Genomic DNA, 115,343 nt, shown 5'->3' on the forward strand with positions numbered 1-115,343 from the left:
TGCCTGTGCTGTTCGGATGCCCATGCCCCCGCGGCACCCGGCCCCAGGGCGGTCCCGTCCACGGCGGACCCGTACGCTCGCCCCATGTCCCCGCACGTCCTGATCCTCGGCGGCACCGCCGAGGCCCGCCGTCTCGCCACCGAGTTGTCGGGGCGTCCCGGCGTCCGTGTCACGACCTCGCTCGCTGGCCGGGTCGCGCGGCCGGGCTCGTTGGCCGGCGAGGTGCGGATCGGGGGGTTCGGCGGGGTGGCCGGGCTCAGCGACTGGCTTCGCGAACAGGGCGTGGACGCGCTGGTGGACGCCACCCACCCCTTCGCCGAGACGATCACCGCGAACGCGGCCCGCGCCGCCCTGGCCACCGGTGTCCCCTCCGTCGTCCTGCGCCGTCCGGGCTGGCAGCCGGGCCCCGGCGACGACTGGCACCCGGTCCCGTCCCTGCCCGCGGCGGCCGCCGCCCTGCCCCGCTTCGGTCCCCGTGTCCTCCTCACCACCGGCCGGCTGGGCCTGGCCGCCTTCGCCCACCTGACGGACCGGCACTTCGTCGTACGGTCCGTGGAGCCCCCCGAGCCCCCCATGCCCCGGCACACCGAGGTTCTGCTGGCGCGCGGGCCGTTCACCGTCGCCGACGAGACCGCTCTGCTGCGCGGGAACCTGATCGACGTCCTGGTGACCAAGGACAGCGGGGGAGCGGCCACGGCCGCCAAACTCACGGCCGCGCGGGAGCTGGCGCTGCCCGTGGTCGTCGTACGGCGGCCGCCCCTGCCGGACGGCGTGACCGCGGTGCCGGATGTCGCCGGCGTACTGGAGCGGCTGGGGCTCGGGCCCGCGTGATCCGCCTGGGGCGTCAGCTCGTCCTGGCGGCCGGCGTCAGGTCCGCCGTGTGCTCGGACAGCCCGTCGGTGAGGTCCTCGACCAGCAGCCGCTTGCCGATGGTGTCGACGGCGGCGCGCAGGTCGGCACCCGAGGGACGGCCGAGGTCCTGCTGGACGCGGTCCCTCAGCCAGCTGCCCCAGGCCTCGCCGAGGACCTGGGCCTCGTGGTCGCCGGCCGCGGTGAGGGACAGGAAGGAGCCGGTGCGGGTGAGGCAGCCCTCGTCGACCATCCGGTCGAAGACGGGCAGCAGCACCTCCGGGGGCACCCGGCGGCGGGCGGCGATCAGGCCGAGGTTGCCGTGGCCGACCAGCCGGGTGTGCAGTTCGACCTGCATCACGGCCCAGGCACCGGCCACGTCCAGCCGGGTGCCGGACTCGCGGATGATGCGGCGCGCGGTCTCCAGGTCCGCCCGGCCGATGATCTTCGCCACGGCCGCCTCCAGCACCCGCTGCGAGTCCGGCCCGTGCGGCGAGGCGAACCCCTCGCCCATGTCGGTGGAGCCGAGCCGCGCGCTGTCCCGCAGCTGGACCTGCTTGAGGAACAGGGCCACCACGAACCCGACGGCCGCGACCGGCACGGTCCACAGGAACACGGTGTGGATGGTGTCGGCGTACGCCTGGATGATCGGCTCGGCGGCGGGTGCGGGCAGCCGATGGAGGCCTTCGGGGCTGGTGGACGCTTTGGCGATGACCGCCGGGCCCAGGTCGCTCGCCCTGGTGGCGGCTGCGACCCCGTCCGCCAGGTTCGGCTTCAGCGCGTTGGTGTAGATCGTCCCGAAGACGGCCGTACCGAACGAACTGCCCAGCGTACGGAAGAAGGTGACGCCGGAGGTCGCGGTGCCCAGGTCGGTGTACTCGACGGTGTTCTGCACGGCGATCGTCAGCACCTGCATGCACAGGCCGATGCCGGTGCCCAGCACGAACATGTACAGCGACTCCAGCCAGGCCCCGGTGCCCGGCCCCATCCGCGACATCAGATAGAGGCCGGCGCCCATGACCGCGGAGCCGATGATCGGGAAGAGCCGGTACTTGCCGGTCTTGCTCACCACGTTGCCGCTGAAGACCGACGCGATGAGCAGGCCGATCACCATCGGCAGGGTCCGTACCCCCGAGATCGTCGCCGAGTCGCCGTCGACGTACTGGAGGTAGCTCGGCAGATAGGTCATCGCGCCGAGCATCGCGAAGCCGACGATGAAGCTGAGGATCGAGCAGACCGTGAAGACCGGGTTGCCGAACAGCCGCATCGGCAGCATCGGTTGCTCTGCCCGGGTCTCCACCCAGCAGAACAGCGCGAGCGCCACCACGCCGCCCGCGAACAGGCCGACGATGGTGCCCGAACCCCACGCGTACTGGTTCCCGCCCCAGCTCGTCGCCAGGATCAGCGAGCTCGCGCCGACCGCGACCAGCGCGATGCCCAGGTAGTCGATGACCGGCTTCGCCGCCGACTTCACCACCGGGATGGTGCGGGCGGCGGCGGCCACCACGACGATCGCGATGGGCACGTTGACGTAGAACGCCCAGCGCCACGACAGGTGGTCGGTGAACAGCCCGCCGAGCAGCGGTCCGATGACGGTGGCCACGCCGAACACCGCGCCGATCGCACCCTGGTACTTGCCGCGCTCCCGCAGCGGGATCACGTCGGCGATCAGGGCCATCGCGGTCACCATCAGCCCGCCCGCGCCGATGCCCTGCATCGCCCGCCAGGAGATCAGCAGCGACATATTGGTGGCGAGGCCGCACAGGAACGAGCCGGTGATGAAGACGATCGCCGAGACCTGGAAGACCACCTTGCGGCCGAACAGGTCGCCGAACTTGCCGACCAGGACGGTCGCCACGGTCTCCGCGAGGAGGTACGAGGTGACCACCCACGACATGTGCGCGGCACCGCCCAGGTCCGACACGATCGTCGGCAGCGCGGTGCCCACGATCGTCTGGTCCAGAGCCGCGAGCAGCATCCCCAGCATGATCGTCACGAAGACGACATTGCGCCGGCGCGCGTCCAGCACGGGCGGCTGGGACGCGTCGGGCGGCGCTGATTCCTCGGTCACCGTCACGAGGTCACTGTCACACCGGTGGGCTACCCCTGCATACCCGGCGGCGCCGTCTGAGTGAGGGTCAGCTCTCCTTCGGGTCCCCGGGGTGGCGGCGCAGCAGATACGTGTCCATGATCCAGCCCTTGCGCTCCCGCGCCTCGGCTCGCAGCCGCTCGATGCGCGGACCGGCCTCGGCGATCGGACCGGAGACCAGGATCTCGTCCGGAGTGCCTATGTAGGCGCCCCAGTAGATGTCGATGTCCTGGTCCGCGTACCGCCGGAAGGCCTGGTGGGCGTCGAGCATCACCACCACGTCGTCCACACCTTCCGGCAGCCCCTCGGCGAGCCGCCGCCCGGTGGTGATCTGCACCGGGCGGGCCACCCGGTTCAGCCCCGTGCGGTGCCGGGCCACCAGCGCCGACACACTGCTGATCCCCGGCACCACGTCGTAGTCGAAGGCCACCGCACCCCGGGCCAGCACCTCCTCCAGGATCGCCAGCGTGCTGTCGTACAGCGCCGGATCGCCCCACACCAGGAAGGCGCCGGTCTGCTCCGCGCCCAGCTCCTCGCGGATCAGACGCTCGTAGATGTCCGCGCGGGCGCTGCGCCAGTCGCCGACGGCCGGCGAGTACGCACCGCCGCCCGCGGCCCGGTCCCGCTCCGGGTCCCGCGCCTCGACCAGCCGGTAACCGCCGTCCGGTATGTGTGTGTCGAGCATGTCCCGGCGCAGCTGGGTCAGGTCGCTCTTGACCTCGCCCTTGTCGAGGAGGAAGAACACGTCCGTACTCTTCAGCGCCCGGACCGCCTGAAGGGTGAGCTGGTCGGGGTCGCCCGCGCCGATACCGATGACATGAATCTTTCGCACGCCCCCGAGTCTGCCCCATGCCACTGACAGCGGGTCACCCACGGGTCACCCCGGTGCTACCGGGAGCCGCGCAGCCGAGGCGCCTCGCCCTTCGCCTCGACGCTCCCGGCACCGCCCTCCACCCGCCCGGCCAGCTCCCGCGCCCACCGCGCGAGCCCGTCGACATCGATCCCGTACGGCCGCGGCTCCCCGCCCCCGGCCGCCCACTCCTCGACCGCACCCGCGCCGCGCCGCAGCAGCCGCGCCCCGCCGGCCACGTTCCCGCGGGCCGCGTGCGTGAGCCCCACCGCCAGCTGGGCCAGCCCCCGCCACAGCGTCCGCTCCGCCGCGGGCCCCGACTTCCAGGCGTCCTCGAACACCTCGTGCGCGTGGAACGGCTTCCCGGCGTCCAGCAGCGCCTGGGCCTCGGCGACCGTCTCCTCCGGGGTCCGCACGACCCCCTCGGGCTGCCGCTCGACGCCCGGTGCGCCGTACGGCAGCGGCCGCCCCAGCCCGTCGCGCGGCCGCGCGTTGCGCGCCCGCCCCTCGGTGTCCCGGTCCCGTGCCCCTGTCCCCGCGTCTGTCCCGGCGTCTTCCATACGGCCGATTGTCCCCCTCCTCACCGCCCCGCCCGCTTTCCGGCCGCCCGTGCACGTGGGGTAAGGTGCTGTTCGCGCGATCACGCGGGCCACCGCGAGTGAGCGCACCGGGACGTGGCGCAGCTTGGTAGCGCACTTGACTGGGGGTCAAGGGGTCGCAGGTTCAAATCCTGTCGTCCCGACTGGAGACAGTCGCAGGTCAGGGCCGGTTTCGGAGGTATCCGAAACCGGCCCTTGATCATTCTTGGGGACCAGTTGGGGACCGGCGTCCTTGACCGGGGTCAGCGGGTCACAACGATCGGGCTCGGCAGCGAGCGCGGTGCGCGCAGCACGCTGAGGTGCGCGGAGAGCGCCGCTCCGGCGGCCGTGATCTTGTGTACGTCGGGGTGCAGGTAGCGCTGGGTGGTGGGCAGGGAGCCGTGGCCGGCGATCCGGCGGAGGACGTGTACCTGGACTCCGGCGTCGGCGAACCAGGTCAGTCCGGTGTGCCGGAGGTCGTGGCGGCGTAGGTGCTCGTAGCCGAGCTTGGTGACCACGTCGTCCCAGTGTGTGGCGTCGCGCAGGACGGCGGTGGAGATGCGTCCGCCGCGCGGGCCGGTGAACAGGCGGGCATCCGGATTCGGGCCGGCGGACAGGACGCGCTGGGCGACGAGGGGACGGATCTCCTTCGACGATGGGGACTTTGCGGGCCCGCTTGCCCTTGGTGCCCTTGTCGGTCAGCCTGCCGGGCGCGGGTGTGGTCTGGCGCCGCACGGTCCAGGTCCACTGGTTGGTGTCGATGTCCCCGACGCGGCAGCCTGAGACCTCGCCGATCCGTGCGGCAGTGCACGCGGCGAAGACGACCACGTCTCCCCAGCCGTGGTACTGGTCGTGGGAGGCGGCAACGAGCGCGTCGGCCAGTGCGAGGAGGGTCTCCCAGTCGGGCAGGGCCAGCGCGCGTGGGTCGTGGAGTTCGTCCTCGGCCTGCTTGTAGAGCTTCTGCCAGCCGGTCACCCGGGCGGGGTTGACCTTGATGATGCCGTCGCGGACTGCCTGCTCCATGACGCGGACCAGGACGGCGATGGTGTTCTTCACCGTGGAGCGGCTGTGCTCGTCGGCGATCCAGTTCTGCACGGTGCGGTCGATGACACCGTTGGTGATCATCCGCACCGCGAGGTGGCCCAGGGCGGGGACCACGAGCATCCGCCACCCCGCCAGGTAGGGGTCCAGTGTTTTCAACTCCAGGCCGCGCAGGGCGAGTGCCATGTTCGCTTCGCCGTATTCGGCGAGCTTCATGGTGGCCAGCGACGGGCTCAGGCCGGCCTCTGCGGCCTCGATGATGGCCTGGAGCCATTCCTGGGCCTCTTCTTCGCTGTCCTTTCCCTCGGACAGTGACTGGCGGCGCTTACTGGTCGGATCGGTCCACCGGACACGCGCCCGATACGGAGTGGGGCGGTCAGGACGGTATTCGATATCGGTCGAGAGCCGGACACCGACAGGAATGTTGGTCTTATCGGCCATTGAGTCCCTTGGTCGGGACGGTACGTCGGTGGCGCAGCCATTCCTCGACGTCAAGGGCGCTGTACATGACGACGCGTTCCGAGACCGTGACGAATGGCGGCCCCTGGGGTGGCTGGGCAGTGCGCCAGCGGCGCAGGGTTGAGGCGTCGACTCTCAGGCAGGCAGCGAGGTCACTGGTTGAATACCAGGCGCTGGTGAGGAGAGGCACTCGGCCATCAGGTGATACGGCATGATGGTGAGCAACTGCAGGGTCCGCTGTGGACTCCTTCTCGCGATGCGGTTCGGCGTTGGCAATGGTTGCTATCGGTTCATTGAGCAATCGCGGCTATTCTCCGGGGAGTACGGAACACTAGACGGATCTGCGGAAGAGTCCAGAGACGGACAGCACAGTTCGCGAACGGAGAACACGCGGCGGATTTCCAGCAGGCAGCGGCGACGTGCCTTCGCCATCGCTTCGATCTGTGGTTGTGCTCGGGTGCGGATGTTGGTGCATTAATCGTCTCCGGAAACGCCGGTTTGGCTAACCGGCGTTTCCGGGCTATGTTGCCGCCGAGTCGGACGGCGGTAGGCGGTCATTCGGATGTTTCACTGCCATGTCCATTGACGCAGCCGGAAGTCCCAGGAGGGTCCCGCAGGACTCCTGCCGTCGACGGCCGGTCTTTCGCTGCTACGCAGGGTGAGTGGGGGCTGGGAAGCGACAGGACCGGGAACCTGAGTGCCAGGATAATGACGCTGGGCCTATGAGCCCATTCCCTGCTGGACCGAGGCCCGTTGACCGTCATCTGGAGCAGTGGGACGCCGGCACGGGATGACGTCCCGCCGAGTGGTGTATCAGCGATCACGTCTATCGCCTTGTCCGTACCATGGTGCTGGTCGATGGACTGCTTGAGAGCGGCAAGATCGGCCCGTTACGACTTGGGTGCCCGGGCGCGAGCGGTTTCCGGAGATACCGAAGGGTGCCGAGGGTGGGCGCCCCTCTGCGCGGGGCTGTTCGTTCCTGATGGTCAGTTGTCCCGGAAGAGACCAGTGAACGCGGTGACCTGCCGCGATGAGTGACCTGAGGTCGCTGACCTGCGCGAATGACCTTTCGGCTATTTCACGTTCGTGCCGCTTGATGGGGCCGGAAGTCCCAGGAAAGTCCCAGGGGACTCCCACTGCTGACGGGTGCCTTTCGGCTCTGTACGGCAGTACGTGCCGTCGAACGCCTCGTTTCCAGCGAGGGCGGTGGAGCCTGGATGTCGCGTGACTGGCGTTCGGCCGATGCCTTGCGGGATGGTGGGGCCCTGATGATCGACGACGACCCTGCGGTCGCTGGTGGCAGTGAGCCGGCATTGCCAGCCAGCCCTCGGACGCCCTACAGCGAGAGGCCCGTCGCGCTGGCCCGGCGGGCGAAGTCCACACATCTCCGGGGTCGATGCCCAGTACGGCTGGTCCGCCTGGCAGCCGAGTCGCGGCGTTCGCTGAGCGAGTACGTGGAGAGCGACGAATAGGTGAAGTTAGGCCCACTTCAGCATGGTGCGTTCCGGTGGTTCTTCGCAGGCCGCTGTGTCTCCCTTCTGGGCACCTCCATGGCTCCTGTGGCACTCGCCTTCGCGGTGCTCAACTCCTCGGACAGCGCGAGCGATCTGGGCGTGATCCTGGCTGCCCGGAGCGTACCTATGGTGCTCTTCCTGCTCGTGGGCGGTGCAGTCGCGGACCGATTCTCCCGCAGCGTGGTGCTGGTGGTCTCGAACCTCGGGACTGCCCTCACACAAGGCATGGTCGCCTGCTTGCTCATATCTGGAACCTACGACCTGGCCGCGATCGCCGCCTTGGAGTTCCTGAACGGCACGCTCACGGCGTTCACTTCCCCGGCCATGCGTGGCGGCGTTCCCCAGCTGGTGGGCGACACAGAGAGACAACGGGCGAATTCGCTCCTCGGATCCGCCAGGAACGCTATCTCGGTGACGGGTCCGGTGGTGTCCGGTGTCGTGGTCACGGCCTTCGGCGGAGGATGGGCCATCGCCTTCGACGCCGCGACCTATCTCGTGGCGGCGTTTTGCATGGCCCGCCTCCAGCTGCCCCAGCAGGCAGCGAGCAAGCCGTCGACGCTCCTGCAGGACCTCCGTGAGGGGTGGGGCGGATTCCTCGCACTGACCTGGGTACCCGTGATGGTGGCCGCATTCGCGGTCATCAACTGCGTCTACGTCGGCGTCTGCAATGTCCTCGGGCCGACAATCGTCAAGGCGTCAATCGGCAGCACCTCATGGGGTGTGGTGCTCGGGCGATCGGGGTGCTGCTCGCGAGCGCGGCCATGTACCGGATCGCCGTACGGCGGTTCCTCAGGACGGGGCAGGTGTGGCTCTCCCTGGGTGCTATTCCCCTGGTCGTCCTGGGCTTGCACGGCGGCTTCCTCTGGCTTCTGCTGGCTGCATTCGCGGCTGGCCTGGGCGAGGGAGTCATGGGTATCGGCTGGGAGACCTCCCTCCAGGAGAACGTGCCCACGGCCATGCTGTCGCGGATCGCGGCCTACGACGACCTAGTGTCCTTTGTCGCTGTTCCCGTCGGGCAAATCGCCGTTGGCCCGCTCGCCATGGCATTCGGTGACACTCGCGTGGCAGTGGTGGGCGGAATCGTCTTTGGTGTGACATCGCTCCTACCTCTCCTGTCCGCCTCGGTGCGGCAGCTGGAGCAGCCGCAGAAACCCCAAACCGCGGACGTTTAAACCCCTGCGGCCCACGGCGCCCCGGTAGAGAACGGTCGGACGCCTGGACACTGCCTTCGATGCCTGGAACCGGACCAGCCCGGCCACGCCGAACTGACGGGCCACCGGCAGCTGCGCGTTGAATCCGCCACGGCTGTCCGCGTCCGAGTGGTGTACCAGACCGGTGAACTGGTCGTTGGGCAGGTAGCCGCGTTGCACTGGGCTTGTTCGACCACGTCCAGGACGAGGCTCGTGTGCCTGCTTGTTGATGCTTTCCAGCCCGGTATCTGCCGGGAGAAGGCATCGCCGCAGAACGCGACTTGGACGGTGCTGGCCCAGCAGGGCAGGTAGATGAAGTCCGCCGCCCACAGCCGGTGCGGGCCAGCCGCACGGAAGTCGCGATTGACCGGGTCGCCCGCGCGCCGGCCGTCCTTGCCCGGCAGCGTGATGCGGACCTTGCGGCCCCGCACCGCTCCGGCCAGGCCCTCGGCCCGCATCAGACGCTCGACCGTGCAGCGGGCCACCGGTATGCCCTAGCGTCGCAGCTGGTGCCAGACCTTGCGCACCCCGTAAACCCCGTAGTTCGCCTGGTGAACCCGCCGGATCTCGGCGGTCAGTTCAGCATCGCGCGGTGACCGGACCGCAGGCGGACGGCGCCTGGCCGCGTAGTACGTCGAGGAGGCGACGGTCGGGGTGCGGCAGATCGGTTCGACGCCGAACCGGCCACGGTGAGCGTCGATGAAACGGATCAGCGCGGCGGCCGGGGGTCGAGCTCCGCTAGACGATCAAGTCTGATGTCCTCAGTGATCGAATGCGACCAGCGACCGCATGATCGGCGCGCCGATCATGCGGTCGCGTCAGATCGCGGCGGCCATTGCGAGGATGCGCTGGGCGACGCGGACGGCGACGCCCTCGAAGGTGCGGCCGCCGTGCTGCTCCAGGTCCAACTGGCCCTTCAATGTGTCGTTCACCGACTCGATCAGCTGCCGCACCGACTTGAGCAGTCCCTCGCCCTTGCGCTTCCTCTCCCGCTTGAACGACGGGCGCAACAGGGTGATGCCGCGCAGGGCGAGGTCGTTCTCGAACTCCTTGGACGCGAAGCCCTTGTCGGAGATGAGCAACAGCTGCGGTCGGTCAGCCACGAGGCCGGCATCGATGTCGAGCATGGCCTGGAGCACCTTGCGCTCGTCGAGTTTCGGGTTGGCCAGGGCCCACAGGATTGGCATCCCGGCTCGTGGAACGGCATGCCCCGCAGCTGTTTGACGTGGTGAGGATCGGCCCGGACACGGCGGTCACGTTGCTGATCACGGTGGGGGACAACCCGGAACGGCTCGACAGCGAGGCGTCGTTCGCCGCGCTGTGCGGGGTCAGCCCTGTCGAGCGTTCCTCGGGACGCCGGCAGTTCCGTCGCCTAAACCGCGGCGGCGACCGGCAGGCCAACGCCGCGCTCCACCGCATCGTGTTCACCCGCTTGAGGGTCGACCCGCGCATTCAGGACTACTACGAGCGCCGAATCAAAGAGGGTAAGACCCGTCGCGAAATCGTCCGTTGCCTCAAGCGCTATGCGGCCCGGGAGGTCTTCCACCTGGTCAGACAGCCACAGTCAGGACCCCGCTCATAGGGGCTGTGTGACACCTGACAGTACGACGAAGCCCTGCCTGTCTGCTCCGGCAGGGCTTCGTCGTGCGGCTGGTCAGGATGGATTGGTGCTCGTGCTGGCGGCTCCGTTGTACTCGGGCTCACCGCTTTCGTGTACGCGGAGGAGCGAGGCGGTGACGACGCGGGCTGCGTGGCCGATCAGCAGCGCGTGGCAAGGGAACTCCCGCGACGCACAAGGTCGTAGTCCTTCGATCTCGACATGCCGTACGCCTGGGCTGCGTCCTTGACGCTCGCGGTACCACTCCAGGTGGCACGTATACGCTCGGGGCTGAACGGCTCGTGCTGCAATTCGCTGTTCTGGTTGGGCTTTCCTGTCAGCAGTGCCTTTCGGGTTCGGTTGCTTCCGAGGTAGTGGGGAAGCGAGGAGACGCGGTGGACTGCCAATAATCCGAGGGATCACCGGTTTCGGTAAGCGGCCATGGACGCCTGCCCTGCACCGCTCCGCGTTGTCTCCAGGGGGTCCCGATGACGCATCATGTGGAGTGCGTCGCCATCCTTGAACCGGTCGGGAAGGATGTCTGACCTGTGCGGTGTGCCCTTACGGGCGATATCCTGACGCTCATTTTGCGCTCCCCTTCAGGGTGGCCGACTGGGTGTCAGAACGGGCCGTGGAGATTTCCCAGTCTGTCGGTCAGGCGCAGGTTCTCGGAGTAGTCGACGGGACAGGCGATCACGGAGACCGCGTCGTCGTCGAGAGCACGGCGCAGCACGGGCAGCAGTTGGTCGGCGGCCTCGACAGCGTAGCCGCGTGCGCCGAAGCTTTCGGCGTAGGCGACCAGGTCGGGGTTGGTGAACCGGGTGTGGCTGTGCCGGCCGAGTTCGAGTTCCATCTTCCAGGTGATCAGGCCGTATTCCTCGTCCACCAGGACGAGGACGACCAACGGGATGCGTTCGCGGACGGCAGTCTCCAGTTCCTGGGAGTTCATCAGGAAGGAGCCGTCGCCCATCACGGCCAGGACTCCGCGGTCCGGCTGGGCGAGCTTGGCGGCGATGGCGCCCGGCAGCGCGAAACCCATGGTGGACAGGCCGTTGGAGACCAGACAGGTGTCCGGCTCGTACGTCGGGTAGAGACGGGACATCCACATCTTTCCGGCGCCGGTGTCGGCGAGGACGATGTCGTGGCGGTCCAGGGCGGTGCGGACATCGTGCACCACGCGCTGCGGCACCACGGGGAATGTGTCGTTGTCGCGTCCGTACTGGAGCTCTTCGTCTAGCAGCGTCCGGATCTTCGCGCTGCTTCCCGAGTCGTAGGTGAGTCCTTCCGGCAGCGCTGCCGCGAGTGCGTCCAGCGCCTGCGAGGGGTCTCCTTCAACGCCCACGGCGACCGGGAAGTGAGCGTCGACCTCGGCGGGAAATCGGTGCACGTGAATGATCCGTTTGTCGCCGTTCGGGTTGATCTTGGCAGGGTCGAACTCCTGGATCTCGTAGCCCACGCAGAGCAGCACGTCAGCGATGTCGAAGCCGAAGTTGCCGTAGTCGTGGCGCATGAAGCCGACCGCGCCAAGGGCGTTCGGGTGGTCGTCGGGGAAGACGCCCTTGCCGTGGAATGTGGTCGCGACCGGGATGTTCAGCCGCTCGGCGAACCGCACCAGGGCGGCAGAGGCCCGGGCTCTGGCAGCCCCATGACCGGCCAGTATGACGGGGTGTTGAGCTGTGGCAAGCACCTCGGCCGCCCGCGTGATCTGCGTGGGCGAGGGCGCGTCGGCGCGCACCGTGTCGATCTGCAGGGGTGTGAGTGGCCCTGCGGGACGTTCGGCCTCGATGTCCTCCGGCACCGCCAGGAACACGGCGCCGGGGCGTTCGCTCTGCGCGGTCTTGAACGCCTTGCGGGTCATCTCGGGCACCGCGTCCGGACACTCGACGCGGGCCGCCCACTGGGTAACCGGAGCGAACATCGACACCAGGTCGATGACCTGGTGGGACTCCTTGTGGATGCGCCGCAGCGACCCCTGTGCGGCCAGGGCCACCATCGGCGCGCTGTTGGTCATGGCGTCCGCGGTGCCGAGCAGCAGGTTGATCGCACCAGGTCCCAGCGTGGCCGAGCACACTCCGGCCCGGCCGGTCAGCCGCCCGTAGATCTCCGCCATGAACGAGGCGGCCTGCTCATGGCGTACCAATACGTACCGGATCCCGGAGCCGTTCAGCGCGTCGACGAAGCGGATGTTCTCCTCGCCGGGAATCCCGAAGACGTACTCCACGCCCTCGGCCCGCAGGCAACGCACCAACAGGTGCGCCACGTCCTCCACAGCAGCCGTGTCCTGCGAGTCGTTCGCGCCTTCGGTATCCATGAGACGAACGTAGGCACGCCCCGCCTGCCCCGGCCACTCGTCCGCCGCCGACCGAGGCGGCCTCGCCGCGGATTCGTCTCTCATGACTCCCCGTTCTCGTTTTCCGACCTCTCCTGTCCGATCGATTGCGAGCGTTCGGGGACCACTGGGCCATATGTCCCGCCAGGAATGCTGAGTGGCACGTCCGTCACGCCGCCCGATCCTGGCCCGGAGCGGATGCAGAACAGGCCAGGGCAGCGGGCGTCCCGGAGCGGGGTGGGCGGCCGTGGACCAGGACGGCAGCACTCATCCGCCGGAGCCCGCCGACAGACCGGTGATCGGCACCATGCACGGCCCGGTGATCAGCGGGAGCGGCCGCGGGGAACTCCGCAGGGGCCAGCCCTGCTGCGGCACTGTGGTGACGCCTATTGTGGTGCGGCGAACGCAGGGAGTCGGCACAGTGATCGGTATGGAACTCCCGCCTGATGCCGTGCTCGTCTTTGACCAGGACGACGATCTGATTGCCTTCGAGTCGTTCGTGCACGCGACGAACTACCTTGAGGCGATGGACGTGTCGGATGGCGAGTACACGGCTACTCGCCGGACGGTGGAGTACTGGCACTGACCGCTCCCGAAGGCCCAGAGGGTTCAGTCGCCCTGACCAGGACCTGTAGGGGCGACCTGGTAGATCTGGAACGGAGAGTGGCCCGCTACTGGCAACTCCACCAGGCGGGCCACACCCCGCTTGACCCGCAACAGACAGCGCGTTTCCTGATCGATGCGGGCAGTCGTCCCCGGAGGGGACGGCTGAGCCGGATCAGCGGCCCGATGAGACGCAAACAGCCCCGGCGGTGAGCCGGCATCGCCGCTCCGGAATCACTTGACCGAGCAGGACGACGGCAGCCGGTGAGGGCGAGGAAGTGTTGGGCCCCGCGGCCGCGGCGGCGGGGCAGGTGGCGGCCGGGTTCGTCGGCAGGCGTGCTTCACCGACCGTGTCGGGAAGAGAGGCCGTGGCGGCCCGGGGATCAGCAGGACGCCATGCCGTTGGTCCGATCCGCACCGACCTGCGGGGGAGCGCGGTCGGTGTTCAGCCGCGGTCAGTTCTCTCCCCCGGGCTGTCGAAGGAGTGTTAGCTCGTACGGTGAGTCGGTCGCCGACGACGTGGGAGACAGGTGCGCGGTCCTGCCCGCGCAGGTGTAGTGGTCGGGGGTGAAGGTCGCGGTGAGTTTCTCGTGGACGAGGTAAGTTCCGGCCACTTGGAGTGTGAGCCGGCCGGGACGGCGTACGGCCGAACCGTAGTAGCCGATCGAGCCGTTCGCGGTCCGGTAGTGGGTGGTGACACTGCCGCTCGCGCGCAGGACCACGGGGCGGCCGTGGAGAGTCGCCGTCTCCCGGGCCCCGTTGCCGTAGTCGATGACCAAGGTGCCGTCGGACCGGAACGTCCACGTGCCGCCCTCGCCCGTCAGCCGCACCTGGCTTTCCTCGATGCGCACGCGCTGTCTGGCCGGGGACACATGCCAGCTTCCGAGGAGGCATGGGTCGTTCTTCCCGTCGGATGAGCCGGATGCGTGGGACGAGCCGGGTGAGGTGGGGACGTCCTGACCGCTCTGGCTGGCGCGTGGGGCCGCGATGGGGGCCGCAGGTCGCCAGATGCGGTAGTCCTGTGGGATCCCCGCGGCCGCGCCCGCGAGGGGAAGCGCTGCCAGGAGCGCGAGGGACGGCGGCAGGAGCCTGGGGCAGCGGCGGAGTATGTCCCCGTGCGCGGTGTCCGGTCGTCGCCGACGGCGTGCGGCAAGTGCCCCGACCGCGGTGCCGAGCAGTGCGCCGGGTACCGCGGCGACCACTCCCCAGGCGACGATCTCGTGCAGATGCATCGCCGCATAGGCATCAGGCAGGAATGCCCTTGTACCGCAGGTGTGCGGAGCGATGCCGGTGGTGGCGACGCACAGGCGGGTCCCGTGGCTGATGTAGAAGCCCACCGTGCCGAGAACCGCGGTGACGGTCACCGCCAGCGGAACCAGTACGGGCCGCAGCCGGTGGCAGACGAGCGCGGTCCCGGCCGCCGCGGCCGCCTGGAGCAGGGCGGTGACCGCCAGGTACGTGTCCGCGTGCACGACGGAGAAGGACAAGAAAAGGGTTCCGAGGACGGCCGACGGGTCGGAGGCCCGACGGACCTCCGGCGGCAACACGTCTCGGGCGGCGTAGGGCAGGGCGACTCCGGCCGCGATGGCCGCGAGTCCCATGATCGCGCCGACAACCAGAGCTCTTCGGGTGTACGGCGGAGCGGGGGACTCCCGCCGTCGGCCGGCCAGTAGCAGCGGGACCGCCCAGACGAGGACGAGCCCGACCGGTAGGAGGGGGGTGGCGCGGACGAGCACCAGGGGGTAGTAGAAGTAGGCGTCGGCGAGTCGACCGGTGAGGGCGGTGTACCAGCCGATCGTCCTGCCGGCGGCGGGCACGGCATCGACGGTCGTCATCGTGAGGCCGGCCGGGTACCACGCGTGGGCTTGCCACGCTGCGAGAAGGGGCCCCCAGACGACCCCGGCGGTGGTGATGATCACGCGTCTCCGGGCCCGGGGCGTTCCGTCGGATCCCCGCGAAGGGAGGCGGCGGTACACCGACCGCGTCCACAGGGCGAGCGGGAGCAGGATCGCCAGGTGGACGAGACCGATCAAGGCGTACTGGCCCAGTACCGGGGTGAGCGCCGTCATGTCGGCCGCGACCAACGAGAACGGCTGGCTGCCCACCACCCCGGCCGTGAGTGCGGCCGGCAGGAGGAGGACGTCACGTCCTGAACGGACCACGGTCGTCTCGGGCCTCCCGTGACCGCGATCGCTCGCCGCGACCAGGGCCGAGGCCAGTGCCAGGGCCAGCACGACGCCGAAGGGCAGCGCCAGCAGCACCAGCCCGACGGTGACGTAGCGTCCCGCGGCGTTCCCGGTGAGCAACGCGAGATCGTGGAGGGCGAGTCCGGCCAGGAGACCGAGACCGGTCATCTCCCAGGCCCCGGTGCGCAGCAGTCCCGCGGAGTCGTTCATCGCCGCGACCCGCCGCTCGGGACTGGGATGGGTTCCGACGCGGGCCGACCAGCGCAGCCACCTGGCCGGGATCCGTGGCCACGCCGTACGCGCGGGCGGCCAGGGGAGGGCGGCCACCACACGGGGCAGCGAAGCCCGGGTGGCGTCCCACGTGTGCGCGATCGTGTCGGCGTGCAGTTCGCGTGCGCGCAGGATCATGTTCCTGGCGAGGTAGGCGGTGGCGCTCAGTACCGCCAGGGCGACCAGCCGCTGCGCCGGCTTGTCATCGGCGCTCGGCAGCGCGACGCCCTGCAGCCCGCTTCGGGCGATCGACAGCGCCCGGGGATACAGGGGCAGCAGCACGCAGGGCGCGAGTGCCGTGGCGACGAACGCCCACCAGAGCGCGACGGTCAGATAGGTGCGTCCGACGTCGCGATGGTGATGGTGGGCCAGTTCGTGCCTGACGACGGCGCGGAAGCCGCCCCGGTCCAGGTCGTAACGGATCAGCAGCCCCATGTCGATACAGACCCGGGGGCGTCCCGGCAGGCCGTACGCGCGGCCGCCGGCCGTGGTGGCGTACGGGTCGATCAGCCAGAGGGGGGAGCGGGACAGGCCGGCGTCGCGGGCGAGCCTGTCCAGTTCTTCGAGTACGTCGGCGTTCTCGTCCCCGGTCAGCTGGACCTTCCTGGACCATCGCGGTAGCGGGACGCTCCCGACCGGTCTCCACCACGGGGCCGACCCGTTGCCCAAGGCAGGCCGCCGGCTGATCCGCGGCCACCAGGGGTGGAGCGTGTAGAGGAGAAGGGCGACAGCCACCTCGACCGTGAGCCCGGCCGCGATCCAGCCGGTCTCGTGCAGGAGGTACGGCCGCTCGCAGGCGTTCGCCATCGCGGTCTGCGTGTTCAGACGAGCGCTCGGCTCCGTGATCCAGGCGGTCGCCGGAGCGATCCGGGCCATGCAGGGGCGGACCGAGTGCCGGAAGAGCCGCTCGGTGGATGGCAGCGCCGGGCACACCACACTGAACGCCACGACACTCGACGCCAGAACCGCGGCGACCAGGATCGCGAACCGCAGGTCCGTTCTGGCCCGCAGGGACGGTCCCGGCACTGCCGCAGGACGGGACGGGACCGTGCGGGGAGCGTCGTCGCCGACGGCCCTGGTGCCTGCGGTCACCGTGGTGTCTCCCCGGCCAGCCCGTCGCCCACCACCGCCGCGGCCATGAGTTCCGCCCTGTCCTGCGACATGCCCCCGTGGCGCATCAACGTGTGCGTCACGATCCGCCGTACCTCGCGCCACTGCTCGGGAGCGAGGCACAGCGCCTCGCCGGCCTCCCCTGCCGCACACGCCGAACCGGAGCCCGGCGCCCCCTCTTCGGCGGAGGTTCCGGCGGGCGAAGGGGCGAACATCTTGCGGATGAGTCCGCGCGACGCACCGACCGCCTTGTCAGCCAGGTACGTCCCCACAGCTGACGCCGCGGCCAGGAACACGGGGGTCAGCAACTCCTGAGTCCCCGGCATGCCGAATCCCAGAGGTCCGCCTCCGCGCGCCCCGGTGCCGGGTGCCAGCGCCCGTTCCGGATCACTGAAGTAGGCCGCGCACAGCATGTCGAACGCCCGGCGTTCGGCCGCGACCTGCTCCGGTACCACGGCGGCGGCCCGGTCGAGCATTCCCCGCGCCGCATCCGCCACCTCCGCAGATGCGGAGTCGTACATCTGACGTGATGCCTTCACGTCGCCCCCTGAAGAGAGTTGCTGCGAGACCTCGCAGCCGTTCCCCCAGGCGGGCCGCCTGCTCGGCTCCTAGAGAACTTGACGCTACGAGGCGGCACGATAGAACGTCACGAACAAGTGCAAAACGGCCATGTTGTGCGCCGCGATGATGTACAGGACTCCCGGAATCCATGCCGGGCCGCCGCTGCAGGGAGCGGGTCCCAAAGCCGACAGGGTCACTTTGGCGAACACCGGACTCTCATGTGGACCAAGGGGTTGCTCTCCGTCTCGTCGAGCCTGCCGCCGGCTGACCAGGGCGAGATTCGCACCACTGCGTCGAGGAGGAAGCCCGTCGGCGAGGGCGCCACCCCGTGGGCATCGGCTGTCCTGGGACTCGGGCCGCCTGTCCCGACCGCGGAGCCACGGACTCGGCCGGGTGGGCCAACTAGCCTTTCAAATAGGAGAGTTGACGCCACGATGGTTGTCATGGCCTGGGACTGGACAGCGTCTGCGGCGACCGGGGTGGCCGCTGTGGCCGGTGTTTTCTTCACTTGGCTCGCCGGTGCGCAGGGGCGAGACCAGGTGGAGCGGCTGGCCCGCCATACGGAGGAGACGGCCAGGAAGCAGCAGCTTGTGCACGAACGCCGGGACGCCTATTTCGCCCTGCTCCGTGTCGGGGAACTGAACCTGCGGCGTCGGCGGTACGCGCGCCGTGGGATGCAGGCGGAGCTGGAGCAGACCTATGCCACAGGTGTGCGGGTGCAGATGGAGATGGACGCGGTCATCGCTGTGGAGACCTACGGCAGCCCGGAGGCGCGCAGGCTGCTGAGGGAATGGGGTGACGCTGTGACCCGTGATGACGAGCAGGGGATGCGTGCCGCCTATCAGGCCATGAACGACCTCGCGCGGCAGGAGTTGGCGCAGTGAGGCTCCCCGAGCCTGCGCGGGCGCACTTCTTCCGGCCGACCTGGGCATGTCGGACGGCTTGACGGTCCGGTAACGATCCGTCCAAAGGAACGCTTGCATAGTGCAAATAAGCATTATGATCCGCCGATATGAAGAGAGCTGTGAAGATCGGGATGGTCGGCGCGTGTACGGCCCTGGCCGTCGTCGGGGGGATCGGCGCCTACAACGTCGTGCAGTCGCTGTCCTCCGGGTCGGCGCGGAACGGCGAGACCAAAGTGGCGCGTGGTTTCGACCCGGCGGCTGTGTCGAGCGAGCCGCCATCGGATGCAAAGGCCGTCACGCTGGCCCGGGCGTTCCTCGACAGCTGGGCCAAGCAGCAATTCGGCCAGGCGGCGCGCCGCACCGACGCATCGACCACGGCCGCTTCGGCCCTGCGTGGATACACGGACGGCCTGCACCTGACGTCGCTGGCCTTCAAACAGGTCACCTCGGCGGGTCCGTCGACGGTGACGGCGGGTGCCACCAAGGTCACCTTCGACGTCACGGCCCGGGTGGCGGGCGGCACCTGGACCTACGCGAGCGCGGTGGCCGTACGGCAGAGCACCAACGGCCAGTTGGCGGTGCACTGGAACAACTCGGTGCTTTATCCCGGCCTGGACGACGACCAGTCGCTGACCGCGGGCAAGCTGCCCGCGGGCACGACCCCGGCCGAGGTCGTGGCGAGCGATGGCAGGACGGACCTCGCCCGGTTCTCGTCCCTGCGCGACATCGTGGCGACGACCCGCAAGAACGCCACGCCCACCGGCGGCAGTCCCGGCACAGGGGTTGCCGTGGTGGACGTGGGCGGCAAGGGCGTCAGGACACTGCGGGTCTTCACCAAGGGCAAGGCCCCTGTCATCAGAACGACCATCGATGCGTCCCTCCAGGCGGTGGCCGAGGACGCGGTGACCGATGCGCATCTCCAGGGCAAGCCTGCCGGGACGGTGGCGCTCGACTGGCGAACCGGTCACATCCTTGCGCTCGCCCACACCGGCGCGGATGGCGACATCGCCATCGACGGCATCAAGTCACCGGGGTCCACCATGAAGATCATCACGTCGGCGGCCCTGTTCGACCAGGCGGGCATGACGCCGAACAGTCCGGCCCCGTGCACGGACTCGCTGACGGCCAACAGCCAGGTGTTCCACAACGATCCGGGCGTGACGGCCAACCCGGCCTCCACGGTCGCCCAGGCGTTCACGGTGTCGTGCAACACCGCCTTCATCAAGGACGGTTTCCACTACCTCGTGCACGACGGGGACGCCTCCGCTCTGCATGACGAGGCCGTCAATGTCTTCGGCATGGGCAGCTGGTCCATCGGCGGCGGGGTCGCCACCACCGACCCGAGCATCCCGCCGGACGTTCAGGGCGGCGACCAGGCGGCCCAGTTCATCGGGCAGGGCAAGGTCACGGCCACACCGCTGTTCCTGGCGTCTGTGGCGGCCACCGTCCGGGGAGTCGGCTTCCAGCAGCCGGTCATCCTGCCCGGCCAGCACCAGGACACCGCGCCCCGGTCCATCTCCGCGCGCACGGCCGGCTACCTGCAGTCGATGATGCGCACCGTGGCCACCAGCGGCACCGCCGCGCCGAGGCTTAGCGGTCTGGCGGGTGTCGGAGCCAAGACCGGCACTGCGGAGGAGGGCGACCACACCAACGGCTGGCTGACCGCGTACAACTCCAGCATCGCCGTCGCCGCCCTGGTCGAAGGCGGCAGCTCCGGTGTCGACTCCGCCGGATACGTCGTCCGGCACCTGCTCACCAGGAGCTGATGTACCGACGACCATGCCGAGGTGCTTGGGGACACCGTCGTCGTTGCGCACCGTCATGCTCAGCGAGCCGTCACCCCAACGATTGAGGTGTGCGACGGCATCTGTGATCGTCATGTCGACGTCGGCGACCTCTATGGATATGGCCCGGGCCGCCGGTGGACACACGTGCGGAGACGTCGGCATGAGGGGAGGAGGGGCTGTTCGTGCACCCTGCTGCCAGGACGGCGAGTGTGACGGAGAGGGATGCTGCGAGAGGAATACGGCCACGCGACGATGTGCCCGTCATCTTTGCAGTACGCCAACACCGGTTCGGGAGACGGCCGCCGCCTCGGCTGTCCGAGCCGGATGCCAGAATGCGGCTCTCGGGCCAAAGGGCGCATCAGCCGCCGGGCGGCACGGACACCGACGGAGTGGGGGGTGCCATGGGACTGGCCATGTGCCCGTTGTGCAGTGACGACGAGGACATCGAACTGGTCCGTACCCTGGACGACGGACGCCGGGTCGTGAAGCACCGGTGCGGCTACGCGTGGGAGCACGGCGAGCCCGCTCTTCCGAAAGGGGAACAGGCCCACTCCTTCGGAACGCTCAAGGCCCGCTTCCCGAAACCCGACGATGTCGACCCCCAGTGGTGGGAACGGGCGGCCCGGCTCAAGGCGCAGTACCTGGCCACCAAGCCCGACTTCGACCCGCAGGTCGCCGCCTACTGGGCGAAGTACCAAAAGATCTTCTCCCCTGACGGGCTGCAGACCAGTGACCTCAGAGCCCTCAAGGACTTCGCCAACTCCGATGTCGGAGCCCACCCCGGCAACCAGGCCACCTTCAACTCCGCCTGGAACCTCATGGGCGACGTGGCGGCAGGGGAGTCGACCCGCAAGACGATCGAGTACCTCCTGTACGGGCCCGACGACATCCCCCTGGAAGACCGGCTCCAGCATCTGCTGGCCGGCGTGAAGCCGTTCGCCATGACCGGCTTCAAGGAGGCGCTTCTCACCAGGGTTCTGTGCGTGGTGCAGCCCGAGCGGTTCCTGTCGATCCTCAAGTACACGACGGAGGCGGGCGGGAAGCGCGAGATAGCCAGGGCGGTCTACGGACTCGAACTGCCGGCACCCGAGTCGGTGAACTGGACCCTCGGTCGGCTCATCCTCTGGAGCAACGACCTCCTGCACACGCTCGTCGGCGGGGGTTTCGCCAACCAGCAGCACTCCGCCGCGTTCCTGTGGTGGGCCAAGGACCAGCCAGGAGGATTCGGATAGGCCGGCCGTCGCGCGGACGCCTACGTTGACCGTCTTGGTCCTTGTCTAGGGTATTGGCAGTCGTTGCCGATTGCTGGCCGAGCCTGCCACCGCGGTCACTGCAGCCTGCTGGGGGAAGGAGCGGCAGCCGACTGGGCCGCCGTGCACGTGCACGCCCTGCACGCCGGTACGGCCCTCGCCGCGAGTGCCTTCGCCCTCTACAGCACCGGCATGGCCATCGGCCGGCTGACCGGCGACCGGCTCACGACCCACTTCGGCGCCCCCATCGTGGTCCGCGCCGGCGCACTGCTCGCCGCCACCGGACTGGCCGCCGGCGTCCTCGCCGACACCGTGCCGGCAGCACTGGCCGGCTGGACGGTCTTCGGGCTCGGCCTGTCCGGCACCGTCCCCTCCCTGATCACCGCCGCCGGAACCCACGGTCCAAGGGCCGTCGCCACGGTCTCCGTCACCGGCTACCTCGGCCTGCTCACCGGCCCCGCCCTCATCGGTGCCCTCGCCAGCATCACCACCCTGCCCACCGCCCTGCTGCTGCCCGCCCTCCTCGCAGCAGCCCTCGCCGCCCTGGCCCACCGCGCCCTGGAGAACACCACCCCTTGACCCACCCCACGAGCCCCGACGCCGTCATCCTCGACTACAACGGTTAGGTCCAGTGTCCGTACTTGTCTCAGCTCGTTGACGGGGTGAACGGCGAGGTGGCGATGGGCTGTTAGGTTCCGCGGTTGTTACGACCAGCCGCGGGAGTGCGATGCCTTACTTCTTCACCTCGTCCAGTCATCTGGCCCGGCACCAGGAGGCGCTGGGCAAGCTCGGCTTCGATGTGTCTCAGATGCTGTCCGGGCCGACGTCATTGCCGGAGGGCACGCCGTTCTTCGTGGACGAGGACATGCGTCCGGTCGAGCCGCTGTGCTCATACTTCTTTGATCTCGCCCGGCACGTGGGCTCGGAGAGCCTTCGGGACTACGCGTACGACCTGATGGGGCTGGAGGATTTCCTGGCCCAGGTGCTGGATCCGCCGTCGGATCTGTTGTCGGCGACCGAGGCGGACTTGGTGGCCTTCAGGCGGTGGCGTACGCAGTTGGCTCCGGTTCCGGTCGGGCCGGCGACTTGGCGTCGCAACCGTACAGCGATCAATGGGTTCTATGACTGGGCGGTCGGTACGGGTCTGTTGGTGCGGCGACCGTACGCTCGGCGTCGCAGTGGGCGGGATGTCTTGTCGTGGGGAGCGGCTGCTGATCTGGATGTGCGGCATCTGTCGCGGGCGCAGTACGTGATGTTGCACCGGGTCGGTCTCGGGGGTGATCTCCCGGACGGCAGTGCGGATCCGGGTTTCCGGCGTGCGGGGCGGCTGCGGAACATGGTGGCGGCGGACCTTGCGGTGACGACGGGGATGCGGTTGCGGGAGTTCAGCTGCCTGTTGGACATGGAGGTGCCGCGCCCGTGCCCGGGGGCCGGGGCGGTTCCGGTGGCGTTGGGGGCGATCGCGAAGTACGGCTTTGCCCGGGTGGTGATGGTGCAGCAGGCGGTGTTGCGGTCGTTGGAGCTGTACCGCCGTACCGAGCGTGCCGCTCAGGTGGCGCGCAGCCATGGGGCGCTGCGGCGGCGGCGCGCGGAGTTGTTCGTGGTGGACGACGTCGATGAGCGGCGGATGCGGGTGTCCGGGCTGCTCCATGGTCGTCGGCGGTCGTTCGAGGTGGTGGCGATGCCGGCGCCGCTGCGGCGGATCGCCGTGCTGGAGGGGGAGCGGGGGCTGGAGCCGCTGGGGTTGTTCGTGGGCCGGGGCGGTGGGGTGCTGTCGGCGTCGCGCTGGCAGCAGGTGTTCGATGCGGCGGCCGAGCGTGCTCGTCGGCTGTCGGAGGCGTGGGGCGGGGTGGAGATGCCGCGCAGGGTGCGGCTGCACGATCTGCGCCATACGTTCGCGGTGTTCATGCTGCGGTTGTTGACGGAGCAGGTCGTTGAGGACGAGCGGCGCCGCCGGGAAGCGGGCGGGTCGGGGGTGTGGCTGCTGCAGCACGTTGCCCGGTCGCCGTTGATGATCCTGCAGCGGCTGCTGGGGCATCGTGATCCGCGGTCCACGATGAAGTATCTGCGCTACCTGGAGGACGTGAGCGCGATCGTGGCGCGGGCGGTTGAGGAGTGGACGCGGGAGGACCGCACGTTCGCCGACTACGCCTTGTTGTGTGCTGGCCGGGACGGCGGTGGTGTGTGATGCCGCGGCGTGGGGAGCGGAGGCAGGTGCCGGGGCAGCGGGTCGAGCCCGTTGCGGTGGTGGCGGAGCCCGCGCGGGTGGGGGTGCGGGAGGTGGAGCGTGCGTCCCGCCGGGACGGCGCGGTGTGCCGGGTGGATCCCGGCCGGTTCGCCTGTCGCGCTCTGGTGGCGGAGTTGGCCGATGAGTGGGTGTTGTACTGCCGGGCGCGTGCCCTGCGGGGGCCTGACCGGGCCGCGCGGGCGGTGCGGTTCTTCGCCGCGTTCGCCGACGCATGGCTGGCCGAGCGCGGGCTCGATCCGCAGCTCGTGCGGCTGGCGGGGGGACCGGCGGACCTGACGGAGATCATCTATGAGTGGGAGCATGAACTGCGCCGCGTTCACCCTTATCCGTCCAAACGCGGCTACGAGTTGGCGTCGAATCTGCTGGCGCTGATCGAGCAGCGGTCCGTACGGGAAGGGGACCTGCCGCGCAAGCTCGCCGCCCGGGCGCAGGCGGCGCCGCTGTTCGGGAAACCGGCTGAGCCACCGCCGCTGGAGGAGTTCAACCAGGCCGAGCGACTCGCGCTGCGGGATGCCGCCCGCCACGACATCCGGGCCCTCGAACGCCGTCTGGCCGCCGGTCGAGACTTGCTGGAGACGGGAGGCGATCCCCGGTGCGGCGGCTGGGAGACCGTGGCGAACCTGGTCTGGGCGGTGCATCAGGGAATGCTGGACACGACGGTGCTGCGTGCCCATCTGCCGACGTCACCCGGACACTGGCCCACCGAGATCCGGCAGGTTGCCGGGGACGCAGGCGCAACGTGGGCCCCGCAGGCGCTGCTCGCGGGCCTTGCGGCGATGGTGTTCCCGCGTGAGCTGGATCTGCAGCCGTTTCGCGTGTTGCTGCTGCTGGCCATGGACGAGTGCACACCGGAAGAACTCCTCGATCTCGCCGTGGGCGACGTCGAATTCACCGACGGCGGGGTGCGCCTTGCACAGACCAAGCGCCGCGCCGGGCGGATCCGGCGCCGCCTGCACACCGGTAGCGCGGCGGCCGACGACGGTGACGGGTCCACATTCGACGGGGAAGGCCGCTGGGACGTACCGGGGCTGCTGCGCCGCCTGTTCGCGGTCACAGACCCGGTCCGGCACGCCTACCCGGATGTCGCCAACTGGCTGTGGGTGGCGGTGGAGCCCTCCGGCGCCGGCCGGGCGCGGGTAGGCGGGCGGCGGGCCGAGTTCGTCCTTTCGGGGCGCCGACTGACCGACTGGATCACCCGTCAGCGCCGGACGGACGGACGTCCATTGGAGATCACGGCGCCGCACGATGCGCGCAGACTGCGCAAGACAGCCAAGATCGGAAGGGTGGTCGCGCTGGGCGGCGCAATCGCCGACCTGGCGGGCGACGACCACCACGTGGAGGTCTTCCGCCGCCACTACGCGCACGGCACCACCGCGCACGTCTTGGCGGGGCGGGCCGTAACCACGGCCCAGCAGAAGGTGTTCGCGTCGCTGACCCGACCGGTCTTCACCGACGAGGAAGCCGTGGCCGACCTGACAGAGCCCGAGGTGAGTGCCGCGCTGGGCCTGGATGAGGACACCGCCGAGGCGATGCGGGACGGGCAGCTGGACATGGGCCTGGTCAACTGCCGCGACCCCTATGCCTCCCCGCACACGCCCGCGGGCTCGGTGTGCCATGTCGCGCCGGCGATGTGCATGCTGTGCCGCAACGCGGTCGTCTTCCCCTCCCACCTGCCCCGTCTGGTGCTGCTGGCCGAGCACATCGAGCGGATGCGCAACCGGCTCACCCCGCCCCAGTGGCAGGCACTCTGGGGCCGCCAGGCCACCGCACTGGCGCAGCTGTTCGACGAATGCGCCGCGTCGATGCCCGACGCCCGCCGCGCGGCCCAGAAGGGCCGAGCCCGGCTCGACCTCCCCCTCGGCATGCGCACGGAGTACGAGCGGTGAGCGCCCCCGCCTGCGAAGAGGCAGCTCTGCCGACTCCCCGGGCGGCGTTCGGCGATGACCATCCAGTCTTCACCGCAGCCAACGGACTGCTCGAACAGCACCAGGACCCGGTGCCCCGCTTCGGCGAGCGGGAACGCTGGAGCGGCTCCTGCCTGCGCCGGCCGAGCAACGTCATCCCGGGCAACTGGCGGATCGTCTTCCCCACCTTCGACGCGGCATGGAACCTGCGGGCCAGGGAGGTCGCCTTCGCCTTGCTCAACCCGACCCATCCCGTCCTGCGGACCGCCGGCGTCTTCCGTCCCGCCCAGCCGGCCCACCTTTCCACGGTGCGACAGATGATCGAGCGCCTCGGCGTACTGGGCCGCTGGGCCATCGCCCACAACCAGCCCAGCCACCTCCCGCACTGGACCGATGACATGCTCACCGCGTTCCTGGCCTCCCTCCTGCAGGCCGGCGTGACCCGGGAGCGGTCCCTGATCCCCTACCGGTCCATGCTCACCGCCCTGCACGACCTGCATCCCGTGCTGACCGGCGGCGGACTCGTCACCGACCCGACACGATCCGCCGCCGTGGGCGCGGCCTGCACCACACCGACCCCCACCGTCGAACCGGCCGTATGGTGGCCGCTGCTGCGGGCCGCATGGACCTACATCGACTCCTTCGCCGACAACATCCTCACCGCCCGGGACGAGGCTCTCGCCCGGCCCGCACGCCCCGCTCCGGCAGGTCCGTCACGGGCGCGGCCGAGCATCGACGAACGGCTGGACGCCTGGCTCGCCGACCCTGCGACCCGGATTCCCGTGCACGCCGACGCATTCCGGACCAGCCCGGCGGGCACCCCGATGTGGTCGGTGATCAGCCTGCTGATCACCGACGGCACCAACGAGCACGCCCTGGGCCCCTCGCGCCCATCCGCCGCCTCGCGCCGCCGCCGCGTCCTGGACGAAACCGCCCGCGGACGCACCATCGCCCTCACCCCCGGCCAGGCCGAGGAGATGCTCGGCCTCACCCGCCAACCCAACGCCCCGTCCACCCAGACGCCTCAGCGCTCACCGGCCGAACGCGACGCCGCTCTGAAGACATGGCTCGCCGAACCCGGCCACCTCGTCCCCGTCCACGAGACGACCCGCACCACCGCCCAAGGAGACCAGGTCGTCCGCACCCCCCGCTGGTCACTGCTGGCCACCCTCGTCTACGGCCCCGGCGGCCCGCGCACCATCTCTCCGAGCTCGGCGGCCTCCCGCAGACGCCGCGCGATCGCCCAGGCCGCCGTTGACGCAGGCCAGTACCAGGTCCTGGCGGGGCAGGCCCGCGCCGCCGACCTGCCCCGCCCCATACCGCACTTCACAGTCGTACGACGCGCCGACGGCACCGAAGGCCCGTGGCGCACCCAGCTGACCGACCGCGACCTCGGCGACGAACTGCGGGTGCTACAAGGCGCCGTGTACTGCTTCGTGGCAGCGCTGTCGATGATGCGCGACTCCGAAATCCAGGAGATCCGCCGCGGAGCCCTCACCAACCACTACGGAACACCCGCCCTGCGCTCGCACAAGCTGAAGAACGAGCTCGGGCCCGTCGAAGAGAAGTGGTGGATCATCCAGCCCGTCGCCACCGCCCTGACCGTCCTCGAACGCCTCTCACAACACCCCACCCACCTGTTCACCACCCTGGCCACGCCCGGCACCTCGGGCCACGGCCGGGGAACAGGCCGACGCGGCATCAGCGCCCCGTGTGCCATTGACACTTTCATCGCCCACGTCAACGCCCGCCGCCACACCACCGGACTCGACGCCATTCCCGACGCGCGGGTGCGACCGCACCAGTTCCGCAAGACCATGTCCGTCATCTGCGCTCAGGAACCCGACGGCGAGATCGCGCTCGGCATCCAGCTCAAGCACGCCGCCCGCCGCATCCTGGCCAACCCCACCACCCACTCCTACGCCGCCCCCGACGGCGCCTGGATGCGCGAGTTCGACGACCGGCTCGCCACCGCCGCAGCCGCCAAACTCACCGGGCTGCTCACCGCCCGCACCACCGGCGCCACCGTCGCCGTCGGACCCGCAGCCAACCGCCTGCACGCCGGCCTCGACCGTGCCGCCGCCCAACTTCCCACCCCCGCAGACCCGCACGGGACGCAGCCCGGCCTCCAGGCGCTCGCCGCCGATCCGCGCGCCGCTGCCGATCTCATCCGCACCGAACTACCCGAGCTGCACTTCGGCACCCTCAACCACTGCCTGTGGCAACCGGAATGGGCCGAATGCACCCAACACCTCTCAGAGAACGAGGGCGGTGCGCCACTCATCGGGGCCTGCCAGCCAGCCTGCTGCCGCAACTCCGCCGTCACCACTGACCACGCCCCCATCTGGCTCGCCGAACAACACGACCTCACCCAGCAGCTCCGCGACCGCCGCCTTCCACCCGCCCGCCGAGCCGCCCTCCAAGCCCGCCTCGACGACGTCGAGACCATCACCACCGCCCTCTCCCAGGACCCGTAAATGGCCGTCTCCCCAGCCTCCGAAGCCAAACTCCGCGCTGCCATGACCCGCCTCCTGGCCGGACAGCCCCAGCACACCGACGGCGCCCTCACCAAGGAAAACCTCGCCCGTGAAGCCGGCGTCAGCCACGCTACCGCCCACCGCGCCACCGACGTCCTTGCCGAATGGAGTGCCCATGTACCCCATCCCGTTCGCCGCACGCCCAGCGAGAGGGCCAGCGACGACACCATCACCACCCTGCGAGCCCAACTTGCCCAGGCCCGCGAGCAAGCACGCGAACTCCAGGGCCAGCTCGACGCCCTGGCCACGGTCACCGCGAACCTGTACGCCGAGAACCTTGCCCTGCGCAGACGCCTGCCCGGCCCTACTCCCTCCCAAGCCGGCGGTGACGCAAACGCCACGGCATGGCCAGTCGCGCCTCTTTGACCTTGTTAACTCATCAACTCACCTTGAACAGCAGCCGGATGGAACACTTGGCCACGGAGGTGCACGCGCGTGACGGTAGTGGAATTCGCGGCGGGTCAGGACGGACGCGTTTACGTCGATGTCCCTGACAGGGCCGATGACAACGACGGCAGCGGACTGGTCCGAGCCGGCGCCGGGGACCGGATCGCCCGGGCTGCGGCGGATACCTGGCAGGGTGCCCTGGCAGGCGTACGGTCCGCAGCCGAGGGGGCGCTAGCCCAACTGCGCGCGATCGACCCGCCGCCGGAGGAGGTGGAGGTGACCTTCGGGGTGGCGGTCGACGGCAAGTTCGGCGCGACACTGGTATCGGCCGGAACGAATGCGCATCTGAACGTGAAGGTGGTGTGGCGGAGCACGACTCCGACGACGGGCTCGGACCCGGCCCCATGACGGGCCTGGCAAGCCGGCTCGCGGAGCGTCCGCCGTGGCTGGTCCGGTTTCCGCACCTCCACGGTGAGAGCGTAGCGGGAGCTGGCGTACTCATCGGGGCCCGGCATGTAGTGACCTGCGCCCATGTGCTGGAAAAGCAACTCGGGCGACCGCTTCCCGTACCCGGACTCGGCCTGGCCGAGCGCGATGAGGCGGTCGAGTTCGCAGTCGAGTTCCCGTTCTCCGGTGAGCCCGGAACCACGGGTACGCGGATGCGTGCCAGGCTCATGGACTGGGTGCCGATCGCGGCGGACGAGTCCGGCGACGTTGCACTGCTGGAACTGGACTCGTCTGTCGACTGCATTCCGGCTCCGCTGGCATGTCCCCCCGCGCTGAGTGGTCACCGATTTTCTGTCCACGGCTTCCCTCATGGTGATCTTGCGGCACGCCAGGCGACCGGTGTGCTGCGGGGGGCCAGTGGTCGGGAGGGACCGTGGGTGCAGCTGGACGCGAAAAGCTCGGCCGGCTGGGCGATCGAGGTGGGCTTCTCCGGCTCACCCGTGTTCGACCACAGCAGGGAGGCCGTGGTCGGCATCGTCGTGATGCGCGACAAGCACCGCACCGGGCACATGCTGCCAATGTCGTACCTGCGGACACTCTGGCCCGAGGTCCGGACCAACTGCCGCTGGAGGCTGGACCTCGACGAGAGCTACCGCTCGCACTGGCGCCCCCGGGCACGCGGCCTGGAGACCGATTCCGGCACTGCCGAATGGTTCTTCACTGGCCGCACCGAGGCCCGCCGAGTTATCTGCGACTGGCTGAAGGACATGGACCCAGCCCTCGCAGAGCACCCGATCCTGCTCGTGACGGGAGGACCGGGCACTGGCAAATCTGCGCTCCTGGCGCACTCGCTCGTCTCATCCGACCCGCTTCTGGCCGAGACAGTACCTCGCCCCGACCCCCGACGGGCCTGGGCCGCCGGCATCTCCGACCCACGTCCGCCGATCGGATCCTTCAATGCGGCGCTCCATCTGAAGGGGCGCACCTGCGACGAAGCGGCGGCGCAGCTAGCCCGCGGGCTCGGTATCGACGCGAGTGACTCCGACGAACTGCTGGCCGCGATAGGCGAGCTCCCCCTCGGCGAGAAGATCACGGTGCTGGCGGACGCCGTGGAGGAGGCCGCCGACCTCAAAGAGGCACTGCGGATCGCGACCCTGCTACGGCAGCTTGCCACCACCGGCCGGGTCCGGGTCCTGGCCTCCGTGCGCACCGCGCCCGCCGGAACCAGCCGGGCACGCATCCTGAACAACTTCGGCCGCAGCGCCCCTCGCATCGATCTGGAAGACAGCCGGTACCTGCACCGCCCCGACATCGCCGACTACGTCGTACAGCGCCTGAGCAGCGAACGGTCGGGCTCGGCCCGGTACCACGCATACGAGTCGAATCAACGGCAAGCCGTCGGCGAGGCCGTGGCCCGCAAGGCCCGCTACAACTTCCTGATCGCCCAGCTCACCACCGGTTGGCTGATCCGCCGCAGTACGCGGCACCCCGAACTGGACGACCCCTCCTGGGAGGACGAACTACCCGAGACTGTCGGCCAGGCATTGGACGCATACCTCGATGCGTGCGGCACGGATACCGAGACCATCCGCCGCTTGCTCACAGCCCTTGCGTACGCCCGCGGCGACGGCCTCCCCCGCAGCGACACCTGGCTGTACCTGGCTGACGCGCTCGGTTTCGGCGTCTGCCACAGCGCCGAAGACCGGGAGAAGATCTTCCAGAGCGCGGCGCACTACCTTGTCGAAAGGGTCAACGACGGCGCGGGGACACCCACATACCGGCTGTACCACGACGCCCTCGACCAGCACCTGCGAGAAGAGTACGAGCTTGTCCATCACGCACCTGAGGCGGCCATTACCGCAGCTCTGGTAGACGCCGTTCCTGAACGAGATGGGCATCGGGACTGGGTTCATGCCGATGCATACACACGTGACCATCTGGCCAGTCACGCAGCAGCCGCAGGACAACTGGACACCTTGATCACCGACGCCGAGTACCTGGTCCACGCGGCCCCCCGCAACCTGGTTCCACACCTGTATCACCGTGCAACATCATCGGGTCAGCTTTCCGCAGCGGTCTACCGCACCTCCCTCGGAATCCATGCCAGCACGGCTCCGGGGGTACGTCGCCACGTACTCGCTCTCGACGCTGCCCGGGCAGGCGCCACGGCCCTCCATCAGCAACTCATCCACCACATACCCGAGGGCGACTGGGCCCCGCTCTGGGCTACGGGCGGCACTTTCTCCCCGGCACTGCGCGGCACCATGACCGGCCACACGTTCGAGGTACTGGCGGTGGCCTGCACGGTGTTGGACGGTAGTCCCGTCGCTGTCACCGGCGGCGCCGACGGGACGGTGCGGGTGTGGGATCTGCGGACCAGCACCCTTATCGGCCAGCCCCTGACCAACTGTAAGGACAAGAAGGTGAAGGTCGCGTGCACGGTGCTGGACGGTAGTCCCGTCGCTGTCACCGGCGACGCCGACGGGACGGTGCGGGTGTGGGATCTGCGGACCAGCACCCTTATCGGCCAGCCCCTGGCCGCTGACAGGGGCTATGTCTTTGCAGTGGCGTGCACGGTGCTAGACGGTATTCCGGTTGCCGTCACCGGCGGCGGGACGGTGGCCGTGTGGGATCTGCGGACCGGCACCCTCATCAGAAGATTCTCCACTGGGCACACAGGCGCGGTAACGGCGTTGGCGTGCACGGTGCTGGACGGTAGTCCCGTCGCCGTCACCGGCAGCAGCAGCGGACGCGACGGGACGGCGCGGGTGTGGGATCTGCGGACCGGCAACCCCATCGGCCGACCCTTGGCTGGCCACTCGGGCGCGGTGTTGGCGGTGGCGTGCACGGTGCTGGACGGTGCTCCCGTCGCCGTCACCGGTGGTGGCCTCACCGACGGGACGGTGCGGGTGTGGGATCTGCGGACCGGCAACCCCATCGGCCAGCCCCTGGCTGGCCACACCCGCGTGGTGTCGGCGGTGGCGTGCACAGTGCTGGACGGCACCCCCATCGCCGTCACCGGTGGTAGCCCCGTCGGGACGGTGCGGGTGTGGGATGTACGGACCGGCAAACCCATAGGCCAGCCCTTGGCCACTCCCACCGGAGTGACGGGGGCAGCTTGTACCGTATTGGACGGCGCTCCGGTTGCCGTCACCGGCGGATATGACGGGACGGTGCGGGTGTGGGATCTGCGGACCGGCCCTCCCATAGCCCAGCCCCTGGCTGGCCACACAGGCAAGGTGTTGGCAGTGGCGTGCACGGTGCTGGACGGCACCCCCATCGCAGTCACCGGCAGCAACGAGCACGACGGGACGGTGCAGGTGTGGGATCTGCGGACCGGCAACCCCATCGGCCGACCCTTGGCTGGCCACACAGGGGCGGTGTTGGCGGTGGCGTGCACGGTGCTGGACGGCACGCCCATCGCCGTCACTCAAAGCAGCCGCACCATCGATGCGACGGTGCGGGCGTGGGATCTGCGGACCGGCATCCCCATCGGCCCACCCTTCGACCACACCGGCGACGGAAGATCAGTGGCGTGCACGGTGCTGGACGGTGCTCCGGTCGCCGTCACCGGCGGCTATGACGGGACGGTGCAGGTGTGGGATCTGCGGACCGGCAACCCCATCGGCCCACCCTTGGGCCACAACCGCGGGGGAGGACCAGTGGCGTGCACGGTGCTGGACGGTAGTCCCGTCGCCGTCACCGGCGGCGGGACGGTGTGGGATCTGCGAACCGGCACGCTCATCAGCGAGTTCGCGATTGGGCACAAGGGCGCGGTGTACGCGGTGGCGTGCACGGTGTTGGACGGTAGTCCCGTCGCCGTCACCGGCGGCGACGATGGGCTGCTGCGGGTGTGGAATCTGCGGACCGGTACCCTCATCGGCCGACCCTTGATCGGCCACACGGGCCAGGTCTGGTCGGTGGCTTGCACGATCGTGGACGGCGTCCCCATCGCTGTCGCCGACATATTCGTGTCGGGGCGACCGGAGCGGGAGCTGCAGGTCGGGGTGTGGGATTTGCGGACTGGTAAGCCCGCGGGCTTCTTGGCGGTTACCAACCTAGGTTCTGTTGCTGGGAGCCCCGATGGCGATCTCGTACTGGGGCTCGACCACGACATAGCGGTCTTCCGTCGCGGCACGACTCGTCCTCGCTAACCGAGATTCGGCAGTCAGTCATAGCACTTGCGGGTGACGTAGCGCCTGCGAGACCTGCCGTACTGAGACAGCGAACTCTGCCTAACAACGGCGTCATCGGACTCCAGCCCACCCGCACCCACTGGCTCCGACTGGCCCGCACCGCATCCTGGCCCGAAGACGATCTCACCGGCTTCCAGCAAGCCTTCTGGCACGCCCGCGACCTCTACGACGCCGGCCAGCTCAGCGACCTGGCGTACTGGGCACGCGTCCTCGACGCACACCCCGGCCCCCGCCTGCTGCGCGAACTGCGCGCCGCGGACAGTGCCATGTGGACCGAGACCGACACGAGCGTCCTGGCCGTCCTCCGCCGCGCCTACGCCACCCGGCTGCGCATGGTGCTGCTCTCCAACGCACCCGCCCACCTCGCCACCGTCCTCGACACCCACGACTGGCGGCACTTGATGACCCAGGCCCTGTACTCGGCCCGGCTTCAGGTATGCAAGCCCGACCCGGCCGCCTACCAACACGCTTTGCAGGTCACGGGAGTTAGCGATCCGCGACGCGTGCTGTTCGTGGACGACCGCACCGACAACTGCCGGGCCGCTACCCGCCTGGGCCTGCGGACGCTGCACTACACCGGCGCCGCTGACGCCCTCCGAGAAGCCCTCGCGCTCGCTGCCTGACCTGTCCGCCTTCACCCTTCAGGGACCTGTGACCTCTCACGACGACCTGCGCACGATGGACGGAGACGTCTTCGTCTCCCCACGCCATCTCGCCTCCACCACGGGGACCGGCGACCCGGCCCTCGCCCCCCTCACCGGCCTCGGCTGGGACCTCCACCACGACGACCTCGGCAACGTCTACGTCAACGCTCCCGACAGCAAGGTCCGCCTGGGCTACCTCCCCGAAGGCGAGGACGACGGGCTCTGGCGCATCACCGCCTACCGCGATCCGTTCGGGCCGCCGACCTGGGGCGTCTGCTTCAACGACCGCGTCCCCACTGAGTTCGTCACCGCGTTCACCACGGCCCTCGCCACGGCATACGAGCAGGGGCCGGACGCCTACCTCGCCTGGCCAGTCTCGGGGAGCCACGACCACGATCCCTTCCTTGCCGTCGTGCCCCTGCTGAAACAGGGCTGGGAGATCGACCGCCCGCGCTGGGGTGCGTTCGCCGTCCAGGCCCCGGACGGACTGGCCGGCCTGGAACTCATCACCGGCGACCTCGATGCGGAAGCCGAACTGACGACACGCGAGGCCCGCTGGCAGCTGTGGGCGGGCAACTCCGTTGACCGGCCTGTCTGGTACGCCACGGCCAGCACCGACACCCCTGTCGCTCTGCTCACCGCCGTCACCCAGTGCGTCGCCGATCCGGCTCCACTGCCCCGGTGGCGCGAGAACACCTTCAGCTACATCAAGGGCATGGCCCAGCTCACCCCGATCATTCCGCCCGGACCGCCGGCCCCCACCCCGCTCGATGTGCAGCGGGCCGCCGCGTCCCGCCGCCCGGCCGCGCTCCCCGCGTCCAGCGTCCCGCGCTGGAGCACCACCAGCAGACCAGCCCTGCCCGGTCCACGCCGCTAGCACAGGCCCTTCCTCCTACCGGAGACCCCTCTTGTTCCTGCAGGCCCCGGACTTCTTCGCCGAGCTGTGCCTCCCCTTCCCCGACCACACAGTTGTGGGCAACACCTACTTCGCCGTCCCCGCCCCCGGCGGACAGCTGCGGCTGCGGATCGATTTCACCGACACCATCCGGGCGGACACCTACGGCGGGTTGCGCGTGGCAGTCGTCCACCCGGACCGCGGCGAGATCGACGCGGTGGCACTCAGCTTCCTCGACCACGGAACCTTCCACCGCCGCGACGAAGCAACCAACACCCGGCCGAACACGCACGGTTACGGCGTGATCCACAAGTACCACCGTCCGGATCAGCCACCGTGGGCTGGGGCCGTCACCACAGGGCTGCGTGACGCCATCGAGCAGTACACCGCCGTCTGGTTCCCCGGCGCCTGGAACACGTCCACCCCGGGCCGCGCCGCAGGTCGGACTGCGCAACCGGCGCCCGCGCCGGTCACCCGTAACGGCACCCGTGCCCGCTGAGCCGGGCCCCCACCGCCTAGCCAGCCGTTCCGCACCCTTCAGCAGGAGCCCTGCCCGTGATGACCCACCCCTTCGAAAACCTCGACCCGGCCCAGCCGGTCCAGGTCCTTCCCCGCCACCTGGCCGGGCCCGGAACCGTCGACCCTCGCACCACGTGGGACTTCCCCTACGACGAGGGCTGGCCGTTCGCCCAGACCGAGTTCGGCACGGCTGCCGCGTTCAGCCCGTGCCTGCGACTGCAGACCACCTACGACCTCCAGCCCGAAAAGCCCGGCAAGGGCACGTGGATGATCACCGCACACCGGGCCCTGTTCACCCCTGCGGACTGGTGGATCACCTTCGACGCCACCCCCCCCATCGAGCTGGTCCACGACGTCCACACCGAACTGCTCGACCTCTACCTCGAAGACCTGCACAGCGACCAGGACCGGCTGTTCCAGGACGAGACGACCGCGCAGGAGGCGTATGTGCCGCTACTCACCCGCGGCTGGAGCCACGACGTCAAGACCGACGGCACACAGACCTTCCTCAGCCCGGAAGGACTCGGCGGCGTCCGCCACCGCTACAACATCAGCGGCTCCAGCGGGCCGGCCTGGCGAGCCTGGGGCGGCCATCCAGACGAACCGCACTGGAAGGCGGACTTCTCCTTCCGGACACCCACCACGTTCGTCGCCGCCTTCACCGCCTCGCTCATCTCCACCGAGCCACTGCACCGCACCGTCCAGGACGTCCCCGTCCAGACCCGACGCGCCTCTACATCGCCACCACGACCACGAAGCCCGCGCACGGCAACACGCCCGTCTCCCCGCCACCCCCCGTCCCGGCCCCCGGCCGGACCCGCTGACCTGTCCTGCTTCCAGACCCAAGGAGTTCGCTTCCCCGTGAACGTGTGCTTTGTCCGATCCGCCGCCGTCACCGCCGCGGTGGCCGGCACCCTCATCTGGGCGCCGGCCGCGAGCGCCCAGCCCTCCGAACCGGCCCCCTCGGTCTCAGCCGACCCTGCCGAGACACCGGCCCCGGACACGGGCAGCGTCGAGATCACCGCGAAGGACACGGCCGGAGATGTCCTCCCCGGCGCCATGTTCCTACTGCTCGACTCCGCCGGCCAGGAAACCGGACGCGGACAGTGCGACGCCCTGGGGAAGCTGACCTTCCCCGACCTCGCGCCGGGCGTCTACCGGCTCAAGCAGACGGCCACCGGCAGCCCGCTCCGCGAGGTCATCGCCGACCAGGACGTCATCGTCACCCCGGGCAACGCCACCCGGCTGACGATCACCGACCCGTTCAAGGCCGCCAAGGTCCTCCTGCAGGCCAAGGACGACAAGACAGGAAAGCTCCTGCCCGGCGCGACCGTGAACATCGGCACCGGCACCTCCACGCTGCTCACCCTGACCACCGGTGCCAAGGGCACGGCCTCCGGAGAACTGCCCGTGTCGAACCGCAGGACGCAGTTCTGGATCAAGGAGATCAAGGCCCCCGCCGGCTACGGCCTCTACAAGCCGACGAAGACGTTCACCGCAGGCCCCGGAGCCCCGGTGACCGTGACCGTCACCAACGCCAAGACGACCACCGGCCCGAAGCCTGATTCCTCAGACAAGCCGCCGCACCAGCCCACCGACTCCCCGTCGAGCCCGGAAAGGCCAAGCAGCGGTACCGGAGGCACCACGCCGTCCGCCTCGGGCAGCGCCACACCGGAGCCCGACTCCTCATCCTTCGCCGCGACCTCGGCCGGCGACTCCACGCCGAAGGCGCCGACAGGCTCCCTCGCCCACACCGGAGCCGACGCCACACCGTGGCTGATCGGCGGCGCAGCCGTACTGACAGCAACAGGCGGAGGCGCTCTCCTCCTGGCACGCCGCACCCGCACGGACAGCCCCACCGACGACTCCACCGAGAGGTGACCCGCACTCCACCCCGCTCCATGACTGAGAGCCCCCGGATTCCACAGCCTGGAATCCGGGAGCTCTGTCGTCCACGAACGCGGTGGCCCTCGTTACGCTGCCGCAGTGATCGACCCCTCTTCGCTCCCCGGCGATCCCTCCGAGCTGCACCTGCGCATCTCCTACGACGACGAACTCTGGGACACCCCGCAGGCCGACACGCTGGAACGTGGCCGTCCCGCATCGCCGACGTACCCGCGCCGCAGGGCGCGAGCCGGTCGCCCCCAGCGGGTACGCGGCCTCCGGCGCCCCGCTCCGCACGGTCGAGGACGCCCTCGTCGGATCCATGACGTTCTACCGGGTTCACCTCGACCGAGGGCGCAACGCCTACTTTATCCCGCCATCTCTTACGCATCGAGTGCTTGTCTTTGCGGCTTAAATGCCCAGTTCAATTGGGCAGCCAGTCCGGGAGCGTTGCAACAGTGGTGTTGCTTCTCTCTGCCTTCGCCGTGCCTCAGTTGCGCCAAGGGCATCGCCTGCGTGGGCCGGCGCGGACCGCGCCGCAGGCGCCCGCCAAGCTCCGGGCCGACAAGGCGTACCACTCCGCCGACACCTTGTCCTGGCTGTGCAAACGCGTCATCATCCGGATCGCCCGCCCAGGCGTCGAGTCTACCGAACGACTCGGACGCCACCGCTGGAAGATCGAGAGGTCCATCTCCTGGCTGTTCGGCTACCGCCGCCTCACCGTCCGGTACGACCGCAAAGGCCGCCACTTCCTCGCCTTCCTCGGCCTCGCCGCCGTGCTGACCTGCTGCAAGGAACTCGCCAAGCTCGCCACGTGAACTTTCTTATGCTTCGGTTTCGCCACCACGGCTTTTGACCCATAGCCCCGCTGCTACCGAGACGAATGGATGCGGACTGGCTCGCTGGCAGGCGGAGGGGAAAGGCACGTGGCGTGGGCATGTCGCCGCGGTGAGCATGCCATAGCCGCGCCCTGCCCGGGCGGTAGCGGCAGCGGGCGGGTCCGGTACTCTGGCGGCCTGCGGCGCCTGTGGGGTGCCGCGCGGTGGTGGGGCCCGCCGTACGCGAACCGCGGCGAGGATGCCGCCAACGGTCCCTACTTGCGATGGTGTGCGCCCGGATGCCGGGTGCCCGGCGAGTAGGAGACGCGGGTATGGAGATGGAGTCGCGGCAGTCACCGGTGGTGGACTCGTCCATTGATCCCGATCTTGATGAGCAGTCCCTGCGGCAAGGTGCGCCGTGGCGGGGGCAGTGGCCGGTCATCCGCGTGGTGGCGCTCGGCGGTGCCATCGGAGCGTCAGCCCGGTACGGGGTGGGGCTGCTGTGGCCGCTCGCGCCGGTGGCGCTCCCGTGGACGACGCTGGCGGTGAACGCTGTGGGGTGCGCGGTGATCGGGGTGTTCATGGTGGTGATCACCCAGGTGTGGGACGCGCCCCGGCTGGTGCGGTCGTTCTTCGGTACCGGAGTGCTGGGCGGGTTCACTACTTTCTCGACGTACGCCGTGGACATTCAGCGGCTGGTCAACGGCGGGCGTGCCGGGGTGGGTCTGGCGTACCTGGGGCTGACGCTGTTGGCGGCGTTGGCGGGGGTGTGGGCCGGGGCGTCGGTGACGCGCCGCGTGGTCTGTGGGAGGGCTGGGCGATGACACGGCTGGCAGGCGGGGCGGAGAACGACGGCGTCGAAGTATGCCGGTACATAGGCGGGGAGGGGGAGGCGCGGTGAACTGGCTGCTAGTGATTGCCGGTGCGGTGGTTGGTGCGCCGTTGCGTTATCTGACCGACCGGGCGGTGCAGGCCCGGCATGACACCGTCTTTCCGTGGGGCACGTTCGCGGTGAACGTGGCGGGCTGTCTGGTGCTGGGCCTGGTGACGGGGGCGGTGACGGCGGGTGCGGCGTCGCCGCAGGTGCAACTGGTGCTGGGCACAGGGCTCTGTGGGGCGCTGACGACGTATTCGACGTTCTCGTATGAGATGCTGCGGCTGGCCGAGGACGGTGCGCGGTTCTTCGCCGCCGCCAACGTGGTCGCCAGTGTGGTGGCCGGCCTGGGAGCGGTGTTCGTCGGTGCGGCCGTGGCGCAGGCGGTGTGGGGATGATTCGTACACGCCGTCCGGGCGGCCGGCGTCGGGGTGGGGATGGCGGATCTTGGTGTGGTTCGGCACGGGAGCCGGGCGGACTTCGTGTACGAGGGCGCCCGTTCGGTGACGGGTCCGCTGCTGGCGTCGCTGGGTGCGTCGGCGGTTGTGGTCGGGTGGTGACCGGCGCGGGTGATGCCGCTGCGCTGGGGCTGCGGCTGGTATAGGGGCCGTTGGTGGACCGTACCCGGCGCTCTTGGGGCCTGACTCGCCGGTACGCCTTGACCGTGGTCACCGAGCAGGTGCTCAGGCTGGACGGCGTCTTGCGGGCAGCATGCGCGCTGGTGATCGCCGAGCGGTTCGGCAAGGCGGTGCGGTCCCCCGACCAAGGACACCCGGCCTGCGGGTTTTGGCCGCGCCCTGGGCCGCGGTGCTGGGGCCCGGCTGCGGGGCGGGGCTGCACGGGATGTGCTGATCGGCCGCCGGGCGTCTGCGGGAGTAGCCTTAATCGTAAGCGGCGCCTCTGTCCTGTCAGCGGCGGTCGCGCGGCGGTGGGGCTCGCCGTACCCGAACCGCGGCACCTTCGGTGCCGCCAACAGTCCCTACTCGTGAAACTTGGTCTGCCCGTCTGTGGGCCCACACGAGTAGGAGGGTTACGGCATGAAAGGCAGTAAGCCGCAGGTCACGGGGCGCACCGATCTCCAGGCTGATCGGCTCACGCATGCGCGGCGCCGTGGACATGCGGCGCGCAGGTTCTCTCTCCATGGACAACGTCGGGTACCCGGCCTCGGGCGGTCTGACGTTCACGGCTGGTCTCAGCGCGAGCGGTGCGGGGTGCGGCGCGGCACGCACCGCGTGGCAGCCAGGAGGACACCATGAGGCTAATTGACAGGGCCCTGCAGCTGACGGTGTTCATCGAGGAATGCGACACCTGGAGGCACAAGCCGCTGGTTGCGGAGATCGTGCACCGGGCCCACCAGGCCGGACTGGCCGGCGCGTCCGTCTTCCGCGGAGTGGAGGGCTACGGGGCATCCACAGTCATCCACGGCTACCGGCTGTGGTCGGTCAAGCAGGATCTGCCCCTCGCGATCGTCATCGTGGACGAAGAGGAACGCATCCGGCGCTTCCTGCCCACGGTGAAGGAACTGGTCACCGAGGGCCTGGTGATCGTCGAAGAGGTCGAGGTAGTCCGCATCGGCCAGACGCACGCAGACGCCGTCTGACGGGAGCGGCGCTGACGGAGCGAACGGTGTCCCCAGCGGTGTCCGGATGGCGCGGGCGGGGCCTATCCGAACACGGCCTTGGCCACGGCCAAGCCGATGAACACCGCCCCGAGCCCCGCGATGACCGAGGCCGCCACGTTGACGAACGCCAGGAACCTCGCGCCGGCCGCGGCCAGGCTCAGCGTTTCGTAGGAGAACGTCGAGTACGTGGTCAGCGCCCCGCACAGCCCCGTCCCCAGGAACAGCTGCACCTCCTTCGACGCGGAGCCGGACAGCGCCGCCCCCGTCAGCACCCCGAGAATCACCGAGCCGGTGATGTTGACGGCGAAGGTGCCCCAGGGAAAGAGGGTGTCATGGTGCGCCTGGACCGTGCGGTCTGTCAGATACCGCAACGGGGCACCGATGGCGCCACCGAGCAGCACCAGCAAGAGCCTCATCGGCTCACGGCCTCCCGCCCCACGTAGTGCACGACCTGGACCTCTTCCAGGGTGACCAGGCCCTCGATGGCCAGTTCGTCCAGCTGCGGCAGGAAGCCACGGATCCGGTCCTCCTCGTCCACGATGACGACCGCAGTCGGCAGGTCGTCCGCCATCGACAGCAGCCGGGTGGTGTGCACGATCGAGGACGCCCCGAACCCCTCCACCCCGCGGAAGACCGACGCCCCGGCCAGTCCTGCCGCGTGAGCACGATGCACGATCTCCGTGTACAGCGGCCTGTGATGCCAGGTGTCGGTGTCGTCTACGTAGACCGTCATCCGCAGTGTGCGACCCATGAGCTTCATTACTGCATCCTTCCGGTCATGGCACGGCGCGCGGCTGCCACGCCGATCGTCACCGCGGCCATGGCGGCCATGACGGTTACCGCCAGGTAGGCCAGCGCAATACCGGCCCGCTCCTGTGAGACCAGGCGCTCGATGTCGGCGCAGTACGTGGAGAAGGTGGTGAATCCGCCCAGCACCCCGGTGCCGAAGAACGGCCGCAGCAGATAGTGCGCCGACCACACCTCGGTGACCGCCACCAGAAAAACGCCGATGATCAGGCAGCCAACGGCGTTGACACCCAGCGTCGTCCACGGAAACGCGCTGCTAGCGGTGGGCCACAGCTGCCCCGCCTCGTAGCGGGCGCCCGCCCCTACCGCCCCACCTACGGCGATCACAGAGAACACCGCGAACTCCCGGCGGCGCGCTTCACGCCGAAGTTGCGCCTCCTCGGCTGCCGTAGCCCGCTCGGCCGGCCCGGCAACCGTCCTCGGCCCTCCGGCCACACTCCGCAAACCGCTACGCCCCGCGCGCCTCTGCACACCGATCACCGTGCACCCGCCCCTGCTCCGGGTGAGCAAGGACCGTCGTCGCGTTACTGCCGCCCTTCGGGCACCATCTCCTGCGACCTCACCGATGCCGTACGACCAGCCTAAACCTCGCTCCTGGGGATGCGCGGCATCATGCCCGTCGCTATGCATTGACCAACCGCCGTGCTGGCCGCCAGACCCGCACTCCCGTCTCGCAAACAACGAAGAGCAGGACGATCACGCCGCAAAGCTCACTCAGCGGCAACACGACCTGGGACAGGACAAGCCGGTGGTCTCACCGGGAATTACCTATCTGCTCGTCCTGCCGCCCGGGAGGGACATTCGAACAAGACGGGGCACCCCCGTGGAGGGCGCGGACCGCTCCAGCCGACGTATGCGGCGTCCTCGACTCGGGCGTCCAGCTTTTCGATCCGACTACGCCGGGCCGGAGTCCCGTGCCCGTAGATCTTGCTCCAGGTGGGACGTCCTGCTTGTCGGAACGGGCGGTGACCGGCACCCCGTCGATGTGAGGGGTTACGCGCTCGTCGGCGGGACCATTCCGGCCCGGCTGGCTGCCACACAAATACACCGTCGTGGCGGGCCTGAACAGCCTTGTCGGTGAGATACCGCAGCGGGGCGCCGATCATGCCGCCCAGAAAGACCATGAGGACGGGCATCAGCGCCTCTCCTCTCCGGCGGCAGGTCGAGGCAAGCCGGTGACGTGGCAGACCGCCTGCAGCGGCTCCAGGGTGACCAGCGACTGGGGGGCGACGTCGCGGACCTGTGGGAGGAAGGCACGCACGCGGTCCTCCTCGTCGATAACCACGACGGTCAGGGGGAGGTCTTCGGCGAGGTCGAGCAGGCTGGTGGTGTGCACGAGCGAGGAGGCACCGAAGCCCTCGAAGCCGCGGAAGACGCTAGCGCCGGCGAGCCCGGCACGGTGCGCGCGGTGGACGATCTCGGTATAGGCCGGCTTGTGGTGGTACTGGTCCCACTCGCCGAGGAAAACGGTCATGCGCAGGACCGGGCCTTTGAGGGGCGCGCGGGGCGCGCGCGGAGGGAGGTCGTCGTCCCTGTGGTGGTGTCGGGGAAGGTGTGGGGTCATCGCGCGCTTCCTTTGCGGGCAGGATCGCCGAGGTGGGGCGGATGGCCGTATCGGCGGGGGTGTTCACCACTCGTGCGCATCGTGGCTGGCCACGGCGGAGATATCGACGACCTCAACCGGTTGGAGGGTCGCCAGCAGAACCGCCTGCATACGGTCCAGGCGTGTCAAGAAGTTCTGCAGGATGACCATGTCGTCGACGAGGACGATCTCGGCCGGGAGATGCTGAACAAGCGCGAGCACACTCTCCCTGCGTACGGTGCCAGCATCGCCGAATCCTGCAATACCACGGCGCACGCTCGCCCCCCGAAGCTTGCCTTCCCAAGCACGGCGCACGACCTCCTCGACCAGTGACCGACCCCGCCACTGCCGTGCTTCATCGAGGTAGATCGTCAGCCGGCCCCAGCCGGCCGATGAGGACATCACGCCTCCTCCCCTCGGCAGAGCGGCACACGCCTGTGGCTCCAGGCGCGGGAGATGCCCACTCCCAGGGTGCACCGGGTACGTACACGGTGCCAGTGCGGCGGGCGGCGACGCGCTGACTTCCTCCTTGTGTAACTGCCCCGCCCGGCTGGACCTGACCCGCAAGCCCGGCACCGGCCCGGACACCGCGATCCTCGGCGACCTCACCGGCGCTCTGACGGTGGAGCTGGGCCATACGCGCACCTTTTCGCACCCGCCTCAAGCCTGAGGGCGCGAACTCGACCGGTGATGCCACGTTGAAGTGGCATCCCGTGCAGGTTCGGAAGCCAGTCCGTCCAGGAATCCTGGAACGCGCGCGTTTACTCATGGATGCCGCAGGGCTTCAGCGGGCCAGATTGTCCGGCCTCGTGCTCCGCGCCGAGGACCTGGTCGACGGTGATCGCGCCGAGCAGCTCAGCCTCGACACCGCCCGGCAGGCACGGCTCGCTACCGAGGGGGCCCTCGACCGGATCCGGGAGCGATTCGGGCCCGACGCGATCGGTCCGGCCGCCACCTACCGACCCGTACAGGAGGTCGCCTCGGTCACCGGCTCCGTGGGCGCCACTTGGCCAGCGGATCGAACCCGAGCAACTCGATCTTCTGCCGCCTGGTCGATTCCTTCGGTACGTACGCCAGGGACGGCGGGTACGGCAGCGCCAGATACGCGGCCGGCGGGTTGCTCATGTACTCGGCCTTGGGGCAGCCGTCGACGTGCGGGCAGTCCTCGATGGTCCGATTGCACAGCTTGCACAGCAAGCCTCGCACCATGCCCGTGGAGTAGTCGTGATCGACCATCGCCCCGGGCAGAGCGCCGCACAGGTGACAGTCCGGCCCGAGGGCCTCGATCAGGACCGCGCGCATCCTCCGGACCGGGGCGGTCCTCGCCGGGGGCGGAGGCCACATGTGCATGACGCCGTAGCTGCCTTGTCCCTGGCACCGCTGTTCCGGCTGCACCGACGACAAGGGAACACCCTCGGTCCCGGCGTCCACGAACCACGTCAGCGCGGCCGAGTCGTACGTGCCGCCCCCGTGGTAGCCGTAGGTCAGCGCACCGTCTGTGTCCGTCCAGGAGCAGATCTGCAGGTGCTTCCAGCCCTGCTTGGCCTGTTCCTCGGCGCATACCATCCGGCCGGCGCTCATCAGGTGGTACCGGCCGTCGCCGCCGAGCACGGCCACCCGAGGTGACGACGGCCTGGGCACACCGGACAGGGAGCACGGCCTCCCGGCCCGCTCCCGAACCATCTGCTCGAGTCCGTACAGGCCGAAGTGGGCGAACTCCCACAGCAACTTCGCCCGGCGGTACGGGGGAAGATCATCCAAGGTCGGCATGAGCCGCATCGTGCCGGACAGCACTGACAACGGCACCGCCTGAGACCGTCATCCGGTCCAGCCCATCTCGAACACCTCGATGCCGTCCCGGTACGCCGTGTACGCCACCCACGCGCGCCGCTCCCGCTGCACCGCGCCATCCCAGGGCCTATTTGGTAACGAGCTCTACGGGTTTGCGCGCAACCTGTACGGGGTTCGCTGGATGGGTCTGATGCAGGTTCGGGTGACAGGTTCGGTCACGCGGCCTGGAGGGACGGCGTGGTCATGACTGTCTCGAATTCGATGGGGGTCAGCCGGCCGAGTGAGGCTTGTCTGCGGCGTCGGTGATAGGTCCGCTCGATCCAGGTCACGATCGCGATCCGGAGTTCTTCGCGGGTGGCCCGGCTCCGGCGGTCGAGGACGTTCTTCTGCAGCAGGCTGAAGAAGGACTCCATGGCCGCGTTGTCGCCGGCAGCTCCGACCCTCCCTATCGATCCGGCCATCCGGTGGCGGTCGAGCGCCCGGACGAACTTCCGGGAGCGGAACTGCGATCCGCGATCGCTGTGCAGAATGCACCCGTCGACGTCTTCACGCCGGGCCACGGCGTTGTCCAGGGCGGTCACGGCCAGGCGGGACTTCATCCGCGCATCGATGGAGTAGCCCACGATCCTGTTGCTGAAGGCGTCCTTGATCGCGCAGAGATAGAGCTTGCCTTCGCCGGTGGCGTGCTCGGTGATGTCGGCAAGCCACAGCCGGTTCGCACAGGTCGCAGTGAAGTCACGGCGGACCAGGTCGTCGTGCACCGGCGGGCCGGCCTTCTTGCCCTTGCCACGCTTCTTGCCGACCACGCTCCACCAGCGGTTGTCCCGGCAGATCCGCCATGCAGTCCGGTCCGCCATCACGGCCCCGACGCCGCGCGCTTCGTCGGCGAGGAAGCGATAGCCGAACTCCGGGTCGTCACGATGCGCGTCGAACAGAGCGTTCGCGCGATGCGCCTCCTTCAGCACGGCATCGGTCACCGGCTGGTCCAGCCAGCGGTAGTAGGGCTGTCTGGCGAGCTTCAGCACCCGGCACGCAACCGTGACGGGCATCCCGTCCCCGGCCAGCTCCTTCACGAGCGGGTAGATCCTTTTCCCGGCAGATGCGCCTGCGACAGATAGGCCGCAGCCCGGCGCAGGACCTCGTTCTCCTGCTCCAGCAGCTTGATCCGCCGACGCGCTTCCCGCAGCTCGGCGCTTTCCTGGCTGGTCGTTCCGGGCTTGCTCCCGTCGTCGATGTCCGCGCGACGCATCCACTTCCACAACGTCATCGGATGGACTCCGAAGTCGGTGGCCACCTGCTCGACCGTCACACCAGGGCCGCGGTTCCGCGCGACCCGCACGACGTCCTGGCGGAACTCTTCGGGATAAGGCTTGGGCACAGTGACATCCTTTCCACCCGCCCAACAGGGCAAGCCAGTTCAGATGTCACCCGATCGTGCGGCAGACCCCTCGTCCATCCGCTGTGCTCGGTTTCGGCCGGGCCGAGGACCGCGACGAGCAATGCTCGTTACCTGTGGATTGGCTCGGGAGGGCACACGCGGAGGGCGTACCTTCCCGAGTGATCGATTGACCGGTATCAAGTAGGCCCGCGTTGCCGCGCGGGTCGGGAAGGCGCGCCCGTGCTCAGCATAGTGAACGCCGATGGCACCACCGCCGACGGCTCCTGTCCGATCGACGAGATCGTCCGCGAGGGCGCACGAAGGATGCTGGCCGCCGCGCTGGAGGCCGAGGTCAACGCATAACTAGCCGAGTTGGCTGATCAGCGCGATGGGAAGGGCCACCGCCTGGTCGTACGCAACGGCTACCACCAGCCCCGCACGGTGACCACGGCGGCTGGGGTGGTCGAGGTGAAGGCGCCGCGGGTGAACGACAAGGGCGTCGATGCGGCCAGGGGCGAGCGCGAGCGGTTCTCCTCGGCGGTCCTGCCGCCGTGGTGCCGCAAGTCGCCGAAGATCAGCGAGGTGCTACCGCTGCTCTAGCTGCACGGCCTGTCCTCCGGCGACTTCGTGGCCGCCCTGGAGCAGTTCCTGGGCAGTCCGGCCGGGCTCTCCCCGGCCACCGTCACGCGGTTGACCCAGCAGTGGCAGGCCGACCACGCCGCGTTCATGGACCTCGACCTCGCGGAGGTCGACTACGTGTACGTGTGGGCCGACGGCATCCACTCAACGCCTGCCTGGAGGAGGCCAAAGCCTGCGTCCTGGTCCTCATCGGGGTCCGCGCTGACGGCTCCAAGGAACTGGTCGCGCTCAAGGGCGGCTACCGGGAGTCGGGGCAGTGCTGCCCGCACATCGCCCTGCCGACGTGAGCCCGACATCACCAGCACCCGGTTGGCGGCCGCCAGCCGGGCCACCAACGGCACAGAGGGAGTGTCGTCCTCCAGAACAGATCGACCAGGATCAGGTCGAAGACTCCGAGATCGCCCAGCTCCGCGGGATCCGGCGTCGACGCGGTGACGGCGAATCCGCCCGCCTCGGTGAGGATCGATGCGACGCCTCGACGTGTCATGGGATGGTCATCGACCACCGCGACGCAGACCAGCCCATCATCCCCGGCAGCTCGGTATCGTGCCAAACCCTGTCCTTGCCGCCAAGAGTCTTTCAGTACAAGGGCGTTCACTGCGAGGAGGTTGCAGGCAGTCCCCGAGCGGTTCCCTGAAGCGTGGCGGCCACGGAGTGCGACCCTGAACCGCTGATGATCCTGCTCGGCGCATCGCCTTGACCACGGTCGGTGCCTTGGCTCAGCCTGCGGGTCGCCACGGGAGCATCTCGGCTCTGCGGAATCCCCGTCGGGGAGCTTGCCGCAGCGTGAGGAAGCTCGCCCGGTTGAGGACTCGATCCCTTTGCCGGCGATGCGGTGGCGGATGCCGCCCTCGGGTCAGCGATACCTATGCGGGAGTGCCCAGGGGCTGTCCAGCCGGGGGCCGGCCATGGCGTCGACACGTCGCACGTAGCGTGCGAGCCATGACCGCGGGTGGGGACCAGTTGGGGACCACACGGTGTGCGCGATGGTGCACGAGGGAGTCTGCAGCGCACAACATGCACCCTGATTAAGTCTGCTATATCCAGAAAATGGCCCCGACCCTCACTCCTGGGGGTCAAGGGGTCGCAGGTTCAAATCCTGTCGTCCCGACGGTTGTGACCAGCGGGTTTGCCGATCATGGCAGACCCGCTGGACGCATTCGTGTGACACGTGATGGCAGCCCTGGCAGTCCGGGCGGCCGGTTCTCAAGCCGCCCGATCTTGTGTCACTGCGGCGGTCTGGTGGTGGTGGTGTTTGCGGTCGGCGCAGCTCGTCGACGTTGCGGCTGTGCGTGGCTCGGCCGTGCTGTGGGCAGTTCCGTCGGCCGGGGGGAAGAGGTCGTCGAACCGGGCCGCGTAGTCCTCCGACGGACCCGGCGCAGGCGGACACGGACGGGGCGCGGTCGTCTTCACGCTCCAGCAAGGCAAGTTGACTCCTGCCACCGGCCTGCGACCGACCCGACCTGCCGTCAACCCGCGCCCCCACCGGATTTAACGAACCGCCGGGAGCCGCTGCAAGACCGGTAGTCGATGATATCCGAATTCGGGGCCTTGATCCCGTAGATGTAGATCCGGCATTTTACCGAACCGTGGAATTGTTCATTCTCCTTGAGGGGAACCTTGCGCTTGACTTGACTTCGTCGGCATGGCAAGGTCGCGAGCAGCTCTCGATTCTTGGGGTGATGGCGGTCTGACCATTCGTCATCGGGGCTTGCCGGAGTGCCCCGCCCAACGGGACTGCGGCACAACTACTGGGGAAGAGTTGAATAAAAAGCTTGCCCGTCGGGGCGCTATTTTTTCCGTGCTGGGGATCACGGTGACACTCGTCGGCGCATCCGCCGGCACGGCGGTTGCGGCAGCGCCTCGGCTGTTCGGGCGCTGACATCGGACACGCCTTCCCCTCCGCCGTCGGCCAGCGAATTCGCGTCGGCTCCGGCTCTCTCGCAGATTCCAATCGCGAATCTCCAAGGCTCGCATTCTTATCTGGTCGGGGTAAACAGCGGTTTCCAGAGCGTAATACTCACGATGACGGTGAGTGGCGTGGTGGTGGTTTCGGACATCTGAGCCCCCGCTGCAGTCAGGCGGTTCGTATCGGGGCGGCATTTTTGTCCCACTCCGTATGGCGCCGTTCGGCACGGGCAAGCCCTTGAATCCGCACGCCGATACAAATGCGACGACATGGCCCGGTGAGCAGTGGCACAGACCCCCTCAGCGCTGCCGCGGGGCCCTGCCATGACGCCCTCGAAGCAGGCGCTTGGTCCGCCGGTCGACGCGAACGGCTCGTGGGCTGCCCCACCACCACCCACCCCGGCCGTGCAAGCCTTTCGAGCGACTCGGCTCGAACCTTGCCGACCAAGACTTCGACGAGGTGTTCCGTGAACGTGAGCCAACATCATGACGCCACCGGGATGCCGGTGCAGCAGCCCGGCGGCCGAGGTCGCCCCTCGCCAGGTCGGGGAGGGCGGCGCGACGAGTCCCGCCTCATGGTCGAGCAGGTGTTCACCGACGTCGCGGCGGGCCGTGCGGGTGTCCTGCTGGTCGACGGCGAGGCAGGCATCGGCCGGACCACCTTCCTCCACGAGGCCGCCGAGCTCGCGAGATCGATGGGCTTCCAGGTGGCCTGGGGCCGCTGCCATCCCCAGGAAAAGGACCTCCCGCTGGGACTGGTCCGCCAGGCCTTCGACTCGCTGCACATCGGCGACATCGCGTCCGAGCTGCCCTGGCTGGCTGAGGGCCTGGAGGGGGCTCACGTGTCGTCGCCGGCACTGCTCGGCGCCCTGATCGAGCTGTACAGGACGTTGCAGCAGATGACTTCGCGCTCCCCCCTGCTCGTTGTCGTGGACGACCTGCAGTGGTGCGACGAGGCCTCCCTGCGGGCGCTGGGCAGGTTCACACACGAAGGCGCGCCCCCGTTTCCGCTGGCCGTGGTCGCAGCGGTGCGTACCGACGAGGTGGCGGCTCACCCCGCCGCATTCGAGGATGCGACAGCACACCTGCCGCGGACCCGGCTGACCGGGCTTTCCTCGGGAGAAGTCGAGGCCATGGTCCGGGACGTGTTCCCGGAGGAGCCGCACCCGGATTTCGTCGACACGTGCCGGAGGGTGACCGCAGGCAATCCCACGCTGTTACGGGCCCTGCTCCAGGAGCTGGTCCACCAAGGCGTCTCTCCGTCCGACGCGACGACCAGCGTGCTGGCTCACGCACCGGAATCGACCGCACGCGACGTTCTGGCGCGGATCGACCGGCTCGGTCCGGACGCGGCGACGCTGGCCAAGGCCGTGGCACTGCTCGGTGACGGAGCGGAACTCGACCGCGCCGCCAGGGTGGCCGGTCTCCCGTACGACCAGGCGTCGGTCGCCGTCGACGCGCTGTGCGGCGCCGGAGTGCTCTCCAACGACTACCGGCTCACCTTCCGACACGCTGTGGTCGGCTCGGCGCTCGCCCGCTTCCTGCCCGTCGGCACGGTGACCATGCTGCGCAGACGGGACGCGCAGGGGGAGCAACCGACGACGGCTGCTCCCCCTGCGCGTCCCGCGCACCGAAGACCCGCTGCGGGGTCGCCGGCGCGTACGGGCCCGTCGCTGGAGATCCGTTGCCTGGGCGGGTTCAGTGTCAGGCGTGCCGGCATCGAGTTGGATCTGGCGCAACTGAGGCCGAAGGCACGGAAGTTGCTTCGGCTGCTGGCCTTGCATGTGGGTACAGCCGTCCACCGCGACCAGCTGCTGGACGAACTGTGGCCAGGTCTGCCGCCCGAACAGGGAGTGCGTAACCTCCAGGTGACGGTCTCCCGGCTGCGGGCGTTTCTGGAGCCGGGGGCCGACCGCGGGGCGTCCCGACTGGTGCTGCGCCGGGCGGAGGCGTACCAACTCGTCCTGGACGACGGGGCCGTCTGGGACATCGGGGAGTTCGAGCGAGCCCGGGGGGTGTGGCGCCGGGCACGGTTGAGTACCGACGCGGACGAACAGGCGAAGCTGCTGCGTACGTGCCTGCGCTGGTACCAGGGCGATCTGCTGCCTGAGGACGGCGCCGCCGAGTGGGTGGTCGTCGAGCGCGCCAGGCTGCGCAACCAGGCGGCGGAGCTGTCGCAGGTGCTCGGCGAGCTGGAACTGGAGCTGAAACACTTCGACTCGGCTGTCCGGGCCGCTCGGCGGAGCCTGGCCCTTGATCCGTTCCGGGACGTCAGCTGGCGGGTGCTGATCTCCGCGTACCGTCTGGCCGGCGATGCCGCGGCGGCCAGCCGGGTGAAGCGGGAGTACGCGCAGATGCTGCACTCGCTGGGCAGTGGTTCGGACGAGCCCGGTAGGCGACGGCCGGGAGCCGATCGGGGCTTGCGGTCCCCCCAATGATGTCCGGGACTCATGGCTGCTCGAAGAACTCCACCTCGCCGATGGCGACCTGCCGGTCGCGGGCCGTGCCGTAGGCCGACCGGAGCGTGAGGCGTATCTTCGTCACACCGACGACCGGTATCCGGACGGTCTGAGGCTCTGGTTCGTCGTCCAGATGGACCGTCCGGTGCACCGGGACGCCCGCGGTGACCCAGGCGGTGATCTCCAGAGCGGCGGGGCGGGCCTGGCCGAGGAACTCTTTCTGGTTCGCCGAGGCGCCCGGGCTGATCAGGATACGGGCCAGCCGGAAGGGCTGGTCGAAATCGGCCTCGAACCAGGTCCCGTCCGGCTTGCGCGTCCGGGAGGTGACAGGCGCCCAGTAGGTGTTCCGGACGCCGTCGACGGCGTCCTTGGGCGGGTGACCGGGGACGGAACCCGATGCACGGACCGAGACGGCGTGTACCGGTACGGGCGTGCTGAAGCGGTTGCGCAGGGCGGTCACGGCGGAAGGGCCGAACGTGATCCCGGCCCACACCGCGGCTGCCGGCACGGCCGAGGTGAGGAGCACCGAGACCAGGCGGCGGAGTCCGCTGCGTCGCCGCCGGCGCGATACCCGTCGCCGGCGCCACTTCTGCCACCAGCGGCGCCACCAGGACACGGTCGTGCCGGGCGAATCCTGGGTGAGCGGGGCGCCGCAGCGGCGGCAGAACGCGCGCTCGGCCGGGTTGGCCGTCCCGCAGGCCGCGCAGTCGACGTCGTCGGGCCGCGTGACGTGATCGTCCTCGAAGGGCACCGCGACGGCGGGCCGTGGCGGTGTGGCCCGTCCGGGCTGCACCGCCACCGTGCCGGGGCCGACGGACGGCGGTGACGCCTGCGCCGCGGGCTCGGGCGGCGCCGGGCGGCCCGGTGGTGCCAGGTCCGGTGGTGCCAGGTCCGGTGGTGCCAGGTCCGGTGGTGCCACGTCCGGCGAGGTGCCGGAGGGCGCGGTCGGCGTATCCGCGGTCTCGTGCGGCGCGTCCCACTCCATGAACGCGCCGCATACGCCGCAGAAGTCGTCGCCGCTCTGCGCCGCAGCGCCGCACTGATCACATGTCCGTGCCATGTGCTGTCCGTTTCCGGGCCGTTGGGGCCGCTGGTCGTGATGCCGTCCTGGCGAAAGGTGTCGTCGAGCGTCAGGGCGGGCCCGGAGGTATCACCTCAAGGGTGTAGGGGACGTGTGCGGGCCGGTTTGCTTCGATCAGCGCCGCCAGCCTGCGCAGGGGCACCGCGGTCGGGTCGGCGGCGCGGATCCGTACCCGGACGCAGGGCTCTGGAGAGCCCGGCGGACTGCCCCCGGGGGTGGCACTCCACGTGGCCCCGCCGGTGTCGCTCACCTCGGCCGTCAGCCCGAGGACGGCCTGGATCTCGTCGGCCAGCCCACGGGCCGTGCCACGCCGCGCGTGCCGGCGCGTGGTGCCCGCCACCGCTTCCCGGCGTGCGTCGAGTGGCTGCCTCTCGGTGAGGGCGGGGTCCGCCGCCACCCAACTCGCCAGCCAGGGCAGGAAGTCCGTCGGGGCCAGCCGGGGGTTCCAGTACGCGTCCAGACAGTCGAGTACGCAGAACACCGGTGCGAGGATGTCGTCGAAGGCGGCGACGAGCCTTACGGTGAGGTCGTCGTCCAGGTAGGGGCCGGGGAGCCGTTCGCCGAGCGGATGCGGGGAGAGCAGTCCTTCGACGGCTGCCCGGCCGGCGGGCGGAGCAGGGGTCACCGCTCCTCCACCCGCACCTGGTGCTGGTAGGAGAACACCAGCGCATGCGCGTCCAACTCGACCCGGTCAACCGGGGAACCGCGCTCCGCGGTCAGCGGATTGGCCGCGAACAGCCGGATGTCCTGGACGAGTTCCACCCCGGGAAGGTGTTGCAGCACCGCGTGCACCTCTGCGGTCCGCACGGGCCGGCCGAACGGCCAGCCGGTGCCGTCGGGCCCGCCGACCGGCGGGTTGAAGTACCGGTGAAGGGCGTCCAGGGCCTGCTCGCGCAGCCGTCCCGGTTCCGCCGAGGACTCGGCGGCCAGCCGCGCGACCACGGTGACCCCCTGGTAGTACGGCGGTTGGACCAGCAACCGGGCTCCGACGGGCCGGCGTTCGTCGAGACGGGCGGTGATCGTGGCGAGCATCTCCTGCGGGGGGACGAGCTGTTCGAAGCGCAGCCGGTCGCCGGGCTCCGGTGCGGCCTGCGGAACGACCAGGACCCGCACCCCGCCCGCGTCCGGTTCCCCGCCGGCCGGGATGCAGCGGATCCGGGCGGCGGACGGGGCGGCCTGACGGGCGATCAGCTCGTAGTCGGCCACCGTCACGGCCCGGTCGTGCGACCGCAGCTGGAGCGGACCGCGCACCATGGCCTCGGCCAGTGTCTCGCCGTCCGCTCCGCCCGCGGCGGCCCGCCGGTTCTCCACCCTCGAGATGTACGGGATCGAGCTGCGCAGCACGGTGAGGGACCGGCGGGCGACATTGCCGTGGCGTCCTCCGCCGGTGCGGTAGCGGCGGACCCGGATGCGGGCGCCCTTGGGCGGGACGGCGCCGTAGTGCCGCAGTGTGCCGTCGGGTTCCCGTACCGCAGGGCCGAAGACGACCTCTCCGGCGGTCGGGTTCAGCCGAAGGTGGCCGTCGCCGGGCCGGGAGTCGCCGAAGGCCTCGACGGTGGTCCACTCCTGCCAGCCGTCGCCGTCCGAGACCTCCACCACGAACGGCTCGGTCCCCAGGAGCACCGGGGGCCGGCCGACGGTGAAGCGCTGGCCGGGCACGCCCGCCGATTCCCCGAGGATCTCGCCGGTGACGGTCTCGGCGTGGACGGCACCGGCGGTACCGCCGACGGTGCAGGCCGAGGCGCTGCGGATGACGGGTGAGGCGGAGTAGCCCGGCAGCTCGGGCAGGCCGGCGGTCACCCGGCAGCGCAGCCAGCCGGCCCGGTGGCCGACCAACGTGGCGTCGGCGTGGCCGGCGGGCACGTGCAGCACGATGTCACCGGCCCGGTTCAGCCCGCCCGTGGTGTCCTGGTCCACCTCGCACGGCAGCCACTTCGCGCCGTCGTACGCCTCCCAGCTCAGTGGCGGATGCCGGGGGTCGATGCCGGTCCCGGACACGCTGCTGTCCAGCCTGAGCAGCACTGTGCACCGCGGCACGGCCTGGGACAGCCCGAGGAGCAGGGCGTCGCCGACGGCCGGCGGGTCGGTGAAACAGGGAAGGGCCTCGCCGCGCAGGAGCTCCTCGGTGCGCTCGACCGGGCGGGCGTCCACGGCCTGCGTGGACACCACGGCCAGGGTGCACGGGAGGATGCTGAGGTCGTCGGTCGTGGCGAAGACCTTCGCGTCCTCCGTCTCGGTGCGCACGGTGCCGATCTCGGTGCCTTCGCGCAGGACCACGGGGTACGGCTGCGGGGCGGACAGCCAGAAGGTGATGTCCGTCCTGGCGGCGGCGGGCGGCAGCAGACCGGTCCCGAGCAGGTCCAGGAAGGCGAGGTAGGACTTCTCCGGCACCCGGTTCAGCCGGTACAGCAGCTGGTCGGTCATGTGCGCGAACGCCTCGATGAGGGTGACGCCCGGGTCCGAGACGTTGTGGTCGGTCCACTCGGGGCAGCGCTGCTGGATGAACCGCTTGGCCTCGTCCACGAGTTGCTGGAAGCGGCGGTCGTCGAGGTCTGGCGCGGGCAGGGCCATCAGCGGACGTTCTCCTGGTCGTACGGGGTGCTCCGGCCGCCGAGGACGCCGGTCACGGGATCCTCGCTCGAAGGGATCACGTAGAAGGGGAAGACCAGACTGCGCGGGTTGTTGGTGCCGCGCACGGTGTAACGGAGGTCGATGTAGAGGGTGCCGGGCTCCTGGGAGTCGAAAGCCACCTCGACGTCGGTCACCCGGATGCGGGGCTCCCAGCGGTCCAGGGCCCGGCGGACCTCGTACGAGACGAGCCCCGCCGTGTCCTCGTTCGCCGGGGCGAAGACGTGGTCGTGGATGCCGCAGCCGAATTCCGGCCGCATCGGGCGCTCTCCGGGTGCGGTGGCCAGGATCAGCCGGATGGACTCCGCGAGCTCCTGCTCGCCGGTGGCCATGGAGATGCCCCCGGTGGCGCTGATCCGCAGCGGGAAGGCCCAGCCGGAGCCGATGAACCGCTCAGACACCCGGACCACCTCCCATCGGCCCGGTACGGGTGGTGTGCCTGCTCAATTGAGCTTCACCACCCCGCCCTTGATCGTGCATTCGGACCCTCCGTCCAGGTTGAGGCCGGCCTTCCCGGACACCGACACCGACTGGCCGGTCAGCGTCAGCGCACCGGAGCCGGCGTCCAGGGTGATGCCGGCGCCGGTCACGGTGACCTCCTTGGCGGCGGTGATGGCCACCTTTCCGTCGCTGTGCACGGTGATCACGGTGTTCTGCTGGTCGAGGTGGAGGCTGAGCCGGTCCTCGTGGGTGCGCAGCCGCACCCCGGCCGGCCCGCCGGCGGCATCGAGGAGTTCGACGCGGTGGCCGCCGCGGGAAGCGATGGACCGCCGGTTGACCTTCCCCGTCCCGGTGTCGACGAGCTGCAGGCTGTCGGGCGTCGGCTGATCGACCCCGTTGTAGAGGCCGCCGATCACATACGGCCGGTCGAGCAGGCCGTGCTCGAAGGCGACCAGGACCTCGTCGTGCACCTCGGGGCAGATCACGCCGCCACCGCCGGCCCCGCCCCACTGGACGGTGCGCACCCAGTCGCTGACGTAGGCCGGCTCACCCGGCTCCGCGTCCGACAGCCAGGGAAAGCTGAGCCGGACCCAGCCCTGCCCGCCCAGCTCGGCCGGTGCGCAGACATCCGTCACCACGCCGATCGCCACCCCCGGCACCCGGGCGGACCGGGCCGGGGCACCTGCTCCGGTGACCAGGCCGTGCAGGGTACGGTCCTGCCGTGCGCTGACCGTGATCGTGGTCTGGCAACCGGCACCGGGACGGCTGGTGTGGCGGGTCGCGGTGACGGTGTACCTGCCGTCGAAGGGCGCTCCGGCACCTGCCAGGCGGACCGGCCTGCCCACGCGCAGCCGCGGGTTGCCGAGGACGGTGATCTCCAGTTCGGCGATCGCCGAGGCCACCTGCGCGGCCAGTGCCGCGGCAAGGGTCTGCACTTCGGAGTCCTTCCGGCAGGCCGCGTCGGTGACCAGCAGCTCCGCTTTCGGGAAGGGCCGTACCGCCTGTCCCGGCTCGATGCCGATCAGCGGCGAGGTGCCGGCTCGCACCTCGTGCTCGGACCGCAGCGCCTGCTTGCGGCCGACGTCCCAGCCGCGGACCGAGACCTTGTCGACCTGGCCGACAGCTCCGACCGAGGACCGGAGCGCCAGGACGTTCTCGCCCAGTCCGATCACATACGGGTCCCGCGCCGCCGACTCGCCCGGTCCCGGCGCGGTGGTGGCCGGGACGGGGGCACGGAAGTGGAACCTGCCGTCCTCGACGACGGCCTCCCGGTCGTTCTCCTCGGCCAGCGCGGCCAGGAACTCCCAGTCGGTGGTGTTCGACTGGGTACGCAGCTGATAAGCCACTTGGGTCTTGTGGATGTCGCCGAGCGGAATCCCGGCCCGGGCCGCCATCTCGGTGGCGATGTCCGAGGCGGTCCGTCCGGCGAAGGCGCTGATCCGGCGGCCGCGCCGCAGCCGGTGCGACAGGTCGAACGCCCGGATCGTGGTGAAGCTGCCGTAGCCGTCGAACTCCGCTTCCAGCGTGACCACTTCACCGCTGAACAGGGTGGTCGCGGGTTTGTCGGTCCGGATGGTGAGTTCGGTCCCGATGCCGATACCGGTCGCGGCGATCAGCTTCCGGTCCGGGTCCTGGTAGCGCAGCTGGGCGACGGCGGGCAGGCCGGCGCTCTCCTCCACGCAGATCTCGACCGCCGCGTGGTTCCACGGTGAGGAAAGGACCTTGGGCGCCTCGACGACGAACATCGGCTATCGCACCGCCGCTTCGTCGCGGGCCGGCACCAGAATCTCGGTACCGACAGACAGCAGCAGGGGGTCCTCGATACCGTTCGCCTCCGCGATCAGCCGCCAGACCGTCGGATCGCCGTACTCCTGATGGGCGAGCAGCTCCAGGCTGTCGCCGGCTGCCAACCGGTGCACCCGACGGCCGGTGAGCGACCCCGAGGTCGGGTTCTGACGCGGCGTCGGATTTCCCGCCTCGGTCAGCCGGACGCCGCATGTGGCGCGCAGCGGGCTGCCGTTGGCGTCGAAGAGCGTGTAGGTCACACTGACGTCCTCCAGATATCCGAAGAACGCCACGTCGGTGAAGCTTCCCCAGCTGAATTTCACCCAGGGCGCGCACGGAGCCTTCGCCTCGATACTGCGCGCAGTCGGCGCGCACCAGCTCAGCAGGCGCTCGGTGCCCGAGGCGACGGACGGGTCATGGGCCGCGCTCGAGTCGAGGAAGAGTTCGACGGCGAGCCTGCGCGGCAGCACCCCCGTGAACTCCGGAGCGGCGACCTCCTCCGCGCTGCGGCTCTGGTGACTGACCCAGCCCGCGCTCCGGGTCAGTTCGAGCTGGTTCGGATTGAACTGGAAGGTGATCGCCCCCAGCTCCGAGCCATGCGGCTTACCGGGCTGTATGGGCGGCTCGTAGGCGGTCAGGACGGCTTGGGCGGGCATGGGAACGCCTTCGACAGGTAGAAGCGACAGGACAGGGACGACGACAGGTGAGTCGGGGCCGTCAGTGGAAGAAGCCGTGATGGGCCAACTCGATGCTCTCGACGGCGCCCTGGGAGGACGCCGGGTCGAACGACGGGCCGCTCCAGCCGACCACGACCACGTCGCGCAGGGACCACTCGACGATCGACTCGGTCAGGTTCGGGCGCAGCGCCGAGATCTGTGCCGTACCGCGGGTGACCCGCTGCGACATGCCGGCGAGGAAGCGCGTCACCTTCGTCGACTCCGCGGTCAGCGGCCTGGTCATCGTGACGTTGGGGAAACTGACGCGGGTCGGCAGCTGCCATACGAAGCCGTTGTTGCCGCCCTCGACCCGCTGCTCCACCTCGACCTGAGCGCTCAGGCCCTGGCAGGTGGTGAAGTGGCCCAGATCGATGCCGTCGATCCGCAGTTTGAAATGGACGCTGGTGCCGGGGTACTCCATGTGCTGCTCCTGTCCTCGCTCTCGTCGCGTTCGTCACATCCCCGTCGGCCGACCGGAAACCGTCCGGGCGACGCGGATCACCACCACTCACCGTCGAGCGGGCGTCCGGCCCGTTCGCGGCCGAGCCGCAGCTCCGCGCGCAACAGCCGGCTCAGCGGTTCGACCAGGTGGTGGGCGAGCTGGTCCAGTTGGGAACGGCCCAGTCGAGGCAGTTGCTCGGCCTCGCCCGCCACAGGCGTCGTTCCCGTGGGTGTGGTGTCCGCCTGGCTGCGCGCGGTGGACGGCGGCGGCCGCCGCGCCGTCCCGAGACCACCGGACGCAGGAGGCACGGGCGCCGCCGTGGTCTTGGGCGGCCGCTCGTACTGCGGGTGACTGCCCGCGGTCAGGCCGCCGGGCGAGGGCACTTCGCGACGTACGAGGACGGGCGGACCCGGGGCGGGCTCGGGCTCGCCGGGCCGGTCGACCGGCAGGACCGGGGGGCCGCCCGGGAACTGGCCGGGCAGCGTAACGGCACTGAGGATGCCGCCGTTGACCTGCGGTGCCGGGGCCTGGACGGCTCCGGCACCGATGCGCGCGAGGGCGGCTTCCGGAGGCAGAACAGGCAGCGGCGATGCCGGGGCTGGGGCCGGAACGGTGACCGTCGCCGACGAGCCTCTCTCCCCGGTACGGGTTTGCGTGTGCCTTCCGGGTGCGGTTTGGGCGCGTTGTACGGGTGTGTCCGGGTTGGGTGACCGGTGTACGGGTGTGTCCGGGGTGGGTGACCGGTGTGCGGGTGTGTTCACGGCGGTGTGCCGTCCGCTCTCGGATGCCGGGCCGACCGTGAGCGGCCCGGCGGTCGGCCCGGCGCCGGGGGCACGTTCGGAAGCCGCCGTCCGCCGGAGGACGGACGTGGTCTTCCGTACGCGCTGGACCAGTCGCGCTGCGCGGCCCGGCCCTCGGCGACCGGCCACCACGGAGCGGGGCGCGGAGACCGGCTGGGATGCCGGGTCCGCCGCTGCGCGACGAAGAGCGGGCGGCGCCGGGAACCCGTCGCCGTCGGGTGTCCGCCGCTGGACGGACGGCGGGGTGACCGGCGAAGCGGGCGGCGCCCACCGCACCGGCACCACCGCCGCGGCGGCCCCGGTGGAGACGGGCCGGGAAGCCGTCGGCGCCGTGTCGCCGGGCAGGACCGCTCGCAGCGGGCGCTCGGCCAGCAACTGGACGTGGTGTTGTCGAACAGGGATCGACACGGGCACTGCCCCGGCCACCCGATCGCCGGGTACGGCATCGCGGTGCTGTCCGGAACGCGGCCCTTCCGGGACAGGCAGGCCGATCACCGTCTCAGCCGCTCCCGGCGGACCCGCTGCCCGACGAAGGGACAGCTCGGCTGCCGGCTGCGGGCCCACGCCCGCCGAACGCTCTACCGGCACAGCACCGTCGGCTTCCGGGGCGGCCGTCGCGGTCTTCCGGGAGCGCGCGGGTCCCTCGGGGCGACGCGGGGAGGAGCGCTCGCGGCTCTCGGTGACTGCCTGACGGCGGGCCTGTGGTCCCTGCCCCGGCTTCGTCTGTTGCCCCATGGTCGTGGCCTGGCCTGGTGAGGTGGCTGTGTCCGTTGCGGGCGTGGCCGTCCGGTGGGGCGGCTGCTGTTCGGCAGGGCGGGCGTGTGGGCCTTGCCGGGCCGGTGGGCCGGCGGGCGGGAGTGACGGGTTCACCGGACCGGTCCGGCCGACGTCTGCCTGCGGCGCCGTCAGTCCGGTGTCTCCCGCCGCCCTCCGCTGGACCAGCGGAGGCGGAGTGCCAGGCGTCACCCCGGACTCGCCGGTGGAGGTTTCCGGCCTGACGGTGGGAACTGCCGGCTGCGGGCCCACGGCCGTCGAACGCTGTATCGGCGCGGCACCGTCGGCTTCCGGGGCGGCCGTCGCGGCCTTCCCGGAGCGCGCAGGGCCCTCGGGACGACGCGCGGGGGAGTCCTCGCGGCTGTCGGGGACTGCTTGACGTCGGATCCGCGGTGGCTGTGTCGGCCCTGCCCCGAATCCGGTGGCCGTGGCCTGGTCCGATGAGGCGGCTGTGTCCGTTCCGGGTACCACTGCCCGTCGGGGCGGCTGCTGTTCGGCTGAGCGGGCGGGTGGAAGTCGCGGGTGCGCCGGGTCCGTCCGCTGAGCGTCTTCCAGGGCTGCCCTCGGTCCGGCGTCTCCCGTCGCCCTCGGCTGGACCAGCGGTGGTGTGGGGCCCGGCTCCGTCAGCGGCCCGGTGGTGGGGGTTCCGGGCCTGGCGGTGGCTGTTTCCGGCGCTGTCTGCCGGGTCTTCGGCAGGGCAGGGCCCGGAGCTGTCTCGCCCATCGGTGACGGCGATGGTTGAACGGTCTTGCCGGGGGGCGCCGGAGGGGGCGCCGATGAGCGCTGGATCGGCGGTGGCGGGGGGCCGGGCTTTGCTCCGGACTCGCCGGTGGAGGTTTTCGGCCTGGCAGTGGGAGTCGTCGTGGTCGGCCGCCCAGCCGCGGGACCCTCCTCGCCGACCCGCGGCAACCCGGGCTCAACGACCTCGCCGGAAGCCGCCGGAGCCGGAGCCGACGCCGCGTTCCGCTGGACCACCGGCGGCGGGGAACCGGGCGCCGTCCCGGACCCGCCCACGGGTGTGCCCAGCCCGATCCGTGTCCCGGTACCGGGACGGGCGTCCGCCGGAGCGGGTGCGGCTGGACGGGGAGGACCGGGGAAGGCGTCGGTGTGTACGGTCGACGGTCCTGCGGCGGGCCGGGCCGAGGCGGGCAGGGCGGGCAGTGGCGCGCCCAGCCCGGCCCTCGGCGCGGCCGAACGCTGGAACGTCGGCTGAGCAGTCGGCCCGCCGCGCTGTCCCGGAGTCGGGCTCGGCGGCGTTCCGTCAGCCGGACCGGGAGCCGTCGTCTCCGTCCGCCGGTCGTTGTGGGCGAGGGGGACCAGTGGCGGCCGGGTCGCTGTCGCGGGGCCGGCTGCCCGGGCAGCGGGACCGGTCTGGAGGACGCTGGGCCTGCGAATCGGCGGAAGTACCGGTGCGGCCGTCGTCAGCGGTGGCGCCGACTCCGAGGAGACCCTGTGGGGCACCGTTGCCCGGGCCACCACCCGGGGTGCCCGGGGCGGTGACACGGCGGGACCCGGCGCCGGCTCCGGCACGATCGCGGCATCCGGTCCGCCTCCGCCGTCGGCTTCGGGGACCGGGGCCGTCGGCCACACGTACGGCAACCCGGTCGCCGACTCCCGGTGTACTGCCTCGCCGGCCGGCCGGACGGCGGTCGCGGTCACCAGTCCACCGGGCGCCGAGTCCATCAGGAGATGGCTGAGCCCCGTGTCGAAGACCGGCATCCGGTGCGAGGACAGCCGGTCCCGGAAGCCGGGCGGATCCGAGACGAGCGCCTGGTCCGCCACGGCACGCTGGATCCGCGCCAGGGAATGCCAGCCTGGGGCAGCGGCACGCGCCGGTCCGTCCGTCGTACCCGGAATCCGTCCGGAGTCCGGCGCGGAGCCGGACGCCGGCGATGCGCCGGGCAGGCTGCCGCCTGCCGTACGGCGCGGGCTCAGCCCCCGCAGCCAGTCTCGCGCTGACATGGTCCGATCCCTCAACCTTCGTTGATCCTGGTGTTGATACGGGCGATCTGGGTCACCCAGCGCAACCGCTCCGCGTGGGTGAGGCCGAGGATCTCCTCGGACGGCCAGTGGAAGTGGTAGGCGATGTACGCGGCCTCCTCGTAGAGCCGGTCGGCCGCGTACGTCACGATTCCCCCAGGCGCCCACCTGCCAGGTCGATCTCGAACGCCGCCTCGCAGCTGGGGCAGGTGACAGCGGCCCGGGTGTGGCCTTCCGCGTTGATCCGCTGGTAGAAGTCCTGGAGGAAGGCCAGGTCCGAGGCGAAGAGCTGCTCGATGACACCGGCATGGATGGTGGTGACGGCTCCGATCCGGGTGACCACCAGGCCGAGCAGGACCACCGAGAGGTAGGCCGGGTTCTCCTTCACCCGCAGATCGGCCAGCGGCGACAGCTCGTCCCGCGCGGTGGCCAGACGCATGGTGCCCTGACGGTGGATCGTGCCGGCGTCGTCCACGTAGCCGCGCGGCAGTTCGAACTCGTACTCCGTCCGGATACGTCCCAGGGCCGGGGGAGCGGCGTCCGCCGCGCTCCCGGGCGGGGCCGCTTCCTCCGGACCGGCCGACGGTGAGTCGGCGAGGAGCGCACCGGATCCCGTGCGGCGTATCACTGGAACTCGATGTCCTCGAACACGATGGTGACCTTCTCCAGGGCGGGCTGGCCGTCGCCCGCTTTCAGGCTCGGCCCTTCCCACTTGCTGGCCCAGGCGTTCTTCAGGTTGATCGTCCGGTCCTGCTGGCCCTTGGCGTCGGTGAAGATGATGCTCAGCTGCTGGCGGGCCGCCGAGACGTCGCCGTTCTCGAAGGTCTGCTTGATCCAGTCGGTGAAGCTGCCGGCCTTGTCCATGCCGCGGGTGATCGTCACCTCACCGCCCTTGCGGGCGCCCGGCAGCTTGCGGATGATCAGCTTGCCCTGTGCGTTGACCTGGACGATGTCGATCGTGTCGAGCTCCATGGAGAGCCCGCTGACCTCCTGGACGGTCTCGACCTGGATGCCGCCGAGTTGGACCTTGAAAGTATGGGTGGCAAGCGTGTCGCCGGTGGTTGGGGTGCTCATCTGGTGCTATCGCCCTTCGGTGTCGGGGGAGCGCTCGGCGCTGGTCACTCGTTGACGAGGCTGGTGCTGTCGGAGAACTGTGCGAGGCGGAAGACGACGAACTCAGCGGGCTTCACCGGGCAGATGCCGATCTCGCAGACCACCCGTCCCAGCTCGATCGACGCCGGGGGATTGGTCTCGGCGTCGCACTTGACGTAGAACGCCTCACTCGCGGTCGCCCCGAACAGTGCTCCCTGGCGCCACTCCTCGGACAGGAAGGCCGAGATGTTACGGCGGATGGTGCTCCACAGGAACGAGTCGTTGGGCTCGAACACCACCCACTGGGTGCCCAGCAGCACCGACTCCTCGATGTAGTTGAACAGCCGCCGGACGTTGATGTACTTCCAGGCCGGGTCGGAGGAGAGGGTGCGGGCGCCCCACACCCTGATGCCGCGGCCGGGAAACACCCGGATGCAGTTGACTCCGATCGGGTTGAGCAGGTCCTGTTCGCCCTTGGTCACGTTCGTCTGCAACTCGATGGCGCCGCGTACGACTTCGTTGGCCGGTGCCTTGTGGACGCCTCGCTCGGCGTCGTTCCTGGCCCAGACGCCGAGCATGTGGCCGCTGGGCGGCATGAAGCGGTTCTGCCCGGTGGAGGGGTCGAAGACCTTGATCCAGGGGTAGTACAGGGCGGCGTACTTGGAGTCGTAGCCGGCGCCCTCCATCCGCCATTCCTTGACCTGGCGCGGCGTCAATTCCGGCAGGGGGTCGATGACCGCCAGCCGGTCGCCCATCAGCTCGCAGTGGGTGATCATCGCCGACTGGACGGCCTTGACGCCCTCCGCGTCGATCAGGCCGCGCTGGTAGGCGGACATCAGGTCGGGCACGGCGAGCATGGTGATCTCGTCGATGGCCTCCAGCGAGGCGAAGCCGGTGCGGTTCTCGGCGGCCCCGATGTACTCCTGCGGAGAGATCACCGCCGGGAGCGCGTCCACGGTGCCCGGGGCGGGGAGCGCGGGAGCCAGCGCGACGGTCTGCTTCTCGGGTCTGGCGGGCGTGCCGGCCTCCTCGACCAGGACGAACGCGGAGCGTTCCCTGACCTGGGTCACCACGTAGTTCTTGACGCCCTTCTTCGCCGAGACGTCGAAGCTCTCCACCTGCTTGCCGCCCTGCCGGACGAGCAGGGTGAAGCGGTCCCCCGCCGGGTTGTCGCCCGCCGGGTCCGCGACCTCCACGGTGACGTCGCCCTCGGTCCCGGGGCGGGTGGAGACCTTGAAGGACCCCAGTGCGACCGGGGTTCCGCCCGTGATCTCCTTGGGCCGCGCTTCGGCCGCGCCGCCGTCACCGCCCGAGTCGCCGACCCGGACGACGTAGGCGATGCCACCGCCGTTGGCGAAGTACCCGTAGACCGCGTGCGCCAGGTAGGAACCCTCGACGAAATCGCCGAAGGTCTCCGTGTACTGACTCCAGTTGGTCACCAGGCTCGCCGTGTGGAGGGGCCCCTTCTCGGCGAACCCGACGAAGGCGGCGACCGAGGTCCCCACCGCCTCGATCGGCCGGGGCCCGCCGGGGGCCTCCTCCACATATACGCCTGGGGACAGGTACGTCGGCATCCTTGCTCCCTGATCGGGGACTGCGCTTCATGTCGGAGCATTCCGTGTGACCGGCCGGGCTCACATGGCTGACCGTCACCTTCCCCGGGCAGCGAAGAGCTGCCCGATGGGGAAGCTCACGGCCGCCGGAGGGGTAAGCCCCGTGCCGTGGCCCAGCGATCAGCGCGGATACGTCCATCCCACGGCCGCGGCCGCTGTGGGGTAGGCGCGGGTGATCACGCGGACGTGGTTCTCCCCGAGGGCTTTCCTCCGCGCGTGGTGCCGAACGGTCCGGGTGTCGAGCAAGGTCTTGAAGTGTTCAAGGATCTGTTTCTGGGTCAGTCCGTTGCCATTCTGCTCGAATGCGACCAATGCGGCCCTCGCCGTGCCTTCGGCGTGCCCGTTGGTGTTGGCCGACTCGAGCGTGGCACCGGGCAGGCTCTCGGTGTAGACGAGCAGGGCGGTGACGACGCTCTGGAGTCTGAGCACCACGGTGACCTCGTCGGCTTCGTTGGCCGCGGCGCCTGCCGCCGTCAGCGCCTTCTTGGCCTCGCTCAGACGAGCCTCACGCTCCTCGCTGAACGGGAACCCCGCAGCGCGAAGCCGAGGCTCGGTGCTGGCGGTCTCCGCAAAGAGCTGCGCCAGGCGCTCCAGGGCCTGAGCAGGCGCAGCATCGCGCACCGCGTTGCGAATCGCATCGACATGGACGACCCACGCGGTGGTGTGCGCCCCCATCGATGTGCCGTACGCGGGCCTGGGCCTGCCTTCCGTGACCAGGTCTCTGATCCGCCCGTCCGCCCCGAGGGTCATCTGCGCCACGAGAGTGCCGACATCGTCGGCGTCGAACGATGCCGTCAGGGAGGAGCTCGTGGAACCGGTCGAGACGTGGCTTGAGGAACTGCTGGAGGAACTGCTTGAGCTGCTTGAGGAACTACGGTCGGCGGCGGTCGAGTTGTCCTCCCCGGCGACGAAGCCCTCCTTCCGCTTGCGCTCGCGCTTGGGCCGGCCGCTCTCCACGTCCATCGTCCTCGTCGAGGGAGTCGGCTCGTCCGGGACGGTCCCGCCGTTGCCTTGGACCACCGCCGCGTATGTCCGACGAGTTGTGATCGCCGATTGCCAGCTTGCCTGATCGTAGGAACGGAGCGATCCATCCGCCCTGCGATTGTTGTTGAGGGCATCGAGTTGGTCGTCGATCTTCCTGATCTTCGCCAGGTAGTCGTCGATGTCCTTCTGCTGACGCTGCCTCAGGAAATACTCGACGCTGCTGTGGATTCCGGCCGCCACCTGGTCCGGATGACTGGCGTTCGGCCACCCGACGGCCAGCACGCCCGGATAGCCCATCTCCACGGAGTACACGTGCTGCCGGATGATCTCTCTGATTCGCTGGTCCGGGGTGAGCCCCGGATCGAGACCCGGCGCGAGGGCCTCCAACCTGGCGGGGTCGGTCTCCACGGCGGCCAGCACCGCGCCCTTCACGTCGAACAGGCCCAGGACGGCATCCTGAGCCTCCCCGGAGTACGTCTCGGCGCTCGTGTCCGAGAGGATCTGCACAAGAGTGGCATGGTGCTTGGCCTCCCCGTGCCCCTTGCCGGCGCCTGACTGGGCCACTTCGTTGGTCTTCAGGGTCGTCAGCGGGATCAGTTCCCGGAACTGCAGGAACGCGGTCACCAACTGCTGGAGCATCGCCAACTGCCGGTCTACGGCCGGATTATCCCCGTTCAGGGTGGCATCCATTTCCGCCGCGGCCTGGTTGACGGCCATCTGGGCGGCCAGCAGACGGTTCCGGTGTTCGTCCGGGAGCCGAGCGGCCATCGCGTAGCCGGGAAGCCCTAGGCAGGCTGCGCACAGCTGGTAGATGTTCGTGGCCGCCTGTTGCGGGGTGTGCCCGACCACGGCACGCCAGACCGCGTGCTTCTGAACCGTGAACGCGGTGGAGTGGTCGCCCATCGTGCCGGAGAAGGGGGAGTCGGGCCGGCCGCCGATCTCGATCCCGGCGACTCTCCCGTCATCTGAGACGTCCATGATCTGGGCGGCGAGACGCTGGATCGCGGGGGCCTCCGGGCCACCCTGGACCGTCGGCCTCGCCGACTGCTCGTGCGGGTGGGCCCGCTGCACCGGTGCCGGCCCGGCCAGGACCCGCCGGGCGTTGTCCTCGGCGGCACGTTCGAAGCGGTCCCCGGGGTCGGATATCCGCAGTCCCGCGCCGTTGTCGGTGCCCGAGACGGGGCCGTGTTCCTGTTGCTGGACGTGGGTCAGCTCGTGGGCCAGCGTGTGCAGGTCCTGCCCGCCCTCGCCGATCACGATGTGGTTGCGCGAGGTGAAGGCCCGAGCCCCGACCTCGGTGGCGGAACGTGCGGCGGCCGGGCCCTCGTGCACCCGCACGGCACTGAAGTCGGCGCCGCCGAAACGAGCCTCCATGTCGGCCCGCAGCGACTCGGCCAGCGGCCGTCCCGGAGACCGGAGGACGTCGGGCACCGTCGACCGTTGCGAGGGGTCCGGTCCGGCGGCCGCATCGTCTTCCTGACGTTGCAGTAGACGGACGACCGCGGCGTTCCCGTAGGCGCGCTGCAGCGCGAGCACCGTCATCGGGCTGAGCCGGGCCTCGGCCCGCGGCGCGGTACCGGAATCGGTGGGGGATGCCGGGCGACGGCCGGGGCGGAGATTCTCTTCACCGTCTCGTGCGTGCAACGTGTCTCCTGAGGATCACGGGAAGGGGGTGGTCCCGCCCGGAGGACCGGCCGGGCCTGTGCCGTTCGTGCCGCTCGCCGGTGTCCGCTCGTGCGGCTGGAACCCGTGCGGCTGGAACCCGTGCGGCGGGAACTCGTGCGGCGGGAACTCGTGGGGGAGGAGCAGGCGGCCGAGCTTGCGGTACTCGCTCTGTACGGCCGCGACCAGATCGGCCATCGCCAGCGGCCGCCCGGCCTCGGCCGCCAGATAGGCGGCGGTCACCGCGCAGGCCCGGATCGAGCCGCCGGCCAGTTCGAAGCGGGAACAGCGGTCGAGGTCGAGACCGTCGCCGCGGGGCAGTTCACGGCCCAGGCAGACGTCCCACAGGGCACGGCGTTGCGCTGCGTCGGGCAGCGGGAAGTCGATGACGACGTCCAGCCGGCGCGTGAAGGCCTCGTCGAGGTTGGCGCGCAGGTTGGTGGTGAGGACCGCGATGCCGTCGAAGGACTCCAGCCGCTGGAGGAGATAGGCGCTCTCCAGGTTGGCGTAGCGGTCGTGGGCGTCCTTGACCTCGGAGCGCTTGCCGAACACCGCGTCGGCCTCGTCGAACAGGAGGATGCCGTTGACCTCGGCGGCCTCGGTGAAGATCCGCTCCAGGTTCTTCTCCGTCTCGCCGACGTACTTGTCGACGACCGTGGACAGGTCGACCACATAGAGGTCGAGCCCGAGGTCGGCGGCGATCACCTCCGCGGCCATGGTCTTGCCGGTGCCGGAGTCCCCCGCGAACAGCGCCAGCACCCCTCGGCCGCGTCCGCCGCCGGGGCGCATCCGCCACGCCCCCAGCACCTGGTCCCGGTGCCGGGCGCGGAGGGCCAGCTCGCCGAGGTTCGCGGCGGTGGCCGCGGGCAGGACGAGGTCGTCCCAGCCGACCGCGGGTTCGATGCGCCGGGCGAGCCGTTCCAGACCGGAGGCGTTCTGGGCGCGGACGCCCGCGCGCAGGTGAGCGGCCGTGACCGGGCCGTCCGTGAGCAGCGACTGCCGGCGCGCCGCTGCCCCGGCCCTGGCGATCTGCTGGGGGGTCAGGGACAGCGGAGCGCACAACCGCCCCACGTCGACGCCGTGGTCGAGCCGGGCTCCGTCGAGGGCCTGCCGCCACAGCGACTCCCGCTGCGCCGGGGTGAGCGGGCCCGCTGTCACCAGCAGCGGGCTGTCCTCGGCCCACCTCGGGTCCCATCCGGTACGGCCGGTCAGCAGCACCGGGACGGGCAGGGCCGTCAGCCGCCGCAGCAGCCGCGAGTGGTCCGGGGTCAGTGCGTCGACCGGGCCCGCCACGACCGCGGCTCCGCGCAGCCGGGCCTCCCTGGCCAGCTCCGTCAGCAAGGGCTCGGGCACGGGTTCGGCGGCGAGCACGGCGAGGTCGAGGTGCAGGGCGGGGCGGGAGGCGGCGGCCAGGGCGGCGGCGGCCAGCGTGGTGGCGCCGCCGCCCGGTTCCTCGCGCAGGTAGGCGAGTCGCGCACCGGCCCGTACCGCGTGACCGAGAGCGCCGGCAGCGGCGGAACCGGCCGCTGGGACGGCCGGCGGCGGGCGCAGCACTCCGCCCAGTGCGGGGTCGGGGGTGTCCTCGCCCAGGAGATGGGCGACGACGCGGTCCGGCACCCGCAGGGCGCGGGAGAGGAAGGGCCGGTCGGTGTCCTCCACGAGCAGCAGGCCGCCGGTGACCAGGGGGGAGCAGGGGGCGAGGCGTGACCGGGCGGCGGAGTGCGGCGGGCCGGACCCGGTGAGTTCCAGGGCGAGTCCGATGCCGGCCCGGCGGCGGGTGACATCGTCGTTGAGGTAGCCGTAGAGCTGCTCGAAGCGGCGGTCCGTCTCCGGGAGGACCGCGATCAGCAGGAGCTCGACGTCGAGCGGGGTGAGGGCGAAGTTCCGGGCGAGGTCCCTGAGGGGCAGTCGGGCGCGTGCCTCCTCGGCCCGGTCCGCTTCGGCCTCCGCCTCCAGCAGCGCGGTGTCCCCGGCCTCCGGCGGACCGCCGGTCGCGTCGCTGAGGATGCGGTCCAGGTCGGTTTCCGACAGGTACAACCCTCGGAAGGGGTCGTCCGGGGCCGGGTCGCCGCCGCGGCGCTGCTCCACGGCGTGCCGGATCCGGCGCTCGACGAGCCGGAGCCGTGCGGTGAGATGGCGCTGTCCGGCGTCGTCCGGCACGGTGACGGGCGATGGTCCGTCGGCTGTGACCGTCATCCCGGTGCCTGCTCCGGCCGGGCACGGCGGCTGACCGTGCCACGCACCCGGCGCACGCCGACGGTGGCTTCCAGGGCGTCCCCTTCATAGCGTGCTCGGCGGAGCTCGGATCGGGTCCGGTCGTCGGTCCGGTCGGAGGTGCGGACCAGCAGGCCGTCCGTGACCGGCGGGCCGACGGGCCGGGGTGCGGCGGACAGCGGCGCCGTCACCACCAGGTCCAGGGAGGGCTTGAGTTCGCCACCGAGGGCCGACCACACGTCGGCCAGTGCTCTGCCCTCGCCGGGCGGCCGCGCGATGGTGCAGGGGACGGTCAGCCCGAGGGCCGCCAGGGAGCCGGTGAGGTGCTCGGCGGGCAGCGAGGGGCGGGCCATCAGCCCGGTGAGCAGGGTGGCGAGCAGCCGGTGCTCGTCCTGGGGTCGGGTGGTCCAGGCGGTGACGAGGTAGGACAGCTCGAACCAGCGGGGCGGTTCGTGGACGGCGACCGTGGTGCCGTCGGCCTTGTATTCGGGCCGGCGGCCTTGCTGGCGGTGGGCCAGGGACTCCCGGAGGTCGTAGAGGAACAGGTTGACGGCGGGGGCGTTGCGGCGGGCCGCCCAGTCCCGGGTGGGTGCGTCGAAGGCGACCTCGACGCCGGCCGGGCCGAGGACTTCGGCGGTGAGCAGCCCGTGGAGGGCCTCGTCGACCTCGTGGATCACCGATCGGCTCCGTTCCGCGAGGGAGCGTCGCCGAACAGCGGCGGGCCCCAGACCGGTTGGGTCACCAGGAAGGGTGTGCTGACCGGGGTGTAGCCGGTTCCGCTCGCGGTGATCGTGCGAGCCCCTGTCTCGTCACCCGGCATGATCAGCAGCTGGGCGGTGAAGCTGCCGTTGCGGGCGGGGACGACGGGCGCGCTCGCGGCGGTGAGCCCGGGTTTCCAGACCAGCCTGACGGGCACGCCCGGCGGGAAGTCACGGCCGCGCACGGACGTCACGAAGCCCGGAGGGCCGACGGCCGGGGCGGCGACGACGGTGGGCTGGAGAACGCGCAGGGTCTGCTGGGCGCGGCTGCTCTTGGGTGCGGGGTCCGGCATGGACGCGGCCGTGACGGACCCGGCGAGGTGGAAGGTGCCGGCCGACGTCGGTGTGACGACCAGCTGGACGGCGACGGACGCGCCGGGGGACAGATCTCCGAGACTGCAGCCGTCGGTCGGATCGCAGCCGAAGGGCCGGTGTGTGACCCGGACGGCCTTCGGGATCACGGGCCGTAGCGTCAGCCCGGTCGAGGTCAGGCCCGCGGGGTTGGTCACGGTGTAGGTGAGGGTGACCGGACCGCCGACGTAGGCCGGGGCGGGTGCGGCGGTGATCCGCAGGGCCGGTGCGGTGGCCGGGTGCCCGCCCGCGCTCACGTTCGCTCCGGCGTGATTGTCACTGAGGTCCGGGTCCAGGACCCAGCCGTCGGTGCTCCAGCTGATCGCGTGGACCCCGGCGGTGTCGCCCGTCAGCCGGGCTGTCACCAAGACCGTCCGACCGACCGTCAGAGAACCGAGAGCGCAGCGGAATTCGGCCGCCCGGCAGCTTCCGCCCGGCGTGCCGAGGGCGGTGAGGTGCAGCCCGGCGGGTACCGCGAGGGTCAGCTCGACACGGGAATCGACGGCGGGCCCCTGGTTGGTCACGGCGATGACGAGGGGGGTGGCCTGGCCCGGCGAGGCGGAGGGCGCGGGCGCCAGCGCCGAGGTGGCCAGGTCGGCGGTCGGCTGCCAGGTGGGTTCCGCCTCCTGCCCGGACCCGGCGTCGAGGGTGCGGACCGACGGGCCGGAGACGGGCGTGACCGCCCCGGAGGCCGGGTTCACCGTCATCAGGTGTGGGGACGGAGTCTCGAAGCGGGAGGCGTCGGCGCTGACGATGATCCTGCTGCCGCCGGGGGACCAGGACGGGGCGCCGCACATGGGCGCGTCTGCCCCGGGCAGGCAGGACGTCGGGGTGCGCACATGGCGCCCGTCCGCGTCCATCAGGCCGATGAGGCTGCCGTCGCCGCTGCGGAACACCAGCCGGCGGCCGTCGGGTGAGTAGGCGGGGAGGTTGTCGCCGTCGCGGTTCTGCCCGGGGTCCTCGACGGCGCTGAGGTCCCGGTCACCGGTCCCGTCGGCGGCGCGCACCGTCCAGATGTGCGTCCGGTTGCCGTCGGCGGTGGGTTCGGTGCGCGCGAAGGCCAGGGTGCGGCCGTCGGGAGAGAAGACCGGTGCCGAGTCCTGGGCCTGGAGCGGCCTGGGGACGGTGTAGAGCGTCCTGCCGTCGGTCGCGTCCACGACGGTGACGGAACTGCCGGGTTGGCCGGAGTCCGGGGTGCGGTGGGCCAGTGCGATCCGGGTGCCGTCCGGAGACCAGGCGGGAAGGGTGTCGTTCTCGTCCGGCGTGGCGGCGGCGACCAGTGGCCGCGGATCGGTGCCGTCCGCCTCGGCGACCCAGACCCGGCACTTCAGCACCTCGGCGTCCCCTTCCTCCACCCTGTCCATCCTGGTGAAGGCGATCCGGCGGCCGTCGGGCGAGTAGCGCTGGCCGTCCTGGCAGTCCGCCGAACGGTCCCGTCCCACGTCGCGCAGGGCCAGTTGGAGGTCTCGCGGGTCGGAGCCGTCCGGTCGCATGTCGGACAGGTCCATCGTGCCGGCCGTGGCGGCGGTGTCCCGGGGGACCAGCAGCTCCGGCGCACCGGGTGCCGGCAGGAACCAGGCGGGCCGGCCGACCTGGCGGTCCTCGGAGAGACGCAGCTGCGGGTCCTGCGACTCGCCGGCCACCGGGACCGGGACGGTGTAGACGCGGTCCATCGTCCTGGTCGGAGGGCCGTCGGGCGGTGCGTCGCTGAGGAAGGCCGCACTGGTCCCGTCGGGGGACCAGCTGCCGGCCTTGGACTCCGCGATGGACGACAGCGGTCGCGCACCACCCGTCCGCACCTGGAGCACGATGATCTGCCGCCTGGTGTCCCCTCCGTCGAGCGGGCTGACCGCGGTGTACAGCAGGCGCTGGTGGGTGGCCACCGGATCCCAGTCGGGCTCGAAGTCGCCCAGGGCGGTGCCGCAGCGCACCGACGGTTCGTGGGTGAGCTGCTGGATGGTGCCACCGGAGGCGTCGACGGTGTAGATCTCCGAGCACAGGTCCCCGGCCCGCGTGGCGCTGAAGCCGATCACGGTCCCGGACGGGTCCCAGGTGGGCCAGGTGTTGTCCCCGGTACCGTCGGTCACCCGGCGCAGGCCGGTCCCGTCGGCGTTCACCACCCACAGGTCGTGCCCGCCGTCGGTCCGGCCGGTCGAGGCGGCGAAGGCGATCCGGTGCCGGTCGGGCGACAGCACCGGATACTGCACCCCGGTGAGGCCCTTCGTGATCTGCACGGGCGCACCGTCACCCTGTCTGATGAACACCTGCGGCTGCGCAGAGGCCCGGAGGCTCGTCCAGACCACCGCGTCACCGCGCGCGGACGGCTCGTCGTCGTAGTGCTGCGGCCCGTCCGGGAAGAGCGGGGAACTGGTCGTGGTGTCAGCCGGGCCGATGACGCCGATGCTGTGGATCTGCGTGCCGCCGTACGCGATCCGGCCCTGGGTGGCCGGGCTGCTGGCAATCGCCGGGCCGCCCCTGTTCAGCACCGCCAGGCTCGCGACCAGGAAGGCCAGTACCAGCAGGACGGCCGGCCTGGCGATCGGTCCATGACGGAAAGGACGAGAAAGACGACTCACCAGCGCTGTCTCCCGGTCGCGGGCCGCCCCCGTCACGACCCGGACGCGAGGCGGGCGCCGCCCGTCGGCGCCCGGAGCATCGTCAGCGATCCGCGGCGCCGCCCCCATGCCGGATCGGGTCGACCCGGAGGCAGCCCGCTTCGGCCCCTTCGGGCAGGCGCGGCGGGACGAGCCCGGCCCGCGGGCGTCAGAGCAAGCCCTCCCGCAGGGCGTACGCCACCGCGTGGGAGCGGTTTCGCAACTGCAACCGGCTGGTGATGTTGTACAGCACGTTCTTGACCGTCCGCTCCGAGTACGACAGCTGGGCGGCGATCTCGTGCGTGGCACGCCCCTCCGCAACCAGCCTGAGGATCTCGATCTCGCGGGCGTCCAGAGCCGAGAAAGGCGCGCCGCGCGTGTCGGCGAGCTGCCGCTGGAGACGGCTCGTCTGGTTGAGCAGCCGCCCCAGCAGGTCCGGGGGCAACGTACCCTCGCCCCGCGTGGCGGCGATGATCGCCTGGGTGAGGCGGGTCGCGGTCGCCTCACCCCGCCGTACCAGCCCGACGACGCCGCACTCGACGGCCGCCGCCAGGCCGGAATCCGCCATCCGCGACACCACCAGGACCACCCCGGCCGAGGGCCTGCGTCGGCGCAGGGCGCGCAGCCCTGTCACCGTGTCGGGATCCATGCTCTCGGCCACCACCAGGTGGACGGCCGCCTGCGACTCCTGGTCCGTATCAAGCACCCGAAGCTCAGGGCACATCCGCAGCTGGCCGACGACACCGGACAGCGAGATCGGATCCTCGGCATGAACGAGGACGGCGACACGTTCCACGATGCTCCTCACAAACGATGGGCGGCTGCGGCACAGGGCTGTGCCGGGGCACGCCAGTTCGTGGACCGGGCCGCCCGCAGCCGGGGGACGCCCATTGTCCGAAGGAGACTTTCCATCCACCTAACAAGGACCTAACGACCAGGCCAGAGTGCCTCGGAGGCTTCCCCTTCCGCCGGTGTGCACGGCGCACGCCCTGCCTACATTCGGCCCCCATGACCGTCACTACCCACCTGGACCCGCCCTCCGTCTCCGTAGCACCGGGCGGCGAGCAGCAGGTCACCGTACGGATCCGCAACGAGGGTGACATCGTCGAGTCCTACCGGCTGGAGGTCGTCGGCGACGCCTCAGGCTGGTCCGAGGTCGAGCCACCGGCCCTTTCGCTTCTCCCCGGCGACAGCGGTACCGCACGTCTCACCCTCCGTCCGCCGCGTTCCCACGACCTCCACGCGGGCCTGCTGCCCTACGCCGTGCGGGTACAGCCGTCGGAGCGGGCGGACGGCACAGTGGTGCCCGAAGGAACCATCGACGTCCTGACGTTCGACGAGCTGGAGACGCAACTCCTGCCGAGAACGGTGAGCGGGCGGCTGCGGGCCCGCTCCCAGGTCGAGATCCGGAACCGGGGCAACAGCCGGGCGAAGGTCCGGCTCACGGCCGAGGATCCCGCCGAGCGGCTGGGGATCGCCCTGAAGCCCGCCGCGATCGACCTGGAGCCCGGTGAGCTCCGCTATGTCTCCCTGACCGTCCGCTCCCGTCGGCGTATGTGGCGTGGAAAGGTCAAAGCCCATCCGTTCGAGGTCAAGCTGACCGCCGACGAGGGTCCGGACGGCCGTCCCACGGTGCTCGCCGGCACGTACGAGCAGCTCCCCGTCGTCCCGGGCTGGGCATACGTACTGGCCGCCGGAGCGGCGGCAGCGGCGGCACTGTGGTTCGCGGCCGTCAGGCCGGCCGTCAGCTCCGCCGCACGCCAGTCGGTCGCCGCCGCGGTCAAGCAGGCCGTGCAGCAGGCCGTCAGCCCGACGGCCGCGCCCCCCGGAGCGTCGGCCCAGCCGGCCGGTGGCAGCAGCCCGTCGGCCGGCTCGCAGAGCGGAGGGACGGCCGCGGCCGAGGCGGGGGCCGGGGGTTCCGCCGGCGCAACCGGCTCGGCGGGCGCCGTCGGGGTCCCGAACGGACAGTATTCCAAGACGCTCAGCATCAGCGTGACCAAAGGAGACCAGCGCGATGCCACCTTCACGGTCCCGTCCAACCGCTTCCTGCTGCTCACGGACATCGTCGCGTACGCACCACAGGGCGACGAGGGAACGCTCACGGTGAGCATCGACGGCCAGCAGGTCATCTCGCTGGCGCTGGAGAACTTCCGGGACCACGACAGCCCGTGGGTGACACCCATCCAGGCACCGCCGAAGAGCCAGATCGTGCTGTCCGTGGCGTGCCGCAAACCGGGTACGCCGGCCGACGCCTCGGCCGCTCCGGCGTGCGCGGAGTCGCTGGTCGTCAGCGGCACCTCGGTCACACCGCCCGCCCCCACCAGCACGTCAGACTGACCGGCCCGGCTACCCCGCGACCTCGGTGCCGGTCTGGCCGGGCGAGACGATCTCGATCACACCCTTCCACTGGCACCTGCACTTCGAGGAGTCCGTCAGCGCCGCCTTTCCACCGATCAGCACCGTAGCCGATACGGGCGACCAGGGCTGTTGTACCGCGGGCAGGCACGGTACGGTCACCTTCGCCAGCTTGACGAGCGGGTTGTCGGTACTCGTGCACAGGCCGAGCGGCGGGATGTTCGCCATGGGCGCGCAGTCCGCGACGGTGGCGATCGGCAGAGGACCCACCAGGGCCGGGGCCGCGGGAACGATCAGTGGAAACGGCCCGCCCAGCCCCAAGGAGCACTTCAGTTCCGCTCCCGTCACAACCAGTTCGCCCATGGTGCACGCCCTCCGAGATCCGACTGCGCTTCGCGGGCGGAACCCGGTCCCGGTCCACCGCGCCCGACCGCACGGTCCGACCGCGGAGTCAGGGAATACGACGACAATCTCCCGGCCCGCCGGTGCGGCGAAGGAGGTTGGGGGCAGTCCCAAGGGCACAGCGGCACAGCCCCATCGGGCGGTGCGCGGCGATCCTGGAGGACCACCCGGGCGGAGACCGCGGCCGGCTCGCCGGACAGCCGAGCACCACGCCCGGCGGTCGGCACGCGTCCACGGCTGCGCTGACGGGCCGTCAACTCCACTTCCGGTTCAGGAAGAACGACAGCCCGTCGTCCCCTCGGCACCGGGATCGGTACCCGATGACGCGCCGCCCGCCCACCCGTACGGCTGCCCGTGCCACGCTGCCGTTGTCCGCCGTACCGGAGCCACAGGAACACCCGTCCCCTCACCGTCCTCGTCGACGACGTGGAGGCCGCCTCGACATCCAGCACACCCGGACCCCGACGAACCGCTCTTCACCGCCTTCCCGAGCGCCTTCTACCCCGAGGACTCCTGGCAGGACGACCTGGAGTTCGCCGCCGCCGAACTGGCCCTGGCGGCAAGGGATGTGGAGGACGACCGCGAAGGTGACTGGACGGCCGACGCGGCCCACTGGGCCCGTGCCTACCTGGACTCCGACGTCAAGGGCACCCTCGACGTCGCGGACGTCAGCGCACTGGCCCATGCCGACCTGGCCCTCGCCCTGGACGGCGCCCGGACGGGCGGCGTCGGGGAAGCCGACCTGTACCGGGACCTGCGCCGTCAGCTGGACGACGGCGTCGACCGCGCCGGGCACGACCCGTTCGGCGCCGGTGCGGTCTACGACGACTTCGACGCCGTACCGCACACCTTCGGCCTGGTGGCCACCGCCCGCCTCTACGCCAAGGCCACCGAGGACACCCGCTACGAGGCCTTCGCCGGCCGGCAGCGCGGCTGGGCCCTCGGCGCGAACCCCTGGGGGACCAGCTTCGTGATCGGTGCGGGCGAGGTCTACCCGCACTGCCCGGAACACCAGCTGGCCAACCTCCGGGGCAGCCACGACGGCAAGGGCGCCATCCTGCGGGGCGCCGTGGTCAACGGGCCCAACGCAGCCGCGAGACTTACGGAGTTGAACACCTTCCCCACCATGAAGAAGTGCACGGCCGCCCCGCCGGCCGGAGCCTGGACGGACTTCGACGGCAAGGGGTCGCGGTACGTGGACGACGTCGGCGCCTGGCAGACCGTAGAACCATCCTTGGACTTCACCACGACGGCACTGCTGGCCTTCGCGCTGACGTAGGCGTCCCTGGCCGAAGCGAGGCGATGGGGAATGCCGGAGTCAGCTGCGGTTCTTCTCGATGACTGGAAGAAGGCCCCCGGCCACCCTGGTGGTGGTGTTTGCGGTCAGCCAAGGAGCGCCTGTTCGGTCGAGCCGTCGCCGGGCGGTCAGGCGTCCACGACGAGGTTCTCGCGGGGTCGGGAGCAGCAGAGGAGGATCTTGTTCTGGGTGATCTCGCGCGGCCGGATGCCTCCGTTGTGCCGCATGTCGACTGAACCGGACAGCAGGGTGGTCTTGCAGGTGCCGCAGATTCCCTGGGCGCAGGAGGCGGGCAGGGAGAGGCCGGCCCGGGAGGCGGCCGCGAGGAGGGAGGTGTCCGCGTCGCAGGTGAGGGTGCGTCGGCTGCGGGTGAACTCGACGGTGAAGACGCGTCCTTCGGTGGTTTCTCCGGTGCCGGTGCCGGTGCCGGTGCCTGTGACGGGTTCGGCACCGGCCGCCGGTGGCGCGTCGATGGCGAAGCTCTCCTCGTGGTAGCGGTCCATGGCGAACCCGGCCGTCGCGAGCAGCTGGCGGACGGCGGCCATATAGCCGGCGGGGCCGCAGGTGAAGATCTCCCGCTGCCGGAAGTCGGGGGCGATCTGCCGGAGCATGTCGAGGGTCAGCCGGCCGCGGTGACCGCCCCACGGCTCGGTCGGGCCGTCCTCCTCGCAGACGTGCACCACCCGGACGGTGGGGGCGGTGGCGGCGATGAGGTCGAGTTCCCGGCGGAAGAGGATGTCGGCGGGGGTGCGGGCGCTGTGGACGAACACCACGTCGGCCGGGTGCGCCAGGTCGTACAGGGCCCTCGTCATGGCCATCACCGGTGTCGCGCCACTGCCGCCGGACAGGAACAGGTACTTCGGCGCGGGGTGCCGGGCTAGGGTGAAATCCCCGAGCGGCCCCCTCGCCCGCACCGTGTGTCCGGGTCGCAGCCGGTCGTGCAGCCAGTTGGACACCAGGCCGCCCGGCACCCTCTTCACGGTGATCGCGACCAAGTGGGGGCGGGTCGGGGGCGAGGAGATGGTGTAGCACCGCTCGACGGGCCGGCCGTCGATGTCGACGGTGAGGGTGAGGAACTGTCCGGGGTCGTGGTGGAAGAGGCGGGGCTCGGGGGGCTGGAGGACGAAGGTCCTGACGTCGGGGGTCAGGGTGTGGACCTGCTTGCAGACCAGCAGGCCGCCGGGGTCCTCGTCGGTCCAGGAAGGGGTGCCGGCCCAGGCCGGGAGCGTGTCGGTCATGGTGCCAGGTGCGCCTTCAGCCGGGTCGTGTACCAGTTGACGAACGCCTCGACCTGGTACTCGGTCGGGCCGTAGGGGCCGGGCCGGTAGGCGGGGCTGCCGATGCCCTGCTGGGCGCGGGCGACGAGGAGCGCGTCCTGGTCGTTGGTGGCCGTCCACACCCGGGTCAGGCTGTCGAGGTCGTAGTCGGCCCCCTCGACCGCGTCGGGGTGCACCAGCCAGGTGGTGCGGACCAGGGTGCGGTCCGGTGCGAGCGGGATCACGGAGAAGGTGATCGCGTGGTCGGAGAGGAAGTGGAACCAGGCGTTGGGCTGCAGGTGCATCGACAGGCGGCCCAGGCGGGGCGTGCGGAAGTCGGCCAGCAGGCGCTTGCAGGCGGCCGTACCGTCCTCGGTGAAGGACTCGCCCGCGCCGTCCAGCGGTTCGCGCTGGATGCGGAAGCCGGTGGTGCGGGTGTCCAGTTCCTCGATCGCCTCGTACGGCAGGCCCAGTGACTCGTACGTCCTGCGGGACTCGGCGTCGGCCTGGAGATAGCGTTCGTACGCCGGCCGCAGCACCGGCGGCACGTCCTGCTCGGCGTAGCCGTACACGGGGAAGAGGGAGCACTGGAGCTCGGGGTGGCCGCCGCAGTGGTAGCACTCCCGGTTGTTCTCCATGGTGAGTTTCCAGTTGCCGTTCTCCACCAGGTCGATCTGGGCGGCCACCTTCGCCCGGCGCAGGCCGTGCGGCAGGATGTACGGCTCGATGCGGGCGGCCACCTCGTCGAAGTCGGCGGGCGGTTCCTCGGCGAGGCAGATGAAGACCAGGCCGGCGACCGTGCGGGCGTGCACACTGCGCAGACCGAAGCAGGACGGGTCGAAGTCGGCCGGCTGGGACTCCGCGTGCAGCAGGCGGCCGTCCACGCCGTAGGTCCAGCGGTGGTAGCCGCAGACGATGTTGCCCACCGAGCCGCGCGCGTCGTTGAGTATGCGGGCGCCGCGGTGGCGGCAGACGTTGTGGAAGGCGCGTACCTCCTCGTCGTCGTCCCGGACGACGACGACCGAGTACGGCCCGAGGGTCACGGTCACGTAGTCGCCGGGCTCGGGGAGTTCGGCCTCCGCGGCGACGAACAGCCAGTGCCGGGCGAAGACCGCCTCGATGTCGAGGTCGAAGAACTCCCGGCTCGTGTAGAAGGGTGCTGCCAGACTCCGGCCGACGGGACGGCGGGTCACGAGACCGGCCAGGTCCGTCGCGGGGGCGAGTGTGCTCAACTCGATGTCTCCAGAGGGTCGGTGCGGGTCAGACCGGCAGGCACAGGCGCAGCGCGTCGTAGACGGCGGCGTGGATGTTGCGTCCGGCGACCGCGTCGCCGATGCGGAACAGCCGGTAGCGTCCGGCGTCGTTGCGGACCACCGTCTGCTCCCGGTGGTCCAGCAGGGCGCGGTGGTCGATCTCGCCGAGATTGCTGGATCCGGGCAGCAGTTCGCGGTACAGCTCGTCCGCGGGCAGGGTGCCGTGTTCCACGATCACGTGGTCGACGGTCAGTTCGGTGTCGGTGCCGGTGTAGTCGCTGTGCAGGGTGGCGGCCAGGCGGCCGTCGGGGGTGCGGCGTACGGCGCGCAGTCGCCTGGCGAGGGTGGTGGTCACGCCGTGTTCCGCGAACACCTTGAGGTACGCGGGGGAGTTCATGCTGCCGACGTCGGGGGCGAGGGTGCGTTCCGGTGTCACGAAGTGCAGGCGGGCGCCGGACGGGGCGAGGACCTCGACGGCGTCGAGTGCGGGGTAGCCGCCGTGGTCGTCGTAGACCAGTACCTCGCCCCGTGGCCGCAGTGAGCCGGTGAGCACGTCCCAGGTGTCGGCGACCAGGTCCTCGCCCGCGTCGAGGAAGGACCGGTCGGGCATGCCGCCGGTGGCGACCACGACGAGGTCGGGGTGTTCGGCGAGTACGTCGCGGGACTCGGCGTACCGGCCGAAGCGGAGGTCGACACCGTGGTGCTTGCACTCGGCGACCCGCCAGTCGACGATGCCGAGCAGATCGCGGCGGCGCGGGTTGGACGCGGCGAGCCGGATCTGGCCGCCGGGGAGGTCGCCGGCCTCGAACAGCACGACGTCGTGGCCGCGTTCGCCCAGGACCCGGGCGGCCTCCAGACCGGCCGGGCCCGCCCCGACGACAACGGCCTTCCTGCGGTGGCCGGTTGTGGCCGGGACGGTGTGGGGCAGTTGGAGCTCCCGGCCGGTCGCCGGGTTGTGGACGCACTTGGTGTCGCCCGAGTCGTAGATCGCGTCCAGGCAGTAACTCGCCCCGACACAGGGGCGGATGCGGTCCTCACGGCCGCCGGCGATCTTGGCGACCAGATGGGGATCTGCGATCTGGGCGCGGGTCATGCCGACCAGGTCCAGCAGCCCCTCGCGCAGCGCGTACCGCGCGGTGGCGGGATCGGCGATCCGGGCCGCGTGCATCACGGGCACCCGCAGCCGGCGCCGGACCTCGCCGGTGAACTCCAGGAACGGGCCCAGCGGGGTGCCGATCGGCGGGATCGTGCGGACCAGGGAGGCGTCGCTCTCGATGGAGCCGTGGATGGTGCTGACGAAGTCGATGCCGTCGTCGGTGAAACGCTCCGCGGCCACCAGGGCGTCCTCGAAGGTCAGGCCGCCCGGGCGGTCCTCGTCCAGCATCAGCCGGATCCCGACGACGAAGTCCGGGCCGACCGCCTCCCGCACCGCGCGGATCACCCGGCGCGGGAAGGACATGCGGTGCTCCAGGCTGCCGCCGAGGTCGTCGTCGCGGTGGTTGGTGGTGGGGGAGAGGAAGCTGTCCAGGAAGTGGCCGTAGGCCTCCAGCTCGATGCCGTCGAGGCCGGCCTCGCGGCAGCGCTGTGCCGCGGCGGCGTAGTCGGCCGTGACGCGGTCCAGGTCCCAGGCCTCGGCGGCCTTGGGGAACGCCCGGTGCGCGGGTTCGCGCAGCGGGGACGCGGAGAGCACCGGCAGCCAGTCGCCGGCGTAGTTGCTGGTACGGCGGCCCAGGTGGGTGACCTGGCACATGACCGCCGCTCCGGCGTCGTGCACCTCGTCGGTGAGCCGGCGCAGCCACGGCACGATGTCGTCCCGGTACAGCAGCAGGTTGCCGAAGGCGGGCGGGCTGTCCGGCGAGACCACGGCGGAGCCGCCGATCATGGTCAGGCCGACGCCGCCGCGTGCCTTCTCGACGTGGTAGGCGCGGTAGCGGTCCTTGGGCAGACCGTCCTCGCCGAAGGCCGGTTCGTGGGAGGTGCTGACCACCCTGTTGCGCAGGGTGAGGTGCTTGAGGCGGAAGGGCTGGAGCAGGGGATCGACACTCTGGGAGGGCATGACCACTCCTCGGGAAGCGGGGTGCCGACGGCCGCGGCAGAGCTTCGGTGGCTGCGCGGCAGCGTCGGACGTATCGCATTGCGAAACAGATTCGCGATGCGAGACAAATGGTGAGGGTGTCGGCCCGCGGCCGTCAAGAGCCGATCCGGGGGGTGTCGGTCAGTCGTGCTTGCGGTGGCCCTGGCGCCAGGAGATCCGGGCGCCCGCCTCCCGCACCCGCTCCGCGAGGGCCGGCACGGTGTCGTCGTTGACGCGGAAGGCCGGACCGGAGACGGTGACGGCGGCGACGATCCGGCCGTCGGGGGAGCGGACCGGCGCGGCGATGGCGGCCAGCCCGATCTCGTGCTCCTCCGACGTGGTGGCGTAGCCGCGCTCGCGGACCGTCGCCAACTGCTCCTTCAGGCGCGCCGGTTCGGTGATCGTGTGCGGGGTGTACCGCGCGAGCCCCCGCCCCAGCACCTCGTCGGTCTCCTTCTCGGGCAGGTAGGCCAGGAAGACCTTGCCCGCGGCGGTGGCGTGCAGGGGGCTGCGCTTGCCGACCCAGTCGATGCTGGCGATGGTCGCGCCGCCGATCTCCTGGTCGATGGTGATCACTTCGATGCCGTCGTGGATCGCGAGGTTCACCGTCTCGCCGACGGCGGCGGCCAGCTCCCGGCAGACCGGCCGGCTCAGCAGCGACAGGTCGCTCTGCCGTCCGGCACCCGCGGCCAGCTCGACCATGCCGAAGCCCAGGCGGTAGCGGCCGCGCTCGGCGTCCTGCTCGACGAGGCCGCGCGACTCCAGCGTGGCGAGGAGCCGGAAGACCGTCGCCTTGTGCAGGCCCAGCGTCCCGGCGATCTCGGTGACGCCGGACGGGCCGTGCCGGGACAGCGACTGGAGGATCGACACCGCGCGGTCGACGGACTGCACCGAGGTGTCGCGGGGCCTCCCGTTGCTGGTCATGGTGCAAGGATAGCCAGCCGCACGGCCGCCCTCCCGGCGCCCGGCGCCCCCGCCGGACCGGTTACGGATCCGTTTCCGCGGTTAATTTCCGGTCCCGAGGCTTGGCGGGAAACCGCCGTATGGCTATCGTTCACGCACTCCACTCAATCGTTCCGCTGAACGAATAGCGAGAAGGACGGTCGGCCCATGACCGACACCCACCACCCAGGACGGCGGTCTTTCCTCGCCGCCGGTGCAGCCGGTGCCGCCTGTCTCGGTGCGTCCTGGCTGCTGTCCGGATGCTCGGGCGCGGCGTCCGGCACGGTGCTGCCGGCGGCGGCGCCGAAGGGCACGCCCGACCGCGGCGGCACCCTCCGGATCGCCCGCCCGCCCGCCTCGGACGCCGAGACCCTCGACCCCGCGAGCTCCCTGTCGGCGTACGAATACCTCGGCGCCCTCTACAACCGCCTGGTCCGCGTCGGCAGCGACGGCGACCTCGCCCCCGACCTCGCCGAGTCCTGGGAGACCGACGCCAAGGCCCGCACCTGGACCTTCCGCCTGCGCAAGGGCGTCACCTTCCACGACGGCCGCGCCTTCACCTCCGCCGACGCCGCCTACACCCTGCGGCACATCCTCGACAAGGCGACCGCGTCCCCGCAGGCGGCCGTCCTCGCCCCGCTCGTCGACCCCGAGACCCTGCGCACGCCGGACGCCCACACGCTCGTCGTCCCGCTCAAGTCCCCGAACGCCGAGTTCCCCAGCCTCCTCACGCACTACAACTGCTACGTGGTCCCGGACGGCAGCGCGAAGTCGATCGGCCGCACCGGCATCGGCACCGGCCCCTTCAAGCTGGAGTCGTTCGCCCCCGCCGGTCCAGGGCGCGTCACCGCCTACGCGGACCACTGGGCCGGGCGTCCCGTGCTGGACGCGATCTCCTTCTACTCCGTGGCGGACATGTCGGCCCGCGCCAACGCCCTGCTGGCCGGCCAGGTCGACCTGCTCTCGCAGACCAACCTCGACTTCGCGACGGCCCGGGTGGTCGCCGCCTCGGACCGCGCCACCGTCGCCCGGGTGAAGAACGCCCAGTGGTACGTGCTGCCGATGCTCACCACCGACAAGCCCTTCACCGACGTACGCGTGCGGCAGGCGATGAAGCTCGCCTACGACCCCGAGCACGTGGTGAAGGTCGCCCTCCAGGGCGCCGGCACCGCCGGCTGGGACAACCCGGTGCCGCCCGACGACCCGCTGCACATCTCCGCGCACCCCGCGCACGACCCCGAGCAGGCCCGCCACCTGCTGAAGCAGGCGGGGCAGGAGGGGCTGGCCGTCGACCTCTACACCTCCGCCTACGACCCGCTGCTCACCCCCATGGCGCTCGCCTACCAGGAGTCCGCCAAGCGGGCCGGCATCCGCATCCGGGTCAAGACGGCCGCCGCGGACTCGTACTACACGCAGATCTGGATGAAGAAACCGCTGATGGCGACCTACTGGTACACGGGCCGGCCCGTCGACCAGCTCTTCACCCAGATCTTCCGCAGCGGCTCCTCCTACAACGAGACCGCGTGGTCCGACAAGGACTTCGACGCCGTCCTCGACCGCGCCCGCGCCGAGACCGACGCCACGCGGCGCCGCGAACTCTACGGCCAGGCACAGAACCTGGTGATCGAGAAGGGCGGGGCGATGACACCGATGTTCGCCGACCGGCTGGTCGGGCTCTCCCGCAAGGTCCGCGGATACGCCGAGCACGGCTTCGAGTTCGACTACCTCGGCATCGGCCTGAAGGGAGCCTGAGCATGCTCGCGTTCGTCGCCCGCCGCGTCGCGGCGGCCATCGGCACCCTGTTCCTGTCGTCCGTGCTCGTCTTCCTCGCCCTCCAGGCCCTGCCCGGCGACGTGGCCACCCAGATCCTCGGCAAGGACGCCACGCCCGACGCCGTGGCCGCCCTGCGCAAGCAGCTGGGACTCGACCAGCCCGCCTGGGAACGCTACTTCGACTGGATCAAGGGCGCCCTGCACGGGGACTTCGGCACCTCGCTGGTCTCCGGGAAGCCCGTGGGGGGCGAGGTGGCGCAGTACCTCGCCAACTCCGCGCTCATCGCCCTCGTCACCATCCTGTTCGCGGTGACCGGGTCGCTGGTGCTGGGCATCCTCGCCGGCCTGTACCGCGACCGCTGGGCCGACCACCTGATCTCCACCGTCAGCCTCGTCGGCATGAGCGTCCCCGAGTTCGTGGTCGCCACCGTGCTGGTGCTGTGCTTCTCGGTCGCCCTGCCCTGGTTCCCCGCCGTCGTCCTCTACGGCCCCGACGCGAGCGTGGGCCAACTGATGCCCGCCGTCTGGCTGCCCGCGCTAGCCCTCGCCATCGTCATGGCCGCCTACATCGTCCGCATGGCCCGCACGTCGGTCATCGACGTGATGGCGAGCGAGTACGTCACCACCGCCCGGCTCAAGGGCCTGTCCACCTGGCGCGTCGTCACCCGGCACGCACTGCCCAGCGCCCTGCTGCCCACCCTGCACGTGATCGCACTGAACGTGGCCTGGCTCGTCGGCGGCGTCGCCGTCGTCGAGAACGTCTTCAACTACCCGGGCATCGGCAAGCTGATGCTCACCTCCGTGCAGAACCGCGACCTGCCCGTGGTCCAGGCCGTCGCACTGATCAGCGCCGTCGTCTACGTCGTCTGCAACCTCGCCGCCGACCTCGGCGCCATGGCCCTCAACCCCAAGCTCCGTACGCGCGGGAGGACCCGATGACCACCCTCGACACCGCACCGCCCGCCGCACCCGCGGCCGCGGAAGTCCGGGCCCGCACCGCCCGCGCCTGGCGCACCCTGCGCTCCTCGCGCACCGCGCTCGTCGGCCTCGCCGTCGTCGGCGTCCACGTGCTGCTCGCCCTGCTCGCCCCGCTGCTCACCTCGTACGACCCGATAGCCAACGACCCCTCGCACGTCCTGCTGGGACCGAGCTGGGAGCACTGGGCGGGCACCGACCAGTACGGCCGGGACGTCCTGGCCCGGGTGCTGTACGGCGGCCGGTACGCGCTCGGCGTGTCCGTCGTCTCCACCGTCCTGGCGGTCGCCCTCGGCACGGTGATCGGCTGCGCGGCGGCGCTGCGCGGCGGCTGGTTCGACGACGTCCTGGGCCGGGTGCTCGACGCGGTGCTCTCGGTGCCCGCCATCCTGGCGCTGCTCGTCGTCGTGACCGCGCTGGGCACCGGTTCCGCGGTCATCGTCTGCGCCGTCGCCGTCGTGTTCGTGCCCCAGGTCGTCCGGGTGGTGCGCGGTGCGGCGCTCGCCGTCGTGCCCGCCGACTACGTCACCGCGGCCCGCGCCCGCGGCGAGGGCACCTGGTCGATCCTGCGGCGGGAGGTCCTGCCCAACATCGCCGACGTGGTCGGCGTGGAGTTCGCGATGCGGGCCTCCTGGGTCGTGCTGCTGATCTCCTCGCTGTCCTTCCTCGGCTTCGGCGCCGACCCGCCGACCCCCGACTGGGGGCTCATGGTCGCCGAGAACCGCACCGCCATCACCGTCGTCCCGATGGCGAGCCTCGCGCCGATCATCGCCCTGGCCACCCTCGTGGTCGGGCTCAACCTCGCGGCCGACGGCCTGTCCAAGGCCTGGGGCGTGGACCGGATCAGGGAGGGCTCCTGATGACCTCGACCCAGCCGATTCCCCCGACTCGGGGTGAGCCCCCGACGACCCCCGTCGTCTCCGTCGACTCCCTTTCCGTCTCCTACCGTTCGGGCGGCCGCGACCTGCCGGTCGTGCACGACGTGTCCTTCGAACTCGCCGAGGGACGCACGCTCGCCCTCGTCGGCGAGTCCGGCAGCGGCAAGTCGACCGTCGCGGCCACCCTGCTCGGTCATCTGCGGCACGGTTCGCGCCTGGACGGCGGGGTCGTGCGGGTGGCGGGTCACGACGTCTTCGCCCTGCCGGCGCGGGAGTTGCGGCGGCTGCGCGGCGGGACCGTGGCCATGGTCGGGCAGAACGCCGGCCATGCGCTCACCCCGTCCATGCGCGTCGGCCGGCAGATCGCCGAGGCCGGCGGCGAGGTCCCGGTGCTCGACCTGCTGGAGCAGGTCCGGCTGCCGCGTCCCGCCGACCTCGCGCGCCGCTACCCGCACGAACTCTCCGGCGGTCAGCAGCAGCGCGTCGCCATCGCCATGGCCCTCGCCGCCCGCCCCAGGGTCCTCGTCCTCGACGAGCCCACGACCGGCCTCGACGTCGTCACCCAGCGCGGCATCCTCGACCTGGTCGCCGCCCTGCGCGACGAACTCGGCCTGGCCGCCGTGCTGGTGAGCCACGACCTCGGGGTCGTCGCCCGGATGGCCGACGAGGTGAGCGTGCTGCGCTCGGGCCGGGTCGTGGAGTCGGCGCCCACCCGGGCGCTCTTCGCCGGGGCCCAACAGCCGTACACCAAGCGGCTGCTGGCGAGCGTGCCGCGGCTGACGGACGACGGGCTCGCGCTCGTCGGGGACGACGGCGAGCGGGAGGTGCGGGCGAGGGCCGTGGTGGCCGCGGACGCCCCCGTGGCCGTCTCCGCGCAGGACGTCACCGTCGACTACGGGTCGGCCCGCGCCGTGCACGGCGTCACCTTCGACGTCCGCCGCGGCGAGATCGTCGCCCTGGTGGGCGAGTCGGGCAGCGGAAAGTCCACCCTCGCCTGGTCCCTCGCCGGACTGCGCGCCCCCTCGGGCGGCACGATGACCCACGGCTCCGGCGATCTGGCCAAGCCTGCTCGTCAACGCCCCGCCGCGCTGCGGCGCCTGGTGCAACTGGTGTTCCAGAACGCCGACACCTCGCTCAACCCGCGCCGCACGGTCGGCGACGCGATCCGCCGCCCCCTGCGCTTCTTCGGCACCGCCCCCGACCGCCGCTCCGTCCACGCCCGCGCCCTCGACCTGGTGCGGGACGTACGGCTCGACCCGGCACTCGCCGACCGGCTGCCCGCCCAGCTCTCCGGCGGCCAGCGGCAGCGCATCGGCATCGCACGGGCGCTGGCCGGCGAACCGGACGTGCTGATCGCCGACGAGATCACCACCGCCCTGGACGTCTCGGTGCAGGCCGAGGTGCTCCGACTCCTCGACGACCTGCGCAGGGAACGGCAGTTGGCCTGCCTGTTCATCAGCCACGACCTGGCCGTCGTACGGGGCATCGCCGACCGCGTGCTCGTGCTGCGCCACGGCGTGGTGGTGGAGGAGGGCCCGACCGAGGCCGTCTTCGCCGACCCCGGACACCCCTACACCCGTGAGCTGATGGCGGCGGCCCTCGAACCCGACCCCGACGCCCGCCCGTTGGTGGCGGACGTACCCGACTGGACCGACGCGGCGCGGCCGGACGACCAGTGGACCGACCACGGCGGCGGTCACCGCGTACGCCGCTGGCGCCCCGCCGACACCACCGACAGGACCGACACCGCCGTCACCTCCGTCAGCGAAGGAGTCTCGTGAAGTACCGCGAGCGGTTCGAACGCCAGGTCGTGTGCGACGACGTCTGGATCCCCGTCCAGGGCGGCCGGACCCGGCTGCACGCACGCGTCTGGCGCCCGGCCGACGCCGAGCACGACCCGGTGCCGGCGCTGCTCGAATACCTCCCGTACCGCAAGAGCGACTGGACCGCACCCCGCGACGCCCAGCGCCACCCCTGGTACGCGGGCCACGGCTACGCCTCCGTCCGCGTCGACATCCGCGGCCACGGCGACAGCGAGGGCGTCCCCGGCGACGAGTACGACGCGACCGAACTCGCGGACGGCGTGGACGTCGTCAACTGGCTGGCCGCGCAGCCCTGGTGCACGGGCAAGGTCGGCATGTTCGGGATCTCCTGGGGCGGCTTCAACTCCCTCCAGATCGCCGCCCTCGCCCCCGAACCCCTCAAGGCGATCGTGACGGTCTGCTCCACCGACGACCGCTACGACAACGACGTGCACTACACCGGCGGCGCCGTCCTCGGCATCGACATGCTCGCCTGGGCCGGCACCATGCTCGCCTTCGCCGCCCGCCCGCCGGACCCGGCGAACGTCGGCGCCGAGCACTGGCTGCCGATGTGGCGCGAACGCCTCGACGCCCTCGAACCGTTCCTGCACACCTGGCTGGCCCACCAGCAGCGCGACGACTACTGGCGGCACGGCAGCGTGTGCGAGGACTACGGAGCCATCGACGCGGCGGTGCTCGCGGTCGGCGGCTGGCACGACCCGTACCGCGACACGGTGCTGCGGCTGATCGAACACCTGCCGCAGGACCGCGTCCGGGGGCTGATCGGCCCGTGGTCGCACCAGTACCCGGACCGCGGACTGCCCCCCGGCCCCGCCATCGGCTTCCTCCAGGAGACCCTGCGCTGGTGGGACCAGCACCTCAAGGGCGCCGACACCGGCGTGATGCGGGAGCCGCTGCTGCGGGCGTGGATCAACGACCCGGTGCCGCCCGCCACGTCGTACGACGTCATGCCGGGCCGCTGGGTGGGTGACACGGTCTGGCCCTCGCCGCGGGTCAGCTGGCAGGAGCGCCCGCTGGGCCAGGACGGCACACCCCCCGTCCTGGTCCGCTCCCCGCTCCACACCGGCATCGACGCCGGCCGCTTCTTCCCCTTCGGCAACGCGAGCGACCTGCCGCCCGACCAGCGGGAGGAGGACGGCCGGTCGGCGTGCCTCGACTCGGCACCGCTGACCGAGCGTGTCGAGATCCTCGGCCGCGCGAAGGTCCGGCTCCGCCTGGACAGCGCCACCCCGCGCGCCCACGTGGTCGCCCGCCTCTGCGACGTGGCCCCGGACGGCTCGTCCACCCTCGTCACCCGGGGCGTGCTGAACCTGCTCGCCCGGCACGGACGGGACAAGGCCGTCGAGTGGAGCCCGGGAACGTACGAGGGCGTCGAGTTCGAGCTGAGCGCCATCGGGTACGCCTTCCCGCCCGGCCACCGCATCCGCCTCGCCGTCTCCGACGCCTACTGGCCGTGGGTGTGGCCGCACGGCGAACGCGGGGAACTGACCCTGCTGCCCGCCGACAGCGCCCTCCTGCTGCCCGTGCGGGCGGCCGGGGAGGAGCCGCCGGTCCGCTTCGAGGAGCCCGAACAGGCGCCACCGCTCCCGGTGACCTACGACGTCCCGGCCGAGCCGCGTCCCGAGCGGCTCGTCACCCACGACGTCGCGGCAGGGGAGTGGACCCTGGAGGTCGACCCCCGCTACGGCGGATCCCGTACGTACCCCGACGGGCTGCGCTACGAGGAGAACGCCCGGGAGACGTACCGTGTCCGCAGCGACGACCCGCTGTCCGCCTCGGCCGTCTCCGCGTGGACGATCCGGCTCAACCGCGGGGGCGACTGGGACGCGGAGATCGTCGCGCGGACGGAACTGCGGGCCACGGCCGCGGAGTTCGTGATGGACAGTCACCTCGAAGCACGGGCGAACGGAGAGACAGTGGCCAAGCGCGCATGGCACCGCACCACCCCGAGGACCTCGGGATGAAGGCAGAGCGGAGCCCGCGCCGCGCCGTCGCCGCCGCCGACCGCACCCGGCAGCCCACCGAGGTGCGCCGCCGCCTCATCGTCGAGGCCGCGGTGCCGCTGATCGCCGAGCGGGGCTACGCCTCGGTCGGCGTGCGGGACGTCGCGGCCGCGGCCGGGGTGTCCGTCGGCACGGTCACCTACCACTTCGGCAGCGTCCAGGAGATCCTCTCCGAGGCGATGGTGCTGCAGATCGAGCGGTACTACGCGGCCCTCGACGAGGCCGCGGACCGGGCGACCAGCGGTGCCGAGGGGCTGCGGCTGCTCGTGGACGCGCTGTTCACCGAGGACACCGACCGGCACTGGCGGATGTGGTTCGAGTACTGGAACGCGGGCGAGCACCACCCCGATCCGGCGTTCGCCCGCGGTCAGGACCGGCGCTACGAGAGCTGGCACCGGCAGATCCGCACGCTGGCCGAACGAGGCGTCGCCGACGGCGAGTTCAGCTGCGACGACCTGAACGGCTTCGCGGTCCGCTTCGCAGCCCTCGCGGACGGCCTGGCTCTGCAACGGCTGCGCCAGGCCCCGCCGCTCACCACTCAGGACGCCCGCCGCCACATGAACCACTTCGTCGGGACGGAACTCCGCCGACGGCCCTGAACAGGTGTCGCGGATGGTTCGGTCAGGACCGGAACGGCCGGACCGGGACTCCCGTCGTACCGGTCTCGACGACGAACACGGACCCCGACAGCGGGGACCTCTCCAGTTCCGCCGCGGACAGACCGTTGCGGGCGGAGGTGATGAACAGGCGGCCGTCCGCGCCGAACGCGCAGCTGGTCGGTTGCAGGACGGGCACCGGAACGACGCCGACGACCCGCCCCGTCGGATCGTACCGGCGCACTTCACGGCCGCCGTGCATGGCCACCCAGAAGCACCCCTCCACGTCCACGGCAAGACCGTCGGGAACGCCGGTTCCCTCCGTCTTCGTCAGCACCTCCAGCCGGCCCAGTTCTCCCGACCCGGCGTGGAAGTCGGCCCGGTAGAGGAGGTTGGCGTAGCTGTCGGCGAGGTACATGACGGTGTCCTCGGCGTTCCAGCCCAACCCGTTCGGCAGTACGAGACCGTCCGCGACGACGACGCTCGGTCCGTCACCGTCCCACCGGTGCAGCCGGCCCTGGCCCGGCGCGAACTCCAGGTCGTTGCTGCCGGCCCAGAACCTGCCGTGGGAGTCCACCTTGCCGTCGTTCATGCGCAGGTTCGGTTCGGGCAGCACGGGATCGACCAGTGTCAGTCCGCCGCCGGTGACGAAACCGAACCCGTCCGCCACCGCGGCGGCGAAGCCGTCGTGCACGGCGCGGGGCGCGACCGCGCCGACCATCGTGCCGACCTCCGTGACCGTCTGGCTTCCGGTGGACAGATCGTCGTCGTACACCTTGCAGCCGTAGATGTCGACCCAGAGGAGATGCCCGGTGCGCGGATCGAACACCGGCCCCTCACCCACGTCCGAAGTGTCGCTGCGTACCGCCACGTCGAGATTCGCGTACGTACGGACAGTGGCCATCGGGACTCCTCTCCTTGCGACTTCCGACCAACCTCACCCCGGGCACCCGTGATCGTCAACGGCGATTCACGGATCGGGGGCATTCGTGTCGCGAATAAATCCACGTCTCGTCAAACCGGTGGAATGGCGGTCGTGCCTTCGGGCCGTGGCGCTTTCAGTACCGCTCGGATGAACGCCTGTGAGGCCGCGCCCAGTGGTCGCTCCGAGTGCCACCAGATTCCTACGTCACGATATCGGTTCAGGTGCCGAATGGGGCGCATTTCCATTCCCTCGCGCAGGATCATCACCGCGCCCAGGTAGTTGATGACGCCGATTCCGTGTCCGGCGCGCACCATGGCCCCGAGCGTGGTCGGCTGATGGGACACGGTTCCGTACGGCGCGACCAGGTCCTTGATGCTCAACTCGGCCTCGGCCTCGTAACCGACGGCCGCATTGGCGAGCGGATTGCCGATCGTGATCACGCGCTGGTCCGCGAAGTCCGCGAGATCGACCTCGCTCTTCCCGAGCAGGGGGTGGCCGGTCGGCGCGAGCATGACGAAGGGTTCCCGCCACAGGGGGCGCATGGTGAAGGCGTGGTCGTGGGGCTCGGGCCGGACCGGACGCAGCGCCACCGAGACCCGGCGCTCGGACAGCGCCGCCTCGATGAAGCCCACGTCTCCGTCCAGCACCGCCACCCGGATCTGCGGGTGGTCCTTCTGAAGAGCCGTGATGACCCCGGGGAGGAACTCCGAACTCCCACTGGCGAAACTCGCGACCGTGACGGTTCCCGTGATGTTGCCCAGGTCGGTCTGGCGCGCGGTGACCAGTTCGTCCGCGGCCGCGAGAACCGCCCGCGCCCGGGACAGCAGCGCACGCCCGTCGTCGGTGAGGGTGAGCGGCCGGATACGGCGTTCGATGAGCAGGCAGCCGAGTTCGCGTTCCAGATTCGCGATGTGTGCCGACACGCGTGGTTGCGACAGATGCAGCTTTTCGGCTGCTCTGGTAAAGCCGCCGGTATCCACGACCTCGACCCAGGTACGCAACCAGGCCAGTTCGAGAGTCATTGACCGAACCTCCTCGCCTCGCAGTACGACCACCGCCGGTGCGGTATTCCTTTCGGTGGCACGGCATCTGCGCGGCAGATCATGTGTATTCGCATTTCGCCGTTGACGATTTCCGGCGGCCATGGCCGACTGGGACAATGACCGATCAGACTTCCTTCGGTACCGCCCGGGGCCTGTTGTCCGCGCACGGAGCGGACCTCCTCCGCGGCGACGACGGTGCGGTGATCACCTCCGTGGAGACCTATGCCCTCGCCGTGCCCCTGAAGCGGCCGATCGCCGACTCCACCGCCGCCATGGCGCACTGGACGGTACCCGTGGTCGAGATCCGCACCGCCGACGGCCGTGTCGGCACCGGGATCTCCGGCGTGCACTGTGCTCCCGAACTCCTCTCCGACGTGATCCTTTCCTACTATGCCGACGCCCTGCTGGACACCTCCTCGGAGGACATCCTGGGCACCTGGAAGCGCCTGTACTGGCTGCCCACGCACTGGATGGGCCGGGCAGGCGTCGTCCACATGGCGCTGGCCATGGTCGACATCGCCCTGTGGGACCTCGCCGCGCAGCGGGCCGGCATGCCCCTGTGGCGCCTCCTCGGCGGCACGCAGGAGAGCGTCGAGGCGTACAACACCGACGGAGGCTGGCTCAACCTCTCCGACAGCGAACTCGTACGGGATCTCACCGCGTTGGTCGACCACGGCTGGTCCCGGGTGAAGATCAAGGTGGGCCGGCCCGACTGGCGGGAGGACGCCCGACGCGTGCGCGCGGTCCGCCGGGCGCTGGGCGACGACGTGACCCTGATGTGCGACGCCAACCAGCGCTGGGACCTGTCGACGGCGAACCAGATCATGCCCGTCCTGGAGGACGCGGCGATGGACTGGGTCGAGGAGCCGGTCCACGCCGACGACCTCCAGGCCCACACCCGCCTCCAGGCGTCGACACGGCTGGACGTGGCGGCCGGCGAAAGCATCTACTCCTACCACCAGTTCGCCGCCTTCATGGCGGCCGACGCCATCCGGGTCGTGCAGGCCGACGTCACCCGGGTCGGCGGGGTGACCGAGTTCCTCCAGATCGCGTCCCATGCGGCGGCGCGGGGGCTGCGGTTCGCGCCGCACGCCGGCGACATGATGCAGGTGCACCAGCACCTGGTGGGCACCGTCCTGTCCGAGGTGCCGCCGCTGGTCGAGTTCATTCCCTGGACGCAGGAGGCCTTCGTCGAGCGCAGCGTCGTACACGAGGGGCTCATGGAGCGCCCCCAGGGTCCGGGCGCCTCGACCGCGATCGATCCGGCCGCGCGGGTCCGGTGGCAGATCCCCGGAGTGGGGTCGGCCAGGACCCTCTGAAGCGACCCACGCGACCCCGCGACCCCCGCATCCACCGACGGAAGGAACGAGATGACCGAGTCGCCCCTGAGGCACACCGACGAGAGAGTGGCCGTCGTCACCGGCGCGGGCCAGGGAATCGGGCGCGCCATCGCCGTGGCTCTGGCGGCCCGTGGCGTACGGGTCGTCGTCACCGACCGCAACACGGAGACCGGCACCGCCGTGGCCAAGGAGGTGGGCGGTGAGTTCCTGCCCCTGGACGTCTCCGATCCCCGGGCCGTCGCGGCGGCGGCGGACGAGGTCGTACGACGCTTCGACCGCGTCGACGTCCTGGTCAACAACGCCGGTGTCGCCCACGAGGACGCGGCCCTCGACGTGTCGGACGAGGTGTGGAACCGCATTCTCGGCGTCGACCTGACCGGTACCTTCGTGGCCTGCCGTGAGTTCGGCCGGCACTTCGTGCGCCGACGGTCCGGATCGATCGTGAACATATCCTCCATCGCCGCCTTCATCGGCTCCAATCCCGAGTACCACGTCGCCTACGACGTGGCGAAGGCCGGAGTCGCCCAGCTGGCGAGGTCTCTCGCGGTCGAGTGGGCGCAGTACGGGGTGCGGGTCAACGCCGTCGCGCCCGGGCGCACCCGCACTCCCATCCTCGACACGGTCGGGATGGACGACCCGCTGCGGATGACGCAGTGGATCGACCAGATACCGATGCGCCGGCTGCTGGAGGCCGAGGAGATCGCGGCGGCCGTGGTGTTCGTGGCGCTCGACGGAACCGCGGTGACCGGGCAGACGCTTCTCGTCGACGGCGGCCAGATCGCGCAGTGACGGTGTCACCGGTGCTTGCCCTCAGCCGAGACCGAGGGCAAGCGTCTCGCCCTCGGCGAGCCGTAGACCGAGGAGGTCGGTGCCGTACCGCAGCCGGACGGCCGTGGCCCGGGACGCCCGGATCCGCGCGGCTTCCAGCCGCCCGTCGCGCCACCGGATGTCCACGGTGAGGCCGCCACGGGCGCGCAGTCCGCACACGCTTCCGTCGGGCCAGCGGGACGGCAGCGCGGGCAGCAGTTCGATCTCCCGGCCGTCGGACTGCAGGAGCATCTCGGCGACTCCCGCGGTGCCGCCGGCGTTGCCGTCGAAGGAGTAGATGTTCTGGGCCGCGCCGGCCACCCCGCCGGCGGAGAACGTCATCAGGTTCGCCTCGCTGGCGTCCGCGATCAGGCTGGTGAGGTGCTCGAGGGCCGAGTCGCCGTCGAGGAGACGGGCGAAGTAGACCGTGAAGTCGGCCTCGACCCACTCGGTCTGCTCCCACCCCGGAGCCTGCTGCCTGCGCTCGATGGTGACCTCCGCGGCGCGGGCGAGGTCCGGTGTGCCGCGCGGCGTGATCTGGCGCTCCGGGAACAGGGCACTGAGATGGGACGTGTGCCGGTGGCTCGGCTCGGCCTCCGGGTAGTCGTGCAGCCACTCCTGCAACTGCCCGTGGCGCCCGGTCCGCAGCGGCGGCAGCCGCCGGCGTGCGGCGGCGATCCTGGTCCGCAGGCCGGGGTCGACACCGAGCAGTTCGGCGCTCTCCGCGCAGATGCGCAGCACGGCCTCCATGAACACCCGGTCCGCGGTGGCCCCCATGGACACCGAGCACCGGCTGCCGTCGGGAGCGAGGTACCAGTTCTCCGGCGATTCCGACGGCCCGGTGACGAGCAGACCGTGCTCCGGCTCCTCGACAGCGTAGGCGAGGAGGAACTCGGCGGCCCCGCGCAGGACCGGGTACGCGCGCTCCCGGAGGAACGTCTCGTCGCGGCCGTACTCGAAGTGCTCCCACATCTGGAGGGCGAGCCAGGCCCCGCCGGTCACGTTCATGCCCCAGCCGATGCCGGATCCGGGTGCCGTGTACCCCCACGCGTTGGTCACCGTGTGCGCCACCCAGCCCGGTGCGCCGTACATCTGCTCGGCGGTCGCCCGGCCACGGTCCGCCAGGAGCTCCAGGAGACCGAACAGCGGTTCCTGGCACTCGGCCAGGTTGGCCGGCTCCGCGGCCCAGTAGTTCTGCTGGGTGTTGATGTCCAGGTGGAAGTCGTTCGTCCAGGACGCGCTGCTGGCCAGGCCGTCGTTCCACAGCCCCTGCAGGGCCAGGGGCAGCGGGGAGTCGTGGCGGGAGCCGGCCATGGTCAGGTAGCGGCCGTACTGGAAGCAGAGCGCTATGAGGGCGTCGTCGGCCTTCCCGGCGGCGAGCCGCTCGCGGCGGGTGTCGGTGGGCAGGGCGGCAAGGTCGGGCGGTGCCGATCCGAGATCAAGCGAGACCCGCCGCATCAGGGCCCGGTGGTCCGCGACGTGCGCCGCCCGGACCGCCTCGTAGCCGGCGGCCAGCCCCGCGGACAGCAGCGCGTCCGCCCGCGCACTCGGGTCCGCCCCTGCCCAGTCGGTACCGACGACGACCTGGACGACCGCGCTGTCGGCGCCTTCCAGACGGAGCGCATCGCCGGTGCGGTGCACGGTGCCGCCCTCGGCTTCGAGGTGGGCGCGGATCTCCAGCGCGATGCCCTGACGCCCGTCGCTGTGCAGGTTCTCGTAGGCGTGGCCGCTGAAGTTGACGCACGAGTCCGTGGCGGTCGTCTCCCCGGGGAGCACGCCGTCCTGGACGGACAGGGTGAAGCCGAGCGATCCGGGGCGGTCCGCGGTGAGGCGGATCGCGATCAGGCCGTGCGGGTTCGTGGCGAACGCCTCGCGGGTGACGCGCACGCCGTCCTGCTCGTAGGCGACCTCGGCGAGGCCCGTGTCCAGGTCCAGGCTTCGCCGGTAGTCCCGGACCGGACCTCCGGCGGGGAAGGCCAGCTGGACCTCGGGCAGCGGCAGGTTGGTCCCGAACGACCGGGGCCGGCCCGGCAGATGCTCCGTCGCGAGCCGCTGTGCCTCGGCGTGTTCGCCGGCGAAGAGGAGTTCGCGGATGCGCGGAACCTGCGCCCGGGCGGTCGGACTCACGTCTGTCGCCGACGGACCGCCCGACCAGGCGGTCGATTCGGAGAGCTGGATCCGCTCGCGGTCGGTACCGCCGTAGACCATGCCGCCCAGGCGGCCGTTGCCGAGCGGCAGCGCTTCCAGCCAGCGCGCGGCGGGGCGGTCGTACCAGAGCACTCCGGGCGGGAGGTGGACAGCATGGAAGTCCTGGGCGGAGAAAGCTTTCAGCATGGGGTGCGCTTTCCAGACGGTGTGACTGAGGGAGGACGGCCGGCACGGGGCCGGCGCGGGGGCGGCGCGGGCCGTGGACGAGGGGCGCCGGCGGGTTATCCGGCGGGGGCGAAGATGTGCTGCGCGGCGACGGCGGCGCCCCCGCGGGCCCATTCCTCGAAGGGCAGGGGCCTGACGACGAGGTCGCAGTCGCCCGCGGCGCCGAAGGCACGGGCCGCGAAGGTGGCACGGATCTGGTCCTCGTACAGGTCGTAGGTGGCCACGCCCTCGCCCGAGATGATGATGCGTTCGGGCCCGATGAGGTTGGCCACGGCAGCCAGCGTCAGGCCCAGGGCATGGCCGGCCCGGGCGAAGACCGCGCGGACGTCGGTGTTTCCGGCATGGGCGAGGCGGACCGCCTGGTCCATCGTCAGCACCGGATCACCCGTCGCCCGGCGGGCCTGCTCCGTGATGGCCTGGGCGGAGGCGACGGCTTCGACGCAGCCGGTGTTCCCGCAGGTGCACACCCGGTCGGTACCGCCCACGGGAAGGTGGCCGATTTCCCCCGAGACGCCGTGGGCACCGGAGACGACCCGGCCGCCGATGGAGATGCCGCAGCCGATGCCCGCGCCCACGGTGACCAGAGCGAAGGACGACAGCCCGGCCCCCACGCCGGACCACTGTTCCGCGACGGTCAGGGCGCGGACGTCGTTCTCGATCACGGTCGGCAGGTGCGTGGCCTGCTGGACGAGCCGGGCGAGGGGAACGCGGCGCCAGTTCAGGAAGGGGGAGTACTGGACGGTGCCGGTGTGGCCGTCGACGTCTCCGGAGATGGTGACACCGACGCCGTGCAGGGCGCCCGGTGCGCGGGGCGCCGCCTCCATGGCCAGCCGGTCGACGAGCCGGGCGATGGCCAGGACGACCGTACCGACGTCGCGGGAGGCGAGTTCGGCCCGGGCGGTGGCCAGGGGGCGTGCGGTGAGGTCGGCCAGCACACCGATGAGCTGGTCACCGGTGACCTTCACGCCCACGAAACGGGCGCGCTCGGCCCGCACCGCGATCAGCGTGGCCGGCCGGCCGGCGGTGCGCTCGGCCGAGCGGCCCAACTCGGTGATCCAGCCGTCGGTCAGCAGGGGAGTGGCGACCTTGGTGATCGCGCCGGTCGAGAGGCCGGTGCGGCGCCCGATCTCGGCGCGGGTCAGCGGGCCGTGCGCGAGCAGGGTCTGGAACAGCAGAGCGGCCGCGGGTGGCTGATCGGCGAGCGTCATGCGGCGACCATACATTTCCATCGGAAAAGAAGAAAGAAGAGATTCGTCGCCGTTCAGCGCCCGTCTTCCCTACTCATCGCCCGAATCCCGAGCCATTCTTTCCGCGAATGTCGATGATTCGGGCCGCGCAATATGTTGACGCTGGAAGAAAAGGGTGACTACATTCGCGGCACCTCACGACAGGTGGATGGGACGTCCACCGATGCAGGTGGCGGCCGGTTTCCTCCTCGATCGGTCGCGCAGGACTTCGCCGGCCGCGCTCCTGAACGGGCGTCGCCTTACAGCCACCCGGGCGGAACCGAACGCCCACCCACCAATTCCCCATGCGGCTGACCGTGCATGGGCACGTCCGGGACTTCCAAGGGCCCCGGCATGCCCTTTCGCGCCGAGATGGAGCAACACATGGCACGCCCAGCAGCACCCGCGTCAGCGCCGGTGAAACCGCGTTCCGGTGAACCGGGCGCGGGGACCACCACATCGGCCATGAGCACGGACCCGACCGGAAAAGGAAGGCGCGGCACGGTCGCGAGGCCGGCGGCGGCCCGCCGCCGCGACCTGCCGGTCGCCCTGCTGCTCATCCTCCCCGCCGTGGTCGGTTTCGCGGCCTTCTACGCCTATCCGACCCTGCGCGGCATCTACCTCAGCTTCACCGACTTCCATGTCCTCAGCCCGCCGCAGTGGGTGGGACTGGCCAACTTCCGGGAGCTGCTCGGGGACGACGTCTTCTGGCACTCGCTCCTCGTCACCGTCTACTTCGTCCTGCTGTCCGTCGGCTTCGGCACGGCGATCTCGCTGGTGACGGCGGTCGTGCTGCACCGGGTGACCCGGTCGTCGGCGCTGCGCGGCGTGATCCTGCTGCCGTTCCTCATCTCCAACGTCATCGCCGCCCTGGTGTGGCAGTGGATGCTCGATCCCACCCTCGGCATCGTCAACATCGCCCTCAAACACCTGACCGGCCACTCCATCCTCTTCCTCGGCAGCGGGGGATGGGCGATTCCCTCGCTGGCCGCGATCAGCGTGTGGAAGTGGATGGGCTACTACGCCCTGTTGATCTTCGCCGGACTGCAGACGATCCCGGCGACCATCTACGAGGCCGGCCGGGTCGACGGCGCCGGTGAAGTGCAGATGTTCCGCCGGCTCACCGTGCCCCTGCTGCGTCCCATCCTGGTCATGGTGGTCGTCCTCACGGTGATCAACTCCTTCACGGTGTTCGACATCGTGCAGGTCACCACCAAGGGCGGCCCGGCCAACGCGTCGAACGTGCTCCAGATGTACATCTACGACAAGGCCTTCCGGCAGTTCGACTTCGGCTACGCCGCCACCATGTCGCTGGCCCTGTTCGCCCTGCTCATCACGGTCACCTTCACCCAACTGCGGCTCGCCCGAGCCAACGAGTCCGACCTGAACTGAAGGAGGCCGTCATGGCTGTCACCCTCGCACCCGGCCCGGCGGCCGCCCCGCGTGGTACCTCCCGGAACGGCACGCGCAGGTTCTCACCCGGCAAGGTCGCCGCCTGGACCTACCTCGGTGTCGTCGTCCTCGTCACCCTCTTCCCGTTCTACTGGATCCTGCGCACCGCGCTGTCGAACAACTACAAACTGGCGACCCACCCGTCCTCACTGCTGCCGGTGGGCTTCACCTGGGGCGCTTTCGAGCGGGCCCTCGGTATCGCCTCCACCGCCGAGGCCCAGGCGCAGGGCGGTTCCGGTGCCTCCCTCGAGATCGCGCTCTATCTGCGGAACTCGCTGATCTACGCGTCCGTGCAGACAGCGCTGATCGTCCTGTTCTCCGCGGCCGCCGCCTACGCGTTCTCCCGGCTGCACTGGCGCGGCCGCGACCTGGTGTTCAACATCCTGATCAGCGCCCTGATGGTGCCCACCGTGTTCACGCTGCTGCCCAACTTCGTCCTGGTCAAGGACCTGGGGCTCACCGACACCTTCGCCGGACTCATCCTGCCCGGCGGGCTCTTCCAGGCCTTCACCCTGTTCTTCCTGCGGCAGTTCATGCTCGGCCTGAGCAACGAGGTCGAGGAGGCCGCCATCCTCGACGGCGCCGGACCGCTGCGGATCTTCTTCCGGATCGTCCTGCCGATGTCGTCCGCGCCCATCGCGACCGTGTCGCTCCTGATGTTCGTCAACGCCTGGAACGACTACTTCTGGCCGCTGCTGATCACCAACGACCAGCACGTCCAACCCCTCACCCTCGCCCTCGGCGTCTTCAAGCAGTCCTCACCGCAGGCCGCCCCCGACTGGGCGGGCCTGATGGCCGCCGCCCTCATCGCGGCGCTGCCGATGCTGCTGCTCTTCGTCGCCTTCGGCAAACGCATCGTCAACTCCATCGGATTCTCCGGCCTCAAGTGACCAGCGAAAGAAGGAATCATGAGAGTTCGTAAGGCTGTGGCACTGGGAGCCACTCTCACACTGACGGCCGTCCTTTCCGCATGCTCCGGCGGCTCCGGCAGCGGCTCCGGCTCATCGACCCTGAACTGGTGGACCTGGGACGACAAGCAGGCCACCGCGTACAAGGTCTGCGCCACGGACTTCGAGAAGGCCAACCCCGGCGTCACGGTGAAGATCTCCCAGTACAACGTCACCGACTACTTCACCAAGCTCACCGCCGGCTTCGTGGCGGGCAAGGCTCCCGACGCGTTCCAGAACAGCGTCCAGTACTTTCCGCAGTACGCCGACCAGCATCAACTGCTGCCGCTGGACGACTACATCAAGAAGGACAAGTTCAACCTGTCGCGTTTCTCCGTCGGAGCCGATTCCTGGAAGTACACCGACGGCAGGCAGTACGGCCTGCCCCTGGACTGGGCGGCCACCGGCCTCTACTACAACACCGACATGCTCACCAAGGCCGGCTACACCGCCAAGGACGTCCAGAACATGAACTGGAATCCCGACGACGGCGGCACCATCGGCAAGATGATCGCCCATCTGACCGTCGACACCCATGGCCGGCGCGGCGACCAGCCCGGATTCGACAAGGCCGACGTCAAGACGTACGGCTTCGGCCAGATGGCCTCCAAGGACTTCCTGGGCCAGACCACGTGGAGCTCCTTCGTCTCCACGACGGGCTGGCGGCTCGGCAACAAGCCCAACTGGCCGACCCAGTTGAACTACAACGATCCGCGACTGGTGAAGACCATGGACTGGATCCGCACCCTGGTGGCGAAGGGATACGCACCCAAGATCGGCCAGTTCACCAACAGCGTGTCCGACGTCGACCTGCTCTCCTCCGGCAAGGTCGCGATGGAGACGGGCGGATCGTGGGAGGCGTCCACCTTCACCAAGATTCCCAACATCAAGGTCGGCATCGGTCCCACGGTCCTCGGCCCCGACGGCAAGACCCGTGCCGTCTTCAGCAACTCCAACGGGAACACGATCTGGGCGGGCACGAAGAACCCCGACCTGGCCTGGAAGTGGGTCTCCTACATGGGCTCCGAGGCCTGCCAGACCAAGGCGTCGGCGACCGGCACCTTCTTCCCCTCGATCCCGGCCTCCATGAACGCCTCCGCCAAGGCCCTGAAGGCACAGGGCGTCGACCTGTCGGTCTTCACCGACATGCTCAAGGACAAGGTGCTCTACCCCTCGCCGGACTTCAACAACGGCGCGGCCCTGGAGGACACGATCAATCCTCTGATCGAGGCCTACTTCGCCGGGCAGAAGGACGACAGCGTCTTCGCCGACATGCAGGCCAAGACGAAGACCATCCTGAACGGGAAGTGAACACCCCCCCGCGCGAACCGTCAGCAGGTCTCAGTGGTGCAGCGGACCGGTCACGGCTTCGACGGTCCGCAGCGCCTCTCCGCTTCGCACGAGTTCGGCGATGTGCTCCATGTCGGCCTGGAAGAACCGGTCCTCGGCGACGGCCGGTACGGTCTCCCGGATCCTGGCCCGCAGCGCCTGCGCGGCCGGCGAAGGCGAGCGCGGCGCGAGCAGGTCGAGAGCCTGCACGGCGCACATCAGCTCGATCGCTATGACGTAGCCGAGCTTGCGCGCCGCACGGTAGGCCTTCAGCGCCGCCAGGTAGGCGTTGCTGACCGTGTCCTCCTGACCCGCGGAGGTGGGGACGGAGTCCGCGGACGCCGGTACCGCCATGCCGCGCAGCTCCATGGTCAGCGCGGCGGCCGTGTACTGCGCGATCATGTAGCCGCTGTCGAGTCCAGGCTGGGGAGCCAGGAAGGCGGGCAGCTCACTGAAGTTGCTGTTGACCATGCGGTCGGTGCGCCGCTCGGACACCTTGGCCAGGACCGTCATCGCGTTCACCATGGAGTCGGCCTGGATGCCGACGAACGTGCTGTCGCAGTTCGCCCCGCTCAGCGCCACCCCGTCCTCGCCCTCGGGGTGGATGACCGGGTTGTCGCCCACGGAGTGCAACTCCTCGACGATGACCTCCCGGGCCTGTGCGAGGGCCCGCTTGGCACCGCCGTGCATCTGCGGAACGGCGCGCAGGGACAGACTGTCCTGGAGCCGGTGATCGAGGAACTCGGCGCTGATCGCGCTGGACTCGGTCAGCCGGCGCAGGTTCTCGGCGACCGCGGCCTGTTCGGGGTGGCACTTGCGCTCCTGCAGCCGGGCGTCGTAGGCCCGGACGGTGCCTTTGAGGGCCTGGACGGACAGGCCGGCGGCGACGTCGGCGGTGGTCGCCACGACGCCGGCGTCATGGGCGGCCAGGACGGCGATGGCCGTGACCGAGTGGGTGCCGTTGGTGAGCGACAGCCCTTCCTTGCAGCCGAGCCGGGCCGGCCGCTCCCCGATCCGGGCCAGTGCCTCGCCCCCGGGCAGCAGCTCGTCGTCGTACCGGGCCCGGCCCTCTCCCAGCAGCACAAGGGCCATGTGCGCCTCCGGGGCGAGGTAGCCGACCGAACCCTCGCCGGGTACGTGCGGGGTGACCCGGGCGTTGAGCATGCGCCGGATGAGCTCCAGGGTCTCGAGCCGGACGCCGGAATAGCCTTCGCCGAGACCGACCAGCTCCATCAGCGCGATGGCGCGGACGATCTCGGTGGGGAGCGGTTCGCCGACCGACACGGCGTGCGAGCGCACGATGTTGCGCTGGAGCTGCTCGGCGTCCGCCGGATCGATCACCTTCGTGGAGTTGTCGCCGAACCCGCTGGTGACGCCGTACACCAGACGGTTCTCGGCCAGGAAGCGCTCCACGAGCGCGCGTGACTTGCGTACCCGGTCGGCATAGGCCGCATCGAACGTGACCCGGGCGCCGTACCGGGCGACCGCGACGAACTGCTCGATGGTGATCGGCTCTTCGCCCAGGGTGACGGCGGTGATCTCGTGGGCAGGCATCCGGGTCCTCTCGCTTCGGTCACCGTTGTGGCGAGGCCGCCTCTTCCCGCTCGGCATGCACTCATTCATTCGACAAGATAATGAATCATTTTATTTAGTGCTTGGCAAGGGCCAGGCCGGGGCGACGTACGGACAGCGGAACGTGTGGCGACCCGAGCCGATCTCCAACGGTTCGCTGCCATCGGGGAGGTGGACCTCGGCCCGGGTGTTCGGGGGTACCAACGACTCGACCACGAGGAGGTCCCCCTTGACGCCCTCGACCCGCCAGCCCGCCTCGGCCCTGCCGTACGGGGTCTCGTGGGCCGCCTTCGCCCACGTCAGGTCGCCGCCCGGGACCGGGGCGATGCGCAGCCGCCGCCAGCCGGGTTCGACGGCGGCGAGACCCGCGACCGTACGGTGCAGCCAGTCGGCGACGGCGCCGAGCGCGTAGTGGTTGAAGGAGGTCATCTCGCCGGGGTTGACGGTGCCGTCGGGCAGCATCGAGTCCCAGCGCTCCCAGACGGTGGTGGCACCCATGGTCACCGGGTACAGCCACGACGGGCAGCCCTTCTCCAGGAGCATGCGGTAGGCGAGCTGCGGTTCGCCCGCCAGGCACAGCGCGTCGCAGATCAGCGGCGTGCCGGTGAAGCCGGTGGCGATCCGGAAGGACGCGCGGCGCACGATGTACGCCAACCGTTCGGCGGCGCCCCGCCGTTGGCGTTCCGTCGGCAGGAGCGAGAAGGCGATGGCAAGGGCGTACGCGGTCTGGGTGTCCGAGGCGAGTCGGCCGTCCGGGGTGACGAAATGGTCGGCGAACCGCACGCGTACCGCCTGTGCGTGGGCACGGAAACGGGTGGCGTCCTCCTTGCGGTCCAGGAGTTCGGCGGCTTCGGCGAGGACCTCGGCGGAGCGGACGACATACGCGTTGGCGACGAGGTCGCCGTCGGTCCGCGCCTCGCCCGGACGGTCCGGCGGGGCCTGCGGGTCGAGCCAGTCCCCGAGCTGGAAGTCCTGGCGCCACAGCCCGTCGCCCGCGGCGGTGAGCCGGATCGTGGCCTCACCCCACGCCCGCATGCTCGGGTACTGGGTGCGCAGCACCTCAAGGTCCCCGAATCGCCGGTACAGCGTCCATGGCAGGAGCACCGCGACATCGGCCCACACCGCCTGGGCCCCCACGCCCTGGAAGGCGGCCGGCAGTACGTCGGGGACCACCAGGGGCGGTACGCCGTCCGGTCGCGCCAGTTGCTCCGCGGACAGGTCGCGCAGCCAGCCGAGCAGCATGCCGGAGCAGTCGTGGAGGAAGGACGCGGTGGGCCCGAAGACCTGGATGTCGCCGGTCCAGCCCATGCGTTCGTCGCGCTGCGGGCAGTCCGTGGGGACGTCGAGGAAGTTGCCGCGCATGCCCTGCACGACGTTCTCGTGCAGCCGGTTCACCAACGGGTCGGAGCACTCGAACCAACCGGTGCGGGCCATGTCCGTGTGGAGCACGACCGCTTCGATGTCGGCCGGATCGAGTGGTCCGGGCCAGTTCCCGATCTCGGCGTACCGGAAGCCGTGGAAGGTGAAGTGCGGTTCGTACACCTCGACGTTCTCGCTTCCTCCCACGCCTTTGCCGCGCAGGACATAGGTGTCCGTGGCGCGGGCGATCCGCAGGGGACGGGTGCTCGGTTCGCCGTGCTCCAGCACCTCCGCGTGGCGCAGGGTGACCTCGTGGCCGGCGGCGCCCGAGACCCGGATGCGCAGCCGGCCGACCAGGTTCTGCCCGAAGTCCAGGACGGTCCTCCCGGACGGTGTCGTGAGGACCTCGACCGGGGCCACGGCCTGGGTGCGCCGTACGGGCGGGCCGGTCGGTGCCACCAACTCCATGGAGGGCGGCGGCAGTTCACGCACCAGCGCCCAGTCGGAGCTGTCGTGTCCCGGCACGGACCAGCCCGGCCGCTCGCGCCGGGAGTCGTAGGCCTCACCGTCGTAGATCTCCGAACGCAGCACCGGACCCGTCGCTGTGCGCCAGTGCCCGTCGGTCACGACGGTCTGCGCTCTGCCGTCGGCGTACGCGATCTCCAACTGGGCGAGGAGCGCGCGGTGTTCGCCGTAGATGTTGCGGCTGCCGCCGTGGAAGCCCAGCCGCCCGGTGTACCAGCCTTCGCCGAGCAACGCCCCGATGGTGTTCTCGCCGGTCCGCAGCAGTGCGGTGACGTCGAAGGTCTGGTAGCGCAACCGGTGCGGGTAGGAGGTCCAGCCGGGGGCCAGGACGTGGTCGCCGACGGGCTGGCCGTTGATCTCGGCCGCGTAGACGCCGTACGCGGTGATGTAGAGCCGGGCCGAGGTCACCGTACCGGTGAGGGCGAAGTCGCGGCGGAGCAGCGCGGCAGGCAGCGGCTCCGCGGCGGGGGCGCGGTCCGGGGTGACGGGCCGGGCCGTCCAGTCGGCCGGTTCCAGGAGTCCGGTCTCGGCGTACGCGGTCCCCGACCAGGGCGACGGCTCGTCGTCTCTCTCACCCCAGACGCGTACGCGTACGCCGACGCGCTCCCGGGAGCCGAGCCGCCGCCCAGGCCAGGGGACGAGGACCGACTCGGCGGACGCCACCCGGCCGGTGCCGGCCATGACCGTGCCGTCGGCGGCGGTGATCTCCACCTGGTGGGCGGCCTGCCGCCAGTCCGCGGCGTCGGTGACCGTGCGCCAGCTCAGGCGGGGAGCGGACTCGCCGATGCCCAGCGGCTCGCGGTGGTGCTCGAAGGCGGGCGGTGTGACCTGCACAGGCGTCAACTCCGGCTCGGGTCGTGGCAGATGTACACCCGTGGGGCCCCGCCCTCGTCAGGGACGGGGTCCCCGGCGGTGGCGCGCACGCCCTCGCGGACGGTCTCGCCGGTCCGGGGGTCGACCACCCGGTAGGGCAGCGGGACGTTCGCCGGATCGGTGACGATCAGCGGACCGCCCTCCTCCGCGTAGCAGAGGTACAGCACGCCGGGGACGGACAGGCCCCGGGGCGCCAGGGCGGACCGCCAGTCCGGCCGCATGTCGGTCAGCGGAAGGCCGTCGAGGATCCGGGAGATCCGCCCGACATGGCGGGAGCCCTCGAAGTCCAGCGCCTCCCGCCAGCCCGCGCCCTCGGCGAGGAAGAACTCCTCGTGTCCGGGTTCGGCGGCGTGCAGCCGCCACTGCCACAGGCTCGCCGCGCCGTACACCACGCCCATCGTGCCGCCGGCGCAGAGGTTGCTCCAGGCCTCGTGCCCCTGCCACCAGCCCGCGGCCCGGCCGGGGCGCCCGGTGTTCTCGTAGGTCGGCTCGCCGTTGGCGACCGCCTTGGCCGGGGTGTTGCGCCACATGTCCGCGACCCGTTCCTGGACGTGCCCGCCCAGGTGGCCGGTCTGGCACCACTGGAAGTGCAGCCAGGCCTCGCTCTGGTGGGCGCGGTTGTCGGAGTGCGGCCGGTAGTGGATACCGCAGGGCTGGCCGTAGCCGTCCCAGCGGCCGACCTCCGCGCCGCCCGCCGCGATCTGCGGTTCGCCGCCCTCGCCGTCGGCACCGACCAGGTAGACGACCGGGGCGGCGCCGTAGCGGGCGACCAGGTAGCGGCAGTAGCGGGCGTACTCCTGCGGCGGGATCACCGGGCCCGCCACCCGCAGCCCCTTCCAGCCGAACCCGTGGAAGAGCGGCTGGAGCACGGGGACGATCCCGTGGTCGCGGAGGATGCCGGTCAGCCGGTCGAGGTACTGGAAGTACGCCGGGTCGAGCACGTTGACGTGACCGGTGGGCAGGTCCTCGAAGCCGACGTCGAACCCTTCGTCGGCGGTGCGGTCGCGCGGGCCGCGCGCGTCCATGTCGGGCTGGACACTCATCAGCAGGGCCGCGTTGAAGCCCTTGGCCCGCCGGTCGGCGGCGTACCGCGTGACCTGCTCCCCGGTGGCCCGCCAGGGCAGGGCCCAGGCGGTGTCGCCGACCAGCAGCGCGGCTGTCCCGTCGGCGTGCACCAGGCTGCGGCCGCCGGGCGACATCCGCCAGAAGCCGTGCCGGTGGAAGGCGTTGCCGTCGTCCGCGGCGGGGCGGACGACGAGCGCCCCGCTCTGCCCGGCCAGTCCGTCGTCCGCGACGGAACAGCCGCTGCGCCAGGTCCAGCGGCCGTCCGTCTCGGGGGAGGCGAACCGGACCCTCCAGACCCGGCCGCCGTCCCAGAAGGCCGGGCGGCGCAGTACGGTCCCGGATTCGTGGGTGAACTCGGCCCATACGTCGACGTCGGTATAGGGGTTGGCGTAGTCGCTTGCGCCGGTCAGAGTGAACTCGGTCTGCTGCCAGGGGGCGATCACCGTTTCCACTCGTGGAGTGGTCATGAGCGGCTGACGGCGATGTCGGCCGTGAGAGGCAGGTTCGTCGACGACGGCCCCGCCTCCAGGGTGAAGGTCCCCGGCTCGACGGCCCAACCGCCCGCCTCGGTGTCCCAGTGCCGCAGCGCCCGCGCGTCCAGCGTCACCGTCGCGACGGCCTCCTCGCCGGCCGCTGCCTCGACCGTGGCGAACCCAGCGAGCCACCGGACCGGGCGCTCCACAGCACTGCCCGGACGGCCGGCGTACACCTGCACGACCTCCTTGCCGTGCCGCGTGCCACTGTTACGTATCCGTACCTCCGCCGTGAAGCCGGTGTCGGGCCGCACCTCGCCGGGGACGTCGATCGAGACGTAGTCCCAGGTGGTGTACCCGAGTCCGTGGCCGAAGCCGTACCGGGGCGGCTGCCAGCCGGCACGGCCGTCGCCCCGGTAGCCGATGAACAGCCCCTCGTCGTAGGCGAGGACGCCGTCGACCGGCTCGGTGGCGGGCAGCCCCCGCTCGGACGCGGGCCAGACCGTCGGCAGCCGTCCGCCCGGCTCCGCCACGCCCAGCAGGACATCGGCGAGCGCGTTGCCGAACTCCTGCCCGGGGAACCAGGCGAGCAGCACCGCCGCCACCTCCTCGGCCCAGGGGAGCAGCACCGGGGCCCCGGAGTTGACCACCACGACGGTACGGGGGTTGGCCTCGGCGACCCGGCGGACGAGTTCGTCCTGGCGGCCGGGCAGGACCAGGCTGTCACGGTCGAAGCCCTCGCTCTCGACCTCCTCGGTGGTGCCGACCACGACCACGGCGACATCGGCCGCCCGGGCGAGCGCCACGGCCCGCTCGATCTCCTCGTCGTCGCTGCCGTGCGGCGGCTGGAGGTTGAGCTGGAACACGGTGACCGCGTCGCCGATGCCGTCGCCCGCGGCGGCGGAGTCGAGGTCGTGGGTGAGGACGACCTCGGTCTCCTCGCCCGCCGCCAGGTCGACGGTGTGGAGGCGCTGGGGCGGAGTCATCAGCCCCTCCACCAGGTCCGCGCCCGGCGGGAGTTGCAGACGTACGTCGAACACCTCCACCCCCGCGACGGACAGCCGGAAGCGTCCGATGCCCGAGCCGCCGATCGCGTACCGGCCGGCGTCGGCCGCCCGGACCACGGTGTGCACCTCCACCCGGGCGACCTGGTCGGTGGGCACCCCGGGGCCGTAGGACCCCATCCAGGTGTAGGCGGCCCCGGCACGGCGCTCGGAGCCGAGCAGGGTGCCGTCCGCGGCGAGGAAGCGCACCTCCGTGCCCGCGCCGGAGCCGTCGGGGTGGCGGAGGTAGGACAGTGCCGCCGCGGGCGTGCGGGTCTGCGGGGTGACGCCGACTCCGTGGGTGATCTCGACGCCGTCGCCCAGGGCGGCGCGGAGGCCGTCGAGGGGTGAGACGGTGTAGGGCGGGAAGACGGTGGCGCTGCCGCCGCCGAGGGTCCGGGCCACGGCGGCGTTGGGGCCCAGGACGGCGATCCTGCTCAACGCCGCGCCGTCCAGCGGCAGTACGGCGTTCTCGTTGCGGGCCAGCACGAACCCGGCGGCGGCCGTCTCGCGCAGCCGGGCCGCCACCGACGCCGTGTCGTACTCCGGCGGCCGGGCGGTGGCGGCCACACCGCTCAGCGCGCCGACCCGGGCGGCGAGCCGCAGCAGCCGCAGCACCTTGTCGTCGACGAGCGCCTCGTCGACCTTGCCCTTGCGCACGGCGGCGACCAGTGCGTCACCCCAGGGGCCGATCGGGCCGGGCATCACCAGGTCGAGTGCGGCGCGTGCGGACGGCTCGGTGGTGCGCACGGCGAACCAGTCCGACATCACCAGCCCGTCGAAACCCCAGTCGTCGTGCAGGACCTCGCGCAGCAGCGGGCTCTCGGTCATCGAGTGCCCGTTGACCCCGTTGTAGGCGGCCATGACGGCCCAGACGCGGCCCTCGCCGACGATCCGCTCGAACGGTGCCAGGTACAGCTCGCGCAGGGCGCGCTCACCGATCCGCGCGTCGACCGTCATCCGCTGGGTCTCCGAGTCGTTGCCGACGAAGTGCTTCACGGTGGCCGCCACCCCGCCGCCCTGGACACCTCGGACATAGGCGACCCCGACCCGCCCGGTGAGCAGCGGGTCCTCGCTGAAGCACTCGAAGTGCCGTCCGCCGTAGGGGGTGCGGTGCAGGTTCACGGTGGGGGCGAGGAGGACGTCCACGCCCTTGCCGCGCGCCTCGCGGGCGAGCAGTCCGCCCAGCCGCTCGACCAGCGGTTCGTCCCAGGTGGCGGCCAGCGCCGTGGGCGAGGGCACGTTGGCGGAGGGGCTGCGCTCGTCCCACAGCTCGCCGCGGACTCCGGCGGGTCCGTCGGAGACGACCAGCCGGCGCAGGCCGACGGCGGGTTCGGGATGGAGGGACCAGAAGTCCGCGCCGGTCAGCAGTCTCACCTTCTGCTCCAGGGTGAGCGCGCCGAGGCGCCTGGCGAACTCGGCTTCGTCGGCCGCGGACGGGGCGTCGGTGGGGGTGGGCTGCCGGGTCACGGCGTCCTCCTCGAAGAAGTGGGGTCGGTGGGGGAAGGGGACAGCACGGGGGCTTCGCCCGTGCGCTCGCCGTCGCGCTCGATGAGCACCCGGACGTCCCAGGGGCCGAGCACGAGCGGGCTTCCGGCGGCGAGGGGCTCACCGGTGAACAGGTCGCGGACGTCCGCCGGTAGGCGGTAACTGGCAGGTTCCCAGGCCCAGTTGTGGACGAAACGCAGGACGGAGCCGTCGGCGGTGGCGGCCGATGTGCAGGTGACGGACGCCGGCCGGTCCGCGCGCCAGGCGTCGGAGGGAAGCGAGACCGCGGCGACCCAGTCCGCGAGGCTGTGCGAGAGCTCGCGGTCCGGGACGGTGCCGACGTACGTCACCCGGCCGTTGCCGTACTCGTGGGCGGTGACGGCGGCGAACTGGCCCAGGTGCGGATGCTCGTACCCGGCGAGGACGGTGGCGCCGTCCGGGATCAGTCCGTCGGCCCATGCGGTGGCCCGCCCGTGCAGGGCGGGTCCGTCCGACGTCCCGTCCCCTGCGGTGATCGTGACCGGGGTCAGCACATTGGTGAACTCCTGGTAGTACGCGCCCGCGGCGGGGCGCAGCACTCCGGGCATGACCGTGTGCCGGGCGACGGCCTCCTCGTCGGCGTAGCCCGTACGGGGAGTGAGGACGAGATGGCCGCCGGCTTCGGCGTACCGGCGCAGCAGATCGAGTGTCGCGTCGTCCGCGACGTACAGCGCGGGGACGACCAGCACCGGCCAGCGGTCGACCAACTCATCTGCGCTGGAGGGGAGTTGTTCCGGGGAAACGATGTCGACGGACAGTCCGGCGTCGAACAGTCCCCGGTAGAACGCGGCGACGATGCGCTCGTAGGACTGCGGATCGCCGAACCAGGCAGGGGTGTTGCCCCGGAGCGGTGCCATGAACTCCATGGCCCAGCGGCTGTCGGCGGACAGCAGCATCGCCACGTCGCTGCGCGGCCGCAGACCTTCGATCGCACTGCCTGCCCGCCGCAACTCCTCGGCGATCACCGAGAGTTCCTGGTAGGTCCGGCCGGGCTCCAGGCTGTGGCCGAGGATGCCGCCCCAGTAGGTCTCGGCGCCGTAGTGCAGGGAGTGCCAGTGCCAGTACTCGATCATCCTGGCGCCGCGCGCGACCATGCTCCACACGGCCTGGCGGGCCTGGCCCCGGTAGAGGGGGAAGTTGTCCGCGGAGCCGCCGATGGAGGTGGCGTTGGTCTCCATGACGAGGAAGGGTTCCTGGCGGATGCCGCGCGCCAGGTCGTTCTGGAGGTAGAGCCAGGCGGGTCCTGACCAGGGGACGAAGAACGGATACAGCCCGTCGGCGGGCTCGTCGGGACCCGGCAGGGCCAGCCCTTCCTGGGTGGCGTAGTAGATGTTCGCCCCGGCGACGTCGAGGGGCCGGCCGATGGCCGAGATGTCCAGGCCCTGTTGGCCGAGCGCGACGCAGGTGGTGACGAAGTGGTGCTCGGGCACGAGGCCGCGGACCAGCTCGGCGTGCCAGGTGAGGTACTCCTGGGTCAGCCGGGACTGGTAGCGGCGCCAGGCGAGGTCGTACGACGGGGTGGAGTTGCCGTCGGGGGTCCACAGGTCCGCCCAGTCCTGGAGACGGTGGGACCAGTAGGTCAGCCCCCAGCGGCGGTTGAGGGTCTCGACGTCGCCGTAGCGTTCGCGGAGGTGGTCCAGGAAGCCCTGGAACACCGAGTCGTTGTGGAAGAGCCGCAGGCCGGGCTCGTTGTCGACCTGCCAGCCGATGACCGCCGGGTGGTCGGCGTAACGCCCCACGATCTTGCGGACCAGCCGCTCGGCGAGATGCCGGAAGGCGGGGTGCGAGTAGTCCGCGTCCTGCCGCATGCCGTACGGGATGGCCTCCCCGGTACGGGAACGGGCCGCCGTCTCCGGGTACTTGCGGCGCAGCCACGGCGGGACGGCGTAGGTCGGGGTGCCCACGATCGCCCTGATGCCACGGTCGTGGGCGGCGTCGAGCACCGGTTGCAGCCAGTCGAGGTCGAACTGCCCCTCGCGGGGTTCCCAGGTCGACCAGACCGACTCGCCGACCCGGATGACGCCGAACCCGGCCTCGGCCATCAGATCGAGGTCCTGTGCGAGCCGCTCGTACGGCTGGTACTCGGTGTAGTAGGCGGCTCCGAAGAGCATGCGCGGGAAGAATGTGCCCATGCGGTGCTGGTGACTTTCTGTCAGGTGCCGGTCGGGTGTCTGGGACGGGACGAAGGCGTCAGTCCTCGCCCCGGTAGCCGAACCGGTCGAAGGCGACGGTTCCTTCGGCGGCGTACATGCCGGCGACACGGCCGGTGAAGGACGCCGAGGTCTCGGCGGAGACATAGCGGCCGTCGAGCACCGCGAGCTCGACCGGTCCGGTGCCGGGGTCGGCGGACAGCCTGACCAGGTCCGGGCCGAGGGCGTCGAGGCCCATACCGCTGACCGGCTCGGTCCTGATCTGCACGGTCACCGGTCCCGGGGGAACCGGCTGCTCCCAGGTCTGGCAGAGCCCGCCCACCCGGGCCCGGGCACGGGCGATGCCGGCCCCCACCTCGATGTCGTAGTGGTGGCGTTCGTCGATCCGCAGGCTCAGCCCGCCGACTCCGCCGGAGCTGTCCACCCGGACCGCGAAGACGGCCGACCGGTGCTGCTGGCGGCGGCCGACGAACCGTGGCCGCGGGTCGTCCATCGTGGAGCCGTCGGCGTGCACGACGAGGTGGCCCGGGCGCTCGGTGAGCGAGGACCAGTCGGCGGCCGGCGTCCGTATCGAGAGCCATTCAGGGCCGAGTTCGGTGCCGGTGAAGTCGTCGTGGCGGACGACCGGTCCGGTGGACGGTGTCAGCTCGACCGGCTGCACCACCGGCCAGCCGTCGACCCACTCCAGCGCGGTGCTGAATGTCTCCCGGCCCATGGGGGAGAAGGCCCTGGTCAGGCCCCCGGGCCGCATGCCCAGCAGGAACAGCGCCCAGCCTCCGTCGGGGGTGCGCACCAGGTCGGCGTGGCCGGTGTTCTGGACCGGCCGGGCGGTGCTGCGGGCGCTGAGCACCGGATTGGCCGGGCAGCCCTCGAAGGGGCCGTCCGGGCGGGAGCCACGGGCGATGCTCACGGCGTGCCCGCGCTCGGTGCCGCCCTCGGCGATCAGGAGGTACCATGTGCCGTCGATCTCGTACAGGTGCGGCGCCTCGGGGAACATCAGCCCGGTACCCGACCACAGCGACCGGGGTTCTTCGAGGGCCCGGCCGGTCTCCAGGTCCATCCGGACCTGCTGGACGCCCAGATGCTCGCCGGCCCGGTCGCCGTCGAGCTGGAGACCCGAGTAGGTGACGAAACAGGTGCCCTCGGAGTCCCAGGCGAGGTCCGGGTCGATACCGGACACCCCCTGCATGACGATGCCGTCGGACCAGGGCCCCTCGGCCCGGTCGGCGGTGAAGATCAGGCTGCCGCGGCCCATCGCGTCGGTGACGACCAGCCAGAAGCGGCCGTCGTGGAACCGGATGGTGGGCGCCCAGGCACCGCCGAGCGTGGGGACCTTCTCCAGCGCGAGCTGCCCCGGGCGGGTCACCACGTTGCCGATCTGCTCCCAGTGCACCAGGTCGCGGCTGTGGAACAGGGGCAGGCCGGGCAGGTATTCGAAGCTGGAGCAGGCGAGGTAGTAGTCGTCGCCGACGCGGGTGATGCTGGGATCCGGGTGGAAGCCGGGGACGGTGGGGTTGGGCAGGGTCATGCTCGGTCTCCCGACGTGGAGGCGATAACGGAGGTGTTCGAGGAGGCGTCGGCCGTCATGGCCGCCGCCAGACGTCGCCGCTCGGCCCGGCGCTCCGCCTGCCGACCCGGGTCGGGCACCGGAGCGGCGAGCAACAGCCGCTGTGTGTAGGGGTGTTCGGGCGTCCTGGTGATCCTCGCCGCATCCCCGGTCTCGACGATCTCCCCGCCGCACATGACCGCCACCCGGTGGCTGATGTGCCGGACCACGGACAGGTCGTGCGTGACGAAGAGGTAGGCGACGCCGGTGCGCTCCTGGATCTCGACGAACAGGTCCAGCACCCGGGCCTGGGTCGACAGGTCCAGTGCGCTGACCGGCTCGTCGCAGACGATGACCCGCGGGTCCCGGGACAGCGCCCGGGCGATGGCGATGCGCTGCCGCTGGCCGCCGGAGAACTCCCGCGGCAGCCGCTCCCCGGCGTCGGCGGGCAGCCGGACCTGGTCGAGCAGGTCCCGCACCCGCTTCTCGGCCTCCGTCCGCGAGGTCCCCGCGACGCGCAGTGGCTCGCTGAGGATGTCGGTCACCGTCATCGCCGGATTGAGCGAGGTGTACGGGTCCTGGAAGACGACCTGGATGTCGTCGCTGAGCGCGCGGCGCTCCTTGCGGCCCAGGCCCGAGATGACCTTGCCGCGGTAGCGGACGGTGCCGGAGGTGACCGGGGCCAGTCCGAGGACGGCCCGGCCCAGGGTGGTCTTGCCGGATCCCGACTCGCCGACCAGCCCGAGGGTCTCGCCGGCGCCGATGGTGATCGACACCCCCTTCAGCACCCGGAACGGCGGCCTGCGCCAGCCTTTCGACGGGTACTCCACGACCACGTCGTCGGCGGCCAGCAGGGGTTCCGCAGGGAGTTCCTCGTCCAGTGTTCCGGTCATGCCGGCCCCTCCTGACCTGCGATGTTCGTGATCGCTGCGATGCCCGTGGTCCCCGCGGCGCGCGCCGGCACGGTGCGGCTGAGCGCGGACCGCGGCTCGGCGTCCTCCAACGTGGACGCCATGAGCATGCGGGTGTACGGGTGCTGCGCACCGGCGAACAACTGCCGTACGGGGGCGGACTCCACCACGGCGCCGGTCTGCATCACCGTGACGCGGTCGCAGATGTCGGCCACCACACCGAAGTCGTGGGTCACCAGGATCACGCCCATGTTCCGCTCGCGCTGCAGGGACCGGATCAGGTCGAGCACCTCGGCCTGCACGGTCACGTCGAGCGCCGTGGTCGGCTCGTCGGCGATCAGCAGGTCCGGTTCGCAGGACACCGCGCCGGCGATGAGGACGCGCTGCGCCATACCGCCCGAGATCTGGTGCGGATAGGAGCGGAAGACCCGTTCCGGGTCTGCGATGCCGACCCGCTCCAGCAGGCCGAGGGTCTTCGCCCGCGCCTCGGCCGCCGGCACCCCGAGGTGCCGGCGCACCGGCTCGACCAGCTGGGAGCCGATACGGAAGGAGGGGTCGAGGTTGGACATCGGCTCCTGCGGCACGTAGGCGATCCGACGGCCGCGGTACC

Annotated in this window: 85 protein-coding genes, 1 tRNA gene and 7 pseudogenes (1 of these 93 running past the window's edge); 40 read left to right on the forward strand and 53 right to left on the reverse strand. The window is 70.8% G+C overall.

Translation table 11 applies throughout. The annotated features are described in order from the left end of the window. The first annotated feature begins 84 nt into the window (after positions 1–84). On the forward strand, positions 85–831 hold the full coding sequence (locus ACWGKQ_RS15845; protein WP_453292502.1) for a cobalt-precorrin-6A reductase: 747 nt from the start codon (positions 85–87) through the stop codon (positions 829–831). 13 nt (positions 832–844) lie between these two features. Here ACWGKQ_RS15845 and ACWGKQ_RS15850 read toward each other — a convergent pair whose 3' ends face one another. From ACWGKQ_RS15850 to ACWGKQ_RS15860, 3 genes are all read right to left on the reverse strand, one after another. Continuing rightward, a complete protein-coding gene (locus ACWGKQ_RS15850) occupies positions 845–2,926 on the reverse strand; it encodes an MDR family MFS transporter (protein ID WP_453292503.1) in 2,082 nt (693 codons plus the stop codon). A 61-nt stretch (positions 2,927–2,987) separates the two neighbouring features. Then, positions 2,988–3,770, reverse strand: coding sequence for a precorrin-6A synthase (deacetylating) (gene cobF / locus ACWGKQ_RS15855; RefSeq protein WP_453292504.1), 783 nt, complete (start codon positions 3,768–3,770; stop codon positions 2,988–2,990). 56 nt (positions 3,771–3,826) lie between these two features. Next, positions 3,827–4,348: a DUF309 domain-containing protein gene (locus ACWGKQ_RS15860; RefSeq protein WP_453292505.1), complete on the reverse strand. Its 522-nt coding sequence runs from the start codon at positions 4,346–4,348 to the stop codon at positions 3,827–3,829. Between the two features lie 108 nt (positions 4,349–4,456). On the opposite strand from ACWGKQ_RS15860, the gene ACWGKQ_RS15865 reads away from it, so the two are divergent. Beyond that, positions 4,457–4,530, forward strand: a tRNA-Pro gene (locus ACWGKQ_RS15865). Here the strand turns inward: ACWGKQ_RS15865 and ACWGKQ_RS15870 are convergent. Both ACWGKQ_RS15870 and ACWGKQ_RS15875 read right to left on the reverse strand, forming a co-directional pair. After that, positions 4,496–5,848 carry a hypothetical protein gene (locus tag ACWGKQ_RS15870; RefSeq protein WP_453292506.1) on the reverse strand — a complete coding sequence of 451 codons (1,353 nt, stop codon included), beginning with the start codon at positions 5,846–5,848 and terminating at the stop codon, positions 4,496–4,498. The two genes, ACWGKQ_RS15865 and ACWGKQ_RS15870, sit on opposite strands and share 35 nt — an antisense overlap. Then, entirely contained in the window at positions 5,838–6,056 is a 219-nt protein-coding gene (locus ACWGKQ_RS15875) for a helix-turn-helix transcriptional regulator (RefSeq protein ID WP_453292606.1), read from the reverse strand. Before ACWGKQ_RS15875 ends, ACWGKQ_RS15870 begins: the two co-directional genes overlap by 11 nt. Positions 6,057–7,338: 1,282 nt before the next feature. Between ACWGKQ_RS15875 and ACWGKQ_RS15880 the strand changes: the two are divergent. Next, positions 7,339–8,061 (forward strand): annotated as a pseudogene (locus ACWGKQ_RS15880) (MFS transporter); the annotation flags it as partial. 59 nt (positions 8,062–8,120) lie between these two features. Then, positions 8,121–8,552 carry a hypothetical protein gene (locus tag ACWGKQ_RS15885; protein ID WP_453292613.1) on the forward strand — a complete coding sequence of 144 codons (432 nt, stop codon included), beginning with the start codon at positions 8,121–8,123 and terminating at the stop codon, positions 8,550–8,552. Between the two features lie 512 nt (positions 8,553–9,064). Here the strand turns inward: ACWGKQ_RS15885 and ACWGKQ_RS15890 are convergent. Together ACWGKQ_RS15890 and ACWGKQ_RS15895 are read right to left on the reverse strand one after the other, a co-directional pair. Beyond that, positions 9,065–9,283 carry an IS3 family transposase gene (locus tag ACWGKQ_RS15890; protein WP_453292607.1) on the reverse strand — a complete coding sequence of 73 codons (219 nt, stop codon included), beginning with the start codon at positions 9,281–9,283 and terminating at the stop codon, positions 9,065–9,067. A gap of 105 nt (positions 9,284–9,388) precedes the next feature. Next, a pseudogene (locus ACWGKQ_RS15895) lies at positions 9,389–9,763 on the reverse strand (IS982 family transposase); the annotation flags it as partial. Between ACWGKQ_RS15895 and ACWGKQ_RS15900 the strand changes: the two are divergent. Beyond that, positions 9,748–10,152 (forward strand): annotated as a pseudogene (locus ACWGKQ_RS15900) (transposase); the annotation flags it as partial. The pseudogenes ACWGKQ_RS15895 and ACWGKQ_RS15900 sit on opposite strands and share 16 nt — an antisense overlap. A 634-nt stretch (positions 10,153–10,786) precedes the next feature. Here ACWGKQ_RS15900 and ACWGKQ_RS15905 read toward each other — a convergent pair. Then, positions 10,787–12,478 (reverse strand): acetolactate synthase large subunit, encoded by a 1,692-nt coding sequence (locus ACWGKQ_RS15905; RefSeq protein ID WP_453292507.1) that lies wholly within the window; start codon positions 12,476–12,478, stop codon positions 10,787–10,789. A 265-nt stretch (positions 12,479–12,743) separates the two neighbouring features. Between ACWGKQ_RS15905 and ACWGKQ_RS15910 the strand changes: the two genes are divergently transcribed. After that, entirely contained in the window at positions 12,744–13,082 is a 339-nt protein-coding gene (locus ACWGKQ_RS15910) for a hypothetical protein (protein WP_453292508.1), read from the forward strand. 472 nt (positions 13,083–13,554) lie between these two features. Here ACWGKQ_RS15910 and ACWGKQ_RS15915 read toward each other — a convergent pair whose 3' ends face one another. Then, on the reverse strand, positions 13,555–16,647 hold the full coding sequence (locus ACWGKQ_RS15915; protein ID WP_453292509.1) for a M48 family metalloprotease: 3,093 nt from the start codon (positions 16,645–16,647) through the stop codon (positions 13,555–13,557). Then, positions 16,644–17,204, reverse strand: a complete 561-nt coding sequence (locus tag ACWGKQ_RS15920) for a hypothetical protein (RefSeq protein ID WP_453292510.1) — start codon at positions 17,202–17,204, stop codon at positions 16,644–16,646. Before ACWGKQ_RS15920 ends, ACWGKQ_RS15915 begins: the two co-directional genes overlap by 4 nt. A gap of 465 nt (positions 17,205–17,669) precedes the next feature. Between ACWGKQ_RS15920 and ACWGKQ_RS15925 the strand changes: the two genes are divergently transcribed. The 19 genes and pseudogenes from ACWGKQ_RS15925 (at position 17,670) to ACWGKQ_RS16015 (ending at position 40,121) form a co-directional block, all read left to right on the forward strand. Beyond that, positions 17,670–18,110: a hypothetical protein gene (locus ACWGKQ_RS15925; RefSeq protein ID WP_453292511.1), complete on the forward strand. Its 441-nt coding sequence runs from the start codon at positions 17,670–17,672 to the stop codon at positions 18,108–18,110. A 128-nt stretch (positions 18,111–18,238) separates the two neighbouring features. Further along, complete coding sequence (locus ACWGKQ_RS15930; protein WP_453292512.1) at positions 18,239–19,897, forward strand: penicillin-binding transpeptidase domain-containing protein; 1,659 nt, start codon at positions 18,239–18,241, stop codon at positions 19,895–19,897. A gap of 422 nt (positions 19,898–20,319) precedes the next feature. Continuing rightward, on the forward strand, positions 20,320–21,150 hold the full coding sequence (locus ACWGKQ_RS15935) for a hypothetical protein (protein WP_453292513.1): 831 nt from the start codon (positions 20,320–20,322) through the stop codon (positions 21,148–21,150). A 102-nt stretch (positions 21,151–21,252) separates the two neighbouring features. Continuing rightward, positions 21,253–21,747: pseudogene (locus ACWGKQ_RS15940) on the forward strand (MFS transporter); the annotation flags it as partial. Between the two features lie 148 nt (positions 21,748–21,895). Then, positions 21,896–23,356, forward strand: coding sequence for a tyrosine-type recombinase/integrase (locus tag ACWGKQ_RS15945; RefSeq protein ID WP_453292514.1), 1,461 nt, complete (start codon positions 21,896–21,898; stop codon positions 23,354–23,356). 131 nt (positions 23,357–23,487) lie between these two features. After that, positions 23,488–25,302, forward strand: coding sequence for a hypothetical protein (locus ACWGKQ_RS15950; protein ID WP_453292515.1), 1,815 nt, complete (start codon positions 23,488–23,490; stop codon positions 25,300–25,302). Continuing rightward, entirely contained in the window at positions 25,299–27,797 is a 2,499-nt protein-coding gene (locus ACWGKQ_RS15955; RefSeq protein ID WP_453292516.1) for a hypothetical protein, read from the forward strand. Before ACWGKQ_RS15950 ends, ACWGKQ_RS15955 begins: the two co-directional genes overlap by 4 nt. Before the next feature lie 42 nt (positions 27,798–27,839). Next, the gene (locus ACWGKQ_RS15960; protein ID WP_453292517.1) at positions 27,840–28,223 is read left to right on the forward strand and encodes a hypothetical protein; all 384 of its coding nucleotides are present in this window, start codon (positions 27,840–27,842) and stop codon (positions 28,221–28,223) included. Between the two features lie 69 nt (positions 28,224–28,292). After that, positions 28,293–28,652, forward strand: a complete 360-nt coding sequence (locus ACWGKQ_RS15965) for a CU044_2847 family protein (RefSeq protein WP_453292518.1) — start codon at positions 28,293–28,295, stop codon at positions 28,650–28,652. Next, the gene (locus tag ACWGKQ_RS15970) at positions 28,607–32,845 is read left to right on the forward strand and encodes a hypothetical protein (RefSeq protein WP_453292519.1); all 4,239 of its coding nucleotides are present in this window, start codon (positions 28,607–28,609) and stop codon (positions 32,843–32,845) included. The genes ACWGKQ_RS15965 and ACWGKQ_RS15970 overlap by 46 nt, the downstream gene beginning before the upstream one ends. A 62-nt stretch (positions 32,846–32,907) precedes the next feature. Beyond that, entirely contained in the window at positions 32,908–33,510 is a 603-nt protein-coding gene (locus ACWGKQ_RS15975; RefSeq protein ID WP_453292608.1) for an HAD-IA family hydrolase, read from the forward strand. Between the two features lie 55 nt (positions 33,511–33,565). Then, the gene (locus tag ACWGKQ_RS15980; protein ID WP_453292609.1) at positions 33,566–34,408 is read left to right on the forward strand and encodes a DUF317 domain-containing protein; all 843 of its coding nucleotides are present in this window, start codon (positions 33,566–33,568) and stop codon (positions 34,406–34,408) included. Positions 34,409–34,439: 31 nt separating this feature from the next. Continuing rightward, on the forward strand, positions 34,440–34,925 hold the full coding sequence (locus ACWGKQ_RS15985) for a hypothetical protein (protein WP_453292520.1): 486 nt from the start codon (positions 34,440–34,442) through the stop codon (positions 34,923–34,925). A gap of 59 nt (positions 34,926–34,984) precedes the next feature. Then, positions 34,985–35,572, forward strand: a pseudogene (locus ACWGKQ_RS15990) (DUF317 domain-containing protein); the annotation flags it as partial. 234 nt (positions 35,573–35,806) lie between these two features. Then, positions 35,807–36,826: a SpaA isopeptide-forming pilin-related protein gene (locus ACWGKQ_RS15995; RefSeq protein ID WP_453292610.1), complete on the forward strand. Its 1,020-nt coding sequence runs from the start codon at positions 35,807–35,809 to the stop codon at positions 36,824–36,826. A 464-nt stretch (positions 36,827–37,290) separates the two neighbouring features. Beyond that, on the forward strand, positions 37,291–37,647 hold the full coding sequence (locus tag ACWGKQ_RS16000; protein ID WP_453292521.1) for a transposase: 357 nt from the start codon (positions 37,291–37,293) through the stop codon (positions 37,645–37,647). A 338-nt stretch (positions 37,648–37,985) separates the two neighbouring features. Continuing rightward, positions 37,986–38,471, forward strand: coding sequence for a fluoride efflux transporter CrcB (crcB, locus tag ACWGKQ_RS16005; protein ID WP_453292611.1), 486 nt, complete (start codon positions 37,986–37,988; stop codon positions 38,469–38,471). Positions 38,472–38,544: 73 nt separating this feature from the next. Continuing rightward, positions 38,545–38,919 (forward strand): fluoride efflux transporter CrcB, encoded by a 375-nt coding sequence (gene crcB / locus ACWGKQ_RS16010; protein WP_453292522.1) that lies wholly within the window; start codon positions 38,545–38,547, stop codon positions 38,917–38,919. An 854-nt stretch (positions 38,920–39,773) separates the two neighbouring features. Further along, complete coding sequence (locus ACWGKQ_RS16015; RefSeq protein WP_393846248.1) at positions 39,774–40,121, forward strand: DUF190 domain-containing protein; 348 nt, start codon at positions 39,774–39,776, stop codon at positions 40,119–40,121. A 62-nt stretch (positions 40,122–40,183) separates the two neighbouring features. Here ACWGKQ_RS16015 and crcB (ACWGKQ_RS16020) read toward each other — a convergent pair whose 3' ends face one another. The 8 genes and pseudogenes from crcB (ACWGKQ_RS16020) to ACWGKQ_RS16055 form a co-directional block, all read right to left on the reverse strand. Continuing rightward, on the reverse strand, positions 40,184–40,558 hold the full coding sequence (gene crcB / locus ACWGKQ_RS16020) for a fluoride efflux transporter CrcB (RefSeq protein ID WP_453292523.1): 375 nt from the start codon (positions 40,556–40,558) through the stop codon (positions 40,184–40,186). Then, positions 40,555–40,902, reverse strand: a complete 348-nt coding sequence (locus ACWGKQ_RS16025; RefSeq protein WP_453292524.1) for a DUF190 domain-containing protein — start codon at positions 40,900–40,902, stop codon at positions 40,555–40,557. The genes crcB (ACWGKQ_RS16020) and ACWGKQ_RS16025 overlap by 4 nt, the downstream gene beginning before the upstream one ends. Then, positions 40,902–41,285 carry a fluoride efflux transporter CrcB gene (crcB, locus tag ACWGKQ_RS16030; RefSeq protein ID WP_453292525.1) on the reverse strand — a complete coding sequence of 128 codons (384 nt, stop codon included), beginning with the start codon at positions 41,283–41,285 and terminating at the stop codon, positions 40,902–40,904. The genes ACWGKQ_RS16025 and crcB (ACWGKQ_RS16030) overlap by 1 nt, the downstream gene beginning before the upstream one ends. Positions 41,286–41,983: 698 nt before the next feature. Next, positions 41,984–42,085, reverse strand: a pseudogene (locus ACWGKQ_RS16035) (fluoride efflux transporter CrcB); the annotation flags it as partial. After that, a complete protein-coding gene (locus ACWGKQ_RS16040; RefSeq protein WP_362573024.1) occupies positions 42,085–42,423 on the reverse strand; it encodes a DUF190 domain-containing protein in 339 nt (112 codons plus the stop codon). The pseudogene ACWGKQ_RS16035 and the gene ACWGKQ_RS16040, both read right to left, overlap by 1 nt. A gap of 153 nt (positions 42,424–42,576) precedes the next feature. After that, positions 42,577–42,933 carry a DUF190 domain-containing protein gene (locus tag ACWGKQ_RS16045; RefSeq protein ID WP_453292526.1) on the reverse strand — a complete coding sequence of 119 codons (357 nt, stop codon included), beginning with the start codon at positions 42,931–42,933 and terminating at the stop codon, positions 42,577–42,579. A 582-nt stretch (positions 42,934–43,515) separates the two neighbouring features. Next, positions 43,516–44,301, reverse strand: coding sequence for an endonuclease domain-containing protein (locus ACWGKQ_RS16050; protein ID WP_453292527.1), 786 nt, complete (start codon positions 44,299–44,301; stop codon positions 43,516–43,518). Between the two features lie 236 nt (positions 44,302–44,537). Further along, a protein-coding gene (locus tag ACWGKQ_RS16055; protein WP_453292528.1) for an IS3 family transposase occupies positions 44,538–45,700 on the reverse strand; the annotation gives its coding sequence in 2 pieces (ribosomal slippage) (positions 44,538–45,413 and positions 45,416–45,700; 1,161 coding nt in all). A 240-nt stretch (positions 45,701–45,940) separates the two neighbouring features. Here ACWGKQ_RS16055 and ACWGKQ_RS16060 point away from each other — a divergent pair. Continuing rightward, positions 45,941–46,590: pseudogene (locus ACWGKQ_RS16060) on the forward strand (transposase); the annotation flags it as partial. A 44-nt stretch (positions 46,591–46,634) separates the two neighbouring features. Here ACWGKQ_RS16060 and ACWGKQ_RS16065 read toward each other — a convergent pair. Next, positions 46,635–46,826, reverse strand: a complete 192-nt coding sequence (locus ACWGKQ_RS16065; protein WP_453292529.1) for a hypothetical protein — start codon at positions 46,824–46,826, stop codon at positions 46,635–46,637. A 1,921-nt stretch (positions 46,827–48,747) separates the two neighbouring features. Here ACWGKQ_RS16065 and ACWGKQ_RS16070 point away from each other — a divergent pair. Then, positions 48,748–50,685 (forward strand): AAA family ATPase, encoded by a 1,938-nt coding sequence (locus ACWGKQ_RS16070; RefSeq protein WP_453292612.1) that lies wholly within the window; start codon positions 48,748–48,750, stop codon positions 50,683–50,685. Positions 50,686–50,695: 10 nt separating this feature from the next. On the opposite strand, the gene ACWGKQ_RS16075 is transcribed toward ACWGKQ_RS16070, so the two are convergent. The 17 genes from ACWGKQ_RS16075 to ACWGKQ_RS16155 form a co-directional block, all read right to left on the reverse strand. Then, complete coding sequence (locus ACWGKQ_RS16075; protein WP_453292530.1) at positions 50,696–51,766, reverse strand: NADase-type glycan-binding domain-containing protein; 1,071 nt, start codon at positions 51,764–51,766, stop codon at positions 50,696–50,698. Between the two features lie 70 nt (positions 51,767–51,836). Then, positions 51,837–52,412 (reverse strand): phage tail protein, encoded by a 576-nt coding sequence (locus ACWGKQ_RS16080; RefSeq protein WP_453292531.1) that lies wholly within the window; start codon positions 52,410–52,412, stop codon positions 51,837–51,839. Continuing rightward, positions 52,409–54,358: a putative baseplate assembly protein gene (locus tag ACWGKQ_RS16085; protein WP_453292532.1), complete on the reverse strand. Its 1,950-nt coding sequence runs from the start codon at positions 54,356–54,358 to the stop codon at positions 52,409–52,411. Before ACWGKQ_RS16085 ends, ACWGKQ_RS16080 begins: the two co-directional genes overlap by 4 nt. Beyond that, complete coding sequence (locus tag ACWGKQ_RS16090) at positions 54,358–54,816, reverse strand: GPW/gp25 family protein (protein ID WP_453292533.1); 459 nt, start codon at positions 54,814–54,816, stop codon at positions 54,358–54,360. Before ACWGKQ_RS16090 ends, ACWGKQ_RS16085 begins: the two co-directional genes overlap by 1 nt. A 42-nt stretch (positions 54,817–54,858) precedes the next feature. Further along, entirely contained in the window at positions 54,859–56,601 is a 1,743-nt protein-coding gene (locus tag ACWGKQ_RS16095; protein WP_453292534.1) for a VgrG-related protein, read from the reverse strand. 3 nt (positions 56,602–56,604) lie between these two features. Beyond that, positions 56,605–57,297, reverse strand: a complete 693-nt coding sequence (locus ACWGKQ_RS16100) for a CIS tube protein (protein WP_453292535.1) — start codon at positions 57,295–57,297, stop codon at positions 56,605–56,607. A gap of 61 nt (positions 57,298–57,358) precedes the next feature. After that, entirely contained in the window at positions 57,359–57,778 is a 420-nt protein-coding gene (locus ACWGKQ_RS16105; RefSeq protein ID WP_217552811.1) for a phage tail protein, read from the reverse strand. Between the two features lie 77 nt (positions 57,779–57,855). After that, positions 57,856–58,182, reverse strand: a complete 327-nt coding sequence (locus tag ACWGKQ_RS16110; RefSeq protein WP_453292536.1) for a hypothetical protein — start codon at positions 58,180–58,182, stop codon at positions 57,856–57,858. Positions 58,183–61,346: 3,164 nt separating this feature from the next. Then, positions 61,347–61,502, reverse strand: coding sequence for a DUF6760 family protein (locus ACWGKQ_RS16115; RefSeq protein WP_217552813.1), 156 nt, complete (start codon positions 61,500–61,502; stop codon positions 61,347–61,349). Further along, positions 61,499–61,981 carry a hypothetical protein gene (locus ACWGKQ_RS16120; RefSeq protein WP_453292537.1) on the reverse strand — a complete coding sequence of 161 codons (483 nt, stop codon included), beginning with the start codon at positions 61,979–61,981 and terminating at the stop codon, positions 61,499–61,501. Before ACWGKQ_RS16120 ends, ACWGKQ_RS16115 begins: the two co-directional genes overlap by 4 nt. Further along, positions 61,978–62,427: a phage tail protein gene (locus ACWGKQ_RS16125; RefSeq protein ID WP_217552814.1), complete on the reverse strand. Its 450-nt coding sequence runs from the start codon at positions 62,425–62,427 to the stop codon at positions 61,978–61,980. The genes ACWGKQ_RS16120 and ACWGKQ_RS16125 overlap by 4 nt, the downstream gene beginning before the upstream one ends. Positions 62,428–62,471: 44 nt before the next feature. Next, complete coding sequence (locus tag ACWGKQ_RS16130) at positions 62,472–64,019, reverse strand: phage tail sheath family protein (protein ID WP_453292538.1); 1,548 nt, start codon at positions 64,017–64,019, stop codon at positions 62,472–62,474. Between the two features lie 159 nt (positions 64,020–64,178). Next, positions 64,179–66,584: an eCIS core domain-containing protein gene (locus tag ACWGKQ_RS16135; RefSeq protein ID WP_453292539.1), complete on the reverse strand. Its 2,406-nt coding sequence runs from the start codon at positions 66,582–66,584 to the stop codon at positions 64,179–64,181. Positions 66,585–66,701: 117 nt separating this feature from the next. Then, positions 66,702–68,900, reverse strand: a complete 2,199-nt coding sequence (locus tag ACWGKQ_RS16140) for an ATP-binding protein (RefSeq protein WP_453292540.1) — start codon at positions 68,898–68,900, stop codon at positions 66,702–66,704. Continuing rightward, the gene (locus ACWGKQ_RS16145; RefSeq protein WP_453292541.1) at positions 68,897–69,595 is read right to left on the reverse strand and encodes a DUF4255 domain-containing protein; all 699 of its coding nucleotides are present in this window, start codon (positions 69,593–69,595) and stop codon (positions 68,897–68,899) included. Before ACWGKQ_RS16145 ends, ACWGKQ_RS16140 begins: the two co-directional genes overlap by 4 nt. Further along, on the reverse strand, positions 69,592–72,603 hold the full coding sequence (locus ACWGKQ_RS16150; RefSeq protein WP_453292542.1) for a hypothetical protein: 3,012 nt from the start codon (positions 72,601–72,603) through the stop codon (positions 69,592–69,594). The genes ACWGKQ_RS16145 and ACWGKQ_RS16150 overlap by 4 nt, the downstream gene beginning before the upstream one ends. A gap of 187 nt (positions 72,604–72,790) precedes the next feature. Next, positions 72,791–73,417, reverse strand: coding sequence for a response regulator transcription factor (locus ACWGKQ_RS16155; RefSeq protein ID WP_308310926.1), 627 nt, complete (start codon positions 73,415–73,417; stop codon positions 72,791–72,793). 212 nt (positions 73,418–73,629) lie between these two features. Between ACWGKQ_RS16155 and ACWGKQ_RS16160 the strand changes: the two genes are divergently transcribed. Continuing rightward, positions 73,630–74,958 carry a COG1470 family protein gene (locus ACWGKQ_RS16160; RefSeq protein ID WP_453292543.1) on the forward strand — a complete coding sequence of 443 codons (1,329 nt, stop codon included), beginning with the start codon at positions 73,630–73,632 and terminating at the stop codon, positions 74,956–74,958. Positions 74,959–74,967: 9 nt separating this feature from the next. Here ACWGKQ_RS16160 and ACWGKQ_RS16165 read toward each other — a convergent pair whose 3' ends face one another. Next, positions 74,968–75,339, reverse strand: coding sequence for a DUF4280 domain-containing protein (locus ACWGKQ_RS16165; protein WP_453292544.1), 372 nt, complete (start codon positions 75,337–75,339; stop codon positions 74,968–74,970). On the opposite strand from ACWGKQ_RS16165, the gene ACWGKQ_RS16170 reads away from it, so the two are divergent. Further along, positions 75,338–76,657, forward strand: a complete 1,320-nt coding sequence (locus tag ACWGKQ_RS16170; RefSeq protein WP_453292545.1) for a glycoside hydrolase family 9 protein — start codon at positions 75,338–75,340, stop codon at positions 76,655–76,657. The genes ACWGKQ_RS16165 and ACWGKQ_RS16170 overlap by 2 nt on opposite strands. A 146-nt stretch (positions 76,658–76,803) precedes the next feature. Here ACWGKQ_RS16170 and ACWGKQ_RS16175 read toward each other — a convergent pair whose 3' ends face one another. The 4 genes from ACWGKQ_RS16175 to ACWGKQ_RS16190 form a co-directional block, all read right to left on the reverse strand. Further along, entirely contained in the window at positions 76,804–77,913 is a 1,110-nt protein-coding gene (locus ACWGKQ_RS16175; protein ID WP_453292546.1) for an FAD-binding oxidoreductase, read from the reverse strand. Next, the gene (locus ACWGKQ_RS16180) at positions 77,910–79,163 is read right to left on the reverse strand and encodes an aromatic ring-hydroxylating oxygenase subunit alpha (RefSeq protein ID WP_453292547.1); all 1,254 of its coding nucleotides are present in this window, start codon (positions 79,161–79,163) and stop codon (positions 77,910–77,912) included. The genes ACWGKQ_RS16175 and ACWGKQ_RS16180 overlap by 4 nt, the downstream gene beginning before the upstream one ends. Before the next feature lie 28 nt (positions 79,164–79,191). Beyond that, positions 79,192–81,240 (reverse strand): oxidoreductase, encoded by a 2,049-nt coding sequence (locus ACWGKQ_RS16185; RefSeq protein WP_453292548.1) that lies wholly within the window; start codon positions 81,238–81,240, stop codon positions 79,192–79,194. Between the two features lie 159 nt (positions 81,241–81,399). After that, a complete protein-coding gene (locus ACWGKQ_RS16190; protein ID WP_453292549.1) occupies positions 81,400–82,182 on the reverse strand; it encodes an IclR family transcriptional regulator in 783 nt (260 codons plus the stop codon). Positions 82,183–82,368: 186 nt separating this feature from the next. Between ACWGKQ_RS16190 and ACWGKQ_RS16195 the strand changes: the two genes are divergently transcribed. Genes ACWGKQ_RS16195 through ACWGKQ_RS16220 form a run of 6 tightly spaced genes read left to right on the forward strand, consistent with a single transcriptional unit; the run spans position 82,369 to position 90,250 of the window. After that, the gene (locus tag ACWGKQ_RS16195) at positions 82,369–83,952 is read left to right on the forward strand and encodes an ABC transporter substrate-binding protein (RefSeq protein WP_453292550.1); all 1,584 of its coding nucleotides are present in this window, start codon (positions 82,369–82,371) and stop codon (positions 83,950–83,952) included. 2 nt (positions 83,953–83,954) lie between these two features. Continuing rightward, positions 83,955–84,911, forward strand: a complete 957-nt coding sequence (locus tag ACWGKQ_RS16200; protein WP_453292551.1) for an ABC transporter permease — start codon at positions 83,955–83,957, stop codon at positions 84,909–84,911. Beyond that, positions 84,908–85,807, forward strand: coding sequence for an ABC transporter permease (locus tag ACWGKQ_RS16205; RefSeq protein ID WP_453292552.1), 900 nt, complete (start codon positions 84,908–84,910; stop codon positions 85,805–85,807). The genes ACWGKQ_RS16200 and ACWGKQ_RS16205 overlap by 4 nt, the downstream gene beginning before the upstream one ends. Then, positions 85,807–87,606, forward strand: coding sequence for a dipeptide ABC transporter ATP-binding protein (locus ACWGKQ_RS16210; RefSeq protein ID WP_453292553.1), 1,800 nt, complete (start codon positions 85,807–85,809; stop codon positions 87,604–87,606). The genes ACWGKQ_RS16205 and ACWGKQ_RS16210 overlap by 1 nt, the downstream gene beginning before the upstream one ends. Next, complete coding sequence (locus tag ACWGKQ_RS16215; protein ID WP_453292554.1) at positions 87,603–89,612, forward strand: CocE/NonD family hydrolase; 2,010 nt, start codon at positions 87,603–87,605, stop codon at positions 89,610–89,612. Before ACWGKQ_RS16210 ends, ACWGKQ_RS16215 begins: the two co-directional genes overlap by 4 nt. Then, the gene (locus ACWGKQ_RS16220; protein WP_453292555.1) at positions 89,609–90,250 is read left to right on the forward strand and encodes a TetR/AcrR family transcriptional regulator; all 642 of its coding nucleotides are present in this window, start codon (positions 89,609–89,611) and stop codon (positions 90,248–90,250) included. The genes ACWGKQ_RS16215 and ACWGKQ_RS16220 overlap by 4 nt, the downstream gene beginning before the upstream one ends. A 22-nt stretch (positions 90,251–90,272) precedes the next feature. Here ACWGKQ_RS16220 and ACWGKQ_RS16225 read toward each other — a convergent pair whose 3' ends face one another. Next, positions 90,273–91,151, reverse strand: coding sequence for an SMP-30/gluconolactonase/LRE family protein (locus ACWGKQ_RS16225; RefSeq protein WP_453292556.1), 879 nt, complete (start codon positions 91,149–91,151; stop codon positions 90,273–90,275). Positions 91,152–91,261: 110 nt separating this feature from the next. Next, a complete protein-coding gene (locus tag ACWGKQ_RS16230; RefSeq protein WP_453292557.1) occupies positions 91,262–92,194 on the reverse strand; it encodes a LysR family transcriptional regulator in 933 nt (310 codons plus the stop codon). Positions 92,195–92,331: 137 nt separating this feature from the next. Here ACWGKQ_RS16230 and ACWGKQ_RS16235 point away from each other — a divergent pair, with 137 nt between their 5' ends. Together ACWGKQ_RS16235 and ACWGKQ_RS16240 are read left to right on the forward strand one after the other, a co-directional pair. Next, on the forward strand, positions 92,332–93,534 hold the full coding sequence (locus tag ACWGKQ_RS16235; RefSeq protein WP_453292558.1) for a mandelate racemase/muconate lactonizing enzyme family protein: 1,203 nt from the start codon (positions 92,332–92,334) through the stop codon (positions 93,532–93,534). Between the two features lie 51 nt (positions 93,535–93,585). Further along, positions 93,586–94,344: an SDR family NAD(P)-dependent oxidoreductase gene (locus ACWGKQ_RS16240; RefSeq protein WP_453292559.1), complete on the forward strand. Its 759-nt coding sequence runs from the start codon at positions 93,586–93,588 to the stop codon at positions 94,342–94,344. 21 nt (positions 94,345–94,365) lie between these two features. Here the strand turns inward: ACWGKQ_RS16240 and ACWGKQ_RS16245 are convergent, their stop codons facing one another. Together ACWGKQ_RS16245 and ACWGKQ_RS16250 are read right to left on the reverse strand one after the other, a co-directional pair. Next, positions 94,366–96,696, reverse strand: a complete 2,331-nt coding sequence (locus tag ACWGKQ_RS16245) for a glycoside hydrolase family 95 protein (protein ID WP_453292560.1) — start codon at positions 96,694–96,696, stop codon at positions 94,366–94,368. A 95-nt stretch (positions 96,697–96,791) separates the two neighbouring features. After that, positions 96,792–97,943, reverse strand: a complete 1,152-nt coding sequence (locus ACWGKQ_RS16250) for an ROK family protein (protein ID WP_453292561.1) — start codon at positions 97,941–97,943, stop codon at positions 96,792–96,794. A 483-nt stretch (positions 97,944–98,426) separates the two neighbouring features. On the opposite strand from ACWGKQ_RS16250, the gene ACWGKQ_RS16255 reads away from it, so the two are divergent. Genes ACWGKQ_RS16255 through ACWGKQ_RS16265 form a run of 3 tightly spaced genes read left to right on the forward strand, consistent with a single transcriptional unit; the run spans position 98,427 to position 101,671 of the window. Further along, positions 98,427–99,353 (forward strand): carbohydrate ABC transporter permease, encoded by a 927-nt coding sequence (locus ACWGKQ_RS16255; RefSeq protein WP_453292562.1) that lies wholly within the window; start codon positions 98,427–98,429, stop codon positions 99,351–99,353. Between the two features lie 11 nt (positions 99,354–99,364). Further along, positions 99,365–100,303, forward strand: coding sequence for a carbohydrate ABC transporter permease (locus ACWGKQ_RS16260; protein ID WP_453292563.1), 939 nt, complete (start codon positions 99,365–99,367; stop codon positions 100,301–100,303). An 18-nt stretch (positions 100,304–100,321) separates the two neighbouring features. Next, a complete protein-coding gene (locus ACWGKQ_RS16265; RefSeq protein WP_453292564.1) occupies positions 100,322–101,671 on the forward strand; it encodes an ABC transporter substrate-binding protein in 1,350 nt (449 codons plus the stop codon). A 30-nt stretch (positions 101,672–101,701) separates the two neighbouring features. Here ACWGKQ_RS16265 and ACWGKQ_RS16270 read toward each other — a convergent pair whose 3' ends face one another. From ACWGKQ_RS16270 to ACWGKQ_RS16305, 8 genes are all read right to left on the reverse strand, one after another. Continuing rightward, positions 101,702–103,243, reverse strand: a complete 1,542-nt coding sequence (locus ACWGKQ_RS16270) for an HAL/PAL/TAL family ammonia-lyase (RefSeq protein WP_453292565.1) — start codon at positions 103,241–103,243, stop codon at positions 101,702–101,704. A gap of 90 nt (positions 103,244–103,333) precedes the next feature. Continuing rightward, positions 103,334–105,979, reverse strand: a complete 2,646-nt coding sequence (locus tag ACWGKQ_RS16275) for a family 78 glycoside hydrolase catalytic domain (RefSeq protein ID WP_453292566.1) — start codon at positions 105,977–105,979, stop codon at positions 103,334–103,336. Between the two features lie 5 nt (positions 105,980–105,984). Then, a complete protein-coding gene (locus tag ACWGKQ_RS16280) occupies positions 105,985–107,550 on the reverse strand; it encodes an apiosidase-like domain-containing protein (protein WP_453292567.1) in 1,566 nt (521 codons plus the stop codon). Next, on the reverse strand, positions 107,547–110,069 hold the full coding sequence (locus ACWGKQ_RS16285; RefSeq protein WP_453292568.1) for a beta-glucosidase: 2,523 nt from the start codon (positions 110,067–110,069) through the stop codon (positions 107,547–107,549). The genes ACWGKQ_RS16280 and ACWGKQ_RS16285 overlap by 4 nt, the downstream gene beginning before the upstream one ends. Then, positions 110,066–112,258, reverse strand: a complete 2,193-nt coding sequence (locus ACWGKQ_RS16290; protein WP_453292569.1) for a beta-galactosidase — start codon at positions 112,256–112,258, stop codon at positions 110,066–110,068. The genes ACWGKQ_RS16285 and ACWGKQ_RS16290 overlap by 4 nt, the downstream gene beginning before the upstream one ends. 58 nt (positions 112,259–112,316) lie before the next feature. Continuing rightward, on the reverse strand, positions 112,317–113,804 hold the full coding sequence (locus ACWGKQ_RS16295) for a glycoside hydrolase family 43 protein (protein WP_453292570.1): 1,488 nt from the start codon (positions 113,802–113,804) through the stop codon (positions 112,317–112,319). Then, positions 113,801–114,715 carry an ATP-binding cassette domain-containing protein gene (locus tag ACWGKQ_RS16300; protein ID WP_453292571.1) on the reverse strand — a complete coding sequence of 305 codons (915 nt, stop codon included), beginning with the start codon at positions 114,713–114,715 and terminating at the stop codon, positions 113,801–113,803. Before ACWGKQ_RS16300 ends, ACWGKQ_RS16295 begins: the two co-directional genes overlap by 4 nt. Beyond that, positions 114,712–115,343, reverse strand: partial view of a dipeptide/oligopeptide/nickel ABC transporter permease/ATP-binding protein gene (locus ACWGKQ_RS16305; protein ID WP_453292572.1) — the 3' portion only. Its footprint extends 1,222 nt past the window's final position; the window shows 632 of its 1,854 coding nt (coding positions 1,223–1,854); the start codon falls outside the window, past its right edge; the stop codon is at positions 114,712–114,714. Before ACWGKQ_RS16305 ends, ACWGKQ_RS16300 begins: the two co-directional genes overlap by 4 nt.

The sequence above is a fragment of the Streptomyces sp. NPDC054770 genome (assembly GCF_053611985.1).

Coding starts and splice junctions, on each gene's coding strand:
- ACWGKQ_RS15845 (WP_453292502.1), top strand. CDS start 85: ATGTCCCCGCACGTCCTGATCCTCGGCGGCACCGCCGAGGCCCGCCGT.
- ACWGKQ_RS16260 (WP_453292563.1), top strand. CDS start 99,365: ATGGCTGTCACCCTCGCACCCGGCCCGGCGGCCGCCCCGCGTGGTACC.
- ACWGKQ_RS15905 (WP_453292507.1), bottom strand. CDS start 12,478: ATGGATACCGAAGGCGCGAACGACTCGCAGGACACGGCTGCTGTGGAG.
- ACWGKQ_RS16095 (WP_453292534.1), bottom strand. CDS start 56,601: ATGTTCGTCGTCGAGGCGCCCAAGGTCCTTTCCTCACCGTGGAACCAC.
- ACWGKQ_RS16195 (WP_453292550.1), top strand. CDS start 82,369: ATGACCGACACCCACCACCCAGGACGGCGGTCTTTCCTCGCCGCCGGT.
- ACWGKQ_RS15960 (WP_453292517.1), top strand. CDS start 27,840: ATGACCCGCCTCCTGGCCGGACAGCCCCAGCACACCGACGGCGCCCTC.
- crcB (WP_453292523.1), bottom strand. CDS start 40,558: ATGAGGCTCTTGCTGGTGCTGCTCGGTGGCGCCATCGGTGCCCCGTTG.
- ACWGKQ_RS16225 (WP_453292556.1), bottom strand. CDS start 91,151: ATGGCCACTGTCCGTACGTACGCGAATCTCGACGTGGCGGTACGCAGC.
- ACWGKQ_RS16245 (WP_453292560.1), bottom strand. CDS start 96,696: ATGCTGAAAGCTTTCTCCGCCCAGGACTTCCATGCTGTCCACCTCCCG.
- ACWGKQ_RS16085 (WP_453292532.1), bottom strand. CDS start 54,358: ATGGCCCTGCCCGCGCCAGACCTCGACGACCGCCGCTTCCAGCAACTC.
- ACWGKQ_RS16045 (WP_453292526.1), bottom strand. CDS start 42,933: ATGTCCTCATCGGCCGGCTGGGGCCGGCTGACGATCTACCTCGATGAA.
- ACWGKQ_RS15935 (WP_453292513.1), top strand. CDS start 20,320: ATGGGACTGGCCATGTGCCCGTTGTGCAGTGACGACGAGGACATCGAA.
- ACWGKQ_RS16300 (WP_453292571.1), bottom strand. CDS start 114,715: ATGACCGGAACACTGGACGAGGAACTCCCTGCGGAACCCCTGCTGGCC.
- ACWGKQ_RS16290 (WP_453292569.1), bottom strand. CDS start 112,258: ATGGGCACATTCTTCCCGCGCATGCTCTTCGGAGCCGCCTACTACACC.
- ACWGKQ_RS16295 (WP_453292570.1), bottom strand. CDS start 113,804: ATGACCCTGCCCAACCCCACCGTCCCCGGCTTCCACCCGGATCCCAGC.
- ACWGKQ_RS16230 (WP_453292557.1), bottom strand. CDS start 92,194: ATGACTCTCGAACTGGCCTGGTTGCGTACCTGGGTCGAGGTCGTGGAT.
- ACWGKQ_RS16235 (WP_453292558.1), top strand. CDS start 92,332: ATGACCGATCAGACTTCCTTCGGTACCGCCCGGGGCCTGTTGTCCGCG.
- ACWGKQ_RS16250 (WP_453292561.1), bottom strand. CDS start 97,943: ATGACGCTCGCCGATCAGCCACCCGCGGCCGCTCTGCTGTTCCAGACC.
- ACWGKQ_RS16075 (WP_453292530.1), bottom strand. CDS start 51,766: ATGGCACGGACATGTGATCAGTGCGGCGCTGCGGCGCAGAGCGGCGAC.
- ACWGKQ_RS16105 (WP_217552811.1), bottom strand. CDS start 57,778: ATGGAGTACCCCGGCACCAGCGTCCATTTCAAACTGCGGATCGACGGC.
- ACWGKQ_RS16280 (WP_453292567.1), bottom strand. CDS start 107,550: ATGACCACTCCACGAGTGGAAACGGTGATCGCCCCCTGGCAGCAGACC.
- ACWGKQ_RS15925 (WP_453292511.1), top strand. CDS start 17,670: ATGGCCTGGGACTGGACAGCGTCTGCGGCGACCGGGGTGGCCGCTGTG.
- ACWGKQ_RS15930 (WP_453292512.1), top strand. CDS start 18,239: ATGAAGAGAGCTGTGAAGATCGGGATGGTCGGCGCGTGTACGGCCCTG.
- ACWGKQ_RS16015 (WP_393846248.1), top strand. CDS start 39,774: ATGAGGCTAATTGACAGGGCCCTGCAGCTGACGGTGTTCATCGAGGAA.
- ACWGKQ_RS16185 (WP_453292548.1), bottom strand. CDS start 81,240: ATGCCCTCCCAGAGTGTCGATCCCCTGCTCCAGCCCTTCCGCCTCAAG.
- ACWGKQ_RS15980 (WP_453292609.1), top strand. CDS start 33,566: ATGGACGGAGACGTCTTCGTCTCCCCACGCCATCTCGCCTCCACCACG.
- ACWGKQ_RS16050 (WP_453292527.1), bottom strand. CDS start 44,301: ATGCCGACCTTGGATGATCTTCCCCCGTACCGCCGGGCGAAGTTGCTG.
- ACWGKQ_RS16190 (WP_453292549.1), bottom strand. CDS start 82,182: ATGACCAGCAACGGGAGGCCCCGCGACACCTCGGTGCAGTCCGTCGAC.
- ACWGKQ_RS16160 (WP_453292543.1), top strand. CDS start 73,630: ATGACCGTCACTACCCACCTGGACCCGCCCTCCGTCTCCGTAGCACCG.
- ACWGKQ_RS16070 (WP_453292612.1), top strand. CDS start 48,748: ATGCCGGTGCAGCAGCCCGGCGGCCGAGGTCGCCCCTCGCCAGGTCGG.
- ACWGKQ_RS16040 (WP_362573024.1), bottom strand. CDS start 42,423: ATGACCGTTTTCCTCGGCGAGTGGGACCAGTACCACCACAAGCCGGCC.
- ACWGKQ_RS16270 (WP_453292565.1), bottom strand. CDS start 103,243: ATGCCTGCCCACGAGATCACCGCCGTCACCCTGGGCGAAGAGCCGATC.
- ACWGKQ_RS15860 (WP_453292505.1), bottom strand. CDS start 4,348: ATGGAAGACGCCGGGACAGACGCGGGGACAGGGGCACGGGACCGGGAC.
- ACWGKQ_RS16170 (WP_453292545.1), top strand. CDS start 75,338: ATGGTGCACGCCCTCCGAGATCCGACTGCGCTTCGCGGGCGGAACCCG.
- ACWGKQ_RS16125 (WP_217552814.1), bottom strand. CDS start 62,427: ATGAGCACCCCAACCACCGGCGACACGCTTGCCACCCATACTTTCAAG.
- ACWGKQ_RS16165 (WP_453292544.1), bottom strand. CDS start 75,339: ATGGGCGAACTGGTTGTGACGGGAGCGGAACTGAAGTGCTCCTTGGGG.
- ACWGKQ_RS16255 (WP_453292562.1), top strand. CDS start 98,427: ATGAGCACGGACCCGACCGGAAAAGGAAGGCGCGGCACGGTCGCGAGG.
- ACWGKQ_RS16065 (WP_453292529.1), bottom strand. CDS start 46,826: ATGACACGTCGAGGCGTCGCATCGATCCTCACCGAGGCGGGCGGATTC.
- ACWGKQ_RS16140 (WP_453292540.1), bottom strand. CDS start 68,900: ATGACGGTCACAGCCGACGGACCATCGCCCGTCACCGTGCCGGACGAC.
- ACWGKQ_RS16200 (WP_453292551.1), top strand. CDS start 83,955: ATGCTCGCGTTCGTCGCCCGCCGCGTCGCGGCGGCCATCGGCACCCTG.
- ACWGKQ_RS16135 (WP_453292539.1), bottom strand. CDS start 66,584: ATGACGGTGCTCGCGCTGCAGCGCGCCTACGGGAACGCCGCGGTCGTC.
- ACWGKQ_RS15945 (WP_453292514.1), top strand. CDS start 21,896: ATGCCTTACTTCTTCACCTCGTCCAGTCATCTGGCCCGGCACCAGGAG.
- ACWGKQ_RS16205 (WP_453292552.1), top strand. CDS start 84,908: ATGACCACCCTCGACACCGCACCGCCCGCCGCACCCGCGGCCGCGGAA.
- ACWGKQ_RS16265 (WP_453292564.1), top strand. CDS start 100,322: ATGAGAGTTCGTAAGGCTGTGGCACTGGGAGCCACTCTCACACTGACG.
- ACWGKQ_RS16210 (WP_453292553.1), top strand. CDS start 85,807: ATGACCTCGACCCAGCCGATTCCCCCGACTCGGGGTGAGCCCCCGACG.
- ACWGKQ_RS16175 (WP_453292546.1), bottom strand. CDS start 77,913: ATGACCGACACGCTCCCGGCCTGGGCCGGCACCCCTTCCTGGACCGAC.
- ACWGKQ_RS16025 (WP_453292524.1), bottom strand. CDS start 40,902: ATGAAGCTCATGGGTCGCACACTGCGGATGACGGTCTACGTAGACGAC.
- ACWGKQ_RS16240 (WP_453292559.1), top strand. CDS start 93,586: ATGACCGAGTCGCCCCTGAGGCACACCGACGAGAGAGTGGCCGTCGTC.
- ACWGKQ_RS16100 (WP_453292535.1), bottom strand. CDS start 57,297: ATGCCCGCCCAAGCCGTCCTGACCGCCTACGAGCCGCCCATACAGCCC.
- crcB (WP_453292611.1), top strand. CDS start 37,986: ATGGAGTCGCGGCAGTCACCGGTGGTGGACTCGTCCATTGATCCCGAT.
- ACWGKQ_RS16130 (WP_453292538.1), bottom strand. CDS start 64,019: ATGCCGACGTACCTGTCCCCAGGCGTATATGTGGAGGAGGCCCCCGGC.
- ACWGKQ_RS15870 (WP_453292506.1), bottom strand. CDS start 5,848: ATGGCCGATAAGACCAACATTCCTGTCGGTGTCCGGCTCTCGACCGAT.
- ACWGKQ_RS16220 (WP_453292555.1), top strand. CDS start 89,609: ATGAAGGCAGAGCGGAGCCCGCGCCGCGCCGTCGCCGCCGCCGACCGC.